Annotated in this window: 104 protein-coding genes, 1 tRNA gene and 1 pseudogene (2 of these 106 running past the window's edge); 79 read left to right on the forward strand and 27 right to left on the reverse strand. The window is 66.6% G+C overall.

What is annotated here, in order from left to right; genetic code table 11:
• On the reverse strand, nt 1–21 hold the 5' portion of the coding sequence (locus BKA16_RS03875; RefSeq protein ID WP_183369435.1) for a diflavin oxidoreductase. 1,608 nt of this gene lie to the left of the window's left edge; the window shows 21 of its 1,629 coding nt (coding positions 1–21); the start codon lies at nt 19–21; its stop codon lies beyond the left edge, outside the window.
• Nucleotides 22–277: 256 nt separating this feature from the next.
• Between BKA16_RS03875 and BKA16_RS23755 the strand changes: the two genes are divergently transcribed.
• From BKA16_RS23755 to BKA16_RS03950, 16 genes and pseudogenes are all read left to right on the forward strand, one after another.
• Nucleotides 278–766: a nuclear transport factor 2 family protein gene (locus BKA16_RS23755; RefSeq protein ID WP_246371638.1), complete on the forward strand. Its 489-nt coding sequence runs from the start codon at nt 278–280 to the stop codon at nt 764–766.
• The gene (locus BKA16_RS03880; protein ID WP_246371640.1) at nt 759–1,988 is read left to right on the forward strand and encodes a cytochrome P450; all 1,230 of its coding nucleotides are present in this window, start codon (nt 759–761) and stop codon (nt 1,986–1,988) included. Before BKA16_RS23755 ends, BKA16_RS03880 begins: the two co-directional genes overlap by 8 nt.
• Entirely contained in the window at nt 1,985–3,019 is a 1,035-nt protein-coding gene (locus tag BKA16_RS03885) for an NADP-dependent oxidoreductase (protein ID WP_183369437.1), read from the forward strand. The genes BKA16_RS03880 and BKA16_RS03885 overlap by 4 nt, the downstream gene beginning before the upstream one ends.
• A complete protein-coding gene (locus BKA16_RS03890; protein WP_183369438.1) occupies nt 3,016–4,251 on the forward strand; it encodes an acyl-CoA dehydrogenase family protein in 1,236 nt (411 codons plus the stop codon). Before BKA16_RS03885 ends, BKA16_RS03890 begins: the two co-directional genes overlap by 4 nt.
• A gap of 25 nt (nt 4,252–4,276) precedes the next feature.
• Nucleotides 4,277–5,059 carry an SDR family NAD(P)-dependent oxidoreductase gene (locus tag BKA16_RS03895; protein WP_183369439.1) on the forward strand — a complete coding sequence of 261 codons (783 nt, stop codon included), beginning with the start codon at nt 4,277–4,279 and terminating at the stop codon, nt 5,057–5,059.
• A 38-nt stretch (nt 5,060–5,097) separates the two neighbouring features.
• Nucleotides 5,098–5,880 (forward strand): SDR family NAD(P)-dependent oxidoreductase, encoded by a 783-nt coding sequence (locus BKA16_RS03900; protein WP_183369440.1) that lies wholly within the window; start codon nt 5,098–5,100, stop codon nt 5,878–5,880.
• Between the two features lie 213 nt (nt 5,881–6,093).
• A complete protein-coding gene (locus BKA16_RS03905; RefSeq protein WP_343067271.1) occupies nt 6,094–7,389 on the forward strand; it encodes a CaiB/BaiF CoA transferase family protein in 1,296 nt (431 codons plus the stop codon).
• Nucleotides 7,389–8,576: a CaiB/BaiF CoA transferase family protein gene (locus BKA16_RS03910; RefSeq protein ID WP_183369441.1), complete on the forward strand. Its 1,188-nt coding sequence runs from the start codon at nt 7,389–7,391 to the stop codon at nt 8,574–8,576. Before BKA16_RS03905 ends, BKA16_RS03910 begins: the two co-directional genes overlap by 1 nt.
• Nucleotides 8,573–9,754: a thiolase C-terminal domain-containing protein gene (locus tag BKA16_RS03915; protein ID WP_183369442.1), complete on the forward strand. Its 1,182-nt coding sequence runs from the start codon at nt 8,573–8,575 to the stop codon at nt 9,752–9,754. Before BKA16_RS03910 ends, BKA16_RS03915 begins: the two co-directional genes overlap by 4 nt.
• A 17-nt stretch (nt 9,755–9,771) precedes the next feature.
• Nucleotides 9,772–10,188: a Zn-ribbon domain-containing OB-fold protein gene (locus BKA16_RS03920; RefSeq protein WP_183369443.1), complete on the forward strand. Its 417-nt coding sequence runs from the start codon at nt 9,772–9,774 to the stop codon at nt 10,186–10,188.
• Nucleotides 10,185–11,054, forward strand: a complete 870-nt coding sequence (locus BKA16_RS03925) for a TIGR03619 family F420-dependent LLM class oxidoreductase (protein WP_183369444.1) — start codon at nt 10,185–10,187, stop codon at nt 11,052–11,054. The genes BKA16_RS03920 and BKA16_RS03925 overlap by 4 nt, the downstream gene beginning before the upstream one ends.
• Before the next feature lie 130 nt (nt 11,055–11,184).
• Nucleotides 11,185–12,228, forward strand: a complete 1,044-nt coding sequence (locus BKA16_RS03930; protein WP_183369445.1) for an extracellular solute-binding protein — start codon at nt 11,185–11,187, stop codon at nt 12,226–12,228.
• Between the two features lie 51 nt (nt 12,229–12,279).
• Entirely contained in the window at nt 12,280–13,395 is a 1,116-nt protein-coding gene (locus BKA16_RS03935) for an ABC transporter ATP-binding protein (protein WP_183369446.1), read from the forward strand.
• Nucleotides 13,392–15,122, forward strand: a complete 1,731-nt coding sequence (locus BKA16_RS03940; protein WP_183369447.1) for an ABC transporter permease — start codon at nt 13,392–13,394, stop codon at nt 15,120–15,122. The genes BKA16_RS03935 and BKA16_RS03940 overlap by 4 nt, the downstream gene beginning before the upstream one ends.
• Nucleotides 15,123–15,184: 62 nt before the next feature.
• Complete coding sequence (locus BKA16_RS03945) at nt 15,185–15,964, forward strand: SDR family NAD(P)-dependent oxidoreductase (RefSeq protein WP_183369448.1); 780 nt, start codon at nt 15,185–15,187, stop codon at nt 15,962–15,964.
• A gap of 362 nt (nt 15,965–16,326) precedes the next feature.
• Nucleotides 16,327–17,716, forward strand: a pseudogene (locus BKA16_RS03950) (IS1380 family transposase).
• Nucleotides 17,717–17,931: 215 nt separating this feature from the next.
• Here the strand turns inward: BKA16_RS03950 and BKA16_RS03955 are convergent.
• From BKA16_RS03955 to BKA16_RS03970, 4 genes are all read right to left on the reverse strand, one after another.
• The gene (locus BKA16_RS03955) at nt 17,932–19,038 is read right to left on the reverse strand and encodes an ABC transporter permease (RefSeq protein WP_183369449.1); all 1,107 of its coding nucleotides are present in this window, start codon (nt 19,036–19,038) and stop codon (nt 17,932–17,934) included.
• On the reverse strand, nt 19,035–20,543 hold the full coding sequence (locus tag BKA16_RS03960) for a sugar ABC transporter ATP-binding protein (RefSeq protein WP_183369450.1): 1,509 nt from the start codon (nt 20,541–20,543) through the stop codon (nt 19,035–19,037). Before BKA16_RS03960 ends, BKA16_RS03955 begins: the two co-directional genes overlap by 4 nt.
• A 2-nt stretch (nt 20,544–20,545) precedes the next feature.
• The gene (locus tag BKA16_RS03965) at nt 20,546–21,688 is read right to left on the reverse strand and encodes a sugar ABC transporter substrate-binding protein (RefSeq protein WP_183369451.1); all 1,143 of its coding nucleotides are present in this window, start codon (nt 21,686–21,688) and stop codon (nt 20,546–20,548) included.
• 219 nt (nt 21,689–21,907) lie between these two features.
• Nucleotides 21,908–22,729 (reverse strand): FadR/GntR family transcriptional regulator, encoded by an 822-nt coding sequence (locus BKA16_RS03970; protein WP_183369452.1) that lies wholly within the window; start codon nt 22,727–22,729, stop codon nt 21,908–21,910.
• Nucleotides 22,730–22,946: 217 nt separating this feature from the next.
• Between BKA16_RS03970 and BKA16_RS03975 the strand changes: the two genes are divergently transcribed.
• The 13 genes from BKA16_RS03975 to BKA16_RS04035 all read left to right on the forward strand — a co-directional run bounded on the left by BKA16_RS03975 (nt 22,947) and on the right by BKA16_RS04035 (nt 36,334).
• Nucleotides 22,947–24,284: a CaiB/BaiF CoA transferase family protein gene (locus BKA16_RS03975; RefSeq protein ID WP_343067272.1), complete on the forward strand. Its 1,338-nt coding sequence runs from the start codon at nt 22,947–22,949 to the stop codon at nt 24,282–24,284.
• A complete protein-coding gene (locus tag BKA16_RS03980) occupies nt 24,284–25,474 on the forward strand; it encodes a CaiB/BaiF CoA transferase family protein (protein WP_183369453.1) in 1,191 nt (396 codons plus the stop codon). Before BKA16_RS03975 ends, BKA16_RS03980 begins: the two co-directional genes overlap by 1 nt.
• The gene (locus BKA16_RS03985; protein ID WP_183369454.1) at nt 25,467–26,660 is read left to right on the forward strand and encodes a thiolase C-terminal domain-containing protein; all 1,194 of its coding nucleotides are present in this window, start codon (nt 25,467–25,469) and stop codon (nt 26,658–26,660) included. The genes BKA16_RS03980 and BKA16_RS03985 overlap by 8 nt, the downstream gene beginning before the upstream one ends.
• Nucleotides 26,657–27,088: a Zn-ribbon domain-containing OB-fold protein gene (locus BKA16_RS03990; RefSeq protein ID WP_183369455.1), complete on the forward strand. Its 432-nt coding sequence runs from the start codon at nt 26,657–26,659 to the stop codon at nt 27,086–27,088. The genes BKA16_RS03985 and BKA16_RS03990 overlap by 4 nt, the downstream gene beginning before the upstream one ends.
• The gene (locus BKA16_RS03995) at nt 27,085–27,510 is read left to right on the forward strand and encodes a Zn-ribbon domain-containing OB-fold protein (RefSeq protein WP_183369456.1); all 426 of its coding nucleotides are present in this window, start codon (nt 27,085–27,087) and stop codon (nt 27,508–27,510) included. Before BKA16_RS03990 ends, BKA16_RS03995 begins: the two co-directional genes overlap by 4 nt.
• Complete coding sequence (locus BKA16_RS04000; RefSeq protein WP_183369457.1) at nt 27,507–28,655, forward strand: thiolase family protein; 1,149 nt, start codon at nt 27,507–27,509, stop codon at nt 28,653–28,655. Before BKA16_RS03995 ends, BKA16_RS04000 begins: the two co-directional genes overlap by 4 nt.
• Nucleotides 28,656–28,718: 63 nt before the next feature.
• Nucleotides 28,719–30,026, forward strand: a complete 1,308-nt coding sequence (locus BKA16_RS04005) for an acyl-CoA dehydrogenase family protein (protein WP_183369458.1) — start codon at nt 28,719–28,721, stop codon at nt 30,024–30,026.
• Entirely contained in the window at nt 30,023–31,108 is a 1,086-nt protein-coding gene (locus BKA16_RS04010; RefSeq protein WP_183369459.1) for a phosphotransferase family protein, read from the forward strand. Before BKA16_RS04005 ends, BKA16_RS04010 begins: the two co-directional genes overlap by 4 nt.
• Nucleotides 31,105–31,398 (forward strand): hypothetical protein, encoded by a 294-nt coding sequence (locus tag BKA16_RS04015; protein ID WP_183369460.1) that lies wholly within the window; start codon nt 31,105–31,107, stop codon nt 31,396–31,398. Before BKA16_RS04010 ends, BKA16_RS04015 begins: the two co-directional genes overlap by 4 nt.
• 28 nt (nt 31,399–31,426) lie before the next feature.
• Complete coding sequence (locus tag BKA16_RS04020) at nt 31,427–32,935, forward strand: class I adenylate-forming enzyme family protein (RefSeq protein ID WP_183369461.1); 1,509 nt, start codon at nt 31,427–31,429, stop codon at nt 32,933–32,935.
• The gene (locus tag BKA16_RS04025; RefSeq protein WP_183369462.1) at nt 32,932–34,002 is read left to right on the forward strand and encodes an acyl-CoA dehydrogenase family protein; all 1,071 of its coding nucleotides are present in this window, start codon (nt 32,932–32,934) and stop codon (nt 34,000–34,002) included. The genes BKA16_RS04020 and BKA16_RS04025 overlap by 4 nt, the downstream gene beginning before the upstream one ends.
• A gap of 50 nt (nt 34,003–34,052) precedes the next feature.
• Nucleotides 34,053–35,546: an aldehyde dehydrogenase family protein gene (locus BKA16_RS04030; RefSeq protein WP_183369463.1), complete on the forward strand. Its 1,494-nt coding sequence runs from the start codon at nt 34,053–34,055 to the stop codon at nt 35,544–35,546.
• Between the two features lie 32 nt (nt 35,547–35,578).
• On the forward strand, nt 35,579–36,334 hold the full coding sequence (locus tag BKA16_RS04035) for an SDR family NAD(P)-dependent oxidoreductase (protein ID WP_183369464.1): 756 nt from the start codon (nt 35,579–35,581) through the stop codon (nt 36,332–36,334).
• A 56-nt stretch (nt 36,335–36,390) separates the two neighbouring features.
• Here the strand turns inward: BKA16_RS04035 and BKA16_RS04040 are convergent, their stop codons facing one another.
• Nucleotides 36,391–37,194, reverse strand: a complete 804-nt coding sequence (locus tag BKA16_RS04040) for a FadR/GntR family transcriptional regulator (RefSeq protein ID WP_183369465.1) — start codon at nt 37,192–37,194, stop codon at nt 36,391–36,393.
• 96 nt (nt 37,195–37,290) lie between these two features.
• Nucleotides 37,291–38,088: an SDR family NAD(P)-dependent oxidoreductase gene (locus BKA16_RS04045; RefSeq protein ID WP_183369466.1), complete on the reverse strand. Its 798-nt coding sequence runs from the start codon at nt 38,086–38,088 to the stop codon at nt 37,291–37,293.
• Nucleotides 38,089–38,307: 219 nt separating this feature from the next.
• Here BKA16_RS04045 and BKA16_RS04050 point away from each other — a divergent pair, with 219 nt between their 5' ends.
• The 4 genes from BKA16_RS04050 (at nt 38,308) to BKA16_RS04065 (ending at nt 43,680) form a co-directional block, all read left to right on the forward strand.
• Nucleotides 38,308–41,031, forward strand: a complete 2,724-nt coding sequence (locus BKA16_RS04050; protein ID WP_183369467.1) for a PEP/pyruvate-binding domain-containing protein — start codon at nt 38,308–38,310, stop codon at nt 41,029–41,031.
• 8 nt (nt 41,032–41,039) lie between these two features.
• The gene (locus tag BKA16_RS04055) at nt 41,040–41,984 is read left to right on the forward strand and encodes a DUF7065 domain-containing protein (protein ID WP_183369468.1); all 945 of its coding nucleotides are present in this window, start codon (nt 41,040–41,042) and stop codon (nt 41,982–41,984) included.
• Complete coding sequence (locus BKA16_RS04060) at nt 41,981–42,769, forward strand: tyrosine-protein phosphatase (protein WP_183369469.1); 789 nt, start codon at nt 41,981–41,983, stop codon at nt 42,767–42,769. Before BKA16_RS04055 ends, BKA16_RS04060 begins: the two co-directional genes overlap by 4 nt.
• 74 nt (nt 42,770–42,843) lie before the next feature.
• Nucleotides 42,844–43,680: a mycofactocin-coupled SDR family oxidoreductase gene (locus BKA16_RS04065; protein ID WP_183369470.1), complete on the forward strand. Its 837-nt coding sequence runs from the start codon at nt 42,844–42,846 to the stop codon at nt 43,678–43,680.
• Nucleotides 43,681–43,789: 109 nt separating this feature from the next.
• Here the strand turns inward: BKA16_RS04065 and BKA16_RS04070 are convergent, their stop codons facing one another.
• On the reverse strand, nt 43,790–44,287 hold the full coding sequence (locus BKA16_RS04070) for a DUF732 domain-containing protein (protein ID WP_183369471.1): 498 nt from the start codon (nt 44,285–44,287) through the stop codon (nt 43,790–43,792).
• Entirely contained in the window at nt 44,280–45,251 is a 972-nt protein-coding gene (locus tag BKA16_RS04075; RefSeq protein ID WP_183369472.1) for an alpha/beta hydrolase, read from the reverse strand. The genes BKA16_RS04070 and BKA16_RS04075 overlap by 8 nt, the downstream gene beginning before the upstream one ends.
• A 453-nt stretch (nt 45,252–45,704) precedes the next feature.
• Between BKA16_RS04075 and BKA16_RS04080 the strand changes: the two genes are divergently transcribed.
• Nucleotides 45,705–46,226 (forward strand): GtrA family protein, encoded by a 522-nt coding sequence (locus BKA16_RS04080; protein WP_183369473.1) that lies wholly within the window; start codon nt 45,705–45,707, stop codon nt 46,224–46,226.
• A gap of 3 nt (nt 46,227–46,229) precedes the next feature.
• On the opposite strand, the gene BKA16_RS04085 is transcribed toward BKA16_RS04080, so the two are convergent.
• Nucleotides 46,230–46,817, reverse strand: coding sequence for a TetR/AcrR family transcriptional regulator (locus tag BKA16_RS04085; RefSeq protein ID WP_183369474.1), 588 nt, complete (start codon nt 46,815–46,817; stop codon nt 46,230–46,232).
• A 111-nt stretch (nt 46,818–46,928) separates the two neighbouring features.
• Between BKA16_RS04085 and BKA16_RS04090 the strand changes: the two genes are divergently transcribed.
• The 14 genes from BKA16_RS04090 to BKA16_RS04155 all read left to right on the forward strand — a co-directional run bounded on the left by BKA16_RS04090 (nt 46,929) and on the right by BKA16_RS04155 (nt 63,123).
• Nucleotides 46,929–47,093: a hypothetical protein gene (locus BKA16_RS04090; protein WP_183369475.1), complete on the forward strand. Its 165-nt coding sequence runs from the start codon at nt 46,929–46,931 to the stop codon at nt 47,091–47,093.
• A gap of 297 nt (nt 47,094–47,390) precedes the next feature.
• Nucleotides 47,391–50,795 (forward strand): pyruvate carboxylase, encoded by a 3,405-nt coding sequence (locus BKA16_RS04095; RefSeq protein ID WP_183369476.1) that lies wholly within the window; start codon nt 47,391–47,393, stop codon nt 50,793–50,795.
• 188 nt (nt 50,796–50,983) lie between these two features.
• Entirely contained in the window at nt 50,984–51,853 is an 870-nt protein-coding gene (locus tag BKA16_RS04100) for an SGNH/GDSL hydrolase family protein (RefSeq protein WP_221246745.1), read from the forward strand.
• Nucleotides 51,854–52,180: 327 nt separating this feature from the next.
• A complete protein-coding gene (locus BKA16_RS04105) occupies nt 52,181–53,554 on the forward strand; it encodes an MFS transporter (RefSeq protein ID WP_183369477.1) in 1,374 nt (457 codons plus the stop codon).
• Nucleotides 53,551–55,044, forward strand: a complete 1,494-nt coding sequence (locus BKA16_RS04110; RefSeq protein ID WP_183369478.1) for an aldehyde dehydrogenase — start codon at nt 53,551–53,553, stop codon at nt 55,042–55,044. Before BKA16_RS04105 ends, BKA16_RS04110 begins: the two co-directional genes overlap by 4 nt.
• A 110-nt stretch (nt 55,045–55,154) precedes the next feature.
• Nucleotides 55,155–56,093, forward strand: a complete 939-nt coding sequence (locus BKA16_RS04115; protein WP_183369479.1) for a VOC family protein — start codon at nt 55,155–55,157, stop codon at nt 56,091–56,093.
• 12 nt (nt 56,094–56,105) lie between these two features.
• Nucleotides 56,106–56,891: an alpha/beta fold hydrolase gene (locus BKA16_RS04120; RefSeq protein WP_183369480.1), complete on the forward strand. Its 786-nt coding sequence runs from the start codon at nt 56,106–56,108 to the stop codon at nt 56,889–56,891.
• A 65-nt stretch (nt 56,892–56,956) separates the two neighbouring features.
• The gene (locus BKA16_RS04125) at nt 56,957–57,466 is read left to right on the forward strand and encodes a cupin domain-containing protein (protein ID WP_183369481.1); all 510 of its coding nucleotides are present in this window, start codon (nt 56,957–56,959) and stop codon (nt 57,464–57,466) included.
• Nucleotides 57,463–58,215 (forward strand): 3-oxoacyl-ACP reductase family protein, encoded by a 753-nt coding sequence (locus tag BKA16_RS04130; RefSeq protein WP_183369482.1) that lies wholly within the window; start codon nt 57,463–57,465, stop codon nt 58,213–58,215. The genes BKA16_RS04125 and BKA16_RS04130 overlap by 4 nt, the downstream gene beginning before the upstream one ends.
• Nucleotides 58,216–58,223: 8 nt before the next feature.
• Nucleotides 58,224–59,009: an SDR family oxidoreductase gene (locus BKA16_RS04135; protein ID WP_183369483.1), complete on the forward strand. Its 786-nt coding sequence runs from the start codon at nt 58,224–58,226 to the stop codon at nt 59,007–59,009.
• A 31-nt stretch (nt 59,010–59,040) separates the two neighbouring features.
• The gene (locus tag BKA16_RS04140) at nt 59,041–60,732 is read left to right on the forward strand and encodes a thiamine pyrophosphate-binding protein (protein WP_183369484.1); all 1,692 of its coding nucleotides are present in this window, start codon (nt 59,041–59,043) and stop codon (nt 60,730–60,732) included.
• 153 nt (nt 60,733–60,885) lie between these two features.
• Nucleotides 60,886–61,848 (forward strand): PDR/VanB family oxidoreductase, encoded by a 963-nt coding sequence (locus BKA16_RS04145; RefSeq protein WP_246371645.1) that lies wholly within the window; start codon nt 60,886–60,888, stop codon nt 61,846–61,848.
• Nucleotides 61,849–61,858: 10 nt separating this feature from the next.
• Entirely contained in the window at nt 61,859–62,092 is a 234-nt protein-coding gene (locus BKA16_RS04150; RefSeq protein ID WP_183369485.1) for a recombinase-like helix-turn-helix domain-containing protein, read from the forward strand.
• The gene (locus tag BKA16_RS04155) at nt 62,092–63,123 is read left to right on the forward strand and encodes a Rieske 2Fe-2S domain-containing protein (protein ID WP_387995902.1); all 1,032 of its coding nucleotides are present in this window, start codon (nt 62,092–62,094) and stop codon (nt 63,121–63,123) included. Before BKA16_RS04150 ends, BKA16_RS04155 begins: the two co-directional genes overlap by 1 nt.
• Before the next feature lie 130 nt (nt 63,124–63,253).
• Here the strand turns inward: BKA16_RS04155 and BKA16_RS04160 are convergent, their stop codons facing one another.
• From BKA16_RS04160 to BKA16_RS04185, 6 genes are all read right to left on the reverse strand, one after another.
• Nucleotides 63,254–63,793 (reverse strand): MarR family transcriptional regulator, encoded by a 540-nt coding sequence (locus BKA16_RS04160; RefSeq protein WP_183369487.1) that lies wholly within the window; start codon nt 63,791–63,793, stop codon nt 63,254–63,256.
• Between the two features lie 55 nt (nt 63,794–63,848).
• Nucleotides 63,849–64,214, reverse strand: a complete 366-nt coding sequence (locus BKA16_RS04165; protein ID WP_183369488.1) for a RidA family protein — start codon at nt 64,212–64,214, stop codon at nt 63,849–63,851.
• A 119-nt stretch (nt 64,215–64,333) separates the two neighbouring features.
• Complete coding sequence (gene glfT1 / locus BKA16_RS04170; RefSeq protein ID WP_183369489.1) at nt 64,334–65,284, reverse strand: galactofuranosyltransferase GlfT1; 951 nt, start codon at nt 65,282–65,284, stop codon at nt 64,334–64,336.
• A complete protein-coding gene (wzt, locus tag BKA16_RS04175) occupies nt 65,281–66,090 on the reverse strand; it encodes a galactan export ABC transporter ATP-binding subunit Wzt/RfbE (protein ID WP_183369490.1) in 810 nt (269 codons plus the stop codon). The genes glfT1 and wzt overlap by 4 nt, the downstream gene beginning before the upstream one ends.
• A gap of 13 nt (nt 66,091–66,103) precedes the next feature.
• On the reverse strand, nt 66,104–66,982 hold the full coding sequence (gene wzm / locus BKA16_RS04180; RefSeq protein WP_183369491.1) for a galactan export ABC transporter permease subunit Wzm/RfbD: 879 nt from the start codon (nt 66,980–66,982) through the stop codon (nt 66,104–66,106).
• A 22-nt stretch (nt 66,983–67,004) separates the two neighbouring features.
• Nucleotides 67,005–67,547 (reverse strand): bacterial proteasome activator family protein, encoded by a 543-nt coding sequence (locus BKA16_RS04185; RefSeq protein ID WP_246371648.1) that lies wholly within the window; start codon nt 67,545–67,547, stop codon nt 67,005–67,007.
• 83 nt (nt 67,548–67,630) lie between these two features.
• Between BKA16_RS04185 and BKA16_RS04190 the strand changes: the two genes are divergently transcribed.
• A complete protein-coding gene (locus BKA16_RS04190) occupies nt 67,631–68,827 on the forward strand; it encodes an aminotransferase class V-fold PLP-dependent enzyme (protein ID WP_183369492.1) in 1,197 nt (398 codons plus the stop codon).
• Between the two features lie 105 nt (nt 68,828–68,932).
• On the forward strand, nt 68,933–69,418 hold the full coding sequence (locus BKA16_RS04195) for a MarR family winged helix-turn-helix transcriptional regulator (RefSeq protein ID WP_343067273.1): 486 nt from the start codon (nt 68,933–68,935) through the stop codon (nt 69,416–69,418).
• Between the two features lie 18 nt (nt 69,419–69,436).
• Here BKA16_RS04195 and BKA16_RS04200 read toward each other — a convergent pair whose 3' ends face one another.
• The gene (locus tag BKA16_RS04200; RefSeq protein ID WP_183369493.1) at nt 69,437–70,402 is read right to left on the reverse strand and encodes an NAD(P)H-quinone oxidoreductase; all 966 of its coding nucleotides are present in this window, start codon (nt 70,400–70,402) and stop codon (nt 69,437–69,439) included.
• Nucleotides 70,403–70,495: 93 nt separating this feature from the next.
• On the opposite strand from BKA16_RS04200, the gene BKA16_RS04205 reads away from it, so the two are divergent.
• Nucleotides 70,496–70,581 (forward strand) — tRNA-Ser (locus BKA16_RS04205).
• Between the two features lie 247 nt (nt 70,582–70,828).
• On the opposite strand, the gene BKA16_RS04210 is transcribed toward BKA16_RS04205, so the two are convergent.
• Complete coding sequence (locus BKA16_RS04210; protein ID WP_183369494.1) at nt 70,829–71,515, reverse strand: TetR/AcrR family transcriptional regulator; 687 nt, start codon at nt 71,513–71,515, stop codon at nt 70,829–70,831.
• A 209-nt stretch (nt 71,516–71,724) separates the two neighbouring features.
• Here BKA16_RS04210 and BKA16_RS04215 point away from each other — a divergent pair, with 209 nt between their 5' ends.
• Both BKA16_RS04215 and BKA16_RS04220 read left to right on the forward strand, forming a co-directional pair.
• A complete protein-coding gene (locus tag BKA16_RS04215; RefSeq protein WP_183369495.1) occupies nt 71,725–72,540 on the forward strand; it encodes an oxygenase MpaB family protein in 816 nt (271 codons plus the stop codon).
• 178 nt (nt 72,541–72,718) lie between these two features.
• Nucleotides 72,719–73,564, forward strand: a complete 846-nt coding sequence (locus BKA16_RS04220) for an alpha/beta hydrolase (RefSeq protein WP_221246746.1) — start codon at nt 72,719–72,721, stop codon at nt 73,562–73,564.
• Nucleotides 73,565–73,604: 40 nt separating this feature from the next.
• Here BKA16_RS04220 and BKA16_RS04225 read toward each other — a convergent pair whose 3' ends face one another.
• Nucleotides 73,605–74,252 (reverse strand): histidine phosphatase family protein, encoded by a 648-nt coding sequence (locus BKA16_RS04225; RefSeq protein ID WP_183369497.1) that lies wholly within the window; start codon nt 74,250–74,252, stop codon nt 73,605–73,607.
• A 1-nt stretch (nt 74,253) separates the two neighbouring features.
• Nucleotides 74,254–75,177 carry a prephenate dehydratase gene (pheA, locus tag BKA16_RS04230; RefSeq protein WP_183369498.1) on the reverse strand — a complete coding sequence of 308 codons (924 nt, stop codon included), beginning with the start codon at nt 75,175–75,177 and terminating at the stop codon, nt 74,254–74,256.
• 152 nt (nt 75,178–75,329) lie between these two features.
• Here pheA and BKA16_RS04235 point away from each other — a divergent pair, with 152 nt between their 5' ends.
• Both BKA16_RS04235 and BKA16_RS04240 read left to right on the forward strand, forming a co-directional pair.
• A complete protein-coding gene (locus tag BKA16_RS04235; protein ID WP_183369499.1) occupies nt 75,330–76,076 on the forward strand; it encodes a DUF2470 domain-containing protein in 747 nt (248 codons plus the stop codon).
• A gap of 82 nt (nt 76,077–76,158) precedes the next feature.
• The gene (locus BKA16_RS04240; RefSeq protein ID WP_183372886.1) at nt 76,159–76,872 is read left to right on the forward strand and encodes a CPBP family intramembrane glutamic endopeptidase; all 714 of its coding nucleotides are present in this window, start codon (nt 76,159–76,161) and stop codon (nt 76,870–76,872) included.
• A gap of 206 nt (nt 76,873–77,078) precedes the next feature.
• Here BKA16_RS04240 and BKA16_RS04245 read toward each other — a convergent pair whose 3' ends face one another.
• Nucleotides 77,079–77,741, reverse strand: coding sequence for a TetR/AcrR family transcriptional regulator (locus BKA16_RS04245; protein ID WP_343067274.1), 663 nt, complete (start codon nt 77,739–77,741; stop codon nt 77,079–77,081).
• Nucleotides 77,742–77,757: 16 nt separating this feature from the next.
• Entirely contained in the window at nt 77,758–79,335 is a 1,578-nt protein-coding gene (locus BKA16_RS04250) for a Rieske 2Fe-2S domain-containing protein (protein ID WP_183369501.1), read from the reverse strand.
• Between the two features lie 125 nt (nt 79,336–79,460).
• Here BKA16_RS04250 and BKA16_RS04255 point away from each other — a divergent pair, with 125 nt between their 5' ends.
• The 17 genes from BKA16_RS04255 (at nt 79,461) to BKA16_RS04335 (ending at nt 105,354) form a co-directional block, all read left to right on the forward strand.
• Nucleotides 79,461–80,216 carry a lysophospholipid acyltransferase family protein gene (locus tag BKA16_RS04255; RefSeq protein ID WP_183369502.1) on the forward strand — a complete coding sequence of 252 codons (756 nt, stop codon included), beginning with the start codon at nt 79,461–79,463 and terminating at the stop codon, nt 80,214–80,216.
• Nucleotides 80,217–80,233: 17 nt separating this feature from the next.
• Nucleotides 80,234–80,998 carry a lysophospholipid acyltransferase family protein gene (locus tag BKA16_RS04260; RefSeq protein ID WP_183369503.1) on the forward strand — a complete coding sequence of 255 codons (765 nt, stop codon included), beginning with the start codon at nt 80,234–80,236 and terminating at the stop codon, nt 80,996–80,998.
• A 26-nt stretch (nt 80,999–81,024) separates the two neighbouring features.
• Nucleotides 81,025–81,834, forward strand: a complete 810-nt coding sequence (locus BKA16_RS04265) for an HAD family hydrolase (RefSeq protein WP_183372887.1) — start codon at nt 81,025–81,027, stop codon at nt 81,832–81,834.
• Between the two features lie 301 nt (nt 81,835–82,135).
• Nucleotides 82,136–83,758 carry a SpoIID/LytB domain-containing protein gene (locus BKA16_RS04270; RefSeq protein WP_183369504.1) on the forward strand — a complete coding sequence of 541 codons (1,623 nt, stop codon included), beginning with the start codon at nt 82,136–82,138 and terminating at the stop codon, nt 83,756–83,758.
• 142 nt (nt 83,759–83,900) lie between these two features.
• Complete coding sequence (glf, locus tag BKA16_RS04275) at nt 83,901–85,100, forward strand: UDP-galactopyranose mutase (RefSeq protein WP_183369505.1); 1,200 nt, start codon at nt 83,901–83,903, stop codon at nt 85,098–85,100.
• Nucleotides 85,101–87,020 (forward strand): glycosyltransferase, encoded by a 1,920-nt coding sequence (locus BKA16_RS04280; RefSeq protein ID WP_183369506.1) that lies wholly within the window; start codon nt 85,101–85,103, stop codon nt 87,018–87,020.
• A complete protein-coding gene (locus BKA16_RS04285; RefSeq protein WP_183369507.1) occupies nt 87,001–87,651 on the forward strand; it encodes a phosphatase PAP2 family protein in 651 nt (216 codons plus the stop codon). Before BKA16_RS04280 ends, BKA16_RS04285 begins: the two co-directional genes overlap by 20 nt.
• Nucleotides 87,652–88,575 carry a decaprenyl-phosphate phosphoribosyltransferase gene (locus BKA16_RS04290; protein WP_183369508.1) on the forward strand — a complete coding sequence of 308 codons (924 nt, stop codon included), beginning with the start codon at nt 87,652–87,654 and terminating at the stop codon, nt 88,573–88,575.
• Nucleotides 88,562–90,559, forward strand: a complete 1,998-nt coding sequence (locus BKA16_RS04295; RefSeq protein ID WP_281378387.1) for an arabinofuranosyltransferase AftB family protein — start codon at nt 88,562–88,564, stop codon at nt 90,557–90,559. Before BKA16_RS04290 ends, BKA16_RS04295 begins: the two co-directional genes overlap by 14 nt.
• 325 nt (nt 90,560–90,884) lie before the next feature.
• Complete coding sequence (locus BKA16_RS04300) at nt 90,885–91,883, forward strand: alpha/beta hydrolase (RefSeq protein WP_183369509.1); 999 nt, start codon at nt 90,885–90,887, stop codon at nt 91,881–91,883.
• A gap of 265 nt (nt 91,884–92,148) precedes the next feature.
• A complete protein-coding gene (locus BKA16_RS04305) occupies nt 92,149–93,597 on the forward strand; it encodes an alpha/beta hydrolase-fold protein (protein WP_183369510.1) in 1,449 nt (482 codons plus the stop codon).
• Nucleotides 93,598–93,704: 107 nt separating this feature from the next.
• Nucleotides 93,705–94,262, forward strand: coding sequence for a hypothetical protein (locus tag BKA16_RS04310; protein ID WP_183369511.1), 558 nt, complete (start codon nt 93,705–93,707; stop codon nt 94,260–94,262).
• A 4-nt stretch (nt 94,263–94,266) separates the two neighbouring features.
• Nucleotides 94,267–95,244, forward strand: coding sequence for a cutinase family protein (locus BKA16_RS04315; RefSeq protein WP_183369512.1), 978 nt, complete (start codon nt 94,267–94,269; stop codon nt 95,242–95,244).
• Between the two features lie 116 nt (nt 95,245–95,360).
• A complete protein-coding gene (locus BKA16_RS04320; protein WP_183369513.1) occupies nt 95,361–96,368 on the forward strand; it encodes a TIGR03621 family F420-dependent LLM class oxidoreductase in 1,008 nt (335 codons plus the stop codon).
• Between the two features lie 117 nt (nt 96,369–96,485).
• Complete coding sequence (fadD32, locus tag BKA16_RS04325) at nt 96,486–98,390, forward strand: long-chain-fatty-acid--AMP ligase FadD32 (RefSeq protein ID WP_183369514.1); 1,905 nt, start codon at nt 96,486–96,488, stop codon at nt 98,388–98,390.
• Between the two features lie 95 nt (nt 98,391–98,485).
• Nucleotides 98,486–103,804 (forward strand): polyketide synthase Pks13, encoded by a 5,319-nt coding sequence (gene pks13 / locus BKA16_RS04330; RefSeq protein ID WP_183369515.1) that lies wholly within the window; start codon nt 98,486–98,488, stop codon nt 103,802–103,804.
• The gene (locus BKA16_RS04335; RefSeq protein ID WP_183369516.1) at nt 103,801–105,354 is read left to right on the forward strand and encodes a carboxyl transferase domain-containing protein; all 1,554 of its coding nucleotides are present in this window, start codon (nt 103,801–103,803) and stop codon (nt 105,352–105,354) included. The genes pks13 and BKA16_RS04335 overlap by 4 nt, the downstream gene beginning before the upstream one ends.
• 80 nt (nt 105,355–105,434) lie before the next feature.
• Here the strand turns inward: BKA16_RS04335 and BKA16_RS04340 are convergent, their stop codons facing one another.
• From BKA16_RS04340 to BKA16_RS04350, 3 genes are all read right to left on the reverse strand, one after another.
• Nucleotides 105,435–106,919: an HNH endonuclease signature motif containing protein gene (locus BKA16_RS04340; protein ID WP_183369517.1), complete on the reverse strand. Its 1,485-nt coding sequence runs from the start codon at nt 106,917–106,919 to the stop codon at nt 105,435–105,437.
• Nucleotides 106,920–107,053: 134 nt separating this feature from the next.
• A complete protein-coding gene (locus BKA16_RS04345; RefSeq protein WP_183369518.1) occupies nt 107,054–107,776 on the reverse strand; it encodes a VIT1/CCC1 transporter family protein in 723 nt (240 codons plus the stop codon).
• A 60-nt stretch (nt 107,777–107,836) separates the two neighbouring features.
• A complete protein-coding gene (locus BKA16_RS04350) occupies nt 107,837–108,613 on the reverse strand; it encodes a TSUP family transporter (protein ID WP_183369519.1) in 777 nt (258 codons plus the stop codon).
• Between the two features lie 52 nt (nt 108,614–108,665).
• Here BKA16_RS04350 and BKA16_RS04355 point away from each other — a divergent pair, with 52 nt between their 5' ends.
• Genes BKA16_RS04355 through BKA16_RS04375 form a run of 5 tightly spaced genes read left to right on the forward strand, consistent with a single transcriptional unit; the run spans nt 108,666 to nt 113,436 of the window.
• Nucleotides 108,666–109,133 (forward strand): DUF2231 domain-containing protein, encoded by a 468-nt coding sequence (locus BKA16_RS04355; protein WP_183369520.1) that lies wholly within the window; start codon nt 108,666–108,668, stop codon nt 109,131–109,133.
• Nucleotides 109,134–109,173: 40 nt separating this feature from the next.
• Nucleotides 109,174–110,163 (forward strand): ABC transporter ATP-binding protein, encoded by a 990-nt coding sequence (locus tag BKA16_RS04360; RefSeq protein ID WP_343067275.1) that lies wholly within the window; start codon nt 109,174–109,176, stop codon nt 110,161–110,163.
• Complete coding sequence (locus BKA16_RS04365; protein ID WP_183369521.1) at nt 110,160–111,200, forward strand: extracellular solute-binding protein; 1,041 nt, start codon at nt 110,160–110,162, stop codon at nt 111,198–111,200. Before BKA16_RS04360 ends, BKA16_RS04365 begins: the two co-directional genes overlap by 4 nt.
• Nucleotides 111,197–112,897: an ABC transporter permease gene (locus BKA16_RS04370; RefSeq protein ID WP_343067276.1), complete on the forward strand. Its 1,701-nt coding sequence runs from the start codon at nt 111,197–111,199 to the stop codon at nt 112,895–112,897. Before BKA16_RS04365 ends, BKA16_RS04370 begins: the two co-directional genes overlap by 4 nt.
• 56 nt (nt 112,898–112,953) lie before the next feature.
• On the forward strand, nt 112,954–113,436 hold the full coding sequence (locus BKA16_RS04375; protein WP_183369522.1) for a DoxX family protein: 483 nt from the start codon (nt 112,954–112,956) through the stop codon (nt 113,434–113,436).
• Nucleotide 113,437: 1 nt separating this feature from the next.
• Here BKA16_RS04375 and BKA16_RS04380 read toward each other — a convergent pair whose 3' ends face one another.
• The gene (locus tag BKA16_RS04380) at nt 113,438–113,902 is read right to left on the reverse strand and encodes a winged helix-turn-helix transcriptional regulator (RefSeq protein WP_183369523.1); all 465 of its coding nucleotides are present in this window, start codon (nt 113,900–113,902) and stop codon (nt 113,438–113,440) included.
• Between the two features lie 88 nt (nt 113,903–113,990).
• Here BKA16_RS04380 and BKA16_RS04385 point away from each other — a divergent pair, with 88 nt between their 5' ends.
• Together BKA16_RS04385 and BKA16_RS04390 are read left to right on the forward strand one after the other, a co-directional pair.
• The gene (locus tag BKA16_RS04385; protein WP_183369524.1) at nt 113,991–114,413 is read left to right on the forward strand and encodes a PaaI family thioesterase; all 423 of its coding nucleotides are present in this window, start codon (nt 113,991–113,993) and stop codon (nt 114,411–114,413) included.
• A 4-nt stretch (nt 114,414–114,417) separates the two neighbouring features.
• Nucleotides 114,418–115,110, forward strand: a complete 693-nt coding sequence (locus BKA16_RS04390) for a cysteine hydrolase family protein (RefSeq protein ID WP_183369525.1) — start codon at nt 114,418–114,420, stop codon at nt 115,108–115,110.
• Here BKA16_RS04390 and BKA16_RS04395 read toward each other — a convergent pair.
• Nucleotides 115,051–115,343, reverse strand: the 3' end of a protein-coding gene (locus tag BKA16_RS04395; protein ID WP_183369526.1) for a CaiB/BaiF CoA transferase family protein. The gene runs 940 nt beyond the window's last position; only the last 293 of its 1,233 coding nucleotides appear in the window; the start codon falls outside the window, past its right edge; it ends in the stop codon at nt 115,051–115,053. The two genes, BKA16_RS04390 and BKA16_RS04395, sit on opposite strands and share 60 nt — an antisense overlap.

Raw genomic sequence — 115,343 nt, forward strand, 5'->3', positions numbered from 1 at the left:
GGGACGGTCGTTGGAAGACATGTGGGGCACTCCTGCCTGGACGGGCACGCTTCTGCTTGCGTGTGACGGACGACACGCATTAATATCATGAGGAATATCGCCCTAGCTGTCAAGTGTGGTCCGATGAAAACATCATGAGGAACATTCCTCGTGAGGATTGACAATTCGGCGCTCGGCGGGTGGAATCGGGATCACACGCGGTGTGTCGAGTATCTCAGCGACTCCCCCAAAGGCGATACATCACCCACTCTCGATTGCGAATGAAGGAAACGATGCAATGACCGATGCGGCCATCAGCGAACAACAGCGCCTCGCGCTGGAGGAGTACCGGGTCGCCTCCGTGTTGACTCGGTACAGTGTCGCCTGCGACGAGCGCGATCGCGAGGAGCTGGCGACACTGTTCCATCCGGACGCCACCGCGGTCTACGACAAGGATGCGGATCTGGTCGGCAACACGGCGATCGCCGAGTGGATCAGCAGTGCGACCGCGCATCTTCGCTGGCAGCAGCACGCGGTTCGCGTCATGACCGTCGACATCGACGGCGACCGCGCTCGTGCGGTCAGTTACCTCACCTCACACCAGGTCGCGTTCGACACCCCGGACGTCACCCTGATGATGAACAGCCGCTACGACACCGAGCATGCGCTCGCCGACGGTCGCTGGGTCATCACCAAGCTCTTGCTCACCGTGGGGACGGTCGAGAACCGTCCCATCCAACTCGGCACACTCGTGCCGGACAGCAATTCGGAGGTCTCCAATGACTGAATCACCCGTTCAGATTCTGGAAGGGGAGGAGCGCAACGGCTGCCCGGTTGTGCACTTCGACTTCAACCAGCCGCTGCCGCTGAACCAATACCACAGTGAACTCGACCGGCTCCGTGCGATCTCGCCGATTGTCTGGAACACCTACGGTCAGGGATTCTGGATGCTGCTCAGTGACGACACAGTCCGGGAGGCGTACCACAAGTACGAGATCTTCAGCAGTGAAGCGACGATCCCGACGGTGCCCGAGCCGGACTGGCACTGGATCCCGACAATGGAGAACCCGCCCCAGCACAAACTGTACCGTCGCGTGCTGAACGCCCCCTTCTCGCCACGTGCGATCCGTGACCGCGAGGACCGGATCCGCGATCATGCCATCAGCTTCATCGAGCCGATCGTTCAGACCGGCCGGGTGAACTTCGTCGACGCGTTCGCCAAGGAGTTCCCGACCAAGGTCTTCTTGGAGATCGTCGGGCTTCCGCACGAGGACTCCAAGCAGTTCGTGGAATGGGTCGAGATCGTCTTCGGCGGTCTCGGCGCCGAAGAGGACGGTGCGGCGGACGCGATGGCCGGCGCGCAGGCCGCCATTCGGCAGTACTTTGCGGACCTTCTCGAAGATCGCAAGGCGAACCCGCGCGAGGACGACTTCTTCACGGACCTCTCGCAGGCGACGATCGGCGCGAACCGCATCACCGACGAGGAGTTTCTCAACATCTGCAACGTCCTGATTCTCGCGGGTCTGGACACCGTCAAGAGCCAGCTCGGCTACTGCTTGCTGCACCTGGCGACCCACCCCGACGACCGCCAGCGGATCCTCGACGACCCCGCGCTGATTCCGGTGGCCGTCGAAGAGCTGGTGCGCGTCTACTCGATCGTCATGGACGGCCGGAAGATCGTCCAGGACGCCGAGTTCCACGGGTGCCCGATGAAGGCCGGTGAAATGGCGATGCTGACGGTCCCTTCGGCCACCCGCGACGAGACCAAGTACGCCGATCCGACACAGGTGGACTTCGACCGCACCGACGCGACCGGCCATCTGGCTTTCGCTGCGGGCCCGCACAAGTGCCTGGGCACCCACTTGGCCCGTCGCGAACTGAACATCGCGATGGAGGAGTGGCACAAACGCATCCCGCACTATCGCGCCGTCGATCTGAGCAAGCTGAGCGAGACGGGGCCGCAGTTGGGACTGGAAGAGCTCTGGCTGGAGTGGGACGTCGCCGAATGACCGTGGTACGAAGTCGTGAAGTGCATCTGGTCCGACGGCCGGAAGGCACTCCGGTCCACGACGACATCGCACTGGTGACCGTCGACGTCGAAGCGGGGGCCGGGCAGGTCCTCGTCCGGAACACCGCGATGTCGGTCGAGCCGTATATGCGCGGACGGATGTCCGTGGACAAGGGGTCGTACGTCGAGCCGTACGAGTTGAACGCTCCGATGGACGGATTCGTCACGGGTGTCGTCGAGTGGTCCGACGCCCCCGACGTTCCGGTCGGATCGGTCGTGGTGCACGAGTACGGGTGGCGCGAGTACGTCGCGCTGGCGCCGTCGGACGTCGATGTCGTCGACACCGACGGGCTCAAAGCCACCGACTACCTCGGCGTCCTCGGCCAGACCGGACTCACCGCGTGGGTCGGAATGAACGTGGTGGGCCGCTTCAAGGAGGGCGACACCGTGTTCGTGTCGTCGGCGGCGGGCGGTGTCGGAGCGGTGGCGGGCCAGCTCGCCAAGGCGAAGGGCTGCGTCGTCATCGGCAGCTGCGGGTCGGCCGACAAAGTGAAGTCTGTCGTCGACGACTTCGGTTTCGACGCCGCGTTCGACTACCACGACGGCACCGTGCGGGTGCTGCTCCGCGAGGCGCTCGAAAAGGTCGACAGGCCCGGACTCGACCTCTACTACGACAACGTCGGTGCCGAGCACCTGGAAGCCGCGATCCGCGAGATGAACGACAACGGTGCGATCGCACTCTGCGGTGCGATCTCCGTGTACAACGCCACTGAGGTGGTACCCGGTCCGCGGAACCTGCTGCTGATGATCTGGAGGCGGCTGCGGATGGAGGGCTTCATCGTCACCGACCACGAGGACAAGCGTCCGCAGTTCCTCGAGGAGATGACCGACTTGGTCCGTCGCGGCGTCGTCACCAGCCCGGAGACCTACGTCGGGCACGGCATCGAGGAGGCGTTCGACGGATTCCTCGCGCTCCTCGACGGCGGCGCGGTGATCGGCAAGGCGTTGGTGAGCCTGGGGACGGACGCGTGACCGGGGGGACCTCCGTCGAGGCAGTGGAGGACTTCTCGAGTCGCGTCGCGCAGTGGTACGCCGAGCAGGGGCTGACCCCCCGTGCAGACGCGGACGATCGGGAGCGCAGTCTCGCGGTGTTCCACGATCTGTCGTACGAGGCCGAACTCGAGCTGATCACAGCGCTCGCCGACTGGATCCGGACTCGTTACGACGCAGGCTTCGGCGCCGTCGGCTGGCCGGAATCGTTCGGTGGAGCTGGGCTCTCCGCCGAACACGAGGCGGTGCTGGCCAGGATCGAGTCCGAGTACGAGGTGCCCAGTCCCCACGAGCTCATGTCGGTGACGCTGCATCTCATCGCACCGACGCTGCGCGTGTTCGACCGCACACCGGAGATGCGCGCGTTGATCTCACCGATGCTGCGCGGCGACGTGCTGGCCTGCCAGCTGTTCTCCGAGCCCGGCGCGGGCAGTGACCTCGCGAGCCTGGCGACGCGGGCTCGGCGCGAGGGCGACGAGTGGGTCATCACCGGTCAGAAGGTGTGGACATCCGGCGCGCGATTCGCGCAGTGGGGCGAACTGCTGGCACGAACGGATCCGGACGTTCCGAAGCATCGGGGAATCACCGCGTTCATGGTGCCGCTCGACGCCGCAGGCATAGAGGTGCGACCCCTTCGACAGATGTCGGGCGGATCGAGCTTCAACGAGGTCTTCCTCGAAGAAGTACGCATTCCCGACGCGTACCGGATCGGCGATGTCGGCGACGGGTGGAAGGTAGCGCTCACGACGCTCGGCTTCGAGCGGAACTCGAGCGGCGAGAACACGGATGTCGGCGGCAGCGTCGATCAGGTGATCAGCCTGGCCCGCGCAACGGGAGCTCTCGACGATCAGGTCCTGCGTCAGAAGTTGGCCGATCTGTTGATCTCGCACCGACTGGCCGAGGTCTCGTCGGCGCGCGACGCCGTAGCCGGCGACCCGACCGGTGTCCTCGGGTCGATGCGGAAACTGCAGTGGACACAGCGGCTCACGCAGATGTCAGACTTCGTGATCGACGCACTCGAAGGCGACCTCGCCGTCGACTGCGGTGCGCCGCAGTCGTTCGCCTGGACCGAGCATGTGCTCGGTGCGCCTGGTTATCGCATCGCCGGCGGTAGCGACGAGATCCAGCGAAATCTCATCGCGGAGCGCTATCTCGGCCTTCCGGCCGAGCCGCGCGGTGACAAGAACACTCCCTGGCGAGACATCCCTCGCTGAGCATATGAATCGTAAGGACACAGACATGGGAACTTTGGATGGCAAGGTCGTGCTGGTCACAGCTGGATCGCGCGGAATCGGTCGTGGCGTGGTGGAAGCACTGCTGGCCGAGGGAGCGTCCGTCGCGATGACGGGCCGATCTCCGGAGAAGGGTGCGAGGGCTCTGGAGGAGATCGGTCTGCCGGATCGGACTGTGTTCTTCGCCGGCGATGCGCGTGATCGTGACGATGTCGCCGGGTGGGTGACGTCGACGGTGGAGCGGTTCGGTTCGATCGATGTTCTGGTGAACAACGCCGGTGGCAGTGATGGTTTCGCGTTGGTGCATGAGATGACCGATCAGGCGTGGGAGAACGCGTTCACGTTCATTTTGGATTCGGCGTTCTGGGCTACGCGTGCGGCGTTGAAGCACATGGTGGCGCAGGGGTCGGGTCGGATCGTGAACATCTCGTCGGTCGAGGGGAAGATGGGCAACAAGGCGACGGTGTCGCATTACATCTCAGCCAAGCATGCGTTGAACGGTCTGACGAAGGCGGTGGCGTTCGAGTACGGCCGTCAGGGGATCACGTGCAACGCGATCTGCCCGGGCGCCGTCGAGACCGATCTCATGCGTGAGGTCGGGCCGTCGTGGGCTGCTGAGAACGGCATGACCTACGAGGAGTACAAGAACGGGTACGCCAAGGAAGCGGCGACCGGACAGCTGAACACGGCGCAGGAAGTCGGTGCGACCGTGGTGCTGATGGCCGGCCCTGCGGGTGCCGGGATCAACGGTGCGCTGTGGAACGTCGACGGCGGCACAGCTCCGTACTGATCGACCTGAGTCCGTACTCGATATGAAAGGCAGTATCTGTGGGTTCATTGGATGGCGAGGTCGCACTGGTCACAGCCGGTTCCGGGGGAATCGGTCGCGGCGTTGTGAACGCGCTGCTCATGGAGGGCGCTTCGGTAGCGCTCACCGGGCGTTCGACCGAACGCGGTGCGAGGGCTCTGGAGGAGATCGGTCTGCCGGATCGGACTGTGTTCTTCGCCGGCGATGCGCGTGATCGTGACGATGTCGCCGGGTGGGTGACGTCGACGGTGGAGCGGTTCGGTTCGATCGATGTTCTGGTGAACAACGCCGGTGGCAGTGATGGTTTCGCGTTGGTGCATGAGATGACCGATCAGGCGTGGGAGAACGCGTTCACGTTCATTTTGGATTCGGCGTTCTGGGCTACGCGTGCGGCGTTGAAGCACATGGTGGCGCAGGGGTCGGGTCGGATCGTGAACATCTCGTCGGTCGAGGGGAAGATGGGCAACAAGGCGACGGTGTCGCATTACATCTCAGCCAAGCATGCGTTGAACGGTCTGACGAAGGCGGTGGCGTTCGAGTACGGCCGTCAGGGGATCACGTGCAACGCGATCTGCCCGGGCGCCGTCGAGACCGAACGGACCAAGGAGATCGGTCCGGAGTTCGCGGCTGAGAACGGCCTGACCTATGAGGAGTACATCGCCGACTACGCGAAGGACGCCGCGACGGGCCGATTGAACACACCGGAGCAGATCGGTGCGACCGTGGTGCTGATGGCCGGCCCTGCGGGTGCCGGGATCAACGGTGCGCTGTGGAACGTCGACGGCGGCACAGCTCCGTACTGATCGCTCGACCCGGGGCCGCCGGGACCAGATCGTGGGCCGGATTGCATCGCGCAGTCCGGCCCATCGTCGTCTTTCGCAGACGCCGAATACGAAATCTCATAAGGAATAAGCGATTCTGCTTGACGATATTCATCAGGATATATATGTTGATAGTGAGATCTGAATCACTATGAAAGGCTGAATGTGCCTCAGGATGCGAATCGCGGATCAGTCGTGGGTGGAGAACAGATCGCCGAACGGGTGCCGGGCGTACGGCGAGGCCCGCTCTCCGGGGTGAAAGTCGCCGACTTCTGCTGGATGGGCGTCGGTGCCGTCGCGACGCGAATGCTCGCGGACTTCGGTGCCGAGGTGATCCGCATCGAGGATCGGGATCGGCCGGATCTACCGCGGCGCCTGCCGCTATACAAGGGAGAAGTGCGCGCTTACGGCGACATCGATCCGAATCCGGACCCGAACAAGGGCGGACTCTTCAACAACTACAACCGCAACAAGCTGGGCATCACGTTGAACATGCGGACGGAGAAGGGCCGTGAGATCGCCGAGCGGCTCATCGCCGACAGCGGGATCGTCACAGAGAACTTCGCCCCGGGCGTCCTGGAGAAGTGGGGCTTGACGCGAGAACGCATCGAGGAACTGCGCCCCGGTTCGATCCTCGCGCGAATGGCGGGGTTCGGACACGATGGGCCGCACCATCGGTTCCGCAGCTATGGGCCGGTGATCCAGGCGGTGTGCGGATTGTCGTTCAACAGCGGCCTGCCCGGTCGAGAACCGTCCGCCTGGGGAATGTCGTACATGGACAATCAGGCCGCCTACTACAACGCGATCGCGCTGATGACTGCGATCTACCACCGCAAGCGCACGGGCGAGGGGATGTACCTCGACGTCTCCGCGGTGGAAGCCGGGATCGGACTGCTCGGCCCCGACCTGCTCGATACTCTGGTGAACGGTCGTCCGAGTAGACGCCCGGACTTCCCGCGCGGCAATCGCCTTGAATTCCCCGACGCGGCACCGCACGGCGTGTATCCGGCGTCGGGTGAGGATCAGTGGATCGCCGTCGCTGTCTTCGACGAGAAGGACTGGTCAGCGCTCGTGGAGGTCATGGGTCGCCCCGAGTGGGCGATCGACGACCGGTTCGCCACAATGCAGGCCCGACTGGAGAATGTCGACGCGCTCGACGCTCTCCTCGGCGAGTGGACGGTCGCGTACGACAAGCACACCCTCATGCATCTGCTTCAGAAGGCTGGAGTGACGGCCGGCGCCGTGCAGAACTCGCGGGACCTCGTCGAGACGGACCCGCAGATCGCGGCGCGCGGCACGTTCTTCGAACTCGACCACCCGGTGATCGGCCCGGCACTCTTCGAAGGCATACCGATGCGATTGTCCGGGTCGGAGCAGCACAACTGGCGATCGGCGCCCCTGATGGGTGAGGACAACGACCACGTGTTGAGCCGTGTTCTCGGGATGGACGCCGACGAGATCGGCCGTCTGGCCGCCGAAGGGATCATCTGATGCACAAGAGAATCGAGAACTCTCCGTTCAGCGACCTGATCGTCGTCGAACTGGCCGACACCCCCGCGGGCGAGCAGGTCGGCAAGCTGCTCGCCGACGCCGGTGCCACCGTAGTCAAGGTGGAGCCGCGTGCGGGAGTGAGCAGCCGACACATCGGGCCGTGGCGCGATGGCGTCGTGGGCCCGAACGAGTCCCTCTCGTTCTGGGCGTACAACACCAGCAAGCAGAGTGTGGTGATCGACGAACCCGATGCGTACAGCGGTCCTCTGGCGGACCTGCTCGACCGGGCCGACGTGGTGGTAACGACGGACGGGCCCGCGCGGCTGGCCGAACGCGGTATCTCACCGGATGCTCTGCGACGTGGTCGCGACTCGTTGATCGTGGTGTCGGTGTCGCCGTTCGGGCTGACCGGCCCGTGGGCGGACTATCGCACGAGCGACCTGGTCGGGCTGGCGGTCGGCGGACCGCTGCACAGCTGCGGCTACGACGACCACACCATTCCGCCGATCCTGCCCGGTGGCAACCAGGCATTCCAGAACGCGGCGAGCTTCGCCGTACAGGGCCTGCTGCTGGCGTTGATCGAGCGCTTCGACGGCGGCGGCGGACAGGTGGTCGACGTGTCGATGCACGAGTCGAACGCGGTGAGCTGCGAACTCGCGAATCCGTACTGGTTCTATCCGAAGGTACTCGTCAAGCGGCAGACGGCGCGCCATGCGCAGCCGACGCGTACGTCGCCGGAACTGTTCGAATGTGTCGACGGCTACGTCTACTTCGCGCTGATCCTCGGCGATCTCCACCAGTGGAAGGCGGTCGTCACCTGGATGGACGAGCACGGTCTCGCCGAAGACCTGACCGACGAGGCGTATACCGATCTCGCCCATCGCCAGAAGCGCTTCTCGCACGTCCAAGAGGTGTTCGAGGCATTCTTCGCCCGACTCGATGCCCAGACTCTGTACCTGGAAGGGCAGGAACGCGGTGTTCCGATCGGCCCGTTGCGCGCCTTCGAAGAGCTGTCGACCGATGAACACCTGCAGGCTCGCGGCTTCTTCGTCGACGTGCCGCTCGCCGACGGAACCGCCGTCATGTTCCCGGGCTCACCGCTGGTGTCGTCCGGGTTCGCGCCGCGGCCGAGTCGGCCGCCGCGATTGGACGAACACGGGGATCTCGGCGTGGGACGGTCGCGATGACCGACACGTGGAAGCCGGACACGACGGCGATCGTCGGCATCGGCGCGACGGACTTCTCCAGGGAGTCCGGTCGGAGCGCCCTGACCCTCGCGGCGGAGGCGACGCTCGCCGCTCTGGCCGACGCCGGCCTCGAACCGAGCCACGTCGACGGTATCGTCCGCTGCGATATGGACGAGGTTCCGCCGGTGGCCCTCGGCGATGCGATCGGTGTCGCGAACCTCGAGTACTGGGGTGACGTCGGGCCCGGCGGCTCGGCGCCGTGCGCCATGATCATCCAGGCGATGGCCGCGATCACCGCAGGCTTGGCGACGACGGTCGTCGCGTTCCGGTCCATCAATGGTCGCTCGGGGCAGCGCTACGGCGCCGGCTACGCGCGCGACGTCCGCGTCGGCGGCCGCTCGGCGTTCGAGGACTACTTCCTACCGTTCGGCATGCAGACGCCGGGCCAGTACTTCGCTACCGTCGCGCAGCGTCACATGATCGAGTACGGCACCGACGAGCAGACGCTGGGGCGAATCGCGTTGGCGTGTCGGCGTCACGCCAACGCGAATCCGGCGGCCCAGATGCACGGGCGCACCATGACCATGGACGACTACGAGCTGTCTCGCATGCTCACGACTCCGCTGCGCTTGTTCGACTTCTGCTTGGAGACCGACGGTGCGTGCGCTGTGGTTGTGACCTCCATCGAGCGGGCCCGCGACCTGCGGCAGACGCCGGCGCTCATCCACTCGGCAGCTCAGGCCGGCGGACACGACGCACAGCCGGGCCAGATGTTCCCGGCCCTGTTGCGCGAGGACATCACCACCTGGTCGTCGACGGACGTCGCGACGATCCTCTACCGCCGCGGCGGGGTGCGACCCGCCGACGTCGACGTCGCTCAGATCTACGACTGCTTCACGATCACCACCCTCATCCAGATCGAGGACTACGGGTTCTGTGCAAAGGGCGAGGCCAAGGACTTCATCGGCGACGGAACCCTCCAAGTCGGCGGTGCGCTCCCGATCAACACATCCGGTGGGCATCTCTCCGAGGGCTATGTCCACGGGATGAACCACGTCGTCGAGAGCGTGCGTCAGGTCCGTGGGACGTCCACCAACCAGGTCGCCGACGCCGAGCTCAGTCTCGTGACGTCGGCACCGACCACCGGTGGCAGCGCCTTGCTGCTGGTCGCCGGATGACGCGGGAGGTGTATCCGATGAAGAACGAGAATCGGGTTCTGCCCGTGACGACCGATCCCGACACGGCGCCCTTCTGGGCCGCCGCCCGCGAGGAGAGACTCGTGATCAAGTACTGCGAGGAGTGCGACCGCCCGATCCACCTTCCGCGGGCGTATTGTCCGGTCTGTCGCCGACGCAGTGACGTCTGGCGGGATGCTTCGGGCAGCGGCCGCGTGTACAGCTGGACGATCGTCGAGCACCAGGTGCATCCCGGGTATCCGACGCCGTACACGTCTGTGCTCGTGGAACTCGCCGACCATCGGTCGGTGCGCCTGCTGGGTTCGCTCCCCGGGCGGGTCCCGCTCGTCGGCGGCGAACCCGTCCAGGTCTGGTTCGAGCACCTCGAGAATGTGACGATCCCGCAGTGGCGTCTGGTCGAAGCGGGCGGCGCATGACGCGGATCGGAATCTCCGCCTACGATCTCCCGGTCCGCGACTTCGTCGCCCTCGCGCAGGCGGCGGACGAGGCGGGAGTGCACAGTCTGTGGTTGGGGGAGCATGTGTTCAACCCAGGGCAGTACGCGAGCGCGCACCCGGGGGCCAACACCGCGCAGCATCATATCGGCCCAGTCGTCCATCCGACGACGCATCTGCTCGACCCGACGGCGACACTCGCGGCCGCTGCGATGGTGACGACCCGGATCCAGCTCGGAACCGCGGTGCTCGTCCTTCCGTTGCGGCATCCGCTCCTGGTCGGCCGTGCGCTCGCCACGCTCGACGAGCTGGCGCCCGGACGGATCGTGCTGGGTGTCGGCGCCGGATGGCTCCGGGAGGAGTTCACCGCCCTCGACGTCGACTTCGCCGACCGCGGTCGACGGCTGAGGGAGAGCGTGTCGATCCTCCGGTCGTGTCTGGGTGGTGGATTCGTCGAACATCACGGCACGGTCTTCGACTTCGATGCGCTGCAGATGGTCGAGAAGCCGGTCCACGTGCCGTTGATCGTGGGCGGCAACGGGCCGGTGGCGCTGCGGCGTGCCGCAACTCTGGGTGACGGTTGGTTCTCCTCCGGATCGCTGGACCTCGACGAGTCGGTGGCGTTGCGGGACTCCCTCGTCGAACTTCTCGCCGAGCGCGGTCGCAGCGAGGACGACTTCGAGATCGTCATCCGACCCAAACATGCGGACGTGGATGTAGTGCGGGCGCATGCGGAAGCCGGATTGAGGCATGTCGTCGTCTGGGCCGACCAGGTGTGGGATGCCGAGGACCCGCGCAGTGTGCAGATCGAGAAGCTGCGGGAGTTCCTGGCCGAAGTCGAAGACTAAGCCGGACTCGAGACAAGTATTTCTCGTGACGAATATGTCAATTCATACAGAGAAATGACTTGTGTCACCTATATTGAATGGGTAACATCTCATATGCGGGGTGTCACATGTCACATCGCGGATCGGTGGTATGGACTCGGACAACGAGGAGTTGTTGATGAAGATGAATCTCTCGAAGCGGCTGTCGCTGGCGGCCGTGGCCCTCGCCACGACGGTAGGCCTGGCGGCCTGTGGATCCGACGAGCCCGCGGGCGAACTCGCGACCGGTGGCTGGGACGAGGTGGTCGCGGCCGCCAAGAACGAGGGCACCGTCACGATCTATTCGAGCCAGGGAGCAACCCAAGTCGACGACCTGGCCGCGGGCTTCCAAGACAAGTACGGCGTCAAGGTCGAGGTCGTCCGCGACATCGACGCGAACCTGCTGCCGAAGATCGATGCGGAGCTTCGCACCGGTAAGCCGGCCGCGGATGTGCTCGTGCAGTCGACCGAGTCGGCCGTCAAGAAGTACTCCGAGGACGGCGTCCTCGCAGAGCCTGTCGCTCCGTCCCTCAAGGACATCGACGTGATGCGCGACGACAACTACTTCGACGTCGACGCCACGGTGATCACCTTCGCGTGGAACACCGACCAGTTCCACGGGAAGCTGAACAACTACCAGGACCTGTTGAACAAAGATCTCAAGGGCAAGATCGGCGTCCCCGAGCCGACCGTCGCAGCCTTCGTCGACTTCTATCTCTACCTCGAAGATCTCTACGGCGACGACTTCTCGGCCAAGCTGGCCGCGCAGGACCCGAAGATCTACCCGGGTGCACTGCCTGCGGCGCAGGCGCTCTCGTCGGGTGAGATCGCCGCTGCCGCCTATGTCGAACCGCAGGCCGACGAGAAGAAGGCCGGTGCACCGGTCGACTGGGGCTTCGAGAAGGAGCAATGGTCGGCGATGTTCTACGGGTCCATGCTCAAGGGCTCGGCACACCCGAACGCCGCACAGTTGCTCACCGACTACATGATGAGCGCTGAGGGGCAGCAGCGGATCGCCCGCAAGGCCGCATCGGCCCGTCCGGACATTCCCGGGACGGTCGCCACGCTCGACACGGTTCACCGCATGGACACCACGAAGATCACTCCCGAGGTGATCGCCGACTACCAGGCCAAGTGGAACAAGCTGTTTCGCTGATCTGTCCGGTCTGACTGCGACGACCCCAACGACGAAGGGCAACTCCCACCTATGTCTAGTGTCACCATCACCTCGCTCACGAAGCGCTTCGGCGGCTCGAAGAGTGCGCCGGTGATAGACGATCTGAAACTGGAGATCGCCGAAGGCGAGTTCCTCGTTCTGCTCGGCGCGAGCGGATGCGGTAAGACGACCACGCTGCGCTGCCTCGCCGGATTGGAGTCGCCGTCGGCGGGCACGATCACCTTCGGTGATCAAGTGATGTTCGACGGCGACCGCAAGGTCGAGGTCGCCGCCGAGAAGCGCAGTGTCGGCATGGTGTTCCAGTCGTATGCGTTGTGGCCGCATCTGAAAGTGCGAGAGAACATCGCTTACCCGCTCAAAGCCCGCAAGATCAAACGTGGACTCGACGAGGGCTGGGTCCAAGGGGTCGCCGAGATGGTCGACTGCAGCCACCTGCTCGATCGATACCCCAGCCAGCTGAGCGGCGGTCAGCAGCAACGCGTGGCGCTGGCACGCGGCATCGTCGCGCGGCCCGAACTCGTCCTCTTCGACGAGCCGCTCAGCAATCTCGACGCCAAGCTGCGCCTGCAGGTCCGTGCCGATCTCCACGCCCTGCACGGCCGGATCGGTTTCACTGCTGTGTTCGTCACGCACGACCAGGACGAGGCACTCGCTCTCGCCGATCGCATCGCGATCATGCGCAACGGTCGCATCGAGCAGTGCGCGACCCCGTCGGAGATCTTCGAGCGACCCGGAACGGACTATGTCGCCGAGTTCATGGGCATGTCGAACCGAATCGAACTCAAGCGCAGCGGTGCAGGGTGGGCCGATCGAGCCGGATCGGCCGCGCGGATCCCGATCGTGGGACATAACGGGGACCTCATCGTGCGGGCTCGACCCGACCAAGTGTTTCTGCTCGGTGTCGGTGAGTCAGCGGCACTGAGCGTCTTCGCTACGGTGACGGGCACGGTGTACGGCGGCCGGCACGTGGACGTCACGCTCGACGCGGACGGAGCTCGACTGCAGGCACGCGTCGAGGCGCACGGTCTGAACGTCGCAGCGGGCGACCGCGTAGAGGTCGGTGTCGACGTCGACGCGGCGCGCTACTTCGACGCGCAGTCCGAACAGGCCGTCGCATCGGTCGGCGCCCGCGAGGTCGTCGCATGACGGCGGCAACGCTCGAGCGACCGCCTCTGAGCGGGGACAAGGGCTCCGCGCCACGTGCGCAATCGATGCTGTGGACCGACGCCCGTCGTCGGTTCGGCGTCTGGGTTCTGCTTCTGATCGTGGCGTTCCTGGTCGGCATGCCCCTGATCAAGTTGCAGGGGCTTGCTTTCGAGGACGGCGCCGCCGGTTACGATCGTGCTTTCCACACACCGGAACTCGGCACGCTCATCCTGCGCACGGTCTACCTGGCCGTCGGATCGATGATCGTCGCGCTCGTCCTCGGCACCCTCCTGGCGTATGCCGCCAGTCGCCTACCTCGCCGCGCGGGCGTCCTGCGCGCGGTTCCGATCATTCCGATCGTCCTGCCTGCCATCGCGATGGTCGTGGGCTGGGCGTTCCTGCTGTCGCCCGGCCCGGGCTACCTCAATGCGGCACTGCGCACGTTGCCGTGGTGGGATCATCTCGAAGAGGGCCCGGTCGATGTCTACTCGCTGCCGTGGATCATCATCGTCACGGGATTCGGCCTCACGTCGTTCGTCTATCTGTTCGTCAGTGCGGGCATGGCGAGCATCAGCGCCGACCACCTCGAGGCCGCGCACGTCGCCGGATCGTCCGGGATCGGCGTCTTCTTCAAGGTGATCCTCCCACTGCTCCGTCCGTCGCTGATCTACGGTGCGGGTGTCGGTCTGTTGCTCGGCCTCGGTCAGTTCACCGCGCCCCTCCTGCTCGGTACGAACCAGGGCATCCGCGTGCTCACCACACAGATGTACTTCTCGACGTCGCAGGTTCCGGTCGACTATGCCGCAGCGTCGGCTCTCGGCTCTCCGCTCCTGCTGTTCGGCGTCCTCGTCGTCATCGCTCAGAAGCTGGGCATCGGCGACCAGACCCGTTTCGTGACGCATGGAGGCAAGGGCGTTGTGCGTAAGCAGCGCTCCTCCCCGTGGGCGGCGACCTTCATCGCGATATACGGCATCGTCGCCGTCGTTCTACCGATGGTCGGCCTGTTGATCGTGGCGTTGTCACCGTACTGGAACTCGACATTCGCGCCGAGCACGTTCACCCTGGACAACTTCAAGACGGCGCTGGAGTCCTCCGACATCGTCGAAGCCATCGTGACGAGCCTGCTCGCGTCCATCGCCGCAGTCGTCATCGTCCTGCCGATCGGTTACGCGATCTCCGCGATCATGCTGCACCGCAGGGGGATGCGTGTGGCGCGTTCCCTTCTGGACTTCCTCGTCGCCCTTCCACTCGGTGTTCCCGCTGTGATCTTCGGAGCCGGTTTCCTGCTGACGTACTCCGAGAAGCCGTTCATCCTCTACGGCACGCCGTGGGTGATCATCCTCGTGTACGCCACGTTGATGCTGCCGTTCGCGACCCGGATGATGACCAACGGCATGCTCGCTCTGGGCACCAGCTATCAGGAGGCGTCGTGGGTGAACGGAGGCGGCCGTCTGCGCACTCACCTGGTGATCATGCTGCCGTTGTTGCGCAGTAGCATCGGCGGCGCCGTCGCACTGATCTTCGTCCTCCTGACCCATGAGTTCTCCGCTTCGATGCTGGTGCGATCACCCACCACCCAGGTGATGGGCACTGTGGTCTACGACTTCTGGAGCAACGGCGCCTATCCGACAGTGGCCGCAGTCTCCATTGTCATGACGCTCGTCACTGCGGCCGGCGTGCTCGTCGCCATGGGCATCGGTGGGCGAGACGTCCTGAGCAGGCTCTGATCCCTCCACCCCCTGGGCGTGGCGAGCGTTCGGCGCGCCACCACCGTATGAGGAGTTCGACCATGGAATTCTCGTCCGAAGCAGTGGCCCGGGATCTTACCGGCCAGTGGTGCGTGGTGACCGGCGGCAGCGACGGCATCGGTTACGCGATAGCCGAGCGGTTCGTCGCCGCCGGGGCCCATGTGCTCATCGCCGCACGCGGCGCGGAGAAGCTCGACGCCGCACGGATTCGGTTGGATGCCCGCAGCGACGGATCTCAGAAGGTCCTCGCACACCGCACCGATGCGGGGGATCGGGAATCGATCGCGGGGCTGTTCGCGCGGATCGACGAGCTCGATGCTCTCAACGTGTTCGTGGCGAACGCCGGCAGCGGATCGATCGAGCCCTTCCTCGAACTCGATGTCGTCGTCTGGGACCGCACCATCGGACTGAACCTGACGGGTACGTTCACCTGTGTGCAGAGTGCAGCGCGGCGAATGGTCGCCGCCGGGGAGGGGAACCGTTCGATCATCGCGATCTCCTCGATCCGCGGTCTGGGCGCTCGACCCGGCACCGCTCACTATGCCGCGAGCAAGGCGGGCCTGAACCAGATGATGCGTGTCGCCGCCTACGAACTGGCCGAACACCGCGTGCGCGCGAATGTCCTGTCACCGGGCATCACGCAGACCTCCCTCTCGGACGGGAATCCCGAGGTGCGTACCCGGATGGTTGAGCACGTGCCCATGTCGAGGGCAGGGAGTACCGAAGACATGGCGGCCGGCGCGCACTACTTAGCTTCCCCGTCTTCGGGTTTCGTCACTGGGACGAATGTCGTCATCGACGGCGGCGAATCGCTCTGGTGAGTGACCGAGCACGACTGAACCACTCGAGTGAACTCGGAGGAGGAGACATGCCGCACCTTGAGGACCATCGCGTGATCGTCGACCTGGTCTGGCGTCACCGCCGTGCCGCCGATCGAGCCGACGAGGTCTATCGCCGTCTCGAGTGGCCGCGGCGAAAGGCTCTGCGACATGCAGTCTCCGACCGAGACGGTGGGAGTTCCGGTCCACGCGAGCAAGGGCGTCCCTCCCCTTACTTGAACTAGCCTCGGGCTTTCATCGTGGAATTCGCCTGGCCTGCTGGTTTCATGAAGAAGGGCGCTCTGACCTGCAATAATTGTTGCTACCACACGACAATCACCCGCAGGACAAGGAGCACCCTTCTGGTGAAGAACTCTATCGTGTTCTACCCACAGATTCAGGCCACCGCCGACGGTGGCGGGATCATCACCCACGGCGGCACCGTCCTGGTCACCCGCACCGCCGAAGTCTCCGGCCTCACCGCAGCACTACGGACTGCACTCGCCCCGTGGCGCAAACCCCTCGCGACCCACGATCCAGCGAAGATCCTTCTCGATTTGACCGCCAGCCTGATCGTCGGCGGTGACTGCCTGGCAGATATCAGTGTGGTCCGCGGTCGCACTGACGTGTTCGGTCCGGTGGCCTCCGACCCGACCATCTCACGCCTGATCGCCACCCTGACCGCCGAACCCGAGCAGGCTGTGAACGCGATTCGGTCCGCTCGCGCCACCGCCCGAGAACAGGTGTGGTCCCTCGCCGGCGATCACGCTCCCGACCGTGCTCGGTCGGCGAAGAATCCGTTGATCGTCGACATCGATGCGACATTGGTGACGGCCCATTCGGAGAAGGAGCAGGCCAAGCCGACCTATAAGCGGGGCTTCGGGTTTCATCCGTTGATGGCGTTCATCGACCACGGACCCGGCGGCACTGGTGAGGCCGCCGCGGCGGTCCTGCGGCCCGGCAACGCCGGCGCCAACACGGCCGCCGATCACATCGAGCTGACGAAGAAGGTCCTCGACCAGATTCCCGGGATCGGGTCTCGGCCGGGCCGTTCGATCTTGATCCGCACCGACTCGGCCGGCGGCACCCACGACTCGTCGACTTCCTGACCCGTCGCCGCCTGTCATACTCGGTCGGCTTCGGGCTGAACGAAGCCATCGGCCACCTCATCGACACCCTGCCGAAGAAGGCGTGGACCCCGCCTACGATCGGGACGGTGAACCCCGCACGAATGCTGACGTCGCCGAACTGACCGGCGTCCTAGACCTGACCGGGTGGCCGGCCGGGATGCGCGTGATCGTCCGTCGTGAGAAGCCACACCCCGGCGCTCAACTGCGGATCACCGACCGTAATGGATGGTGCCTGATCGCGTTCGCTACCAACACCGTCGGCGGCCAACTCGCCGATCTGGAACTCCGCCACCGACGGCGAGCCCGCTGCGAAGACCGTATCCGGATCGCGAAAGATACTGGCCTAACCAACTTTCCACTCAAAGGCTTCGCTCAGAATCAGATCTGGCTCGCCCTGGTGGAGCTGGCCTGTGATCTACTTGCATGGACTCAGATGCTGGCACTGGCCAGCACTGCAGCCCGCCTCTGGGAACCCAAGAAGCTGCGCACGCGACTGTTCGCCACGGCGGCCCGCCTGACTCGTCATGCCCGTCGGCTCCGGCTTCGGTACGACCATCACCATCCGTGGAGTGCACTGCTCGCCGCCAGCCTCGATCGCCTGACCGCCTACCCGGCACCCGACTGACCCGGCAGCCGAGCCCTGACCTCACGACATGAAAGAACCCGATCTTCCGGTGTGTGGAACCCGGACGCACCGACGCTCGGCAGCCTTGTCGTACCCGACAGGCATAATCAACCCTGCAGCCATCAATCCGAAACCGCACTGGCCAGGACATCACCCCAATGAAAGATCGAGGCTAGAGAGGAACGCCCTTGGCTCGCGTGCGACGGCTCGAGCTGTCAGGACGGCGTGGCACCGTCCGACTTCGTCCCTGCGGCCGCGGCCGCAGCGGCGGCCTCGCGTTGGAGTTTGCGGCTTCGCTTGGTCTGTCCGACGACGCGACTCGCGAGGGCCACCGCGATGAGCAGGGCCGCGCCCTGGAACAGCGGCTGGATCCAGAAGGTGCCCGGACCGAAGGTCAACTGCAGGCCCTTGACGCCGAAGGCGAGTGCGAAGTACGCGATGAGTGTGCCCCAGACGTTCGGTCGGCGTGAGAACTGCGACGCGCCGAAGAACACCGCGGCCAGAGCCGGGAACAGGAGGCCAGGGCCGACACTCGAGTTGTACGTGCCGACCTTCATCGAGAACACGATGCCGGCGAAGCCGCCGATCATGCCCGAGATCATCAGCGAGCCGTAGGTGATCCGCTCGACGTTCAGACCGGCCAGACGGGCGGCCTCCGGGTTGCTGCCGGCTGCGAACAGACGACGACCCACCGGGGTGTGCTCGAGGACGAACCAGATCACTAGTCCGAGAACCAGCAGGTAGATGACGACGTTCGGGATGCCGAGCACCTCGCCGTTGCCGAGTTTGAGCCATGACTGGTCGAAGGCGCCGGTCATCTGACGGTTGTCGGAGATCAATAGTTGGATCGCGAGCAGGACCTGACTGACACCGAGTGTCGCGATCAGCGAGTCGACCTTGAATCGGACGATGATCACTGCGGAACAGAAGCCGATCGCGGCGCAGACCACCAGGACGATGAGGGCAACGAGCCACAGCGACAGATCGGTGTTGATGCCGAACCAGTTCATCAGGACCAAGCCGGTGCCCATCGTCGCGCCGACCGACAGATCGAAGACGCCCGCAGCGAGCGGAACCAGGAACGCGAGCGCCACGATGGCCGTGACCACCCCTTCGCTGAACGTCAGACGCCATGTGGTCGACGACAAGAAGGTGTCGGGGCGCAGGATGCCGAACAGGACGGTGAAGCCGACCCACAGGATGATCGCGCTGAATCTGCCGAGAGTCACGCTCAGCGGCGTCGACGAGCCTCCGGAGAGGGCCTTGATGCCGGTCTTCGGCGCGGACTCGGAGCTCTCTGGGGGAGAGGTCTTGATGTTCATACGGATGCTCCTGCGACTTGCGCATGATCGATGGTGGCGGCGTCGAGGTCGACGCCGCGCTGGAGTTCGGCAACGACGTAGCCGCGTGACATGACCAGGACGCGGTCACACAGGCGCGCGAGCTCGTCGCTGTCCGTCGAGGTGATGAGGACGGCCATCGACTCGTCGGTGTGCCCGGAGATGATGCGGTGCACCTGCTCGCGAGCGCCGATGTCGATGCCGGCGGTCGGGTCGTCGAGCACCAGGAACGTGGGCTTCAGCCGCAGCGCGCGGGCTACGAGCACCTTCTGCTGGTTGCCGCCGGACAGTGTCGTCATCCCGGCCTTCGGGCCGCTGGCGACAATGCCCAGGTCGTCGATCCAGCCGGCGACCTCCTTACGTTCCTTGGCGTGCAGCAGACGACCGAGAACGGTCAGTGGCCGAAGATCACTGACGGTGGTGTTCGAGGCGATGTTCATACTGGCGAACACCCCGTAGCGGGCACGTTCGCCGCAGATCCACGCCATCCCTGCCCGGAGCGCTTTGATCGGATCGGCCGTGGGGACGGAGGTTCCGTTGACGACGATCTCGCCGGTCACGCTCTCCTCGCGGCCGATGGTCAGGGCGGCGACCTCTTCGCGGCCCGAACCGGTGAGGCCGGCGACACCGACGATCTCGCCGGGGCGGATCTGCGCGTTGAAGTCCAGGAGCGCGGTTCCCCGCAGTCCGGTTATCGTCACAGATGCGGGATTGTCGGTGCGGGTGGCGCGCGGCCGGTCGACGTTGCGGACGAGTTCTTTACCGATGATGAGGTTCGTCAGTGAGTCGTGGTCGACCTCCGCGGTCGCTACGGTGGCGACCTTGACGCCGTCGCGTAGCACCGTGACGGAGTCGGAGACACCGAGGATCTCGTCGAGGTGGTGCGAGACCAGGATGACGGAGTTGCCCGCCGCGGTGAGTCCGCGGATAGTGTCGAACAGGGCTTCGACATCGCGGGCGGGGAGGGCGGCCGTAGGTTCGTCGAGGACGATCAGGGCGGGATCGTCGTTGTCGGGCAGTGCGCGGGCGATCGCGATGCGGGTGCGTTCGGCGATGCCGAACTCACCGACCTTGCGATTCACATCGATGGCCGGTCCGGTGCGCACGAGGCAGTCGTGTGCCACCTGGCGGGCGGCGCGCCAATTGATCTTCACGCCGCCGAGCGTCGGGTACGTGCGGCCGAGCATGATGTTCTCCGCGATGCTGAGGTCGTTGACCAGTCCCAGGTCCTGATGGACGAAGCGGACGTTGAGGCGGTCGGCTGCTGCGGCCGAGCCGAGTTCGAGCACGTTGTCCAGCACCGAGGCGCTTGCCCCGGGGTCTGGTGCGTGGTACCCGGCGAGGACCTTGATGAGCGTCGACTTGCCTGATCCGTTCTGTCCGACGAGGGCGTGGACCTCACCCGCCTTGACGGTGAGGTCCACGCCGTCGAGAACCACGTGACCGGAGAACGTCTTGGAGAGTCCTCTGATCTCAAGTGCGTTCATGATCAGTTGACGCCCCAGAGCTTCTTGAACTGCTCCTTGAAGTCCTTGGGGCCGGGCCAGCCGTCCGTCAAGTCGGCGATGCTCTGAGCCTCCTCCTTCGAGTCGACGATGAAGAAGGCGGGGACCGCGGACGCGCGCTCGTTCTCGACGCTCCACTCGCCGTTGGCGACGCGGGCCATCTGGTCCGTGAGCGTCCACATGTTGTTCTCCTGCGGAGCCGCGATCCACGCGGAGGTCTCACCGTTGACGACCGACTGGATCTGCGGCTGCTGTGCCTGGACGCCGACGATCTTCACGTGCTCGAGGCCCGCGCTGTTGAGCGCCGACCGCAGACCCGGTTCGAAGTCACCGAAAGCCAAGTACAGGTAGTTCACATCCGGGTTGGACTGCAGGTACGAGATGATCGTGTTGGTGGCACCGCCACTGCTCAGGACGTCGACCGAGATGTCGATCGGGGCGCTGGTGCAGGTGTCGCAGAGTTCGTCGAGCGTCTTCTTCACATCCGGCACGGCGTTCGACAGAGTGGGGAACTCGGGAACGTTGACGACGCCGATGTTCGCGGACGCGCCGCTGTCCTCGATGACCCAGGAGGTGAGTGCGCGCGAGTACGTGTCGATCGCGGTGAGGTCGGCGCAGTCGGCGAATAGGTTGTTGGCTTCGCCTTCCGGGACATCACTGGCGTAGCAGCTGAAGTACGGGATCCCTGCGGCCTTGGCCGAGTCGAACGCGTTCTGGAACGTCGCGACGTCGCTGCCGGTCCCCGCGATGTAGTCGACCTTCAGGTCGACGGCCTGCTGGACTGCCGAACCGAAGTCGGTCGCCGGTGCGTTGATTCCGGTGTACTCCCAGCCGAGAGCCTCGACCGACTCCTTGACGAAGTCGCCGAGGATGGAGCAGGTCGGGTCGGCGCAGACGATGAACGCGACCTTCTTCTTCTCCGGCGTCTTGGTGAGGGGGGTGGTCTGGACGATCTCGGTGGGCTCTGTCGTGTACTGCGCGACGATGTCCTTGACCTCTTGTGAGACCTCGCCGCCGCCGGTGCTGGTCGTCCCGCTGTCGCCGGAACTGCACGAGGTCAGTGCGATGACTGCGGCGAACGTGCCGGCGGCGAGCATGCCGAGCCGCCGGTGCCGATTGAGTAGCATGTTTCCTCCATCTGGGGAGAGAGTCGGTCATCTCATGACCAGGTGTCATGTGATGACCGACACTCGATGTTGTGCGAAACAGTTCACCGCATCGGAGGTGTGCAAGTCAAGAGAACATCATGAGCAATTATCAAAAACATGATGATGAACCGAAGGTGGCGCAAGGATCGATGCAGTATACGGGGCGGCTGTGAGCCGAACAGATGAACTTCGACGAACTCAGAGACGCCAATCGATGCGCTGTGATCCGCCGTTCGGGTCCAATGTCAGGTAGGCGTCGCCGACGTCGACGATGTGCTGGGTCATGAGTTTGCGCGCTTTTGCGGGACGTCCGTCGAGAATCGCCTGGGCGATGTCGGCGTGCGAGTGCGAGAGCATCTCACGTTCGGCGACGGGGTCCAAGGACTGGAGGACCTGCTCGACCATGATGTGGTCGACGGCCTGCGTCACCAGGGTGAGGGTGCGGTTGCCCGACAGGGTGGCGATGACCGAGTGGAAGTCGTTGAAGTCGTCGAATAGTTCTACCTCGACATGTGACTCGGTGTCGTAGTGCAGGAACGGCGTGATCATCTCGCGCTTGTGTCGGCTCGTCGGCAGGCGGGCCGCGCGTTCGGCGAGCATCGGCTCCAGGGCCGCCCAGGTGTCGAGGAGTTCAGCGTAGGTGGCGCCGCTGAGGTGGAAGTACAGCGACGTCGTCCGGGCGAGGTATCCGGCGTTCAGTGGTGCGACGAACGGTCCGCCGCCTGGCCCGCGCTTGATGTCGACGATGCCCTGCATCTCCAGGAGTCGGAGTGCCTCGCGCAGTGATTCGCGGCTGACCTCGTACTGGTCGAGCATCTCCTGTTCGGTCGGCAGTTTGTCGCCGACGATCAGTCGTCGGCCGAGGATGTCATCGACGATGCGGGACGCGGTGAGCTCGGCGGCCTTCGGTGGTCGCCGGCGCGGATTCTGCTGGTCGGCGGCCGCGAACCCGCGTGGCGCATACACGACCGGCAGGCCGTGGCCCGCGTCGTCGTTGCTGGCTGGTGCGTGCGAGCTCATGAGAGTCCTTCGATTCGGTGCGCGAGGGCGCGGGCAACGCGGGTGCGTCGGAGTTTCTACCTTCGCACCCCGGTTGTCGCGGAATCAACGGGTTCGCGGTATTCGGGTCGTTCGGTGTGTGGACTGAAGGGGTTCGCGACCGAGTGTGAAGTTCCTCGGGCATCTCTCCTGTGCGATCTCCTTGACATATTTCATCATGAGAAATAATCTTCTCCGCGTGACCCAGAACACGTATGCCAACAACACCGCCGAGTCGGTGATGAGCGGCGTCGGCGACGAATCCCGTCGTCCGCGGCCGCGCACCGGGCCGCTGGCAGGTGTCAAGATCGCCGACTTCTGCTGGATGGGCGTCGGAGCTGTGGCGACTCGCCTACTCGCGGATTTCGGTGCGGACGTCATCAAGATCGAGAACCGCAAGCGGCTCGACATGCCGCGCCGACTCCCCATCTACAAGGGCGACGTCCGTTCGTACGGCAACGAGGATCCGAATCCCGATCCGAACAAGGGCGGGCTTTTCAACAACTACTCGCGCAACAAGCTCGGCATCACCGTCGACATGGCGGACCCGCGTGGCCGTGAGCTCGTCGTCGAGCTCATCGAGCACTGCGGGATCGTCACCGAGAACTTCGCGCCAGGCGTGATGGAGAAGTGGAATCTCACTTATCCGGATTTGCGGGAGATCCGCGACGATGTGATCTTCGCGCGGATGAGCGGCTTCGGTCACTCCGGTCCGCAGGCCCACTACCGGAGTTACGGCCCCGTGGTGCAAGCGGTCAGCGGGCTCTCGTTCAACAGCGGTCTGCCCGGGCGCGAGCCGTCGGGCTGGGGTCTGTCGTACATGGACAACCAGGCCGCGTACTACAACTCCGCCGGCCTGCTCCTGGCGATCTACCAGCGGATGCTCACCGGGCAGGGCACCGAGGTGGACGTCTCGGCTGTCGAGGCCGGCATCGGTCTGCTCGGCTCGGATCTGCTCGACACCCTGGTCAACGACCGTCCGGGTCGGCGCGCCGACTACCCCCGCGGCAATCGTCTGGAGTACCCGGATGCTGCGCCTCACGGGGTCTACCCGGCGGCGGGCGACGATCAATGGGTCGCGATCGCCGTGTTCTCCGACGACGAGTGGCAGGCACTGCGCACCGCGATGGACGACCCCGCGTGGACCGCCGAGGAGCGATTCGCCACGATCCCGGCGCGTATCGCGAACCAGGACGACCTGGACAAGCGCATCGGGGAATGGAGCCGCGGTCGAGACAAACACGATGTCATGACCCTCCTGCAGAACGCAGGCGTCACCGCGGCCGCGGTCCAGAACGCCATGGACCTGGTCGAGCACGATCCGCAGATCGCGGAACGCGGCACGTTCTTCGAACTCGATCACCCGGTGATCGGACCGGCTCTGTTCGAGGGCTTCCCCGGACGGTTCGGCACCTCGCGGCCGGACAACTGGCGCTCGGCGCCGCTGCTGGGCGAAGACAATGCGTACGTCTTCGGGGAACTGCTCGGTCGAGACGCCGACACGCTCGCGCAGCTGTCGGCAGAAGGAGTCATCTGATGTCGAAAGCGCGAGTCCAAGCTGGTGGCAGTCCTGTCGCCTCGATCACCGTCGTCGAACTCGCACAGAGTCCCGCCGGCGAGCAGACGGGCAAGTTCATCGGTGACCTCGGCGCAGACGTGATCAAGGTGGAGCCCCCGGAGGGCGTCGCCAGTCGTCACGTCGGACCGTACGTGAAGGGCCACGAGGGCGACCCCGACCACAGTCTCGAGTTCTGGGCGTACAACTCGAGCAAGACGAGCCATGTCGTCGACGCCGCAACCGAATGCGGTCGACGAGAGTTCGCTGAGCTCCTGGCCCGCGCCGAAGTACTCATCGTCGAGGACGTGCGGTGGCTGGCCCGGCTCGGATACGAGCTGGACGCCTTGCAACAGGAGCGACCCGACCTGATCATCCTGTCAGTGACTCCCTTCGGCCTGACAGGGCCGTGGAAGGACTACCGGACGAGCGACCTCATCGCGCTCGCCGCGGGCGGAATGCTCAACAGCTGCGGCTACGACGATCACTCGATTCCGCCGATCCGCCCAGGCGGAAACCAGGGCTTCCAGCTCGGCGCGAGCTTCGCCTGGTGTGCGCTGCTCCTGGCGTTGATCGAGCGGAAGAACACCGGTCGTGGCCAGCTCGTCGACGTCTCTCTGCACGAATCCAACGCGGTCAGCGGTGAACTGGCCAACCCGTACTACTTCTATCCGAAGGCCGTTGTGCAGAGGCAGACCAACCGCCACGCACAGCCCGAGCCGACGCAGCCGGCGACTTTCGAATGCGGCGACGGCAATTACGTCTACTTCGCGTTGATCCTGGCCGAGTCGAAGGCGTGGTCGACCCTGCTCACCTGGATGGACGATCTCGGGATGGCTGCGGATCTGCTCGACCCGGCCTACCAGGACATCGCCTACCGTCAGCGCCAGTTCGGTCACGTCCAGGAACTGCTCGAAGTCTTCTTCCTGATCCAAGACGCCGAGACGGTCTACCACGAGGGACAGCGTCGCGGTCTGCCGATCGGTCGGTTGAACGCTTTCGAGGATCTGCCGAACGACGAGCATCTGCAGGCCCGCGGCTTCTTCGTCGACATGCCGACGATCGACGGCGACTCCACCAAGTACCCCGGCCTGCCTTACCGATTCACCGCATTCGAGCCGGTTCCGGGACGGCCGCCGCGACTAGACGAGCGAGAGGCCGAGAATGCCTGATCAGACGTGGACCCCTGGAGCCTGTTCGATCGTCGGTATCGGTGAGACCGACTTCTCCAAGGCGTCGGGACGGACACCGCTGACGCTCGCCGCGCAGGCCGCACGCGCCGCGCTCGCGGACGCCGGCATCGCCCCGCGTGCAGTGGACGGCGTCGTTCGCTGCGATATGGATCTGGTCTCCGCCCCGGCGCTGGCCGACTCGCTCGGCGCGGACGATCTCACATACTGGGGTGAGGCCGGTCCCGGCGGCTCGGGTCCGGCGGCGATGGTCGGCCAGGCCGTCGCGGCGATCAACTCGGGGCTGGCAACGACCGTCGTCGTCTTCCGTTCGCTCAACGGTCGGTCGGGCAACCGCTACGGCCTGGTGGGCGAGCACGGCGCCGTCGGCGGCGACAACAACTACGAGGAGTTCTTCCTGCCGTTCGGCATGCAGACCCCCGGCCAGTTCTTCGCCGTCGTCGCCCGTCGATATGCGCACGAACACGGTCTGTCGATCGACGAGCTGAGCCACGGTCTCGGCTCCATCGCTATGGCGGGTCGGGCGCATGCCAACAACAACCCGGCCGCGCAGTTCCACCAGCGGACGATGAGTCGCGAAGACTACCTCGCGTCACGGATGCTGTCTTCGCCGTTGCGACTGTTCGATTACTGCCTGGAGACCGACGGCGCCGCCGCGGTCGTCGTGACCAGCACGCAGCGGGCACGCGACCTCGCGGGCGTCCACGTCCCGGTTCTGTCGGTCGCGCAGGGAACCGGTCGCGGCGTTCAACCCGGTCAGATGTTCCCCGCCCTGCTGCGGAAGTCGATCACCACGTGGCCGTCCGCGGCCACCGCCCCGACCGTGTTCGGGCGGGCCGGCGTCACCGCGGGCGATGTGGACGTCGCGCAGATCTACGACTGCTTCACGATCACCGCACTGATCCAGTTGGAGGACTACGGGTTCATGGCACCCGGCCGGGCGGCGTATGTGACGCCCGAGGACCTGTCGGTCGGAGGGCGACTCCCATTCAACACGAGCGGCGGCCATCTGTCGGAGGGCTACATCCACGGTATGAACCACGTGGTGGAAGGCGTCCGACAGGTCCGTGGCACCTCGACGAACCAGGTCGACGGCGCCGAGATCAGTTTTGTCAGCTCGGCGCCGCCACCTGGGGCGAGCGCCATGATCCTGGGAGTAGACCGATGACCGACGCGCAGCCCTCACCGGTACTGCCGGTGGTCGACGACGTCGACACGGGCGAGTTCTTCGCGGCCGCGGCGCGGGGCGAGATCGCCGTCCGCGTCTGCAGTGCGTGCCGTGCGGACGTGCACCTTCCCCGAGAGAACTGCCCGCAGTGCGGTGCGTTCTCCCGCGAGTGGCGGGTAGTGCCGCCGCTGGGCGCGCTCTACAGCTGGACCGTCGTCGAGCACCAGGTGCATCCCGCGACACCCGTGCCATACACCGTGGTGCTCGTCGAAGTCGACGGCACCGACGGTGTCCGCCTCGTCGGTCGTATCGACGGCCGCGCCGAACTAGAGATCGGTCAGCGTATGGAGGCCTGGTTCGAGCAGGTCGACGACGTCACGCTTCCTCAGTGGCGGCCGATCAGGACAGACGAGGAGAGCACCGCATGATTCCCGCAACGAGATGGGTTGATCCGACACTCGTCGTCGATCCTTCGGATTCCGCACCGCAGCTGGCCGGCGCCCGATGCGTGGAATGCGCCACCACGACGTTCCCGTTTCAGGACGGATGCCCGAGGTGCGGCGGCTCGACGATGGAACGCGTCGCGCTGCCGACCGAGGGCACTCTCTGGTCGTACACCGTCCAGTACTTTCCGCCGAAGCCACCGTTCCGGACCGTCGAGCCGTTCGAGCCCTATGGCCTGGGGTACATCGACCTCGGCGACGTATGCGTCGAGTCCCGGCTCACCGTCAACGATCCCGCTGCGCTGACCCTCGGCATGCCGATGAGGCTGGTGACCATCACGGCATTCCTCGACGGGGGAGTGCCGGTCCAGACCTTCGCCTTCGCACCCCAGGAGAACCTCGTATGAGCAGCGACGTCGCCATCGTCGGCATCGGCATTCACAAGTTCGGTCGCACCGAGGGAGTCAGCGGACGGGCTCAGGGCGCCTACGCCGCCCGCCGGGCACTCGCCGACGCCGGTGTGCAGTGGTCGGACATCCAATTCGCGTACGGCGGCAGTTACGCCGCGGGCGACGCCGACTCCCTCGTCTCCGACCTCGGCCTGACCGGTGCGCCGTTCATCAACGTCCATAACGGTTGCGGCACAGGCGGATCGGCTCTGATCTCGGCGCGTAGTGCCCTCCTGTCCGGGCAGTACGACTTGGGCATGGTCGTCGGATTCGACAAGCATCCGAAGGGCGCCTTCGCGACGAAGCCGTCGAGTCTGGGCATCGGGGAGTGGTATGGCGAGACCGGCATGATGGTGACCACTCAGTTCTTCGCGCAGAAGATCGTCCGCTACATGGACCAGTACGACATCAGCGAACAGTCGCTCGCCGCAGTCGCTGAGAAATCGTTCTCGCTCGGTGCGCAGAACCCGAACGCCTGGCGCCGCAAGCCGCTGTCGCGGCAGGAGATCCTCGACGCGCCGATGGTGAATCATCCGCTCACCCAGTACATGTTCTGCTCGCCGGGCGAAGGCGGCATCGCATTGGTGCTGGCTCGCGGCGAGGTGGCGCACAAATACACTGCGAACCCGATCTACCTGCGGGCAGCCGAGTTCCGTTCGCGGCGGTTCGGCTCCTTCGAGGTGTTCTCGCCGTGGACGACTCCGGAGACGCTCTCCGGACCGACACGTGACGCTTCGGCGGCCGCATTCGCATCCGCCGGGATCGGGCCGGAGGACGTCGACGTCGCGCAGATTCAGGACACCGAGTCGGGTGCTGAGATCATGCACATGGCCGAGACCGGGCTGTGCGCCGACGGCGATCAGGAGAAGCTCGTCCTCGACGGTGAGACCCGCCCGGACGGCCGACTGCCGATCAACACCGACGGTGGTGTGATCGCCAATGGCGAACCGATCGGCGCGACGGGGCTCCGTCAGGTTTACGAGATCGCCCTTCAGCTCCGCGGCGACGCCGGCGCGCGCCAGGTCCCGGGGAGGCCGAAGACCGGCTTCACACATGTATACGGCGCACCGGGCATCAGTGCGTGCACGGTGCTGAGCCGCTGACAGAGCTTCGACCGCTCTGCTGACAAAAGGCATCTGACCAGCTCTACAGCCAGGAGGCATCAAATGACGTGGGGATTCGAAACCGATCCGGAGTACCAGAAGGATCTGGAATGGGCGAACGAGCTCGTGCGCAACGAGATCGAGCCGGTCGACCAGATCGTCGAACACGCATGGGACGTCAACGATCCCATTCGCAACGCGCTCATCCGCCCACTGCAGGAGAAGGTGCGCGAGCGTGAGCTGTGGGCCTGCCACCTCGGACCGGAGTTGGGCGGCCCGGGCTACGGCCAGCTCAAGCTCGCGCTGCTGAACGAAGTCCTCGGCCACACTCATTCCGGCCCGGTGGTCTTCGGTAACCAGGCACCGGACTCGGGCAATGCCGAGATCCTCGCGCACTACGGCACCGACGAACTCAAGGAGCGCTACCTCAAGCCCCTCATCGAGAACGAGATCGCGTCCTGCTACTCGATGACCGAACCGCAGGGCGGATCGGATCCGACCGCGTTCGTCACGCGCGCGGTCGAAGACGGTGACAGCTGGGTGATCTCCGGACAGAAATGGTTCTCCTCGCACGCCCGCTTCTCCGCATTCTTCATCGTCATGGCCGTCACTGACCCCGATGCCGAGCGTCATCGCCGGGCATCGATGTTCGTGGTTCCGGCCGACACCCCGGGCATCGAGATCGTCCGCAACGTCGCTGTCTACGGCCACGAAGAGGCCGAGGGCACGCACGCGTACATCAAGTACAACGACGTTCGGATCCCGAAGGATCACATCCTCGGCAACCGCGGCGAGGGGTTCGCCGTCGCGCAGACCCGCCTCGGCGGCGGTCGTATCCATCACGCGATGCGTACCGTCGGCCTGGTCCGTGAGTCGATCGACATGATGCTCGAGCGTGCGGTGTCCCGTACCAGCGGAAGCGGCACGCTCGCCGACCGCCAGTTGGTGAAGACAATGATCGCGGACTCCTGGATCGAGTACCAGCAGTTCCGTCTTCTGGTGCTTCAGACCGCCTGGAAGATCGACAAGTACCAGGACTACCGCAGGGTGATCGCCGACATCTCCGCAGTGAAGGCCGCGATGCCCAAGGTCCTCGCCGGCGTGACCGGCCGCGCGATCCAGTTGCACGGCTCGCTGGGCATCTCCACTGAGCTGCCGCTGGGCACCTGGTCGGCCGAGGTCCACCACATGGCCCTCGCCGACGGCGCCACCGAACTGCATCAGCTGCAGGTCGCCAAGCAACTCCTCAAGGATGCGACCCCGGCTCCGGGGCTGTTCCCGACCCGCCACAAGATCGCGTTGAAGGAGGCCGCCGAGGCCAAGTTCGCCGATCGCCTCGCATCCGTCGACGACATGGTCGGTGCGGAATGACGGACGAGCAGACGGTGGAGACCGCGCCGGTCCGCGAGGGCGAAGAACTCGACTGGGCCGCGCTCGACGCGTTCCTGCGGGCGAACATCGACGGGCTCGACGGTGAGTTCTCGGTGCTCCAGTTCCCCCGGGGCTCGGCGAATCTGACCTACCAGGTGACGATCGGCGGCACTCGCCTCGTGGTCCGCCGTCCTCCGATGGGCACGGTGGCACCGGGCGCGCACGACATGGTGCGCGAGTACAAGGTGCTCTCCCGACTCGGCAGGGTGTACGACCGTGCGCCCAAGGGACTCGCGCTCTGCGAGGACGTCGACGTGATCGGAGCACCGTTCCTCGTGTCGGAGTACCGGACCGGAGTGGTGATCTGGAACGAGATCCCCGAGACCATGAGGGGGCACACCGACGCCGGCCGCGCGGTCGGGTTCGCCACCGTCGAGGCGCTCGCGGATCTGCACCGAGTAGACGCCGTCGAGGCCGGCCTCGGCGATCTCGGTCGACCCGAGGGCTACCTTGAGCGTCAGGTCGGTGGTTGGCTCAAGCGCTGGTCAGCGGTAGCCGAGGACGGCAAAGAGCTCGTCGCGCAGACCGGTGAGCGTCTGCGCGCGCTGATGCCGGACAACGCGAGCGGCGCCGTCATCCACAACGACTTCAAGATCGACAACTGCCAGTTCGCACCCGAGGACCCGACTCGAGTCACCTCGGTGTTCGACTGGGACATGGCGACGCTGGGCGATCCACTCGCCGATCTCGGCACGCTGCTCAACTACTGGCCCGACGACGGTGACGAGAGCGCCATCGCGATCCCCGGACTGGACAGGCTGGGACTGCCGAGCAAGGACGAGATCGTGGAGCAGTATGCGCGCCGTCGTGGACTGGACCTGACCCGCGAGGACCTGCTCTGGTACGAGGCACTCGGATGCTGGAAGACCGGCGTCATCATGCAGCAGCTGTACATGCGCTGGGTGCGCGGCGAATCGACCGACCCCCGGATGGGCGAGCGCGGCGGTCCCGTGGTCCCGCTCGCCGAGCGGGCAATGCAACTGCTGGACGGAGTCCGGCCATCGGAAAGGAACAAGAGATGAAGGCAGGAAAGCGTCTCAAGAGCGCAGTCTGCACCACCAACGTCGTCGTCGTTCGCGCCGCGGACGTGACCCTCTCGTGCGGCGGCAGTCCGGTCGTCGAGGAGTTCGACGGCGCCGTCGCCGGCGACCTCCCCGAGGGCTTCGACGGAGGCACGCAGCTGGGCAAGCGCTACGTCCACGAGGCATCGGGGCTCGAGGTCCTGTGCGTCGCAGCCGGACAGGGAGCGCTGTCGGTGGACGGCGAGCTGTTGGAGATCAAGGCGGCCAAGTCGCTGCCGGCGTCGGACTGATCTGAATGAACTCTATGGAGGTGGCGTCATGAGCATCATGATGCTTTTGACGATGGCGGTGGAGTTCGATCCCGACCGCATCGCAGTGACTTCGGGTGATGAGAACATCACCTACGGCGAGCTGCTGGAACGTGCCGAGGCCGTCGGCGCGACGATCCGTGAGAGCGGCGTGGACAACATGGCCCTGCTCGACGTGAACACGGCGGCGTTCCCGATCGCGCTGTTCGGCGCGGCGGCGGCGAACGTTCCACTCGCTCCCTTGAACTACCGGCTCGCCGACGACCGGTTGTCGGCGGCGGTCCGTCGGTTGACCCCGGTCGCACTGTTCCAAGGAGACGGCGTGGCGAGCTCTGTGGACCTGGCCGACGGCGCTCGGCCGATTTCGACGCGACAGCTCCTTGACGCCCGGCCTGCCGCGGATGCGGTTCCTTCGGACCTCGCTGACAGCGAGTCTCCCGCGATCCTGCTGTTCACCAGCGGCACGACGGGGACGCCGAAGATCGCGATCCTGCGCCACCGTCATCTGTTCTCTTATGTCACCTCGACCGTCGAGTTCGCAAGCGCGGCACCCGACGAGGCGATCATGGTGTCGGTACCGAACTATCACATCGCCGGCATCAGCTCGGTGCTCGGCTCGGTGTTCAGCGGTCGGCGGATCGTCCAGCTGCCCAGCTTCAGCCCCGAGGCCTGGGTTCAGACCGCGGCGAGGGAGGGGGTCACGCAGGCGATGGTGGTGCCGACGATGCTCGGCCGCATTCTGGACGTCCTCGACGAGAAGGGCGAGGACCTGCCGAACCTGCGGCACCTCTCCTACGGCGGCGGCCGAATGCCGGTGGAGATCGTCGAGCGCGCGGTGCGGCGGCTGCCGCACGTCGACTTCGTCAACGCGTACGGGCTCACCGAGACCAGTTCGACGGTCACGATTCTCGGACCGGACGACCATCGCGAAGCCCTGGCCAGCGATGATCCGGATGTGCGTGCGCGCCTCGGCTCGGTAGGCCGGGCCGTCCCCAGCATAGAGCTGGAGATCCGCGGCGACGACGGCTCCGTGCTCGGATCCGACGAGATCGGCGAGGTGTACGTCCGCGGCGAACAGGTCTCCGGCGAGTACACGACGCACAAGGTGACCGATGACGACGGCTGGTACGCCACGCGAGACCAGGGGCGTCTGGACAAAGACGGGTTCCTGTTCCTGCGCGGCCGCGCAGACGACATCATCGTGCGCGGCGGCGAGAACATCTCGCCCGAAGAGGTCGAGGATGTCATCGCTGCGCATCCAGCGGTGGCGTCGGCCGCCGTCGTCGGCGTGCCAGACGTCGAATGGGGCGAACGCGTGGAGGCCGTCGTCGTGTTGACCGAAGAGATCGCCGACCTCGATGGCGAGTTGACGTCCTGGGTCCGGGATCGACTGCGTTCGACCCGTGTTCCGACGGCGTTCCACGTCCGCGACGAGCTCCCGTTCAATGAGACCGGCAAGCTGCTGCGCCGTGTGCTCCGCGTCGAACTCGCCGAGAACGCCAAGGCGGGTGCACAGTGATCGCGGTGGAGGCCGAGGAGATCGGCGACATCCGAGCGGTGGCCGCGGACTTCTTCGACCGGCACGCAGTCGCCCTCGATGACGACGACGCACCGCGTTACGACCGGGTGGTCTGGGCGCGCGCCTGCACCGAGCTCGGAGTGAGCGCGATCGGCGAACCCGAGAGCGACGGTGGTCTCGGCGGCGGTGCTGCGATGCTCGCCGCTGTGCTCGTCGAAGCAGGGCGCACGCTCAGTCCACTCCCGATTCTGGGGTCTGCGGTACGTGCGCAGACGGCGCTCCGGGCGATCGCGTGGCCAGAGGCCCGTGCCGGGCTGCTCGAGCCTCTGATGGGTGGAGACCAGGTGGCTACGCTGGCTCCGACCGATACGTCGCTGCGGGCCGTGACCGCGCGAGAGGGAGACCACGCCTGGCTCCTCGACGGCACCGTGGGACGTGTCCTGGACGGCGACACCGCCGATGTGGTGCTCCTCGTGGCCGCCGTCGGCGACGGCATCGGCCTGTTCGCGGTGCGCGACGGTGTGGAGTGTCGTCGGCAGACCTCGATCGACGTCACCCGCAGCTTCGCAACGCTCGAGCTCGCCGGCGCCCCAGCGCAACTGCTCGGGACCGCGGAGCCGTCGGCGCTCGCCGAGATCGAGCAGTGGTCGACCCTCGCCGTCGTCGCCGATCAGGTCGGCGGCGCACAGGAATGTCTGAACACCACCGTCGAGTATCTGAAGACGCGGGTTCAGTACGGGCGGGTTCTCGGATCGTTCCAAGCGTTGAAGCACCAGTGCGCCGAGCTCGCTCTCCGCGTGGACGAGGCACGGTCGGCGCTGGCACACCTGGTGTGGGCGCTCGACGAGTCGCCGTCGGATGTGGCCGAGGCGGCTGCGATAGCCTCAGTCGTCGGAGCCACGACCTACGTCGCATGTGCGGACGAGGCCGTTCACCTGCACGGCGGCATCGGCTTCACCTGGGAGCACGACGCGCACCGCCACGTGCGTCGCGCGTTGACCGATCGCAGCGTCTTCGGATCCGTCCAGACCGCACGCGAAGCCGTGCTCGCTGCGCGCGGGCTCTGATCACCCACCACTCTCAACGACAACCAGTTCGCCATTCGGGAGGAATTCTCATGACCACCAACATTTCACCGAGCCTTTCTCATCTCGCATCGACATCCGCGAAGTACCTCGACGGAAAGTTCTTCGGGCACGTCGTCGACGGCGTCGTCGTCGAGTCCCTCGACGGTGCGACTCTGCCAGTCCTGGATCCGTCGACCGGTATCGAGGTCGCCACGATGGCCAGCGGCAAGATCGCCGACGTCGATCGAGTGGTCGGGAGCGCACGTGCGGTGTACGAGAACGGGACATGGCGCAACATGGCCCCGCTCGAGAAGGAGGCGCGGCTACACGAGTTCGCGCGTCTGATCGACGAGCACCGGGAGATCTTCGGCGACCTCGACGCCCTGGACTCGGGGCTGTTGCGCAGCTACACCAAGTTCCTCGAAGACTTCGGTGTCGACGCGACCGCCTACTTCGCCGGCTGGCCGTCGAAGCTGCACGGCAGTATTCCGCCGGTGCCGGCCGGTATGAACGTGCAGCAGCGTCGTGTCCCGCGCGGCGTCGTGGCGCTGATCGTTCCCTGGAACGGACCGACCGCGGTCGTCGCGTTCGCCGCGGCGATTCTGGCCACCGGCAACTCGGTGGTGCTGAAGGCCGCCGAGAACACACCGATGACGGCCGTGCTTATGGCGGAACTCGCGGTACAGGCCGGCATCCCGGCCGGCGCGTTCAACGTGCTGCAGGGCACCGGAGCGAACGTCGGAACGGCGCTCGTCGAGCACCCGGGCACCGATTACATCATGTTCACCGGTTCGGCGGCCACCGGCCGAGCGATCCAGACTGCGGCGGCCAAGACGCTGACCCCGGTCGCGCTGGAACTCGGCGGTAAGAGCCCGTTCATCGTCTTCGACGACGTCGACATCGCCGAGACCGCGACTGCGGCGACTGCGACCGTCTGGGGCGGACAGGGCCAGGTGTGCAACGCGGGAACCCGCATCCTGGTGCAGCGATCGATCCACGACGAGCTCGTCGCGGCGATGGTCGAATCCACCAAGGAGTCGATCAAGGTCGGCAATGTCTTCGATCCGGTGTCCACGATGGGGCCGCTGGTCTCTCAAGTTCAGCTCGATCGGGTCGCGGGCTACGTCGAACTCGGCAAGACCGAGGGCGCCGATGCGGCTCTCGACGGTGGAACCATCGGTGATGGCGGCTTCTTCCACGAGCCCGTCATCTTCACCGGTGTCCGTAACGAGATGCGGATCGCGCAGGAGGAGATCTTCGGCCCGGTGATGTCGGTGATCCCGTTCGACGACGAGGCCGAGGCTCTGCGCATCGCCAACGATGTCGAGTACGGCCTAGCCGCTGGTCTCTTCACCAACGACCTCCGCCGCACCGGTCGGATGGTCGAGGGCCTAGAGGCAGGCACCGTATGGGTCAACACCTTCCAGTCCGGATACCCGAGCGTCTCCTACGGCGGCGTCAAGCAGTCGGGTTACGGCCGCACGATGGGCGAGGACATGATCCACGAACTGACGCAGGTCAAGAGCGTGTGGATCGCGTCCTGACGAGTCTCGACCAGCACAAGGAGCAGAACATCATGTCGCAAGTCCTCGAGGGCAAGATCGCTCTCGTCACCGGAGGCACGCGCGGTCTCGGCCGCTCCATCGCGCACGGCCTCGCGGAGGCGGGTGCCACGGTGGTGGTGTCCAGCCGCAAAGCGGACGCCTGTGAAGCGGTCGCCGCCGAGATCGCGGAGGCCACCGGCGCGAAGACCCTGGCGTTGCCGATGCACGTCGGACACTGGGATTCAATCGCGCCGACGCTGACGCGTGTCGAGGAGTCGGTCGGCCCGCTCGACGTCCTGGTCAACAACGCGGGCATCGCGCCGTTGTCGCCGTCGCTGCTGGAGCAGTCCGAAGGGCTGTACGACAAGACGATGGAGGTCAATCTCAAGGGGCCGTTCCGTCTCATGGCGGTGGCGGGCGACCAGATGGCACGGTCGGGCGGTGGTTCGATCATCAACATCTCCAGCATCGGTTCGCAGCGGCCGAGTGCCGCAGAGGCCACATACTCAGCGGCCAAGGCCGGCCTCAACGCCCTGACTCAGGCGTTCGCGCAGGAGTACGCGCCGCACGTGCGGGTGAACTGTGTGATGCCCGGTGCGTTCGCGACCGACATGGCCGCGGGGTGGAACGAGGAGTTCGTGGACAAGGTCGTCGGCGGGTTGCCCGCCGGACGTCTCGGCGATCCTGCCGAACTCGTCGGCATGATCGTGCACCTGGCGAGTGATGCCAGCTCGTACACGACCGGCGCGATCATTCCCATCGACGGTGGACGCCTCTCGGTCTACTGACCGCCCACTGAACGCCCTCGCGCCTCATGAGACGGGGCGAGGGCGTTCAGTGGACGTCAGCGCCACTGGACCAGTTCGCTGGACCGGTCCGGGTACCGCGACCGGTAGTTCTCGACGACATCGGCGATGTGCTCCTGCATCAACGTCGAGGCCTTGCGCGGGCGGCCGGCGATGATGGCCTGTGCGATGTCGATGTGCTCGTCGTTGAGGTGACTCTGCTGCGTCACGGGCTCGTCGGCGTTCAGAACGTGCTCGACGACGATGTGGGTGATCGCCTGGGTGATCAGCGTGAGCACGCGATTCCCGCTCAGCTCGGCGATTACCGCGTGGAAGTTGTTCAGGTCGCTGAACACCTCGGTTTCATCGTGTTCGTCGATCTGATAGCCGAGGAACCGCGCGAACGCGCGTTCTTTGAGGTGTTTATCGGAGATGCGGGCGACCTTGGCGGTCAACTGGGGCTCGATCGTCTCCCAGGTGTCGAAGACCTCGTCGTACGTCGCGCCGCTGAGGTGGAAGTAGAGGGTGGCCGTGCGTGCCAGGTACGACGCGTTGAGTGCGCTGACGAAGGGGCCCCCACCCGGACCTCGCTTGAGTGCGATCATGCCCTGGACTTCGAGGATGCGGAGCGCCTCACGAAGCGTCTCCCTGCTGACCGGGTACTGCGCGAGCATGTCGACCTCGGCGGGGAGCCGGTCGCCGACCTTCAGACCGAGGCGGACGATATCGGAGACGATCGACGCGGCGGTGACCTCGGAGGCCTTGGGCTGACGCTTCGCATCGGAGGTCTTGTCCGCGGTGTAGATCGGATTGTCCGGGTGATAGATGATCGGCAGTCCGCGCCCGCCTGTGTTCTGAGTCATCGACGCCCCCTTCGTTGCTGTGGCCGTCATCCTAATGAACGGGCGATGTGTCCTGAGCACAAGGCCGTCGACGTTGGTCGGCGGCAGGTCGATGCGTCAGAACGGTGAGGAGCCGCCGTCGACGTTGAGGGTGGTGCCGGTGATCGCGCCGGCGCTCTCGGCGAGCAGGCTCATCGCCCCGTGCGCGACCTCGTCGAGAGTCGCGTGCCGCCCGGTGCGGGTGAGCAGCTTGTAGTTCGTCTGCGGATCGGCGTACCGCCCGCTGTTCGCCCGGCCGGCGGATGCGGACTGGCTGCGCACACGCGTGGGAATGTCGACGTACCCCGGGCACAGCGTGTTACAAGTGATACCGAACTCGCCGACGTCGAAGGCGATCGACTTCGCGAGCCCGATGAGCGCGTGCTTGGCCGTGACGTACGGTCCGACACCGGGTAGCGTCGGCAATTTGCCTTCGAGGGACGCGACCATCAGGATCCGTCCCCAGCCGCGTTCGATCATCTGCGGAAGCACTGCGTGGGTCGCTTCCACCGAGGTCATGACGTTCAGTTCGAAGCCGCGGCGGTACGAGTCCGGGGAGATCGTGTCGATACGGCCGTACTCGCCGGTGCCGCCGCCGACGTTGTTGACCAGGATCTCGATCGGGCCGAGTCGGTCGGCGACGAGCCTCGCGACGCGACCGGGCTCGCCGTCGGCGAGTGCGTCGGACTCGATGAAGTGGAGCCGATCTCCGACGTCGAGCGCGGCGAGCATCCGCGCGCCCTTCTCGGCGCGTCGGCCGGTCACGGCGACGTGAGCTCCGTCGTCGAGGAGTGCCGTCGCGATCGCGCGACCGATGCCCTCGGTGCCGCCGGTCACCAGCGCGACGCGTCCTTCTCGTGCTCGGTCGTCGGCCATGTCGGCTCCTCGTCGTCGATGAGGTCAGGTGAGTCCTGTTCCTATTCGGACCATAGACCATCGACCCTGTTTCTACCGATGAATTAAGGATCGCGAGACAAATTTATCCTGAGGAACTATTGACGAACGCTGATGTGATGTGTTGAATGCAGGTTACTGCACAGTGAAGTTCATCACTGTCAATGCGCGGTCTGAGCGCTGAGGTCAAGGAGCAGTCCAGTGGATTATGTGATCGCATTCGAAGAACGGGACCGGTGTGTCAACGAGACCGTCGGCGGCAAGGGGAAGAACCTCGCCGAACTCGTGGCAGACGGCTTCGATGTTCCGGGAGGATTCATCGTCTCCACGGAGGCGTACGGGCTCGCACTCCAGGAGGCTGGTTTCGCCTCTCACGTCCTGGCCGACGTGCGCACGATCGATTACGACGACCTCGCCGCGCTCGACTCGGTGAGCGGACGCATCCGCAGCATGATCGAGGCCGTCGCGATACCGGCCGCCCTCCGTGACGAGGTGGCGAAGGCCTACGCGTCGCTCGGCGACGACATGCGCGTCGCCGTGCGCTCGTCAGGCACCGCCGAGGACACCGCGGCCGCGAGCTTCGCCGGCCTGCACGACACATTCCTGGAGATCTGCGGCGTCGACGACGTGCTCGACGCGATCCGCCGGTGCTGGGCCTCCATGTGGACCGCGCGCGCGGTCTCGTACCGCAACTCCAACGGATTCGACCACGGCGAGGCGAGCATCGCGATCGTCGTGCAGGCGATGGTGCACTCAGCGATCAGCGGTGTCATGTTCACCGCCAACCCGTTGAACGCCCGCACCGATGAGATGGTGATCAACGCGAGTTACGGACTCGGCGAGGCGATCGTCTCGGGCCAGGTGACTCCCGACGAGTATGTCGTGGGCGGCGACGATCTCGCGATCAAGCGCGCGCATATCGGCGACAAGGCACTGACCATCACGCGTGCGGAGTCTGGCAGCGGAACGGTCACGGCCGATACGGCGGGGGTCGATCGAACCCGTCCGGCGTTGACCGACGAGCAGATCGTCGAGCTGGCTGGGATCGGCCGCGAGGTCCAGCGCCACTACGGAGGGCTGCCGCAGGACATCGAGTGGGGGTACGTCGACGGTCGCTTCCACTTGCTGCAGGCGCGCCCGATCACCGGCGTGGACTTCACCTGGGACGAGGGCGTCGACGACTGGCAGACTCTGCCGGACGACGAAGACGCGCTGTGGACCTTCAAGTACTCGGAGCAGTACTGGACCGGCGGCATCACCCCGCTCTTCTACTCGATCCGGGCCCGGGAGTCGCACCGGGGAATCATGGACATGAGTGCACTCGCCGGCTTCCGGGACCTCCTCGAACTCCGCACGTACAAATACCGTTTCGGCACCGCCTACTACAGCGTCGACTGGGATGAGCCGTTCCAGCGTTACGCACTGCCCCGGCTCTTCCGGCCGAGTGGTTCGTTCAACGTGCCGGAGGACATGCAGGCGGCGACGCATGCCGAGCCGTTGGACGTCAAGCGATGGCTGCGCATGATGGCGTCGATCAATTCGTCGCCCACATCGTCGTTCTACGGCTGGAAGAAGAATGCGCGGAAGTTCATCTTCACACCCGAGGAGGTGGCGAAGGCCAACGGACTGTCGGAGACCGACATGCGCAAGCTGTCGGATTCAGCGCTGTACCGCTATGAGCGCGACCTCCAGGAACAGGCGATCAAGTTCATGGAGTCGCTATGGGTCGGCACTCATGTGCAGAATCTCATGATCATGGGCGGGTTCGCGCAGATGGTCGCCCGTTACTACAAGGGTGAGAACGCACTCATCGGCCAGGAACTGATGAGCGGTCTGCCGACCAACCTGCAGAGCCAGGAGAGTCAGGAGTTCTTCCGCCTGTCGGAGCTGATCCGACACTCGCCGGTGCTGCGGCAGACCTTCGACGGGAATCAGGGGGCGGCGTTCTTCACCGCACTCGAAGACTCGGAGGAGGGACGCGCGTTCCTTGAGCGCTACACGGTGTTCCTGACCGAACACGGTCACCGCGGACATGCCGACCGCGACATCTACTTCAGCCGCCGGGCCGACGATCCGAGCATCGACTACGAGGCCTTCCGCATGTATCTGCAGGCGGAGAACCCGACCCCGCCGTGGGAACTCGAACGCACCGTCATCGCCAAGCGTGAGGCAGCATTCGACGAGGTCATGGCGCATATCGGCAAGGTGCGCTTCGGCAAGGTTCTGCAGCAGCTGTTCACCTTCCTCTACGACGAGGTCGTCGACTTCCTCGTCCTGCGCGAGGACTGGCGTCACTACATCGACCGGATCACCTTCGCCAAGCGCAAGGCGTTCCTGGAGGTCGGGCGTCGTGCCGTCGAACGGGGATTCCTCGACGAGCTCGACGACTGCTTCTTTCTGAGTGAGAACGAGCTGTTCTCCCTGATCGACGGTGGGCAGTCGGATGTTCTGGTGAAGGCGAAGATCGCCGGACGGCGCAAGCAGTTCGACCGGATGAACACGCGGATGGTGACCCCGCCGATGCTGCTGCGCGGCAACGATCCGATCGACGACGCCGACGAAGTGATCGAAGGCGCCACCCAGATGGCCGGCATCGGCACCTCGGGTGGTGTGATCGAGGGGATAGCGCGCGTGATGCCGAGCATGTCGATGATCGGCGACCTGAACCCGGGCGAGATCCTGGTGTGCAACGCGACCGATCCGGGGTGGGCTCCAGTGTTCTCGATCATCGGCGGACTCGTCATCGAGACCGGTGGCATGCTCGCCCACGGCTCATGCCTGTCACGCGAGCACGGTATCCCGGCGGTGCAGCTGGTCAACGGAATGCGGATGATTCCCGAGGGCGCCCACATCCGAATCAACGGGACCAGCGGCTCGGTCGAGATCCTCGACGAGGCACTGGCGGCCGCCGGTTCGGCCAAGTGAGCCGCGGCATGGCGACGGCGACGCTGCTGACGGCACCGGGCGACGAGATCCACGATCGCTCGCACGAGCCGACATCGGACGAGAGCTGGCAGGAGAGCTGGTACCTCACGTTCTACGACCCGATCACCGGTGCGGGTGGCTCTTACCACCTCGGTCTGCAGACGCCGCGCGGTCGAGCCGACGTCTGGAACTGGACCGTAGCCGACCGGCGCGTCATCGGACACTTCGAGTCGCTCACCCTGCCGATGCCTGAGGATGATCTGTCCGATCTGGATCTGGGTGGACTCGACATCCGCACCGAGCGTCCGTTGCGCGACTACACGGTCACTGCGACCTACCCGGGCTCCCCGGTGGTGTCCGACATCCGGTACGAGGCGTTCACCGAGCCGTTCGCGTTCGGCCTCGACGGTGACGGCGTGCAGATCGGTTCCAGCCACTACGAGACCTTCGGTCGGGTGACGGGCGCCGTGCACGATGCCGACGGTCGGCGCACGGAGTTCTCGACGTGGGCGTTCCAGGATCACTCGTGGGGACCGCGCGACTGGACGAGCCTGAAGTCGCACCGATGGATCTGCGCGACATTCGGTGAAGACCTGTTCATGTCGGTTTCCGGGTTCGTCACCGCTGCGGGGATCAGGGTGTCGGGTTACGTCTTCGACGGCGAGTTCCGCGCCGTCGAGCATGTGTCGTTCGGGGCGTCGGTCGCCGATGACGGCTATTCGCCGCTCGGTTGCGACGCACAGATCTGGACGATCTGCGGACGCGGATACCACGTGGTCGGTCGGTGCGAGGTCACCGATCTCAACAGCCACGACAACGGGTGGTTCGCGGCGGACGGGCTGACCGTCTTCGAGACGGGAGGGCGACTCGGCACGGGGATGTTCGAAGTCGCCGAATGCAAGACGCTGACGCCGGCGATGCTCGCCGCGCTGGGACGAGGAGGACGGTCATGACCATTGCGGACCCGGTCGTCGACGGAGTGCCGAACTTCCGTTCGCTCGCCGGCCTGACGACACCCGACGGGCGCCGGATCCGCGAGGGCGTGCTGTACCGGACGGAGTCCCTGGCGGGCGCGACCCCGACGGGTCGACGACAACTCGCCGACCTGCACATCGCCAGCATGTGCGATCTGCGCAGCGCCGGCGAGGCGGCGCGTGCGCCCATCGACTGGGGCGGTCCCGAGCCCCAGGCGATCCGGGTCGAGACCCTGCCGGACGCGCGGGTCGCCGGGGAGAATCTGATCCATTCGATCATGGCCGATCCGACCGGGAGGACCGCGTACGAAGTACTTCTCGGCAACGCCCGCTCCATGCCGACATCGTTCGGCACGAGCATGGCCGCCGTCTTCGACGCGCTGCTCGACGAAGACCGAGTTCCACTTGCCATCGGCTGTGTCGCAGGCAAGGATCGGACGGGCTTCGTCACGGCGGTCATCCTTTCGGCGCTCGGGATCGAATGGAGTCAGATCGCCGCCGACTACCTGCGCAGCCGCGAGTACTTCACGGCGGACCGACTCTACGGCTCGATGGTCGCGTGGCTCGACGAGCGTCCCGATCCGATGATCACTGCGGACGATCTTCACGCGGCGTCGAACGACATCGCGTTCCTCGCCGCGTCGTTCGAGGCCATCGACACGGAGTTCGGCGGCTTCGACGAATACCTCCGGAACCGGTGCGGTCTCGACGACCAGCGCCGTGCTCGACTGCAGCAGGCGTTGTTGGAGTCGGCCGGGACGTGACGGACGGGACACGGCCGGTCGCCCGACGAGATTCACGACGGCCCGAGCCGGGCCGCATGAGAAAGGAAAGTGCAATGGGAGAGCTCAGCGGAAAGGTAGCGCTGGTCACGGGGGCCGCTCGAGGACAGGGACGCGCACATGCGGTCACATTGGCCGAAGCGGGTGCGAAGATCATTGCGCTCGACATCGTCGAGAACATCGACCGGGTCTTCTATGATCTCGCCACGCCGGAGGACCTCGACGAGACGGCTCGGTTGATCGAGGCCGCCGGCGGCGAGGTGCTGGCGCTACGCGCGGACACCCGCTCGCAGGATCAGGTGGACGCGGCGGTGCAGGAGGGTTTCGAGAGATTCGGTCGCCTGGACATCGTCGCGGCGAATGCGGGCATCGGCACCACCTTCGCCAAGACGTGGGAGCTGACCGATGACGACTGGTTCAACGCCCTCGACGTGAACCTGACCGGAGTCTGGCGAACGGTCAAGGCTGCCGCACCGATCATGATCGAGGCCGGCAACGGCGGCTCGATGATCCTGACGAGTTCGCTCGCCGGCCTCAAGGGCTATCAACACCTCGCGCCGTACGTCTCGTCCAAACACGGTGTGAACGGGCTGATGAAGGTCCTCGCGAATGAGCTGGGGCCCCACGACATCCGAGTCAACTCGATCTGTCCCGGACTGATCAACACCGACATGATGATGAATCAGCCGACCTATGACATCTGGCGTCCGGACCTCGAACGCCCGACCAAGGCAGATGCCATGGAACTGTTCGACACGTTCCAGGTGCTGCCACTGAAGTACCTGGAACCCGAAGACGTCAGCAAGACGGTCCTCTGGCTCGCATCAGACGCGTCCAGCGTCATCACCGGCGTCGCATTGCGGGTCGACGGTGGTCAGTACGGACGTGGCTGACCACCGCGCAAGATCCCCGGTCCTCGCATACGGACGGACCGGCCGACGTGATTCAGCGCGCGTCGACCGGTCCGCTGCGTCCACCGTCTCGCAGCGTCAGACCTTCTGCTCAGCAGAGGATGTCCACGGCATCGACATACTTCCGGACCTGCGCGTCGCTCGGTGCCTTGCCTGCTTCGGCCTGCAGAACCGGCTTCGCGTACTCGCGAGCCGTCTGGTCGCCGTTCGAGGCCTTGATCTCGCACAGTGACGATCCGAGTGAGACGGCGAGATCGTCCGACACGGTGACGCCCTCACGTTTCAGTTCGGCGAGGAACTTCGAGCGCTTGTCGTTGCGCGGCGATTCGATGTTCTCCGTCGTGCCCTGGGACGGGTAGGTGGGAGGCGCGGCTACCGACGACGTGGCCGACGGTTTCGGCGGCTTCGACGTCGGAACCGAGCTCGACGACGACGAACTCGAGGTCGACGGCGAAGACGTGACCGAGGTCGACGGCGTCGCCGAGGAACTCGGAGCCGGATCGGAGCCGCCCCCGCAGGCGGTCAGCACGACGAGTCCGGCGGCGCCGGCGCCGAGGGCGGCGATTCGCCGCAGATGAGACTCACGCACGGAAGAACCCCTGTCGGTAGGCATTCCACACCGCGTCGTTCCAGTACGGCCAGTCGTGCAGACCCTGGACCGGGAAGAAGGTCTGGTGCGGAACGCGATTGAACATAGCTTGCAGGTCGAAGGCGTGCGTCATCGCCGACGACCCCAGCTCCAGCGGTGCGCCCTGCAGGATGAGCATCGGATTCGCGATGATCGCGTCGAGCGTCGCCGTGTATCCGGGGATACCGCTGCCGGTGCTGATGAACAGCTTCTTCAGACCGCGCATCTTGTTGATCTGCACGAACGGATCGTTGTCGAGCCACCGGGTGCTCCACGGCGGCCCCCACATCGCGTCGACGTTCATCGCCGGAGTCCCGCCGTCGAGCGCGGGCACGATCATCGCGGCGCGTATCGCCTCGCGCATACCCGGCGCGGTCAGGTTCAGATATCCCGACAGGGACGCGGCCGAGTCGAAGTCGTTCTTGTTGTTCCCCGCGATGATCAGCGCGGAACTGCCGCTCATCGACAGCCCCATGATCGCGTACTTGCCCGACGGCCCGCGCAGCTTCTTACGGTCCATCGCGCCGACCAGACTCTTGCTGATCACGCAGTTCCACTTGTAGGTGTAGCCCTGGCGGCTGAAGTTGTCCGGGGTGTTCCAGTCGCTGTAGAAGCTCATGTAGCCGCCGACCGGCTGGATGACGTTGACGCCCTTGGCCGCCAGGTCCGGGCCGACACGTGTGTTGTGCTCCCATCCGCTGACGTCGTTCGTCGCCCGCAGTCCGTCAAGCATCACGACCGTCTTCCGGTTGCCCGGCTTGGTCCACGCACGCACCTTGACCGAATGCGCGGGCCCTCCCTTGCTCTGCGTCGGCATGCCGCACGAGTCGATCCACCACGTCTGCGCGGCAGGCGCGGCGTCAGCGGTACCGACGGTGATCACCGACGTCGCCGTGATCACGGAGACGACGACCGCGAGAGACATCCTGAACAGACGTCTGAGTCGGGATGGGCGCATTGTTTCTCCGTTCGATTCGCTGCTGATTCATTTGCCGATTCCGGCGCATGCACCCGTTCTCGGCAAGGGCATCGAGAGGCTATTCGTCAGCTGATTTCGAAGCGTTACACAGAAGTTCTCGGCGCCACACTTCATGGCTTGTGTGCCGGGTGTATCACCTCATTATCTCCAAATTCTCAGTATTCTCATGGAATCGTCTAAGGCGGCGGGGGAATGGCTTCTCTTCGTTGAAACGAAGGATGCTCGTGTCAATACGCACGGCTCGCCGAGTCGGGAGTTCACGACGCGAGGACGTCGTGACGGCCGGTTGGATCGGGGAGGACTGCTACGGGTGGGACTCCTCGTCGGAAACGATTGGCATCCAGCGAGTATGCCTCGACTCTGTCGACGCGACGGGGATGTGTTGGTAGGTTGCATTCCATGGCGCCTTCGGAATGGCTCGTCTCTCGAATACCGGAATCGATTCTTCCGAGGATTATCGCCTATGCCGGATTCGTAAGATTCGCTCTCGTCGGGCTCTTCACGTTCATTCTCACCACTGTTCTCTTCTTCGGGATGAAGACCACTGTGCTCGACGAGAAGCCGATCACCGCCTTCTCCATCGCGACGTTGATCGCGACCGTCGTCTCCTATGTGTTGAACAGGGAATGGTCATTCGCCGAGCGCGGCGGTCGGTCGAAGCGGCACGAGGCGTCCTTGTTCTTCCTCGTCAGTGCGATCGCGCTGGGAATCACGCAGATCCCGTTGGCGCTCTCGCGGTATGTGTTCGACTTGCAGGCGCCGAACCTGTCACTGGTCGGCGAGCACGTCGCCGATTTCATCAGCGGATCCGTTCTCGGAACGCTGCTGGCGATGGCGTTCCGCTGGTGGGCGTTCCGGAAGTGGGTGTTCCCGACCGAACTGGCCGACGCCGAACCGGAGCAGTCGGAGGTCGATCGCTGAAGCTCAGGCCTGTGCGCGCAACAGGATCCCGGCGGCTCGACGGGCCTCGGGAAGGGCGGCCGGGAGTTCGGAGATGGATCGAAGCACGGTGGCGCCCTCGATCAGCGCGAGCAACTGGATCGACAGACTGTCCGGATCGGGATGCCCCGCCGCACGCGTCAGTTCGGCGAAGAGGTCCTTGATCCACAGCTTTCCCGCTCGGACGACCGCGTGTGCGGGATGGTCGGCGTCGCCGAGAAGCTCGCTGTGCGCGTGGACGAAGCCGCAGCCGAGCGGGCTGTTCTCGTCCATCCACGACTGCAGCGCGTCGAACACGGCCAGTACTTTGGCGTCCCCGTCGTCGTCGACTGCACGCAATGTGTCGGCCACGTGGTCTCGGTACCGTTCGTCGCGTTCGGTCAGATAGGCGACGACGAGGTTCGCCTTCGATCCGAACTGGTCGTACAGCGTCTTCTTGGTGACTCCGGCCTCCGCGGAGACGGTGTCGACGCCGATGGAGTTGATGCCCTGCTCGTAGAACAAGCGGGATGCCGCGTCGAGGATCGCGCGTGCCGCCGGAGTCAACGCCTTCTCTTGCCTTCCGGTATCCATACAGGGCAGTATAGTTTTCGTATACAGATCGGTATACGAGGCAGGGTGCGTTCGCACCTGACAACTGGTCGACTCATTGATCCGGGCGCAGATCCGGGAGGGAGAACGGGCATGCTGAAGTCATTGGGACGTGCGGTACGAACTTTCCTGCGGGCACTCGACACGGCCAACGCGATCCGCCACGGTATGACGCCGAAGCACTACGACGACGTCGTCGAGCCGGTCGTCACGCTTCCGGTGGACGGCCGGGACGTTTCGCGGCCCATCGCCGCGTGATTCGGACGCGCACGAACCTTCACCGCCAGAACTTTTTCCGGGAGGAGCCGGGGACGCCCAGCGTCTCCGGCTCTTCCCGTCCTACGACGGCCCCTGCGAACTGGAGCAATAGCGCAAACCGATGGGACTCATCTTGAGAACTCATCGAGCAGTTCTCGCAGAGGTATGTTCGTGCAACCTCTCGTTGACTACCGTTTGACGAACGGCCTGCCCGACACGGGTGCGCCCGCAAACGCGACCGCTCTCCTCGATCCGGCGAGTGGTCGCCCGACGATGATCAAAGGAACTACCGATCCGATGACCAGCACGAATTTCGAGAAAGTCCTTGTCGCCAACCGGGGTGAGATCGCCATTCGCGGTTTCCGCGCGGCCTACGAGCTGGGGATCGGCACCGTCGCCGTCTTTCCGCATGAGGACCGCAACTCCGCTCACCGCACCAAGGCGGACGAGTCGTACGAGATCGGTGAGCCCGGTCATCCCGTGCGGAACTACCTCGACATCGACCTGATCATCGACGCCGCGAAGAAGGCGGGTGCGGACGCGATCTATCCGGGATACGGCTTCCTGTCGGAGAATCCGGAGCTCGCCGGTGCGTGTGAGGCGAACGGGATCACGTTCGTCGGACCGCCCCGTCACGTGCTGGAGATGACCGGCAACAAGGCGACGGCGGTCGCCGCGGCGAAGAAGGCAGGCCTGCCGGTCCTGCCGTCGTCGAAGCCGTCGAACGACATCGACGAACTGATGGCCGCTGCCGAGTCGATGACGTTCCCCGTGTTCGTGAAGGCGGTTGCGGGCGGCGGCGGCCGCGGCATGCGCCGAGTGGAGGAGATCGGCGGCCTGCGCGAGGCGATCGAGGCGGCCTCACGGGAGGCGGAGTCGGCGTTCGGCGATGCGACGGTGTTCCTGGAGCAGGCCGTCGTCAACCCGCGCCACATCGAGGTCCAGATCCTGGCGGACAAGTACGGCAACGTGATCCACCTGTTCGAGCGTGACTGCTCGGTGCAGCGTCGCCACCAGAAGGTCGTCGAACTCGCTCCGGCGCCGAATCTCGATCCGGCGCTGCGCGAGAAGATCTGCGCGGATGCGGTCGCATTCGCTCGACAGATCGACTACTCGTGCGCGGGCACCGTCGAGTTCCTCGTCGACGAGCGCGGCCAGCACATGTTCATCGAGATGAACCCCCGCATCCAGGTGGAGCACACGGTGACCGAGGAGATCACCGACGTCGACCTGGTGCAGTCGCAGCTGCGGGTGGCCGCCGGCGCGACCCTCGACGAGCTCGGGCTCAGTCAGGAGTCGATCACGATCCGCGGTGCGGCCCTGCAGTGCCGCATCACCACCGAGGATCCGGCCAACGGCTTCCAGCCGGACACCGGACGCATCACCGGTTACCGCACGCCGGGCGGTGGCGGCGTGCGCCTGGACGGCGGTACGGCGCTCGGCGCCGAGGTCGGCGCCTACTTCGACTCGATGCTGGTCAAGCTGACCTGCCGCGGTCGCGACTTCGAATCGGCCGTCGCACACGCCCGTCGAGCGGTGACCGAGTTCCGCATCCGCGGCGTCGCGACGAACATCCCGTTCCTGCAGGCGCTGCTCGACGACCCCGACTTCCGCGCCGGACGCGTCACCACGTCGTTCATCGAAGACCATCCGCACCTGCTGACGCTGAACTCGTCGCCCGACCGCGCGTCGAAGATCCTCTCGTATCTGGCCGATGTGACGGTGAACCACCCGAACGGGGTGCGTCCGGTGCACGTGAAGCTCGAGGACAAGCTGCCCGCCGTCGACCTGACGACGACGCCCCGGGCCGGATCGCGCCAGCGCTTGCGCGAGCTCGGCCCGGAGGGCTTCGCGAAGAGCCTGCGCGAGCAGACCGCTCTCGCGGTGACCGACACGACCTTCCGAGACGCCCACCAGTCGCTGCTGGCCACGCGCGTGCGGACCTCGAGTCTGACCGCCGTCGCGCCGTACGTCGCGCGTCTGACCCCGGAACTGCTGTCGATCGAGGCGTGGGGCGGAGCGACATACGACGTCGCGTTGCGGTTCCTCAAAGAGGATCCGTGGGACCGGCTCGCGCAGCTGCGCGAGGCCGTCCCCAACATCTGCCTGCAGATGCTGCTGCGCGGACGCAACACCGTCGGCTACACGCCGTACCCGGAATCGGTGACGCGGGCGTTCGTCCGCGAGGCCGCCGACACGGGCATCGACATCTTCCGGATCTTCGACGCGCTGAACAACGTCGACCAGATGCGACCGGCGATCGACGCCGTCCGCGAGACCGGTACGACGATCGCCGAGGTCGCCATGAGCTACACCGGCGATCTGAGCGACCCGAACGAGAAGCTGTACACCCTCGACTACTACCTGCGTCTGGCCGAGCAGATCGTGGACGCCGGCGCTCACGTCCTCGCGATCAAGGACATGGCCGGTCTGCTGCGCGCCCCGGCCGCCACCACGCTGATCACGGCATTGCGCTCGGAGTTCGACCTGCCGATCCACGTGCACACCCACGACACCCCGGGCGGTCAGCTCGCGACCTACCTCGCGGCGTGGCACGCCGGCGCGGACGCCGTCGACGGCGCCAGCGCCCCCATGTCGGGGACGACGAGCCAGCCGTCGTTGTCGGCCATCGTCGCCGCGGCCGCGCACAGCGACCGCGACACCGGCATCAGCCTGGACGCGGTGTGCGAGCTGGAACCGTACTGGGAGACGCTGCGCAAGGTGTACGCGCCGTTCGAGTCGGGCGTCCCCGCACCGACCGGTCGCGTCTACACCCACGAGATCCCCGGCGGTCAGCTCTCGAATCTGCGGGCGCAGGCCACCGCGCTCGGCCTGGCCGACCGATTCGAGGAGGTGGAGGCGAAATACGCTGCGGCGGATCGTCTCCTGGGACGTCTGGTGAAGGTGACGCCGTCGTCGAAGGTCGTCGGCGACCTCGCATTGGCCCTGGTGGGTTCGGGGGTCTCGGTGGAGGACTTCGCCGAGGATCCGGCCCGCTACGACATTCCCGACTCGGTTATCGGCTTCCTACGGGGTGAACTCGGCACGCCGGTGGGCGGCTGGCCCGAACCGTTCCGGACCCGCGCGCTCGCCGGCCGCGACGAAGGTGCACCGACTGTCGAAGAGCTCTCTGCCGACGACGAAGCCGCTCTGGCCGGGGACTCGGCGACGCGACGCGCGACGCTCAACCGGCTCCTGTTCCCCGGCCCGACACGCGAGTACCTCGAGCACGTCGAGGCCTACGGCGACACCTCTCGGCTGTCGGCCACGCAGTTCCTCTACGGTCTGCGTTCGGGCATGGAGCACCGCGTGGAACTGTCGAAGGGAGTGAATCTCCTGATCGGTCTGGAGGCGATCTCCGAGCCCGACGAGCACGGCATGCGCACGGTGATGTGCATTCTCAACGGTCACCTGCGGCCGGTACCGGCTCGGGATCGGTCGATCACCGCCGACGTCGAGACGGCCGAGAAGGCCGACAAGAACGACTCGGGCCACATCGCGGCACCGTTCGCCGGTGTGGTGACCCTGTCGGTGGCCGAGGGCGATCACATCGAGGCGGGCGGTCAGATCGGCACCATCGAAGCGATGAAGATGGAGGCCCCGATCACCACGCCGCACTCGGGCGTCGTGACGCGCGCCGCGATCGGCGGAGTCGCCCAGGTCGAGGCGGGCGACCTGCTGGTGGTGCTCCGCGAGGAGTAGCGAGCGCGCCAGAACTCGACGTCGCACCCCCGCCCGGGGACTCTCCGGGCGGGGGTGCGACGTTCTTCTTCCCCTGAATTCCTCTCTCGCGCAGTAGATTTCTCGAACTCTGAGTCACGTCTATCGTGGTGAGCTAGCGTGCATCCCGAACATGATGTAGTTCGATCGATCGATTACGGGGTGTACTGATGCGATTCACGACAATGGCGAAGGCGGCGGGAGCGCTTGCCGCGGTGGCGGCACTCGGGGCGGGGCTGACGCCCGGAGCGGCCGAGGCCGCGCCGACACCGGTGAGATATGTGAACCTGGGCGACAGCTACTCGGCCGGTTCCGGAGTGCTGCCGCTGGCGATGGACGCGCCCATCGGCTGTGCCCAGTCGGCGCGGAACTATGCGAAGATCGTCGCGCGCGCCAACGGGATGCATCTCACCGACGTCAGCTGCGGCGGAGCGGCGACCGACGACTTCTTCACCTCGCAGCAGTCCGGGGTGCGCCCGCAACTCGATGCGCTCGACGACGACGTCGACCTGGTGACCTTCTCGATCGGCGGCAACGACGAGAGCCTGTTCTCCGGAACGGTGATGGACTGCGTGATCGCAGGCGTCGGCTCGGGGATGCGCGGTTCGCCCTGCGCGGACAAGGACGCGGCGAAGGCGTCGAAGACCATCCGCGAGATCACCTATCCGAATCTGGTGAAGGCGATGAAGGCGGTGCGAGCCAAGGCGCCGAACGCTCGCGTCGCGGCGCTGAACTACCCGTGGATCGCCCCGGACCGGGATGCCCCGTGCAACGGGATGCCGATCGCCGCGGGTGACGGGAAGTTCACGCACAAGGTCCAGGCCGGACTCAACGACGTGATCGCACGCGCAGCGAAGGAGACCGGCGTGACCATCGTCGACGTCGCCGCGGCCTCCGTCGGACACGACGCGTGCAAGGCGCAGGGTGTCCGCTGGGTGGAGCCGCTGCTCTCGACCGTCCAGTTCGTGCCGGTCCACCCGAACGCCCTGGGCGAGAGGGAGATGGCGAAGACGACCGCGAAGGCGCTGGGGCTGAAGTAGCGACTCATCGGTCGACCCGCCGCCCGAAACGACGAGCCGGCGGCGGTCGAGCTCCGGGACGGAGACGACAGCTCGTCGAGCGCCATCGGTGACGATCACATCGTCACCGATGGCGCTTCTCGCTGCGGTACGCGTGGGTGAGGAATCCGAAGTGGGGCGACGGCCGAGGCCCTCGCCTCCGGTATGAGAATGTCATCTGAACAGGTGATGTGTCTTGGTGTGCAATCAGGGGTAGCGTGTGAGCCAGAGAACAGTTAAGGTCTAAACAATCGAGTCATCAAAGACTTGACACCCTCCCCGAGTCCCGACAGCCCAAGGAACACTCACATGGAGACAACTACGCAGAGCCCCGGCCGCGCGGCCGACGCGATCAGCGCGCGGATGGAACGCCTGCCGATGAGTCGGTGGCACATCAAGGCGCGCGTCATCGTCGGCGCGGTCACGTTCTTCGACGGCTTCGACCAGTTGATGATCGCCTACTCGATCCCCGACTTGCCGACCGCTTGGAACCTCTCGTCGACGATGATCGCCTGGATCATCGCGGTCGGCGGCATCGGCATGCTCGTCGGTGCGCTCGGTGGCGGCTGGCTCGCCGACCGGGTCGGCCGCCTCAACACGATCCAGATCGCCCTCGTCGTCTACGCGATCACCAGCCTGGGCATGGCGTTCACCCATTCCCTCGCGCTGTTCATGATTCTGCGCTTCGTGCAGGGCGTCGGGCTCGGCGCCGAGGTCCCGGTCGCCGCCGCCTACATCGGCGAGATCTCCAAGGCGCACAAGCGCGGACGATTCGTCCTGCTGTACGAGACGATCTTCCCGGTCGGACTCGTGATGTCGGCGATCGTCTCGTCGTGGATCGTCCCGCGGTGGGGCTACGAGGTGCTGTTCGCGCTCGGCGCCATCCCGATCCTGCTGGTGCCGATGCTCCGTCGTGTTCCGGAGTCGCCGCGGTGGCTGGCCGCCCACGGGCGACTCGACAAGGCCGAGGAGTCCATGGCGCGCATCGAGTCCGAAGTGGCGGGCTACGGACTGGAACTGCCCGAGCCGCGGCCGACGACCGACGACCTCGTGGTCCTCGCCTCGCCGCGCGTGGTCGAACTGTTCCGGGGCGTCTACCTGAAGCGAACCCTGATGCTCGCGGGGATCTGGCTGTCGGCGTACTTCGTCAACTACGGCATCGCATCGTGGCTGCCGACTCTGTACAAGAAGCAGTTCGGCGTCAGCACCGCCACCGCCCTGCACTACAGCATCTTCACCACCGTCGCGGGTCTGGTCGGATGCCTTCTCATCGCGCTCCTCATCGACAACCTCGGACGCAAGATCTGCATCTCGGTGGCCATGGCGATGTGCACCGTGGTTCTGGCCCTGCTCGCCGCGATCGGTACGAACACCGAACTGGCCGTCCTCGGATGGTCGGCGGCCGCGGCCCTGCTGGTGTTCGCGGTCAACATGGCGCTGTACGTCTACACCGCCGAGTTGTACCCGACCCGCATGCGCGCCATGGGCTCCGCCGTGGGCGGCGCGGCCGGCCGCCTGGGCATCGTCGTCGGTCCGCTGGTCGTCGGCTTCACTCTCGATCACACGGGCTCGCTGAGCTGGGTGTTCGCCATCTTCGCCGTCGTCGCCGGGCTGGGCGCGATCATCGTCGCGCTCTTCGCCACCGAGACCAAGGAAATGACTCTCGAGGAGATCTCCCGATGACCACCGTTCCCGAATTCGCTCCGCTGCCCGACGAGGCCTATGTCGGCGGCGCCTGGCGCCAGTCCGCCGGGCCGGCGTCGACGATCGTCGATCCGGCGACCGGCCGGGTGCTGCAGACCGTCTCGCAGAGCACACAGGCCGACGTCGACGACGCCGTCGCCGCGGGGGTCAAGGCTTCGGCCGATCCCGCGTGGCGCGGACTTCTCGCCCACCAGCGCGCCCGCTACCTGCATCGGATCGCCGACCTCATCGACCGCGACGCCGAGAGGCTCGCCACCCTCCAGACCTTCAACACCGGCAAGACGCTCACCGAGACGCGAGGTCTCGTCGCGAGTGCCGCGGGTACCTTCCGTTACTACGCCGCGGTCCTGGAGACCGCCGACGAGGCGATGACCACCGTGCGCGGGGACTACCGGACCTGGGTTCAGCACGAGCCGATCGGCGTCGTCGGCGCCATCGCGCCGTGGAACTCGCCGGTGGCCAGCGACGCGCAGAAGATCGCCCCGGCCCTCGCCGCGGGCAATGCGGTCATCCTCAAACCCGCCGAGTGGACACCGCTGGTCTCCCTGGCGATGGCGCGCCTCATCGACGAGTCCGACCTGCCGTCCGGCCTGGTCTCGGTGTTGCCCGGACGCGGATCGGTGGTCGGCGAGGCGATCGTCAGACACCCCGGCGTCGGCAAGGTGACCTTCACCGGCGGCACCGCCACCGGTCGCGGACTGGCCCACGCGGCCGCCGAGAAGCTGATGCCGGTGTCTCTCGAACTCGGGGGCAAATCGCCGACGATAGTGCTCGACGACGCCGACATCGAGCAGGCCGTCGCGGGTGTCATGTACGGAATCTTCTCCTCGTCGGGGCAGAGCTGCATCGCCGGCTCGCGGCTGTTCGTCCACTCCTCGATCTACGACGAGACGATGGCCCGTCTGGTGGAGCGCACCGAGGCGCTGCGCGTCGGCAACGGCTTCGACCCGGCCACCCGAGTCGGACCGCTCGTGCACACCCGGCACCGCGAATCGGTGGCCTCGTACGTGGAACTCGCGCGCAGCGAGGGCGGACGGATCCTGACCGGTGGCGCCGTCCCGGACGATCCGGCCCTGGCCGACGGGTCGTATTATCTGCCGACGATCATCGACGGGCTGGAGAACTCCGCTCGGACCTGCCAGGAGGAGATCTTCGGTCCGGTTCTGGTGGCGCTGCCCTTCGACGACGAGGAAGACCTCGTCCGGCGGGCCAATGACAGCGTCTTCGGCCTCGCCGCGGGCATCTGGACGCGCGACTACCGGCGGGCTCTGCGCCTGGCGGACCGTATCCAGGCGGGCAACGTGTGGATCAACACCTACAAGGCGTTCTCGGTCTCGACACCGTTCGGCGGGATCAAACAGAGCGGGTTGGGCACCGAGAAGGGACGCGAAGGCATCGCGGCCTATTCGCGGGTGAAGAGCGTCTACCTGGGCATGTCGGCCGAGCCGAACCCCTGGGCCGACAGCTGATCGACGCCTGAGGCGGTCTGCCCGATCACGATGAGACCTGTGTTGTGCGACCCTTCACAAAAAACTAGTTAAGCGCTAAACTATCGACATCAAAGATTATGGAGGATGTCATGAACCAGCCGATCGCGAATCTGCGCAAGGTGCGGTCCGTCGAGTTGCGCACCACGGCGGCCGCCGACTCCGCCGACTTCTACGAGAACGTGTGGGGCCTGTCGACCGTGGAGCGCGGCGAGGAGGGGGCCTGGCTGCGCGGCACCGGCGAGGAACACCACGTCCTGCAGCTGACCGCCGCCGACCAGAACGGGCTCGGACGCATCACCTTCGCCGTGTCCACTCCCGCCGACGTCGACGAGGCCGCGCGTCGCCTGGCCGAACGGGACATTCCGATCGTCGCGGGGCCGGGTCCGACCGGCGAGATCGCCGCGGGCTACGGTGTCAGCTTCGTCGACCTCGAAGGCCGTGTCGTGCAACTGCTGGCCGACGCCTACGCGGTCGCCGCCATGCACCGGGCCGACGCGGTACCGGTCGGCGTGACCCACATCGTCCTCAACACCGTCGACATCGACGCCGCCGTCGCGTTCTACACCGATGTCCTCGGCATGCGAGTGTCCGACTGGTCCGAGCACCAGATGGCGTTCCTCCGCTGCAACTCCGATCACCACAGCATCGCCTTCAACCAGGCCGGGTGGACCGCGATCAACCACGTCGCCTACGAGATGCCGTCGGTGGACCACTTCATGCGAGGCATCGGTCGCCTCCGCCATCACGGCGTCCTGCCCATGTGGGGACCGGGACGGCACGGGCCCGGTGACAACACCTTCTCGTACTTCGCCGATCCGGGCGGACTCGTCTGCGAGTACACCTCCGGGATCGCGCAGGTCGAGGAGGACCGCTGGCTGTGCCGGGTGTGGCGCCGGGTCCCCGAACTGTCCGACACCTGGGGTACAGCGGGTCCGCCGTCGGCCGAAGTCCGTTCGCACATGGCGGGCGTCCCCGACGACGGCGCCTTCGCTCACCGGCCCGACCTGCGCGAACTCGCGCATCGCTGAACGGAGGCGGATATGACCGACATCCACGTGCTCGACGAGGGTTCCGGCCCGGCGATCGTGCTGCTCCACGGAATCGGCGGGAGCTCCCGCTCGTTCGCCCCGCAGTTCGCCGAACTCGCCGAGACTCATCGCGTGATCGCCTGGGACGCACCCGGATACGGTGAATCGGCCGCGGTCGACGAGCCGTTGACCATGGATCAGTACGCCGACCGTCTGGCGGCAGTGATCGACGAGAGATGCGGACGAGGCGGTGCGCACGTCCTGGGCATGTCGTGGGGCGGTGTCATCGCGACGCGGCTCGCGTTGCGTCGCCCGGACCTGATCCGCAGCCTCATCCTCGGCAGCTCGACCGTCGGCTCCGGCGCCGACCCGGACGCGGCCGCCGCGATGCTGGCGCGCGCCGACGACGTCGACGGCGACGTGGAGGCGTTCACCGCAGCCCGCGCGCGTCGACTGCTCGGCGACCTGGCCGACGACGACGCCGTCGCGACGGTCGCCGCCGACATGGCCGCCGCCATCACCCCGGCCGGCTATCGCAGCGCGGCCGCTTCGATGGCCGCCACCGACCACACCGCCGAGCTGGCCGCGATCGACATCCCGACCCTGGTGATCTCCGGCGACCTCGACGAGGTGACCGGACACGAGGCGTCGCAGGTTCTCGCCGGCGGCATCGGCGGAGCCGTCTACGTGACGCTGCGCGGGGCGTCGCACCTGGCCAACCGCGACAGACCGGCCGCCTTCAACGCCTGGACCGAGTCGTTCGTACAGATCACCGAGCGACTCCGGCTGCAGCAGTAGGGCCGGACCGACAGTAAGACGCTCCGCTCGACCGGCGGAGAACAACCACCACAAAGGAGAAGAACATGGACTACGACACCGCAGACCTCGCCGAGTACACCGACTCGCTCATCCTCACCAAGGACAGTCGTCACGAGGACTGGGACACCCTGGCGTTCCAGACCAAGGCAGGCGACCAGTTCGCCCGCGCGCAGATCCGCTACGTCGGCTCGGGTGCCACCGGCAACCACGGCGACGACCAGCGGATCATCCCGTCGCAGGGCTTCACGTTCTCGAACATGCTGCTGCCCCCGGGCGGTGAGGGTCCCGAGCACACCCACCACGACGTCGAAGAGGCGTTCTTCGTCCTCGAAGGCGAGATCGAGGTCGGCGTGCACCGCGACGGCAAGGTGGAGAAGCGGACCATGGGCTACCGCGACATGATCGTCGTCCCGGCGGGCGTTCCGCGCAGCCTGAAGAACAACACCGATGAGAACGCGCTGTTCGCCGTCATCATCGGCACTCAGAAGCCGCAGGTCCCGAGCTACCCGGAGACCTCGGTGATGCACGGGATCACGCGGGAGAAGATCGCATGACCTCACTGCAGAACCGGACGGTGCTCGTCACCGGCGGCGGCCGCGGACTCGGACTGGCGATCGCCGAACACATCGGCCTCGCCGGCGCGACGGTCTGGATCGCCGACACCCGGGAGGACTGGGGCGCCGCCGCCGTCGCACGACTCGCCGACGCGGGCGTGACGGCGCGGTTCTGCCCGGTCGACATCCGCTCCGCCGACTCCGTCGACGCGATGACGGCCGCGGTGACCGCCGACGGACCGATCTACGGACTCGTCAACAGCGCGGCCCTGGCCGACGGTGTCGGCGGCACGGCAGTACACCGACTGGCCGTCGACGAGTGGGATCGCGTACTCGACGTGAACCTGCGCGGCACCTTCCTCGTCAGCCGGGCGATCGCCCGCCACCTCGTCGAGGGCGGGGAGGGGCGGATCGTCAACATCGGGTCCGACGCCGCCCTGTACGGTTCGCAGAACCTCTGCCACTACATCGCGTCGAAGGGCGGGGTGTCGGCGTTGACCCGAGCCATGGCCCGCGACCTCGGTCAGTACTCGATCACCGTCAACACGGTGTCGCCGGGACTCACCGAATCCGAGTCGGCGGCCAAGGTTCCCGAACACCGGCACGATCTGTATGCGCGCAATCGGCCGCTCAGCCGGACGCAGCAGCCCGCCGACCTCGTGGGCGCGGTCGCATTTCTGCTGAGCGACGCCGCGTCGTACATCACCGGACAGGAACTCGTCGTCGACGGCGGGTTCGTCTTCCACTAGGAGTTCTCATGGATCTGCAGATGCGCGACCGTGTCTACCTCGTGACCGGCGGCAGCTCCGGCGTCGGACTGGCGACGGTGCGGCAGCTGATCGGTGAGGGAGCGAAGGTCCTCACGTGCGCCCGCGACGCCGACCGACTGTCGCAGGTGCTGGCGCACGAGGTGCCCGATGCGTCCGACCGCATCGTCGCGGTCGGCGCCGACGTGCGGGACCGGCCTCAGATCGACGCCGTCGTCGACGCGGGTCTGGACCGGTTCGGTCGCTTGGACGGCGTCGTCAACAACGCGGGCGGCTCGCGCATGGCGCCGCTGTGGGAGACGAGCCTGGACGCATGGCGCGATGAGTTCGACCTCAAGTTCTCGAGCGTCCTCAACACCGTCGACGCGGCCCGAGAACACTTGCGGGCGTCCGACGCCGCGTCGATCGTGAACGTGAACGCGGTCCTGTCGCGGCAGCCGGAGACCAAGCTGCCCGCGACCAGCGCCGCCCGCGCCGGGCTGCTCAATCTGAGCAAGACCCTGTCGGTCGATCTGGCCCCGGACATCCGGGTGAACTCGGTGCTTCTCGGCCTGATCGACACCGGCCAGTGGCGCCGCCGGTACGAGGACTCCGGCGACCAGCGGCCGTTCGCCGCCTGGGAGGCAGACATCGTCGACGACCGCGGCGTGGCCCTGCACCGATTCGGGCGTGCCGACGAGGTCGCAGCCATGATCCTCACCCTCCTCTCGCCGATCGCGTCGTACGTGACCGGCTCCACCCTCGATGTGGCCGGCGGCGTCGCCCGCTACGTCTGATGACCCCTGACCCTGTACCCCGGGAGAAACCATGACCGACAACAGTTCCGGCCCGTCGAGCTCCGCCTGCCGGTCGAGCGGAGTCGAGACCGCCCCCACCGCCAACGGCGGCGACCTCCTCGTGCAGGTGCTGCGCGAGGCCGGAGTCGACACCGTCTTCGGCATCGTCAGCGTCCACAACCTTCCGCTCGTCGAAGCCGTCGCGGCCCAGCTGCGGTTCGTCCCGGTGCGTCACGAGGCGAGCGCGGTGAGTGCCGCCGACGGATACGCTCGCGCCACCGGCGGACTCGGCTGTGCGTTGACCAGCACCGGCACCGGGGCGGGCAATGCCGCGGGATCGCTCATCGAATCGCTGGCCGCGGGCACGTCGGTGCTGCATGTGACCGGACAGGTTCAGATCCAGTACCTGGGTTCGGGCCGCGGATTCATCCACGAGACCAAGGATCAGCTGGGCATGCTCGAGGCGGTGTCGTCGTACGCGGCCACCATCACCGATGCGGGCGATGCGGGGAAGGTGTTGCGCGACGGTGTGCGCCGCGCGCTGGCCTCACCCGGCGGCCCGGTCTCGATCGAGTGGCCGATCGATCTGCAGTACGCGGCGCAGGACGTCGTCGCCGGTCCGGCGTACGCCGCCGACGAGCCGGTCGTGCCGCCGGCCGACGATCAGCTGGCGGCGCTGCGGACGGCCGTCGAATCGGCGAGACGCCCGGTGATCTGGGCGGGCGGCGGCGTCCGCGACGCCGGACCGCAGCTGACCGCACTCATCGAGGCGTGGGGTGTTCCGTTGCTGACCAGCAACTCCGGCCGCGGCGCCGTCGACGAGGCGCACGGACTGTGCATCGGCAACTACGGGTCGTCGCCGCTGGGTCGTGAGCTGCTCGCCGACGCCGATCTGCTGGTCTCGCTCGGCACGCACTTCCGCAGCAATGAGACCGGCGACTACTCGATCCCGGTGCCGGACAAGCATGTTCAGGTAGACCTCGACTCCGCCGCGCCGGGCCGAGTGTTCCCGGCGACCGCCGTCGTCGGCGACATCGCGACCGTGCTCGACGACCTGTTGGCCACTGTCGCGTTCTCCGGGCTCGTCGAACCCGAGTGGACCGACCGTGCGCGGACGACGAGGACCGCGGTGCGCGAGAAGCAACGCGCGGGGCTCGGCGACCACGCGCTGCTGTGCGACGCGGTCCGCGACGCACTGCCCGCCGACGCGGTGATCGCGCGTGATGTCACCATCGCCTCCAGCTCGTGGGGCAACCGACTCCTGGAGATGGCGTCCCCGCACGTCAACGTCTTCCCGCGCGGCGGCGGCATCGGCCAGGGACTCGGCATGGCGATCGGCGCCGCGCTCGCCGACGAGACCCGACCCACCCTCGCGATCGTCGGCGACGGTGGTCTGGCCGTCCACCTCGGTGAGATCCTCACCGTCGCACAGGAGAAGCCGTGGCTGGTCCTGCTGGTGTTCAACGATGCCGGATACGGGGTGCTCCGCAACATGCAGGCCGCGACGGGACCGACGTACGCCGTCGACCTCGCAACCCCCGACTTCGCCGCTCTCGCCGCGTCCGTCGGCCTCGACCACCGCCGGATCGGCTCGGCCGACGATGCGAAGTCTGTTCTGCCCGAGGCGGTCTCGCTGCGCCGACCGGTGGTGGTCGAGGTGGATCTCGCCGAGTTCGGCGACATGCCCGCCCCGTTCACCCCGCCGGTGTCCGTGCCCGTGTAGAAGGCTCGCCGCACCTGACGCTCGATCGGTCGCCCGCGGGCGGAGCGGGCTCATACCTCGAAAAGTATGTGACACCAATAACAATTGAGTGCTAAACTACTAAGGACTTAAGAAGTGATCCGCCCGACGGGCGACCGGAAGAAGGACCGATCAATGAACCTGGACACGGGAACGTTCGACGTCGTCGTCCGCGCAATGGCGTGGGAGGCCGACGGAGTCATGTCGGTGCGGCTCGAGGATCCGGCCGGTGCATCGCTGCCGGAATGGTCGCCCGGCTCGCACATCGACATCCACCTCGGCAAGGGGATCGTTCGCCAGTACTCGTTGTGCGGCGACCCGGCGGACAAGACGACGTATCGGATCGGCGTGCTGCGCGATCCGGCGACGCGCGGCGGATCGTCGTATGTCCACGACTCGCTCCGACCCGGGCACGTCGTGTCGGTGAGCCTGCCGCGCAACAACTTCGAGCTCCTCGGTGCGTCGAACTATGTGTTCGTGGCCGGCGGCATCGGAATCACGCCGATGCTGCCGATGATCGCCGAGGCGGATCGTTCCGGTGCCGACTGGGAACTGCACTACGGAGGCCGCAGTCGGGAGAGCATGGCCTTCGTCGACGAACTCCACGCGTACGGGGACCGTGTCCGCATCGTCAGCGAGGACCGCGAGGGCGTCCTCGACCTCGACGCGCTGCTCGGCACTCCGCGCGCGGACACTCTGGTGTACACCTGCGGGCCGGAAGGTCTCCTCGCCGCCGTCGAACAACGCGGGACGGCGTGGGCCGACGAGACGATCCGCCTCGAACGCTTCAAGCCCAAGGCGCGCGCCGAAGACGACGAACCGGGCGCCGACTCGTCGTTCACCGTCCGCTGCGACGCCTCCGACGTGACGGTCGAGGTCGGTGCCGAGGTGCCGATACTCGACGCGCTCGAAGCGGCGGGCGTCGACGTGCCCAACTCGTGCCGGGAGGGGATGTGCGGGAGCTGTGAGACCCGCGTCCTGGCCGGTACCCCCGACCACCGTGACTTCGTGCTCTCCAGCTCCGAGCAGGAGAGCGGGAAGACCATGATGATCTGCGTCTCGCGCGCACAGTCCGAAGAATTGGTACTCGATCTCTAGGAGGAGTTCGATGAGTCTCTACCTGGTGCAGAATCAGTCGCGCACCGCCGATCCGACGCCTTACGAGTCCAAACTCGCCAAGGCGATCGAGCAGGTCTTCGGCGACGGGGGGCACTCCCTCGAAGCCCTCGTCGACGGCCTCAACGAGATCGGCATCCACAGTCCTGACGGATCCCCGTGGTCGCAGGACTCCCTCACCGCCGAGATGGCTCGGCTCGAACAGTCAGTGAACGGAGGTCGATGATGGCACGCGTCTACAGCCCGGGCGCCCTCTCGGCAGAACAGATCTTCGCCACCGGCATGCGCGATCAGTGGCATGCGGTGTGCCCGTCCGACTGGGTGGAGCGCGGCGCCATCCGGAAACTCGAACGACTCGGTGAGCAGTGGGTGCTCTACCGGCAGTCCGACGGCCGGGTTCGGATGCTCGCCGATCGCTGCCCGCACCGCGGCGCACCACTGTCGCAGGGCATGCACCTCGGTGACCGGATCGCCTGCCAGTACCACGGTGTGCAGGTCGGCAGCGACGGCACGGTGCTGTCGGTCCCCGGCATGCCCGGCTGCAACCTCGAAGGAAAGAAGCTGGTCCGTAGCCTGCCGGTCCAGGAAGTGGGCGGCGCGATCCTCGCGTGGTTCGGTACCGACCCCGACGTCGAACCGGCGCCCCTGCAGATCCCCGACCCGCTCGCCGCCGACGACGTGTCGGCGTTCCTCTGCTACGTCGAGTGGGACGCCCCGTGGCGCTTCGGCCTGGAGAACCTGCTCGACCCGATGCACGGTGCGTTCCTGCACCACGAGTCGCACTCGATGTTCGGCGGAGCTCAGTCGGCGCGGTTCCGGATCCGGGAGACCGACCGCGGCTTCTTCTTCGAGAAGACCGACCAGCGCGGCGTGAACTTCGACTGGGTGGAGTTCAACCGCACCGGCGTCGACTGGGTCGACCTGGAGATCCCGTACCCGTCGACGGCGGGTCCCGGCGGACCGTTCGGCATCGTCGGCATGGTGACGCCGATCGACGCCGATCGCAGCGCCGTCTTCTTCTGGCGGTACCGCCGTGTGACGGGGTGGGAGCGTGACGTGTGGCGGTTCCTCTATCGGACGACGCTCGAGGACCGGCACTGGGCCGTCCTCGAACAGGACCGGGTGATGCTCGAGCACATGGCGCACGACGCCGATCAGGCCGAGAACCTGTACCAGCACGACCTCGGGGTGATCCGACTCCGTCGCATGTACAAGAACCAGGCCGAGGAGCAGGCCAAGGCGCTGACCGACGCCTGAGGCGTCGGCTCGCGCTCCCCGTCCGACGAGGAGCGCGAGCTCACGCCCGCGGCGTGAAGCCGCGTCGCACGATCATCAGGGACGAGCCCGTCCGCCACGCGGCGGACGGGCCCTCGCGCTGTGTCTGCGCCTATGCGGAGGCGGGTTCCTCGTCGTCGGTCTCGGCTTCGGTGATCGACGCCTCCAGCGCGCGGAGCAGCGTCGCCAGCTCTGCGCGCTGCTCCACGTCGAGCCCGCCGAGCAGACGCAGCTCGTTCTGGAAGTGATCGGTGGTCGCCTCGTCGATCAGGCTCAGCCCCGCCGTCGTGAGGCAGACGTACACGACACGCCGGTCGTCGGGGTCGCGTTTGCGCTCCACGAGGCCCGACTTCTCGAGCCGATCCACACGAAGCGTGACGCCGCCGGTGGTGACCAGCATCGTCTTGGCCAGCTGACTGGAGGTCATGCGGAACGGCGATCCCGATCGACGCAGTGCGGCGAGCACGTCGAACGACGCGTTGTTCAGGTCGTACCGTGCGAACAGCGTCGACATCGACGACTGGTACTGCAGGTAGGCCCGGTGAAGTCGGCCGAATACCGCCAAGGCGGATACGTCGAGGGTCGGCCGTTCGGCGGCCCACTGGGCGATGATGCCGTCGACGGCGTCCGGGGTGGGCGTCTGTTCGTTCACTCCTGGCCTCCCTTCAAGGCTCGTCTGCTCGGCGACTTCGGTCGCCGAGATCGATCTAACCGCGGTCGCCGACGTAGGCGACCGCGTCGATCTCCACCGTCGCCCCGTACGGGAGCGCGCTCACCTCAAGGAAGGTCCGAGCCGGGCGAGGAGCGGCGAAGATGCGCTCGAGCTGCCGGTTCGCTTCTTCTCGAAGGGAGAGGTCGGTCACGTAATAGGTCAGTTTTACCACGTCGTCGAGGGCCGCCCCGGCGGTCGCGAGCCGTTCGGTCATCCGCTCGACCGCGGCGTCGAGCGCGTCGTCGCGCCCGGCGACGGGCTGATAGTCGACGTCGACGCCGAGGGCTCCCGAGACGTAGACGGTGTCGCCGGCTTTGAAGGCGGGCGTGTAGGGGTGGTTGGCGTTCACGGCGACGGTCATGGGGCGGCCCTTCGGTCGAGGATGTCTGCGGGTACGCCTATAAGTTTAGTGCTAAATAATTACTATGCAAAGCTTTTGGGTGTGACGATCGACGAGCGGGCCGCGTCGACGCGTGTCTCCTACGGGCGACGGAACTGCTCGGTACGACCCAGTCTGCGCAGACGCATCCATTCCCGGAAACCTGCGACGTCGCGCCGCTGGACCAGGAAGAACCAGCCGAACCTCGCGTACTCCTGAGGGAGCAGCTTGCGCATGCCCGGCTGACTCATCAGATACCCGCGATTGCGGTAGGTGAAGAACCGCTTGACCTCGTTGTCCGGATACTGCGTGTGCATCCGGCCGCCGAGAATCGGCCGGAACTCGTCGCTGCCGTCCGGATGCAGATACGCCGTGGCCAGGCAGGTGCCGAATGCGATGCCCGACCGTCCCAGGCGACGGTGCATCTCGACCTCGTCGCCGCGGAAGAACAGTCGCAGATCGGGGACGCCGATCTTCTCCAGCGTGTCCGCGGAGAACAGCGCGCCGTTCATCAACGACGCGATGCCCGGCAGCAGATCATCGGTATGTGATCCGCCCGCCCCTGGCGCGGTATCTGATCCGCCCGCCCCCGGCGCGGTCTCTCCGGGGCCGAACAGCTCCGATCGCTTGCGCCGCCAGACGAGTCCGCGACGCAGCGGGAACGCGAGGGAGTCAGGTTCGGCGATGTTCACCACGACCGGCGACACCTGGCCGAGATCGTGGCGATCGGCGCAGTCGAGCAGCGTCGACAGGACGTCGGGACCTTCGGGACGGCCGTCGTCGTCGGCGCACCACACCCAGTCGGCGCCGAGTGCCAGCGCATGCAGCATGCCGAGCGCGAATCCGCCCGCACCGCCGAGATTGCGCTTCGACGGGATGTAGGTGGTGGCGACCGGCTGGCCGGTCACCAGCTCGCCGACCGACGGGTCGGCGTCGTTGTCGACGACGATCAAGTGATCCACCGGCCGGCTCTGCCCGGCGACGACCTTCAACGATTCGGCGAGCAGTTCGCGGCGCCGATGCGTCACGACCACCGCGACGACGACGCTCACTCGCCGGCCTCCTCGTTCTCGGCGAGGACGGCGCGGACCTGTTCGGCGGCGTCGGGCCCCTGGTAGGCGCCGACGACCTCCTCGATTCCGCCGTCCATCCGGATCTGACCGTGATCGATCCACAGCGCCCGATCGCACAGCTGGGCGAGGAACTCGTTCGAGTGGCTGGCGAACACCAGGATTCCGGAGCGTTCGACGAGAGCCTGCAGACGGGTCCGCGCCTTCTTCATGAACTCGGCGTCGACGGCGCCGATGCCCTCGTCGAGAATCAGGATCTCCGGATCGATGCTGGTGACGACACCGAGCGCCAGACGCACACGCATACCGGTGGAATACGTGCGCAGCGGCATCTCCAAGTAGTCGCCGAGCTCGGAGAACTCGGCGATCTCATCGGTCTTCTTCAGCATCTCGCGGCGGCTCATACCGAGGAACATGCCGCGGATCAGGATGTTCTCGTACCCCGAGATCTCCGGGTCCATGCCGACACCGAGATCGAAGACCGGGGCCACCCGCCCCTTGACTTTGCACGCCCCGCGGGTCGGCTCGTAGATCCCCGACAGCAGCCGCAGCAGCGTCGACTTGCCCGCGCCGTTGTGCCCGACGAGGCCGACGCGGTCGCCGTGTTCGAGGTGCAGGTCGATGTCCCGGAGGGCTTCGACGACGACGGTCTTGGATCCGTTCGACCCGATGATGCCGCCGGCCGCGCCGACCACGGCCTTCTTGAGTGAGCGCGTCTTGGCGTCGAAGATCGGGAAGTCGACGCACGCATCCCATGTGTCGACCCGGATGTCGGTGTTGTCTGCCACGAGGGTGTGTCTCCTATACCCAGTACGCCACGCGGGCGCGGAAGTTGCGCATCACCAGCAGGGCGGCGATCCAGCCGAGCGCGGTGCAGCCGAGCACGATGCCCCAGTGATAGAACTCGACGTGCTGACCGAGCAGCGGCCCGCGGGAGATCTCCAGATAGTGGAACATCGGATTGATCTCGACGAACTTCAGCTTGCTCGAGCCGCCGTCGCCCGCGGCGTCGAGGGTGCCCGCCGACCAGATGATCGGTGTCATGAAGAAGACGAGCCGGACCGCGGTGGTCAGCAACTGGCCGATGTCGCGGAACCGCGTCGACAGGATGCCGAACACTATCGTCACCCAGGTCGCGTTGAGTACGAACAGCGCGAGAGCGGGGAACACCAGGAACGCCGTCCACCCGATCGGCGGCCGGAAGATCGCGAACACGATCACATAGATGACGATGTTGTGCGCGAAGATGATCAGGCTGCGCCACACCACGCGGTACACGTGCACGCTGATCGGCGCCGGGAGCTGTTTGATCAATCCCTCGTTGGTGGAGAAGACCACGGAGCCGTCGAGGATCGAGGTCTCGATGAAGCCCCAGAAGATGAAGCCCAGCAGCACGTACGGCAGGAACGTCTTGATGTCCTGGTGGAACAGCTCGCCATACAGAATGCCCATGGCGACGGCGGTGACGCCCGTCGCGATGGTGATCCACAGTGGTCCGAGGACCGAGCGCTTGTAGCGCTGCTTGATGTCCGTCCACCCGAGGTGCAACCAGAGCTCGGAGGTTCGGAAACCGTCGACGAGATCCTGGAAGCCCCGAGCGAACGTTCGCGAATCCGAGGTGGGCGGGGCCGGCGGGACTGTTCTGCCGGGGGCTCCGCCGTCATTGGCTACGGCTGACACAACGTCACAGCATACCGCCGGGTCACAGATACTGACCGGTGCTGTGGCTGTCGGACGCGTCACCGGGGCCGACGGGGAGCACGCCCTGGCGCATCTGCTCCAGCTGGCTGCGGGCAGCCATCTGCTGGGCGAACAGTGCGGTCTGGATGCCGTGGAAGACGCCTTCGAGCCAGCCCACGAGCTGCGCCTGCGCGATCCGCAGCTCCGCGTCGGTCGGGGTCTGCTCGTCGGAGAACGGCAGGGCCAGGCGGTCGAGTTCTTCGCGGAGCTCGGGTGCGAGGCCGTCCTGGAGTTCGGCGATCGAGGTGCGATGGATGTCGGCCAGTCGGGTGCGGCTCGCCTCGTCGAGAGGCGCGGCGCGGACCTCCTCCAGAAGCTGCTTGATCATGGTGCCGATCCGCATCACCTTGGCGGGCTGCTCGACCATCGCCGACATCGGGTTGGCCGACGATCCGTCGCCGTGCGCTGCTGCGGCGAATTCGACGACCGGTTCGTCCGGGGTCGAGGACGGGTCGGATGACAGCGGATTCGAGGGGCCTGAGGCGCCGAACATCTCGGGAAGCATGGTGTCCATTGTGCCCGTCGGTCGGCAGTCCGCGGAGTCGTCCCGGCGTGATCGATCGGTATCGGGTGTCTATCGTGGTGGCCATGCCGTTCGACATCGCCTCCGTGCGGGGACTGTTCCCCTCGCTCGGTGACGGCTGGATTCACCTGGACGCCCAGCGCGGCATGCAGATTCCCGACGCGGTCGCATCGGCCGTCGCACGCGGAGTCCGCGCCTTCCCGGTGCGGGGCGGCGGACTCTCTCAGCAGTCGATCCAGGCGGACGAGACGACGACTCGGGCGCGTCGCAGCATCGCCGACCTGCTTGAGGCCGATCCCGACTGCGTGGTGTTCGGCCCGTCGCGTGCCTCTCTCGTCTCGGCGCTGGTCGACGCGCTGCCGGTGACCGCGTGGATCGGAGACGGCGTGGTCCTGTCGCGACTGGACGATGAGGAGAACATCGTGCCCTGGCTGCGCGGTGCGTCCCGACACGGGGCGCAGACGCGGTGGGCGCAGGTCGATGTGGAGGACGGGACGCTGCCGCCCTGGCAGTACTCGGATCTCGTCACCGATCGGACCGGGGTGGTGGCCGTCGCGTTGGCGTCGTCGACGACGGGTGCGATCACCGACATCGGTCAGATCGCCGGGCATGCGCGGGCGGCGGGCGCGCTGACCGTCGTCGACGCCACGAACGCGGCGCCGTTCGTTCCGCTGTCGATGGCCGAGACCGGTGCCGATATCGTGATCGTCAGCGCCGAGCGCTGGGGCGGTCCGCGCGTGGCCGCGATGGTGTTCGCGGACCGTCGCACCATGGACTCGATGACCAACGTCTCCCTGGATCCGCGCGCGGTGGGACCCGCCCGGTTGGAACTCTCGCCGGTGCCGCCTGCCTGGTTGAGCGGCCTCATCGCATCGGTCGAGGTGTTGGCGGGTCTGGACTCGGCTGCCGCCGGGAAGCGGCGGCACCGTCTGACCGCATCGCTCGACGGAGCCTACGAGTATCTACAGCGACTCACGTTCTATCTGGTGAACGCCCTGGACAACCTGGGGCACGTGCACGTGATCGGTCCGGATGTCCATCGCGTCCCGCTGCTGAGCTTCGTCGTCGACGGAGTGCCCGCCGCAAAGGTGTGCCACCGGCTGAACGACAACGGGATCAGCGCGTTGAACGACTTCCCGAGCCGCGCGTTGGAGACGATCGGCGCTGCCGACGGAGGCGGCGCGGTGACCGTCGGACTGGGCGTGTACTCCACGCCGTACGAGGTGGATCAGCTGGCGCGCGTCCTCGGCTCGTTCGGCTGATCGTTCATGTGACGGCCTCGTCGCCGATTATGAGTGTGAGGCTCCTCGACCGTATTGTTGCGCGTGAAAACATGTGGGGAACCGGTTCCTGGAGGGGGTACGCCGGTGGCGGGAAACGATGACCGGCAGCGCGAGGGCGCGTCGACGCTGAGCGACGCCGAACGTGAGCTGTGGCAGCAGTTCGTCTCCGGCGGGTGGATGCTCTATCGGGCGCTGTTCAAGCAGATCGACTCGTCGTCGGCGTTGACCAGCGCGGACTGGCGAGTCCTGGAAGAGTTGGCCGGCGTGGACCGGATGAGGATCAGCGATCTCGCCTACGCCACCCGGATTCCGTTGAGCACGGTGTCCCGTCAGGTGGCCCGGTTCATCGCCAACGGATGCGTGTCCCGGGTCGACAACAGCGATGTGGACGCCCGTCAGAAATGGGTGGCGATCACCGATGCCGGGCGCGCGATGGTGCGGCCCATCCTCGACGAACGCGACAGTGCTGTGCGACGTCTGGTGATCGACTCGTTGACCGGCGCGGAGTACGCCGCGCTCTGCCGCACATTCGGCAAGATCGGGGACCGGATCTCCCGCGAAGGGCTGTAGGGCGGGTTCGGGACGCGCTCACTCCATCGTCAGCAGGACCTTGCCGATCGCGTCGCCGGAGTCGAGGCGTTCGTGGGCCGCTGCCGCGTCGTCGATCCGGAACGTGGAGTCGACGATCGGGGCCACGTCGCCGCTCTCGACGAGCGGCCACGTGCGCGCGACGGTCTCGGCCACGATGGTCGACTTCGACCCCGGACCGGACACCGGCCGCGCACGCAACGTGGTGCCGATGACCGAGGCACGCTTGGCCATGAGAGCACCGATGTTCAGTTCGCCCTTCACTCCGCCCTGCATGCCGATGATGACGAGCCGCCCGCCGGTGGCAAGCGCTGCCACGTTCTTCTGCAGGTATTTGGCGCCGATGATGTCGAGGATGACGTCGGCGCCGTCGTGCTCGGCGAGGACCTCGTCGAACTCCTGCGTCGTGTAGTCGATGCCGAGATCGGCGCCGAGCTCACGGCAGCGGTCGAGCTTGGCCTGATTGCGCGCGGTGACGGCGACGCGCGCACCGAGCGCGTGCGCCAACTGAATCGCGTGGGTGCCGATGCCGCTGCTGCCGCCGTGGACCAGGAGCAGTTCGCCGGGCGCGAGACGGCCCGCCATCACGACATTCGACATCACCGTGCACGCCACCTCCGGCAGCGCCGCCGCGGACACGAGGTCGATGCCGCGTGGGACGGGCATCAGCTGCGGTGCCGGGACCGCGACCTTCTCGGCATAGCCGCCGCCTGCCAGCAGGGCGCACACCTCGTCGCCGATCGACCAGCCCGACACGCCGTCGCCGATCGCCGACACGGTGCCCGAGGCCTCCAATCCGAACACGTTCGACGCTCCGGGAGGCGGCGGGTACTTGCCTGCCCGCTGCATGACGTCCGCACGGTTCACACCGGCCGCGGCCACGTCGATCACCACCTCGCCGGGAGCAGGTCGTGGATCGGGAAGGTCGACGACATCCAGTGACTCGGACTCGGGAATTGCGCGCATGCATCCACTCTTCCATCGATCCGCCCGGTCGGCACACGAGTCCATCCGGTGCGCTAGCCTTTCTAGCGGAAGACGCGGTAACGCCCTTCCGAAGGAAGCGTGGCAGAGCGGCCGAATGCACTCGCCTTGAAAGCGAGCGTGCCTAAACAGCACCGGGGGTTCAAATCCCTCCGCTTCCGCTCAGTGTCTTGTCGTTGTTGATGCAGGTCAGGATCATTTCTGTTCGATCTCGTCGCCGCGTGTTCTACTTCTGAGCACCCCCGCCGCTGAGCGGGTTCGATCAAGTGTGATGGCGATGGCATCGAGATCGTCGTCGAACAGGTCGCTGTAGACATCGAGAGCAATCGCTGCCTAAGCGTGATTGAGTATCCGTTGCGGCGCCCGACCGTCCGCCGTCGTGAGGCCGGCAGTCGGTCGTCTCACGCACTATTGGCTGCGCGGATACAGAATGGGTACCAGCGCGGAGACCGCGATCGCTCTCAGTGTCTCGTCGTCGGTGATGTCGATCGTGCTCTGCGGGACGAGGGTGTAGCCGAGCACGACGCGAATCAGCACATCGGCTTGGAGATCGGAGTCTCCGGGCGGCAGCTCGCCAGAGGCCTGGGCGGCAGCGATTCGACCGGCGACGAAGGCATGTCCGAGTTCGAGCGGGGACGGATCGCCGATGGTGATCGCGCGGAGCAGTCCGGTGCGGTTCGACTCGTCGCTTCCGTCGGAGAACAGGGGATGCGATGACATCCGCAGGCATGTCATGAGCGCTTCGGTCACGCGTTCGGAAACGGTCGGAAGGTCGTTCAGCGCTCGCCCCATCTCGTCGAGGAATCGGGTGACCTCGTATGTCAGCGCGCCCTGGAGGAGATGGTCTTTGCTTTCGAATCGACGAAAGAGGGTGGCTCGACTGACGCCGGACTCCGCTGCGACGTGGTCCATCGTGACGGCGCGTACACCGTGCTCGGTGATGACGCGCATGGCGGCATCGAACACCGCGGCGTCGCCGACCGGAACCTCGACCGTCGGAGCGGCGCGGACTGCACGGTTCAGCAACACCTCGAGTGGTTCTCCAGGTCTGGTCACGGTCTCGCTCTCGGGGCGCGGATGCAGTGTTGCGATCATAGCGGTTGAGATGATTACATCGCTAATAGTCTCAACACTGAGGCGGTGTTCCGTGGAGGTCCGGAGTGGGTACAGAGTTCGACGAACGATCGGTGAATCGGCGCCAGTTCGAGTCCAGACTGGACGACGGGCTGGACTCGGCCGTCACCGCGGTGTGGGGGCTATTCGGTCCGACATCCGTTGTGTGGCAAGTAAACCGGTTCACCTCGGTGAATGTTCTGGCAACCTCCATCGGAGGTCACCTCGACGTTGCGCATCCAGCCGTCGCGTGGGGAGTGGCCGAGCACTCCAGAGTGTTCGACCGGCCGAAGGAGCGCTTCTCGCAGACGTACCTGCTTCTGAGTCGGGTGATCTTCGGTGACGTCGATCAGGTGCGGCGAGTCAGCCGTTCGCTCTACTCGAGGCACAGTCGGATCGAAGGTGTGGCCAGTGATTCCGCCGGTGCGTACGCGGCGGGCTCGGAGTACTCGGCCAACACTCTAGACGGCCTTCTGTGGGTGCATCTGGTGTACTTCTGGACCAGGCACCTCATCTACGAGTCGACAGTGGGAAGTCTGCCCGAGTCCGAGTGGGATCGGTATGTCGAGGAAAGCCGCAGATTCGGGGCGTGCTTCGGCCTGCCGAACGAGGTGATGCCCGCGACGCTGGCTGAGCTCGCCGCGGCGGTCGACGAGTACACCGCAAGCGGCAGACTGTCGATGACGCCTGCCGGAACGGGCATCCTCGACTTCCTGGCGACGCTCATACCGCGCGTGGTGCGCCCCGCGTACTACCGGTTCGTCACTGAGCTACTGGCCCCTGATCTCGGTTCGCTCGTCGGAGTGTCCGATCGATCCGCGAGGCGGCGATGGGGCGGAGAGGCTCTTCGCAACTTTCTTCGATTGCACAACAGGTTCGCGCCACGCTCGATTCGCTACGTTCCCGCGTTCAACGAGGCGTCGATGCAGATCGAGGGAAGGTCAGCTGGATGGACCGTGCGTGCGTTCAACCGGCGGTTGTGCGGCCGGTCGACGGTCCTGTCATGATCACTCGAGAGACAGGCGCCGCGACCTCCCGGTGGTCGGATGGGGACGATCAGAGGGGGCAACCGTGGCGGTCGTAGTGCATTCCCGGTCTGGCAGTCGACTCCGACTCGGACTGGTGAACGGGGTGTTCCGCCTGGCTCGCGTCCTCGCGGACCTCCTCCCGATAAGGATCTTCACGATGCGAGTGGTCGACGGGTTGCTTGCGGCTCCCGTTCTTCCGCTCGTCCGATCGTCAGCGGTCCGTTCCGAACGGGTGAACGGCATGCGGGTCGATCTAGTGATCCACCCCGACGTCGGTTCGCCGGAGCGCACGATCCTGCACATCCACGGAGGCGGATTCGTGTTCGGTTCGACCCGGACCCATCGGTTTCTCGCCGCGCAGATGTCCAGAGCCTGTCGGGCGCGCGTCGTGCTGTTCGACTACCGGCTCATGCCCGGCCATTCGATCGGTTCGTCGATCAGAGACTGCATGACGGCCTACGAGTGGGTTGCGGCGACGTACCGCGATTCTCCGCTGGTGCTGTCCGGCGACTCCGCAGGCGGAAACCTGATGCTGACGGTGCTGAGCCGTCTGCATTCCGATGGGCGCCGTCTGCCCGTCGCGGCCGTCGGGATGTCTGCCTGGCTCGATCCGGACTACCAGCACCCGGCCGGGGCGCCGAGGGACTCGTTCTTCTCGCTGAGATTCGCACGACGAGCCGCAGACCTCGCCGAGCCGCGTTCGGCGATCACACCGCTGGAAGCCGCGTTGCCCACAGTGCCTGTTCTTCTGCAGTGTGGCGCGGAGGAGCCGATCGGTCCGGCCAATCACGCTCTGGTCGAACAACTCGACGGGAACGGCGTGACGGCGGAACTGCAGATGTGGGAGCGGCAGCCCCACGTCTTTCAGATGCTCGCCCCGTTCACACGGGAGGCGGTGGCCGCACTCGACGCAGTCGACGCCTTTCTCTCCGCGCTGAACCAGCGCGAGGTCCCGACGAAGCCAAGCGCCGCGCGAAGTACGCCTCCCCCACCAGGCGCCTGAGGAAGACCAGAAGGTCGGTGCGAATCGTCGCACTGACCTCTCACCCCATCGGGTCGGCACCGCTCCCATCTCCCGCGGGTAGGTCGGCCACGCCCCAGCTCTGCACGGTCCACGAGCCGTCGGCGGGTTCGAGGACCACCGAGCCGGTGTTGGGCAGGTAATTCTTGAGTGCGAACTCGGAGTCGATGCCGGACAGGTGCGCGGCGATCAGTCGGATCGCGGCGCCGTGGGACACCAGGTAGACGTCGCGGCCCTCGCCGGTCACATACTTCGTCGTCAGTTCCTCGACGACGGGCAGATACCGCTGGTGCAGCATCTCCAACGACTCGCCGCCGGGCAGCCGGGCGTCGAGTTCGCCGTGATGCCACAGGGTGACGACGTCATGGAACCTCTCGTGCGACTCCTTGTCGCTCAAGCCTTCCAGGTCGCCGACTTGCACCTCGTGAACACCGTCCACTTCGCGGGTGTCGGTCTCCCAGACCGAGGCGATCATGTCGGCGGTCTGTCGGGCGCGGTTGGCCGCAGAGTGGACGAGCACGGCGGGGCGACCGTCCGGGTGATCGTGGCCGAAGCGCACACCCTGGCGGGCGCCGAAATCGGTCAGGGACGCTCCGGGCAGGGCGGTGTCGAGGATCCGCATCACATTCGATGTCGTCTCGCCGTGTCGGACCAGGTGGAGTCGGGCCATGTCAGTCGTCTCCTCGGAGAAGTCGGGCGAACCATTCGTGCGATTCGCGGTGGTCGGGCGGCGGCGCGGCGACGCCTCGGTCGATCGGCCACGAGCCGAGGAACACCACGCGCTCGGCCGAGCGGTGCAGTGCGCGCAGTGCCTCGCCGACCGCGGCGTCGTCGATATGGCCGCACGCGTCGAGATAGAAGCGGTACTGGCCGGGCGCGCCCGCGCCGCGGGGACGCGACTCGATACGCGTGAGATCGACTCCGCGCGTGGCGAACTCGTTCATCGCGGAGACGAGTGAACCCGGTCTGTTCGGCAGATCGAGGATCACTCCGGTCCGGTCCGCGCCCGTCGCGGGCGTCGGCGGTCCGGGCTTGCCGAGCAGGAGGAAACGGGTCACCGCGTCGTCGGAGTCGGCGACGCCGTCGACGAGCGGTATCAAGCCGTGCAGGCGCGCGGCGGCCCCCGTGGTCACTGCGGCATCGGCGGCGCCGTCCGCCACATCTGCGGCCGCGGCGGCGTTCGAGTTCGCGATCACGAACTCGGCGTTCGGAAAGTGCTCGCCGACGCTGTGTCGGACCTGGGCCGTCGCGACCGGATACCCGGCGATCGTGGTCACCTCGTCGTGCGGGATCGGCGTCCGCGCGGCGATCGTGAAAGCGATGTCCAGGGCGGTCTCGGCGTACGCCTGGACGCGGGGGAGCCCGTCGCGGGGGACGAGTGCGTCCATCGTGGCGGGCACCGCGCCCTCGAGAGAACTCTCGATGGGGACGCATCCGAAGTCGGCCTCGCCGGTGCGTACGGCGGCGATCACCGCGAGCGGACTGGCGAGCGGGGCTTTCACTACGTCGGCGGCGTCGGGACGATTCGCGAGGACCGCGTCGAGCGCCATCTCCGTGAAAGTGCCTGCGGGACCGAAGTAAGCGAAGACTGGCACGCCCTCCAGCCTAGTCGAGAGCCGTCGAGGTTGCGCTCGCCGTGGCGAAAAGCGTTGACTCCGGCGGTTCCGCGAACTAGGTTAGGCATACGTAAGTTAGGCTTGCCTACATTGCAGGTTCGAACTGGAACGACAAGATGCCTGGAGGATCCATGACCACGATCGTTGCGCCGTGTGACGCTGAGATGATCCAGACGGCGTGCCGTCGCGCCGAAGGCGGGACACTGTCGATCGATGCATCGGACTCGTGCGACGCGGTGGCGATGATCCACCTCTTCGAGGGTGACGCCTTCCTTCTCGTGGCCGACGGAGGTCCGGCAGGGGAGTCCGCGGAATCGGAGGACGAACCGTCGGCGGTGCTGGAGGTCCTCGACTACGCGCCGTTGCCGCTCCGCGAGCGCGTCCGATCGCTGATCTGGTTGACCGGGACACTGCACGAGGTCCCCGACGACCTCCAGCGCGAGCTCGCCGTCGAGATCGCGGGCGATCATCCCGACGAACGACTGCTCGACGTCGGGCACGGCTACTCGCTGATCCGCATGGCCGTGCAGACCGCGGTGATCGCGTCGCCGGTCGGCGCGGGCGCAGTGTCGGTCGACGACCTCGCCAGCGCCGAGCCCGACATGTTCTGGGAGTACGAGAACGACTGGTTGGCGCACCTGGAGTCCGACCACGCCGACCTCATCCACCAGCTATCGCAGCGTATTCCGGCCGGGCTGCGGAACGGCCGAGTCCGCCCGCTCCGCATCGACCGGTTCGGCATCTCCTTCCGCGTGGAGACCGAGAGCTCCGACGAGGACGTCCGGCTTCCGTTCAGTCGGCCGGTGAGCAGACTGTCCGAACTCTCGTCCGCGCTGCACGCGTTGGCGCTGCACCCGGAGCTCGACCACCACGTCTGAATCGCGCCGCGCACCGTAACCTGAACCGGTGCAGGTGAGCCGAGTCGAGGATCCGCGAGAGCGGCGGGCGATCATCGTTGAGATGGTCCTCGTCGGGATCTTCACCTTCGGATTCTCCGGCCTGTACGCCGTCCTCTCGCTCATCGAGATGCAGCTCGGCGCCGGGATGTCCGAGTCGACTGTCGCGCTGAATCCGACGTCGTCGGCGAACGTCACGATCGACGTCCTGCGCGAGGCCATGCGAATCATCAAGCTCTTCGCTATCGGCGGCCTCGGCGTCTATCTGCTCTGGCGCAGCGGATTCCGGCCGTCGGGTATCGGACTCGGTCGGCCCGCGGCCCGCGATCTGCCGCCCGGTGTCGGCCTCGCCGCGCTCATCGGCCTGCCCGGGCTGGCGCTGGTCGCCGCGGCGTCGGCGCTCGGATTCAACGCGCAACTGCAGCCCGCTCCCGACGACACTCCGTGGTGGCGGATCGTCCTGTTGTGCATCGTGGCGATCGGCAATGCGGTGGCCGAGGAGATCGTCGTCGTCGGCTACCTGATGGTCCGGCTGAAGCAGTTGGGCGCGCGCGACGGCGCGTCGCTGCTGGCGTCGTCGCTCCTACGCGGCTCGTACCACCTGTATCAAGGGGTCGGCGGCGGTCTCGGCAACGTGGTGATGGGCCTGGTGTTCGGTCGCTGGTATCAGAAGACGAACCGACTGTGGTCGTTGGTCATCGCCCATGCGCTCATCGACATCGTGGCGTTCGCGGGGTACGCGCTGCTGAGCGATCATCTCAGCTGGCTCGGACTGTAGTCGTGGCTGAAGAAGAAAAGCGCGGTACGAGACTGAGCGGGATGTACCCGCTTCTCGTACCGCGCTTTCGTGACGATCCGAGTAGCTCCCTCCCAAGAGCCCCGATTCCACCCGGATCGAGTCTGTGTGACGCCCTGCCGACGCCAGCATGTGAGACTCACGAGTCTCACTTCGCTGTAAACGTATCATGCGGTTACCGGTATCGCCTAGGTATGTTCGGAACCATAGGGCTTCGGTTCCCCGTCGCTGTGCGAGCGTGCCAGTTCCAGCAGCAGATCGCTCAACAGATCGACGATGTACGCCCGGTCCGGTCGCTCGTCCGCCGTAGCCCATCGGTGCACGACCGACACCAACGCACCGACGAATGCCGTCGCGCGGTACTCCGACGGGGTGCACGTCGTGGTCGGGAGCGTGGCGATGGCCGCCGTCACGTATCGCGCCCAGTCGTCGCGACCCGCGACGCGATGGGCCTCCATCTTCTCCGAGACGCCGCCTGCCTCGACGAACAGGCACCGGACGTAGCGAGGATCGGTGGCGACCGCATCGAGATAGGCGTTCATCGCCGCCCTTGCCACATCGTGCAGGTCGGCGTGAGCGGTCGTCAGGGCCGCCGCCGTCACCCTCTCACGCGCCGTCGCCTGGATGCGATCGTAGATCTCGGTCAGCAACTCCTCGCTGCCCGAGTACTCCTCGTAGAACTGGCGTCGTGACAGCCCGGCTTCGGCGCACAGCGCGGAGATCGTCACCTGCGCGAATCCGAGTGTGCCGAACAGTTCGAGTCCGGCCGCGCGGAATCGTTCGCGCCGTTCGGCACGCCGGTCGGCGACGGGCCGCCCGCCGTACGAGCGGACCCCGTCGGAGGAGGTCACCACCGCGTCACTCGGATCAGGACTCCACTCGCTCGCACCGCAGTTCGTGCCCCTTGGACGTCAGGCAGCGCCCGGTGTTGAGATCCCACTGCCAGCCGTGCAGGTTGCACGTCAACTTGTCACCGTCGACGACGCCGAACGCGGTCAGGTCGGCCTTCAGATGAGGGCATCGACGCTGCATCCGCCAGCCGTCGAGCTCGACCGTGGCCTCGTCGTCGTGCGCCTCGTTGAACCAGCCGTCCGCGTAGGCGATCCGCTCGTCCGTCAGACACTTGAAGAACGTGTACAGGTACTCGTTGTAACCGCCGATGCGCCAGGTGGTGAACCGTGTCGACAGGAAGACGGTGTTGACCCAGTCCGGCTCGTCGTCGCGCAGCACCGTGCGGACCAGCTCCGGAGCGATGCGGAAACCGTAGCGGTACTTGCCGTCGCCGTCCTGCTTCATGCGAACGACGCGCTTCGGGAAGTCGAGGACGAAGGTCTCGTCACCCACCACGAGGCCCACCGGGTAACCGATCCCGTCGCAGATCAGGTCCGACTGCGCCATGATCGGCTCGAACAGCGCCTTGAGTGCGGGGAGGAGCGGTTCGCCGTCGGCCGGGGCCCACGACGCCTTCTCCGCGGCGATGATCGGCGCGAACTTCTCCTTCATGGAGTCGAGGTATGCCTTCTTGCCCTCGCCGAAGATCTGCTCGGGCGGGTACGGGTGGCTCAGCTCCAGCAGTTCGTCGCGCTTGAACTCGGCGACCGACCCGGACACCATCATCAGACCGCGATGGCGGACGCCGTCGTCGGTGCCGTGCTCGCGCATCTGCTCCAGGAACTCCGCCTGGTCGGGGAAGATGCTGGCCTTGTCCGCGTCGCTGCCGGTGTTGAAGTCGTTCAGCGTGTAGAGGTCGTCGTCGAGGAACATCGGCGGACCGGCCGACGGGACCACCCATGTCGCGCCGACCTGCTCGATGTACGAGCGAGCGCGGTCCATGCCGCGCTGACGCTTCTGCATCGCGAAGTTGGCCTTCGACTTGCGCGGGATGTCGTAGACCATCGGATACCAGATGGCTCCCGAGTACTGCAGCAGGTGCACGTCGACCCGGCCGAACTCCTGGGCGACGACGTTCAGATCGACGGGCCGGGCGTCGTTCATGTTGAAGCAGACGGTCTCGCCGTCGTCGACGATCAGGCCGGAGTCGCCGATCGGGCCGTCGGCGGGGGCGCGCAGGGCGATGATCATGATGTCCAGATCGCCCTTCGGCCCGGACACTCGATGTCTGGTCGAGTCCTCCGTCTCGACGAACTTCGTGAAGCCCAGACGTTCCAGCTCGCGCTTGAGATCGGGCACCGGGTAGTCGGGCAACAGGACCGTCGCGTCCTTGTTGATGTTCTCGACCAGGTTCCGCTCGTCGAAATGATCGCGGTGCAGATGCGACACGTACAGGTAGTCGCAGTCGCCGATGGCCTTCCAGTCCAGCTCGGTGTTGTCCGGGAACGGGATCCACGACGCGAAGTACGCGGGGTTGACCCACGGGTCGCAGACGATGGAGCCCGCGGCTGTCTGGATGTGGAAGCCGGCGTGGCCGATGCTCGTGATCTGCACGGGGCTGGAGCCTTTCGAAGGGGACTGCTGTACGGGCCAGCTTATCGTCGCCGGGCACCCGTTCGTCCGTCGCCGGGCCGTGACTGACCGCTCACAGGTCGTAGGTCCCGACTACGATCACCCCTATGGAACCCGTGTACGCGTCCGTCGTGTCCTCCGCTCGCATGCTCTGGCTCGCTCAGGGACTCAAGTTCGACATCTCGGGTGTCGAGCACGTACCGGCCGACGGTGCAGGCGTCGTCGCGCTCAATCACACCGGGTACCTCGACTTCACCTTCTCCGGCATCCCGGCGTTCCTGCAGGGGCGCCGCTACGTCCGGTTCATGGCGAAGAAGGAGGTGTTCGACAATCCCATCGGCGGCCCGATCATGCGCTCCCTCAAGCACATTCCCGTCGACCGTGCGAACGGCGCCGCGAGCTACCAGACGGCCGTCGACTACCTCAAGCGCGGCGAGCTCGTCGGCGTGTACCCGGAGGCGACGATCAGCCGCAGCTTCGAGCTGAAGGGCTTCAAATCGGGTGCGGCTCGCATGGCGCTCGAGTCCGGTGCGCCGTTGATCCCGACCATCGTGTGGGGAGCTCAGCGGATCTGGACCAAAGGACACCCGCGGAACCTCGGACGGACCGGCGCGAAGATCATGGTCGGCGTCGCCGAGCCGATCGCGCCGGAGGGCACCGTCGAGGAGTTGACCGCGCGGCTGCACGATTCGATGCGGGCCAAGCTCACCGAACTCCAGGACGCCTACGGTCCGTACCCTCCCGGCGAGTTCTGGGTGCCCGCCGCGCGCGGCGGCGGGGCGCCCACGCTGGAGGAGGCGAACGCGATGGACGCCGCTGATGCGGAGAAGAAGGCGCGCAAGCGCACGGAAGACGACGACTGACGAGGAGGTCCACCGGCATGGAGCCCGTGTATCGAACCCTCGAGGCGCTTGCGGTCGGGATCCGTACGGTTCAGGGCACCCGTGTGCACTTCGACGGGCTGGACAACATCCCGGTGCGTGGCGGCGGTGTGCTCGCCGTCAACCACACCGGCTACCTCGACTTCCTCCCCGTGGGTCTCGGTCTGAAGGAGCGCGGACGACGCGCTCGGTTCATGATCAAGTCCGAGGTCATGGAGGTGAGCATCATGCGCTTCCTCGTGACCCAGACGCATTGCGTGCCGGTCGACCGCTCCGCGGGATCGGAGGCGTATGCGGCGGCGGTCGACGCGCTGCGCGGCGGCGAACTCGTCGCCGTCTACCCCGAGTCGACGATCAGTCGGAGTTTCGAACTCAAGGAGTTCAAGACCGGTGCGGTCCGCATGGCGGTCGAGGCCGGGGTCCCGGTGATCCCGGTGACCGTCTGGGGCGCCCAACGACAACTCAGCAAGGGAGTCGCGCGCCGGATCGGCTACGCTCGCATCCCCGTGCACGTCGCCTACGGCGATCCGCTGGAGTTCAACGCCTCCGACGACGTCGCCGAGGCGACGAATCGTCTGCGCGAGGCGATGATCACCCAGCTCGGCCGCGTCCAGGAGGGCTACCCGGACGCCCCGGCTGGTGCCGACTGGCTTCCCGCCCGGCTCGGCGGCGGCGCCCCGACTCCGGAGGAGGCTCTGGTTATCGAAGAAGCCGAGGCTCGGGAGAAGGCCGCGCGTCGAGCGTCGAAGAGGAAGGGAGAGTGACCGGCGAGGTGTTCGGCCCGCCGTCGATGATCGCCTCCGATGTGGACGGCACGATCATCGACGAGGCGAACGTGATCACCCCGCGGACGGTCGGCGTCCTCGAACGCGCCGCGCGTTCGGGTGTGGAGCTGGTGCTGTCCACGGGGCGCCCGCCCCGCTGGATTCCGGAGATCGCCGATCAGCTGGCCGAGACCGACGCCGCCGTACGCTTCGCCGTCTGTGCGAACGGAGCCATCGTGTACGACGTCCGCGCCGACGCGGTGCTGCATGCCGCCGAGCTGTCGACCGAGACGCTGGAGAAGCTGCAGGCGGTGTGCGCCGAGATCGTGCCCGGATGCGGTCTCGCGGCCGAACGCGCGGGAACCGTCGCGCACGACGCGGCGACGCCGACGTTCGTGGCGACCGCGGGCTACGAGCACGCCTGGCTGAACCCGGACCATGTCCAGGTGAGCGACGGCAGCCTGGCCGAGCTGCCCGCCGTCAAGCTCCTGGCGCGGAGGCCGGGGATGAGTTCGCGGGAGATGGCCGATCGGATCGCCCCCCACATCGGCGATCTCGCCGAGATCACCTTCTCCATCGACACCGGTCTCATCGAACTGTCGGTGCCCGGCGTCCACAAGGCGTCCGGCCTGCAGTGGCTGCTGGCGCACACCGATGTCGCGGGTGCCGCCGCCGTCGCCTTCGGCGACATGCCCAACGACGTCGAGATGCTCCGCTGGGCCGCCCACGGAGTCGCCATGGGCCACGGCGACCCCGCGGCTCGCGCGGCGGCCGACGAGATCACCGGATCCAACGTCGACGACGGTGTCGCGCAGGTGCTCGAGCGCTGGTTCTAGACACGGCCTGCGGGCTGTGGCGCCGCTCACCTACGCGACGCGAACTCCATCAGCAGTCGAGGCGTGCTGATCGGGGTTGTGTCGCGACTCCGAGGGGCGGCCTTGCGCCGCCGCACCGCAGCCTACTGTCCCGCCGACGGCGTATTCCCCATCTGGTCGAACTCCCGTTCTATAGACGTGACGCTGTTGTGACCGTGTGGGCTTGGCGTGACCGCCGGTTGTTCACTACTGTCACAGAAGTCCCACTAGTCACACGGGCCACAGTGATCGTGTCTGAGGTCCCGCCCGAAGGGGTTTTGCAGTGCCGAACGTCCGACCGAGCCGCGCCAAGAAGAGAACTCTCACCTTCGCCGCACTGGGGTTGGCGCCTGCGCTGGTCGCAGGCGGCATCGTCGTCGGCGGCACCGACCTGGGCCGCCACGGCGTCGACCTGACCGCCGGTGAGTCGGTCACCCTGACCGGACATGGACACGGACACGGCCGCGGACTGGGGCAGTGGGGTGCGTACGGCTACGCCAAGAAGGGCTGGTCGGCGGATCAGATCCTGCGTCACTACTACGGCAACACCACCGCGGGGAAGGTGAGCAAGCCCGACGTCACTGTCTCACTCAGTGAGAAGTCGTCGGTGAGTGTTCATGCGGCATCGGGGATGCGCGTAGGTGGCCAGACGGTGGCCCCCGGCCAGGCCGTGAGCCTGTCCGGGGGTAACGCCACCATCACCCAGGGCTGCGGTGGAGCGGTCGTCAAGACCGTGCCCGCGACCATGGTCGACCCGATCGACCCGGCGCCGAACCGACCCGCGAACGAACTGCTGACCTTCTGCTCGGGCGGCGACGCCTATCGCGGCTCCATCGGCCTCGACTCCTCGGGTGTGATCAACAAACTGCACGTCGACGACTACGTCAAGGGCGTCATCCCCAAGGAGTCCATGCCGTCCTGGGGCGACACGGGCGGCTTCGAGGCGCTCAAGGCGCAGGCCGTCGCCGCGCGCTCATACGTGCTGGCCGGCCTCGAACAGGGCCGCAAGATGGACAACACGCAGTCGTCCCAGATGTACCACGGTGCGAGCGGTGAGGATCCGCGCACCAGCCGCGCGGCCGACGCCACCGCCGGACAGATCCGACTGTTGAACGGCAAGCCCGCACTCACCGAGTTCTCGGCGTCCACCGGCGGATACACCGCGGGTGGGATCTTCCCGGCCGTCGTCGACGCCGGCGACGCGATCTCGCCGACCCACGACTGGAAGGCGACCGTCAGCGCGTCGAGCATCGCCTCGGCGTTCGGCGTCGGCGCGCTCAAGAGCTTCGAGGTCAGCGAGGCCAACGGGCTCGGCGACGGCAGCGGCCGCGCCGTGAAGGTCCGGGTGGTCGGCAGCGACCGCACCGTCGAGGCCACCGGCGACGAGGCCCGCGTCAAGCTGCAGCTCAAATCCGACTGGTTCGCGGTGCAGGGGCAGAAGTCGATGCCCAAGATCGTCAAGCCGCCGGTGGGCCCCGAGTCCCCGGGCGGCGGACTGCTCGACCTCGGTCCGCTCGGAGACATCCTCGGTCAGGTGATCCCCGGTCTCGACGTGGTCGGCATGCCCGATCTCGACGGCGTCGTCGGACAGGTCCAGCCGATCGTCGAGAAGCTGATCGAAGAGGGGATGAAGGCGTTGGACGGGAAGGCCGTGGCGCTGCGACAGCACCCGGTGAACCGTGAGCACAGCGACAACAACCAGGGTTCGACGGGCACCGTCGCCGCACCGGAGATGGTCACCGACGGCAAGGGCATGCAGGGCCTGGTCCAGGTGCTCGAGAACGGCGTCCTGTACTTCAGTCCGCTGACCGGAGCCCACGCGCTCCTCGGCCAAGCGCTCACCGACTACCTCGAGAAGGGCGGCCTGGAGAAGCTCGGCTTCCCGGTCGCCGATGGACTGAAGTAGCGGCCACGCTCCACACCGGAACATGCATGTTCTCGGCCCGATGCGATCGACGGCACCTGTGTCGTACGAACCACTGTGATCCTGCCCCGACCGGCCACGTGCTCGGCGAATACTCAGGTTCTGTCCGTTACGCTGACCTGTTGTGACGAACAACAGTGAATTCGATCTGATCGTCGTCGGCTCCGGTTTCTACGGCCTGACCGTGGCAGAGCGAGCAGCGACCCAGCTCGGAGCCCGGGTGCTCGTCCTGGACCGCCGCGATCACATCGGTGGCAACGCCTACTCCGAAGCCGACCCCGAGACCGGCATCGAGATCCACAAGTACGGTGCCCACCTCTTCCACACCTCCAACGAGCGCGTGTGGGAGTACGTCAGCCAGTTCACCGACTTCACCGGCTACCAGCACCGCGTCTTCGGTCTGTACAAGGGTCAGGCGTACCCCCTGCCGCTCGGACTCGGACTGGTCAACCAGTTCTTCGGAAAGTCCCACACACCGGACGAGGCGCGCGCGCTCATCGCCGAGCAGGCCGCCGAGATCGACTCGGCCGATGCCGCGAACTTCGAAGAGAAGGCCATCAGCCTCGTCGGGCGTCCTCTCTACGAGGCGTTCTTCAAGGCCTACACGGCCAAACAGTGGCAGACCGACCCGAAGAACCTGCCCGCCGGCAACATCACCCGCCTCCCGGTCCGCTACACCTTCGACAACCGCTACTTCAGCGACACCCACGAGGGTCTGCCGGTCGACGGCTACACCGCGTGGCTGGAGAACATGGCGGCCGACGAGAAGATCACCGTGCGCCTGTCGACCGACTGGTTCGACGTGCGCGACGACCTGCGCGCGGCCAACCCCGACGCACCCGTCGTATACACCGGCCCGCTGGACCGCTACTTCGACTACTCGGCCGGACGCCTGGGCTGGCGCACCCTCGACTTCGAGACACAGGTCCTGCCCACCGGCGACTTCCAGGGCACACCCGTCATGAACTACAACGACGAAGACGTCCCGTTCACGCGTATCCACGAGTTCCGTCACTTCCACCCGGAGCGCAAGAACTACCCGACCGACAAGACCGTCATCATGCGCGAGTTCAGCCGGTTCGCGAACGACGACGACGAGCCGTACTACCCGATCAACACCCCGGACGACCGCGAGATGCTCGCGTCGTACCGCGAGCTCGCCAAGACCGAGACCGCCGAGCACAACGTGCTGTTCGGCGGGCGACTGGGCACCTACCAGTACCTCGACATGCACATGGCGATCGCCAGTGCCCTGACCATGTTCGACAACACGCTGGCGCCGCACCTCCGCGATGGTGCACCGCTGGCGTCGGGAGCGGAGTAAATGAGCAACCCGGACACCACCGGAGCAGAGAACACCCAGACCAAGGCGGTCAGCCTGCTGCAGCGGATCATCTTCCCGCGACCGGGTGAACCGCTCGACGTGCGCTCGCTGTACCTGGAGGAGGCGGCGACCAACAGCGGCCGCGCCCACGCGCCGAACCGAACGAGCGTGAACCTGGGCGCCGACTCGGAGGCGAGCTTCGCCACCTACTTCAACGCGTTCCCCGCGTCGTACTGGCGTCGCTGGAGCGTCCTGGACTCGGTGGTGCTGCGCGTCGAACTCCGCGGAACCGCACGCGTGGACCTCTACCGCTCCAAGATCGACGGCTCCCGCATCGGCATCGGCGGCGACCTCGTGGAACTCGACGAAGACGGCACCGGAGTCATCGAATTCGAGACCGACCTCGGTCCCTTCGAGGACGGCGGCTGGATCTGGTTCGACGTCACCACCGACACCGCGACCGAGATCCTGTCGGCGGGCTGGTACGCGACCGTCGAACCCGAGCACGGCTCGAACAACGTCACCGTCGGCATCCCCACCTTCAACCGGCCAACCGACGCCGTCGCCGCCCTCGCCGCCCTCACGTCCGACCCGCTGGTCGACGGGGTGATCGACGCGGTCCTCATGCCCGACCAGGGCACCCGCAAAGTGGTCGACGAGCACGGCTACACCGAGGCCGCCGACGCGCTCGGCGACCGCCTGCACATCTTCGACCAGGGCAACCTCGGCGGCTCCGGCGGCTACTCGCGCATCCTGTACGAGGCGCTGCGCCTCACCGACAGCCCGTACATCCTGTACATGGACGACGACATCATGATCGAGCCCGACTCGATCCTGCGCGCGCTGGCCATGTCCCGCTTCGCCAAGAGCCCCATGCTCGTCGGCGGCCAGATGCTCAACCTGCAGGAACGCAGTCACCTGCACTGCATGGGCGAGGTCATCGACCGCCATCGGTTCATGTGGACCGCGGCACCGCACGTCGAATACGACCACAACTTCGCCAAGTACCCGCTCACCGACCGGCAGAACAGCCAGCACCTGCACCGCCGCATCGACGTCGAGGGCAACGGCTGGTGGATGTGCATGTACCCGCGCGAGGTGGCCGAGACCATCGGTCTGCCGCTCCCGCTGTTCATCAAGTGGGACGACTGGGAGTTCGCGCTGCGCGCATCGAAGGCCGGCTACCCGACGGCGACCGTCCCGGGCATCGCGATCTGGCACATGGCCTGGAGCGACAAGGACGACGCCATCGACTGGCAGGCGTACTTCCACCTGCGCAACCGCCTCGTCGTCGCGTCGATGTACACCGACGGATCCATCGACGGCATCCTCAAGTCGATGGCCAAGGCCACCGCCAAACACCTGCTGTGCCTGGAGTACTCGACGGTCGCCATCCAGAACGAGGCGATCCGCGACTTCCTCGCCGGGCCCGACCACATCCGGGAGATCCTGCCGACCGCGCTGGGTAAGGTCGCGGCGATCCGCAAGCAGTACCCGGACGCGGTCGTCCTGCCCTCCGCGCAGGACCTGCCGCGCACCTCCGGGGAGGCCACCGGCTACGGAGTGAACCAGCCCGTCGGCGCAATCGCCAAGGTCAAGCGTCTCGCCAAGGCCGTCGTCAACAACGCGCGCCCGGCCGACCCGCGCCACCACGAGGTGCCGCAGGCCAACTACCCGCCGATCGAGGCGCGCTGGTTCTCCCTCGGCCTCGTCGACGGAGTGACCGTCACGACCGCCGACGGCCGGGGCGTGGTGTACCGCAAACGCGACCGTGACAAGATGATCGCTCTCGGTCGCGAATCGGCCGAACTCGTCAAAACGCTGCGTGAGCGGTTCGACGAGATGCGCGTCGAGTACCGGAACGCGCACGACGACCTGGTGAGCAAGGAGAGTTGGGCACGTGTCTTCGGAATCGACTGACAAGGACGAGACGGAGAGCCGAGAGAGCCCATCGGGCCCGCTCGCTCCGCTCCCGGCGCCCAGTCCATCGGGCCCGCTCGCTCCGCTCCCGGCGCCCAGCGGCGAGGCGGCGGCACTCGTCGCGATCCAGTCGGCCATCGCCGACCGTCCCGGCGTCCTGTCGGCCGCGCGCGGACTCTCGCACTTCGGCGAACACTCCCTCGGCTGGCTGGCGCTGGCCGGGGCGGGAGCACTCGCCGCGCAGTGCCGCGGCGACCGCCTGGCCCGCCGCCGATACATCGAGGCCGGCGCGGGAGCATTCACCGCCCACGCCGCGTCCGTCGTCGTCAAACGCATCGTGCGCCGCAAGCGCCCGAACCACCCGGCCATCGCCGTCGGAGTCAGCACGCCGAGCAAGCTGAGCTTCCCGTCGAGCCACGCCACGTCGACGACGGCCGCCGCCGTCCTCCTCGGCCGCGCCGCCGGACTGCCGCCCGCCGTGCTGCCCGCGTTACTCGTATCACCCATGCTCGTTTCACGGTTGGTGCTCGGTGTCCATTACCCTTCCGATGTGGCTGCGGGAGCGATCGTCGGGGCGCTCACGGCCGGAGCGGTCGTCGCCGCCGATGCGAGAATTCTTAAGGAGCAGTAGATGAGCGAGGAGCCGAACGACACCGGCGTCACCGGTCCGCCGAAGAGTCTTCCGGCCGGACTGATCAAGGCACTCCGCCCGCGGCAGTGGGTCAAGAACGTCCTCGTGCTGGCCGCGCCGATGGCGGCAGGCACGGACACGCTGACCAACGGCGCCGCGATGGGACGCGTCGGCATCGCCTTCGTCGCCTTCTGCCTGGTCGCCTCGTCGATCTACCTGATCAACGACGCCCTCGACGTCGAAGCCGACCGTCAGCATCCGACCAAGCGGTTCCGGCCGATCGCGGCCGGCGTGGTCCCGCGGAACCTGGCGTTCGGGCTCGCCGTCGTACTCGCGGCGGTGGCGGTCGGGATCTCCTTCATCGCGAACTGGCAGACCGCGGTCACGATCTCGGTCTACCTGGCGATCCAGCTCGGCTACTGCTTCGGTCTCAAGCACCAGGCCGTCATCGACATCTGCATCGTCTCGTCGGGCTTCCTGCTGCGAGCGATCGCCGGTGGCGTGGCCGCGGAACTGCCCGAAGGACTGTCCCAGTGGTTCCTCCTGGTGATGGCGTTCGGTTCGCTGTTCATGGCGGCGGGCAAGCGCTACGCCGAACTGCAGCTCGCCGAACGGACCGGCGCCAAGATCCGAAAGTCGCTGCAGTACTACACGACCACCTACCTGCGTTTCGTGTGGACGCTGTCGGCCACCGCCGTCGTCCTCTGCTACGGGCTGTGGGCGTTCGACGCGAACCACGACGACAACGTCTTCTACGCGATCTCCATGGTGCCGTTCACCATCGCGATCCTGCGCTACGCCGTCGATGTGGACGGCGGCGAGGCGGGCGAGCCGGAGGAGGTCGCCCTCGGCGACCGCATCCTGCAGGCGCTCGCCGTCGCCTGGGTGATTCTGGTGGGCGTGGCCGTCTATGTCCCGTTCTGACGCGGCTGCCACAGCTACGCGCAAGCGACTGATCGCGCCGATCGCGAGTTTCTCGATCGGCGCGATCGTGGTGACCGTGCTCTTCGGCATGGGCGCCTGGCAGCGTCGGTGGATCGCCGACGACGGTCTGATCGTGCTTCGTACGGTCCGCAACCTGCTCGCGGGCAACGGCCCGGTCTTCAACGCCGGCGAACGGGTAGAGGCCAACACCTCCACGGTGTGGACCTACCTGATCTGGTTCTTCTCCTGGATCACCCGTGCCGAGCACACCGAGTACGTCGCGCTGTGGTTGGCGCTGATCCTGTCGTTGGCGGCGATTCCGCTCGCCATGTACGGCACCGCGCGGCTCTACGGCCGCGCGGTCACTGCGCGCGGCGTGGGGCTCCTGCTGCCGCTCGGCGCGATCGTCTACATCGCGATCCCGCCCGCCCGCGACTTCGCGACGTCGGGTCTGGAGAACGGTCTGACCATCTTCTGGCTGGCCGCTCTGTGGTGCCAGTTCGTCGCCTGGGCGCATCGTCGCGGGACCGAACCGACCACCTGGTCGCGGACCGCGTTCCTCCTCTTGTCCTTCACCGCCGGTCTCGCACCGCTGATCCGACCCGAGGGCGCCGTCGTCGGCGTCCTGGTGCTGCTGGTGCTGTTCTTCTCCCGGATCGGGTGGAAGACGCGTGTGGCGATGGTCGTCGTCGCCGGTGCGCTGCCGGTCGGTTACCAGATCTTCCGCATGGGCTACTACGCCGTGCTCGTGCCCAACCCGGCGATCGCCAAGGACGCCAGCGGATCCAAGTGGTCTCAGGGGCTGGCATACCTGGGCAACCTGTTCAGCCCGTACGTCCTGCTGCTGCCGCTCGTCCTGGCGGCCGTCATCGGTGTGATCCTGGCGGTCGCCGCGTACTTCGAGCGGCGCCCCGCCGCCGAGGCGTCCGAGGCGCCCGAGATCGAGCGCGACGAGGATCTCCCCGACGTGCTCGACGACCGTCCCGCCGAGTCGTCCCGCGAACGCCTCGTCCGACGGTGGACGACGCTGACCACCTGGCTGCAGTCGCCGAGCGCGGTGGTCGCCACCATCGTGGTCGCCGGTCTGATCCTGTCCGCGTACTGGGTGCGTCAGGGCGGCGACTTCATGCACGGACGAGTCCTGCTGACCCCGTTGTTCATCCTCCTGCTGCCGGTGATGGTGGTGCCCGCGGTGCTCCCGGACACGGTGCGCACCCGCAGCGGGCGGCTGCGTCTGGCGGCCGCCGTCGCGGTGATCGCCGGATGGGCGGGCACCGTGTGGTGGGGCGTCGCGGTCCACTCGAACACGATGAAGAACGCGGGAATCGACATCGGCCGCAACGGCATCGTCGACGAGCGCACCTTCTACGTCACCAATATGGCCATCGAGAATCCGATCACGGCCGAGGACTACCTCGACTACCCCCGCATGCGGGCCATGGTCGAGAAGATCGACGAGGTGCACAAGACCGGCGGCATCATCCTGCCGTCCCAGAACTTCGACGAATGGTACGTCGCGAAGCTGCCCGACAAGATGCCGCCCGGCATACCCCGGCAGACCACCGTGTACTTCCTCAACCTGGGCATGACGAGTATGAACGCGCCGCTGGACGTGCGGGTGGTCGATCAGATGGGTCTGGCGTATCCGCTGGCCGCCCACACGGCACGACTCGAGGACGGTCGCATCGGGCACGACAAGGACTTGTCGAGCGCCTGGGTCGTCGCCGAGTCGGGCGGTCTCGACGAGAAGCCGGGAATCCCGGCCTACATGTCCTCCGAACAGGTGAAGTTGGCGGAGGTGGCCCTCACCTGCCCGGACACCCAGGAGCGATTCCGGTCGTACAAGGGGACGTGGAGCTTCGCTCGGTTCAAGGCGAATCTGTCCGATGCGCTGCACTTCAACAGCTATCGGATCGCTCGTCAGCCCGAGTACGAGATCCAGCGCTGTGGGCTGCAGCTTCCGCCAGAACTGGATGAGAAGTGACCAATGCGATCCTGTGAGCGATCTGAGTGACAGATGTGACAGAGCTTGCCCATGAGGATCTCGGAACGGTAACGTCCGTTGCTGATCGATCGATAGATGCGTGACAGGGTTTGTTACCGCAGGGTGCGAACATGAAGCGAACGGTCGCACCGACATCAACATGCGTGATACGTGTCACAGCGTTTGGGTCGGGGTGCCGGTCTCGATAAGCTTCGTCACATCATTTGGATGTGGCGTGTGTGAATCGGGGTCGCGCCGGCCGGCAAGCGGGTCTCGGGTGAGCGATCACCGGAGGGTCGAAACGACGTTAGGGAGATTTCAGTCAATGCGTGAAGCGAAGAGCACGCGGCGCTATGGGCGGAAGCTGACCGCCCTGGTCCTCGCGGTACTCACCGCCATGGGCGTGATGGCCACATCGATGGGTACCGGTAAGGCCGATGCGGCTCCGGGCTTCCAGGAGTTCTGGATCGACGCCTGCGGCATGCCGACCAACGGTGCGTTCGGCAACAAGTCGATGGCCCCGGGCAAGGTCAAGGTCCGCGCCTGGAAGAAGGCGGGCAACCAGCGCACCGTCATCCTGCTCGACGGCATGCGGGCGCAGTACGACCGCAGCGGCTGGGAGATCGAGACCAACGTCCAGAATCTGGTGAACCAGGGCGTCAATGTCGTCGAGCCGATCGGCGGCCCGAACAGCTTCTACACCAACTGGGACGCACCGTCGAACTTCAACGGCCAGCAGAAGCGCTACATGTGGGGCTGTGTCATCGACAACCGCCTCGTCCCCGCGCTCCGCGGCCGCGGCTTCAAGGGCAAGAACGGCAAGTACGCGATCATGGGTCTGTCCATGGGTGGTAGCGCCGCGCTGGTCCACGCCGCCAAGCGCAAGGACCTCTACTACGCCGCCGGTTCGCTCTCCGGCTACAACTTCCTGACCGCGCCGGGCATGCGCACCATGCTCCGCGTCGCGATGCTCGACGTCGCCCCCGCCCCGTGGAACATCGACTCGATGTGGGGTCCGCCGTGGAGCCCGCGCTGGGCCGCCAACGACCCGGCTCGCATCATCAACCAGCTGCACGGGCTCAAGCTGTACATCGGTGCGGGCAACGGCTTCTTCGGCAAGTACAACTACCCGAAGAACGTGGTCGACGACTTCCTCAAGGGCACACCGCTGGAGCTCCTCGCCTTCGCCACCACCAAGGCGTTCGAGATCAGCGCGACCGTCCAGGGCCTGCGTCCGATGACCTACTACGCCAACGGCACCCATGCCTGGGGCTACTGGCAGGACATGGTCTGGAACGCCAAGCGTCGCGGATTCTTCAACTGATCCCGGCCTGAACAGGCATCCGACGAGGCGCCTCCCGCAATGCGGGAGGCGCCTCGTCTTTCTTCTGTCCGGCCTTCTATTCGGCGCAGGCTTGTCAGCAAAACCCCAGGTCGCCTCGGAACTGTTGAAACTTTAGTCACACAATTCACATGAGACACAGCGTGGCGCGCACATAACCCTCTACCTTGGGTGTAGAAAAACGTGTGGAGACGCGTGCGAGGACGCACGCGTATGCAACGATCCGGGGCATCTCGAGGAGCGCGATGTGAAGAGTTCGAAGACGGCGGCGTTGCCGCGCAGGCTCGCGGCGGCGACTGCCGTGGCGACGAGCGTGACGCTGGCGGTCGGTGCGATACCGGCTCACGCCGAGCCCGCGCCGCCGGTGCCCACCACTCAGGTCGCGCCGAAGCCGAAGCCGACCAAGACGCCGAAGAAGGATGCGCCGAAGCCCGGTGCGTCCTCCTCGAAGGCTCCCAAGCCCAGCGCCAAGCCGAAGCCCGCGCCGCCGGCGACGGTCACCAAGGTCAACTGGTACTCGGCGCATCGGGTGGCCCTGTGGGTGCACTCGCCGGCGATGAACACCGACATCCAGGTGCAGATGCTTCTGGCCCGCGACTGGTTCTCCGATCCGAAGGCCAAGTTCCCGCAGCTGACCATGCTCGACGGTCTCCGCGCGCAGGACGATCAGAACGGCTGGATGATCAACACCAACGTCGAGGAGTTCTACGCCGACAAGAACGTCAACGTGGTGCTCCCGGTCGGCGGCGAGTCGAGCTTCTACACGAACTGGAAGGAGCCCGACCGCGGCAAGAACTACCAGTGGGAGACGTTCCTGACCAAGGAGCTGCCCCCGATCCTGGAGAACGACTGGCGGTCCACCGACGTCCGGGCGATCGAGGGCCTGTCGATGGGCGGCACCGCCGCGATGATGCTCGCCGCGCGCAATCCCGGCTTCTACAAGTTCGCGGGCTCGTTCTCGGGCATCCTGCAGATGACGTCCTACGGCATGCCGCAGGCCATCCAGTTCGCTCTGCGTGACGGCGGCGGCTACGACTCGGCCAAGATGTTCGGTCCGCCGAGCGATCCGGCGTGGAAGGAGCACGACCCGTACGTCCTCGCCGACAAGCTCAAGGGCACCAGCCTGTACATCTCGTCGGGCAACGGCGTCGTCGGACCGCACGACAAGCCGTCCGACATCCCGCTGCTGGCCACCAACTACTCCGGCGTGGGCCTCGAAGTGCTCTCCCGGGTCACCAGCCAGCAGTTCGCCGCCAAGCTGAACAAGCTCGGCATCCACGGTCAGGCCGTCTACCGGCCATCCGGAACCCACACGTGGCCGTACTGGCAGTTCGAGATGGTGCAGGCCTGGCCGCAGGTGGCCGGAGCACTCGGTATCGCGGGCGACAAGGTCGCCTGCACCGTCGGACCGGCCTTCGCCAAGGCTCCGCAGATCAAGGACCTCGGCGGCTGTCTCACGCCCGAGTACGCCGTGCCGGGCGGTCGGGCCCAGGACTTCCGCAACGGGCGGATCTTCACCGGACCGAAGGGTCCCAAGGTGGTCGCGGGTGCGATCGGCGGCGTCTACGTACCGACCATGGAGCGTCTCGGGCTGCCGACCTCCGACGAGCTGACCGGACGCGACGGCGTCAAGTACAACACCTTCGAACGCGGCAAGATCGTGTGGACCCCGCAGTCCGGCGCGAGAGTCGAGTGAGATGGCCCACCACCTGGCTGAACACTCCCTGAGTATTGTCCGTGCCTTCATCGTGGAGACGGCTCGGCGGGCCGGTTCGTGCCCGTCGGGCCGGTAGGGTCGCAGGCATGAGTGTGAAGTTCTTCCGCGTCGCGGTGACCACCGGCGCCGTTCTCCTCGCGATCGGTGCGTTGGCCGCATGCAACGACTCGACGACGACGAGCGCGCCGATCGGCACCGAAGCCGTCACCACGACGTCGATAGAACCGTCCGACTCGAGCCTGTCCGCCGCCAAGTCGTCCGACGATGCCGAGGCGTCGAAGGAGGCCGAAGCCGGCGCATCGCGGGCCAGTTCGTCGGTGCCCGACACCAAGCCGGACGACTCGACCAAGGTGCCGCGCGAGTTCCCGGGCGTCACCACACCGGCCGGAGTCAAGCTGACCGACAAGCAGAAGGCGTATCTGGCCGACCTCAAGCGGCAGAAGGTCGAGTTCATGGGCGACACCGACGGCAACGTCGCACTCACCATGGGCGAGTACGTCTGCAACCAGCGCGCGCAGAAGGTCGACCCGACGATGATCAAGGCCTACGTGACCGCTGCGATCGGACCCATCACCGACAGCGAGAACGACGCGCGCACACGCGCGGACAAGGTGATCCGAGCCGCCGACAGCAACCTCTGCTGACTCGGTGAGCGCACAGAAGTCGCCGCTTCGTCGCCTGGGTCGGATCGCGCTGATCCTCGGCGGACTGGCCGTCGTCGCGATCGTCCTGATCGCGATCCTCGTCTTCCAGATGCTGAAGCCGCCGCCACCGCATCCGGGCGGACCCACCTCGGAGCCGCCGAGCACGGGTGCCCCGAATCGTCCGGGGACTCAGCCCGCCGACTGTTCGAACGTGCTGGCGCTGGTCGTGCCGGGCACCTGGGAGTCGAAGGCGGGCGACGACCCGCACACGCCGACGGCCAACAAGCGTTCGCTCATGCTCCGCGTCAGCTCCAACCTGCAGAAGCAGTTCTCCGAGTCGGAGGCCGACGTCTACACCGTCCCCTACATGGCGCAGTTCCGTAATCCGACCAACCTCGGGGACCGCCAGGGCACCTACGACGCGTCGCGAGCGCAGGGCACCAAACGTGCCAAGGAGAAGATCGAGAAGACGCACGCGCACTGTCCGCTCACCAAGTACGTCCTGATGGGCTTCTCGCAGGGTGCGGTGATCGTCGGCGACATCGCCTCCGACATCGGCAACGGTCGCGGCCCGATCCCGAAGCAGGACCAGGACCTGGTGATCGGCGTCGGCCTCATCGCCGACGGCCGTCGCCAGTCCGGCGAGCAGCAGGACGTCGGACCCAGCCCCGACGGCATCGGCGCCGAGGTCTCCCTCGGCGGCGTCGGCTCGCTGGTGCCGGGAACGACCATGACCGGTGCTCGCGACGGCGGTTTCGGAGCGCTCACCGACCGCACGTACTCGATCTGCGCCAAGGGCGACCTGATCTGCGATTCGCCGACCGTCACCAGTCCGCTCAAGGCGATCGGGCAGTTCGCCAACGCCGTGAACAACCCGGTCCACGCGATGTACGCGACCAGTCGCTACTGGGATCTCGACGGTGCGACCGCGACCCAGTGGATGCTCGGCTGGGCGTCCAAGCTCATCCGAGAAGCGAACTGACGAGTAACTTCTACCGTCACGAGTTGGTCCGGCCGGGCGTACCTGCGGTAACCTGCTCGGGTTGAGGCCCGGGCGGAGAGCGTCGGGGCGGCACATCAGACCATAGGAGACGCCTCGTGAGCACTTCGGACTCGTCGACGCACAATGCCGACGGGCTGCGTAAGTTCAGGTTCGGCGCCGGCGGTGAAGGCAACAAGGACGAGGGCGGCGCGCGCAAGTTCGTCAAACTCGCGCAGACCGCCGAGGAGTACGGATACGACACGTTCGCGATCCCGGATCACCTCGGCAATCAGGTGGGCCCGCTCGCCGCGCTCGGCGCCCTCTCCCAGGCGACGAGCACCATCCGCCTCGCGACCTCGGTGCTGGCCAACGGCTTCCGACATCCGGCGCTGCTCGCCAAAGAAGCGACCACGATCGACGTGCTGTCGAAGGGGCGACTCGAACTCGGCATCGGCTCGGGCTGGATGAAGGAGGAGTTCGACAAGGCGGGCATCGAGTTCGGCACGCCCGGCGAACGCATCCGTCGTCTCGACGAGGCGCTGACCGTTCTCGACCGCCTGATGCGCGGCGAGACCGTCGACTTCGACGGCGAGTTCTACCAGATCAACGGACTCGAGGGCAGCCCTCGGCCGCGTCAGGGGCCGCGCCCGCCGATCGCCGTCGGCGGCGGCGGACCCAAGATGCTGGCGCTGGCAGCCAAGCACGCCGACATCATCTCCGTCGCGACCGGCACCACGAAGGAGGGGTTGCTGCGGCTGTCGGACATGACGATGGCCAAGACCGTCGAACGGGTCGACCGCATCCGCGAGGCCGCGGGCGACCGTTTCGACGCGATCGAGCTGAACTGGACCATCGCGACGATCGTCGTCACCGACGATCGGGTCGCGACCGCGGAGATGGCGCTCAACGCGCTCGAACAGGGGTACCCGCCGAACATCGCGCGGGACGTCGAACTCGGGGTCGACGACATTCTGACCTCGCCGTATCTGGCATTCGGCACCTTCGAGGAGATCGCCGAGCAGATCCGCGAAGTGCGCCGCCAGACCACCATGAGTTACGTGGGGATCTTCCCGACGCAGATGGATGCATTCGCGCCCGTGATCCCGCTTCTGCGGGGAGAGTAGAATCAACAAGGTTTTGCGCGCACTCATGGGGCGAAGTCTGCAAGGATTTCGCGTGGTCTGCCGCGTGACGACGACAGGAGCACCGCGGGCTCACCCCGCGGACACAGGAGTTATTGGATGCTGAACACCGAACTCGAGCACTTCCTCGATGAGAGCGGGAATCTCCACTTCACGGAGGAGGCGACCCTCGTAGACTACGTGGAACAGAACGTTCGCGACCAACCGGACACGCTGGCGTACCGGTTCATCGACTTCTCCCGCGAGCGCGACGGCGAGCCGATCGATCTCACCTGGGCGCAGTTCGGCAAGCGCCTGCGGGCCGTCGCCGCTCGCCTGCAGCAGGTCACCAAGCCCGGCGACCGCGTGGCGATCCTCGCTCCGCAGTCGCTGGAGTACGTGATCGGCTTCTTCGCGTCGCTGTACGCGAGCAACGTCGCCGTGCCGCTGTTCAGCCCGGACGAGCCGGGTCACACCGACCGGCTCGTCGGCGTCCTCGCCGACTGCACGCCCGCGGCGATCCTCACCTCCACCAAGTCGGCCGAGGCGGTCCGCGACTTCTTCGCCGACCGGCCGGCCAAGGACCGTCCGCGCGTGATCGCGGTGGACGCCGTGCCCGACTCGGTCGGCTCGTCGTGGGTCGCACCCGTCGCAGGCAAGGACCACGCGCGCGACACCGTCGCCTACCTGCAGTACACGTCCGGCTCCACTCGTGTGCCCGCGGGCGTCGAGATCACCTACGAGGCGGTCGCCGCGAACTGTCTGCAGATCTCCGACTGCATCGACATCGATCGCAATGCGCGCGGTGTCACCTGGCTGCCGATGTTCCACGACATGGGCCTGCTGACCGTGATCCTGCCCGCGCTCGGCGGCCGGTACGTCACCATCATGAGCCCGCAGGCGTTCGTGCGCCGCCCGGGCCGCTGGATCCGCGAGCTCGCGGCCGACGACGACCACGCTCCCACGTATGCGGCCGCTCCCAACTTCGCCTATGAGCACGCCGCCGCCCGCGGTCTTCCGCGCGACGGCGAGGACCTCGACCTGTCGAACGTGATCGGCCTGATCAACGGCTCCGAGCCGGTCACCGTCAGCTCGATGCGCAAGTTCAACGAGGCGTTCGCCCCGTACAAGCTCTCGCCCAAGGCCATCAAGCCCTGCTACGGCATGGCCGAGGCCACGCTGTTCGTCTCGGCCACCCAGCGCGACGACGAGGCCAAGGTCACCTACGTCGATCGCGACGAGCTCAACGCCGGCCGCTTCGTCGCCGCCGACGAGAACGCCGAGAACTCCGTCGCACAGGTCTCCTGCGGGCAGGTCGCGCTGAGCCAGTGGGCGGCGATCGTCGACCCGGAGACTGGAGTCGAGCGCGAGGACGGGCACGTCGGCGAGATCTGGCTGCACGGCAAGAACATCGGCAAGGGCTACTGGAACAAGGTCGACGAGACCGACGAGACCTTCCACAACACGATTGCGACGCCGCTTGCATCGGGAAGCCACACCGAGGGCTCGCCCGAGGGCGCCCAGTGGATGCGCACCGGCGATTACGGCGTCTGGTACGACGGCGAGCTGTACATCACCGGCCGCGTCAAGGATCTGGTGATCGTCGACGGTCGCAACCACTACCCGCAGGACCTCGAGGGAACCGCGCAGGACGCGAGCCCGGCGCTGCGTCCTGGATTCGTCGCCGCGTTCGCGGTGCCGTCGAATCAGCTGCCCGCCGAGGTCTTCGAGGCGGGCCACAGCGGCCTGACCTACGACGTCGACGACGCGTCCGAGCAGCTCGTGGTGGTCGCCGAGCGCGGACCCGGACGCAAGACCGATCCGCAGGAGATCGCCGACGTGGTCCGCGCCGCGATCGCCGGTCGCCACGGCGTCATGGTCCGCGACCTGCTCCTGGTGCCCGCCGGCTCCATTCCGCGGACGTCGAGCGGCAAGATCGCGCGGCGCGCCACGAAGGCCGCGTACGTCGACGGCACCCTTCGCGGCGGTTACCAGCAGACCGCGTTCCCGGATGCGGGCGAATAGATTCTCGAAGTCGTGACGAGTCCGGCACGTCGTGCGGCGGCGTGCCGGACTCGTCTGTTACCAACGGTCGGGACCGAACAGTAGTCTGGATGACGATGTCTGAGAACACCTCCACCGGTGCGACCGGTGTCCCCGAAGAGTCCGACAACGCCGGCGAGTCCGCAGGCGGTCTGACCGTCGACGAATTGCGGGACTGGCTCCGGCAGTGGGTCGCCGACGCGACCGGACAGCCGGTCGAGCAGATCCCCGTCGAACGTCCGATGGAGGAGCTCGGGCTCTCCTCCCGCGACGCGGTGGCGTTGGCCGCCGACGTCGAGGACCGCACGGGCGTCGTCTTGAACGCCACCGCCGTCTACAACCACCCGACGATCGCGTCGCTGGCCACCCGCATCATCGACGGCGATCCGGACGCCGACCTCGATGTCGACGCCGACCGCTTCTGGGAGCGCGACCGCGACGATGCCGACGACATCGCCATCGTCGGCATCGCGACCCGGTTCCCGAAGGCCGGACACACACCGGAGTCGACGTGGCAGGCGCTGATCGGCGGCGTCGACGGAATCTCCGACCTCCCGGACGACCGCTGGCGCGAGTTCAAAGCCGACCCGCGGCTCGCCGAGGCGATCGAGAACGGCAACGTCAAGGGCGGGTACCTCGACGACGTCGAGGGGTTCGACGCCGACTTCTTCCAGATGTCGCCGCGCGAGGTCGAGAACGTCGACCCGCAGCAGCGACTCGCGCTGGAACTGACCTGGGAGGCGCTCGAGCACGCGCACATCCCGGCCTCCGATCTGCGCGGCGGTCAGGTCGGTGTGTTCATGGGCACCTCGACCAACGACTATCAGATGCTGGCGACACTCGGCCTGTCCGAGGGAGCCAGCGAGACCGCGGCGTACGCGCTGACCGGTACGGCCACGTCGATCGTCGCCAATCGCGTCTCCTACTTCTTCGACTTCCACGGTCCGTCGCTCGCGATCGACACGGCGTGCTCGTCGTCGTTGGTGGCCGTGCACGAGGCGGTCCGCAGTCTGCGCTCGGGCGACAGCGACGTCGCGATCGCCGGTGGCGTCAACATGCTGATCACCCCGGCGGCGACGCTGGGCTTCGACCAGATCGGCGCGATGGCGCCCGACGGTCACATCAAGGCCTTCTCGTCCGATGCGGACGGCATGATCCGTTCCGAGGGCGGCGGCGTGTTCGTCCTCAAGCGTCTCGCCGACGCACGCGCCGACGGCGACCACGTGCTGGCCGTCGTCGCGGGCAGCGCCGTCAACTCCGACGGGCGTTCCAACGGCATCTTCGCGCCCAACCCCGAGGCCCAGGTCGAGGTCCTGCGCAGTGCGTACGCCGACGCCGCGGTGGATCCGCGCACCGTCGACTACGTCGAGGCGCACGGCACCGGCACCGTCCTCGGCGACCCGATCGAGGCCGACGCACTCGGTCGGGTCGTGGGTCGAGGCCGGCTGCCCGGCTACCCGATGCTCCTGGGCTCGGCGAAGACCAACTTCGGTCACATGGAGGCCGCCGCGGGCGCGGGCGCCCTGGCCAAGGTGGTCCTGTCGCTCCAGAACGACAAGATCCCGGCGTCGCTCAACTATGTCGGACCCAACCCGTACATTCAGTTCGACGCGACCAACCTGCAGGTCGTCACGGAGAACGCCGACTGGCCGCGCTACTCCGGTCATGTGATCGCGGGTGTCTCGGGATTCGGCTTCGGCGGTACCAACGCACACCTCGTCGTGCGCGAGGTGCTGCCGTCAGACCTGACTCCCGGCGCGAACGGGGTAGAAACCACCCCCGCGGCCGAGGGAACTTCCACTCCCACCGTCGACGCCTACGACGATGACGACGACGAGGACTTCCTGACCGAGGCCGAGCGCGCGGTGCTCGCCGCGCAGGCGAAGTCCGAACCCGAGCCGGTCGCCGTCGACGACACCGACCCGGCCGACGGATTCGCGCCCGCCGCCGTCGACGGCGCCGTGGTGCCGCTGGTGCTGTCGGGCTTCCTGTCCTCCCGCCGCCGCAAGAGCGCGCAGGATCTGCTGGAATGGCTCGAGTCCGACGAGGGCAAGGCCACCCCGCTCGTCGAGATCGGCCGCGCGCTGGCCAATCGCAACCACGGTCGCACCCGGTCGGTCGTCATGGCCCGTACCTACGAAGACGCGGTCAAGGGCGTGCGCGCCGTCGCCGACGGCAAGCAACTGCCGTTCGTATACACGTGCGACGCTCCCGACGCCGCATCGGCGGTCTGGCTGCTGTCGGGCTTCGGTTCGCAGCACCGCAAGATGGCCAAGCAGTTGTACACCGAGAATCCGGTGTTCGCGAAGTACGCCGACCGTGTCGACGCACTGATCCAGCGCGAACTCGGCTATTCGATGGTCGAGATCTTCCTCGACGACGCGCAGGCCTACGAGATCGAGACCGCGCAGATCGGCATCTACACGATCCAGGTGGCGTTGGCCGACACGATGGCCCACTACGGGGCCGAGCCCGGCGTGCTGGTTCCGCACTCGATGGGCGAGGCGTCCGCCGCGTACATCTCCGGTGGACTCTCGCTGGAGGACGCGACTCGCGTCATCTGCCAGCGTTCGCGTCTGATGGGCGAGGGCGAGGCCATGCTGACCGGCGACGACATCCGGTTCATGGCGCTCGTCGAGTACAGCGCGGACGACATCAACGACGTCCTCGTCGACTTCCCGGATCTGGAGATCTGTGTCTACGCGGCGCCGACCCACACCGTGATCGGCGGTCCCGGACCGCAGGTCGACGCGATCGTCGAACGGGCCGAAGCCGAAGGCAAGCTCGGCCGCAAGTTGCAGACCAAGGGCGCCAGCCACACCTCGCAGATGGATCCGCTGCTCGGCGAGCTCTCGTACGAGATCACCGGCATCGAACCGCAACGACTGAAGGTCGGCGTCTACAGCTCGGTCGACCGCGAGGCGTTCTACCGCGCGGGCCATCAACCGATCCACACCATCGACTACTTCCTCAAGGGACTGCGCCACAGCGTGTGGTTCTCGCAGGCCATCGCGAAATCGGTGGAGGCCGGTCACCGTACGTTCGTCGAGCTGTCGCCGAACCCCGCCGTGCTGATCTCGGTGGCTGCGGTGACCTTCGGTGCCGGAGTGCACGACGCCGAACTCGTAGAGACCCTCCGCCGCAAGGAGGACGAGAGCTACGGCCTGGTCAATGCGCTGATGAAGCTATACGTGCACGGTCATCCGGTGGACGTCGCCTCGCTGTTCGGCAAGGGGCCCCGGGCCCGGTTCGCCGACGTTCCGCGCACCCGCTTCGAACGCAGACCGTACTGGCTCGAGGCGTCGATCAGCGGCGGCTCGAGTGCGGGCACCGTCCCGGGAGCGCACGTCGGTCTGCCCGACGGTCGGCACGCGTGGGAGGTCAACGCCTCCGCCGTCACCGATCCGAACACCCTGGTGCTGGCCGCGGCGAAGCAGATCCTCGGACCGGACGCCGCCGTCGCCGCCACCGAAGCGGTGCGCCCGATCCCGTCGACCGGCACCGTCACCACCACGTTCACCCGTCACCCGGGAGGCGGAGCGATCGCCGTGCACGCCGACGCGGCCGGTGCTCATGCGCTGCTGTTCGAGGCCGCGGTCACGGGGGCTCGACTCGGCTCGACCGGCGGGGAGGCGGCTCCCGGACCGGTCGAGGCCGCGTCGCCCGCTGCCGTCTTCGCCGACGACCACGTGGTCGTCGAGGACGAGATCGTCGAGAACATCGGCGACAAGTGGAAGCCGGACTCCGGTCAGAGCGTCGGTGATCGTCTCGCGATCATCGTCGGCGAGTCGATGGGCTACGACCCGGAGGATCTGCCGCGCGAGATCGCTCTCATCGAACTCGGTCTGGATTCGCTGATGGCGGTCCGCATCAAGAACCGCGTCGAGTACGAGTTCGACATCCCCCAGCTCCAGCTGCAGGCGATGCGCCAGGCGAACCTCTCCGACGTCGAGAAGTTCGTCCAGTTCGCGGTGACCCACCGCGACCAGCTCGATCAGCTCAACGAGCAGGCCGTCGGCGGCGGCGACCTCGACACCGCCGCTCTCAACGCCTACATCGACGAGCAGCTGGCACGGGAGACGCAGGCACCGGCTGAGTCGGAGGCCGCCCCGGCTCAGGAGTCGGCCCCGGTGTCGGAGCCGTCCCCGCCGGCCGAGCGACCGGAGGAGCCGAGCGACGAGGGGAGTCGAGAGCGATCGACCGCGCCGACAACGCAATCGACGAACACCCCGTCCCCCGCGCAGCCCACCGACCTCTCCTCTCAGGCCGCCGTCGCCGAGGCCGCGGGCTCGGACGTTCCGCCGCGTGACGCCGCCGAGCGTCTCACCTTCGGTGCATATGCGGTGGTCACCGGTAAGTCTGCGGGCGGTGTCTTCAACAAGCTGCCGGTGCTCGACGAGGAGACGGCGGAGAAGCTGACCGAACGTCTCAACGAGCGGACGGGCGGCGACGTCGACGTGGAGGACGTTCTCGACTCGGAGACCATCGAGGAGATGTCCGACTACGTTCGTCGGCAGATGGACGACGCGGGCGACATCGACGGATTCGTGCGCTACCTTCGCGTTCCGACGGAGAACGGTGCGCCCAAGCATTCGTTCGACGTGGCGGCGGGCGACCCGACGCCGATGCTGATCTTCCATCCCGCGGGCGGCAATACGACGGCCTACGAGGCCCTGGTGAAGCGGCTGCCCGCCGACGTGCCGGTGATCGGTTTCGACCGCGTCGAGGGTTCGATCGAAGAGCGTGTCGAGCAGTACATGCCGAAGCTGCGCGAGATCCAACCGCACGGACCGTATGTGCTGGTCGGCTGGTCGCTGGGCGGTGCGCTGGCCTACGGCGCGGCACAGACCCTGCTCGCGGCCGGCGAGGAGGTCGCGTTCGTCGGCCTCATCGACGTCGTCCGCCCGAGCGAGGACGTGCCGGACACCCCGGAGAACAAGCGGGCCCGTCTGGAGCGGTGGAAGTCGTTCGCGGTCAAGACGTACGGGCTCGACGAGAACATCCCGGTGCCGATGGACCGTCTCGTCGAGGCAGACGACGACGAACAGTTCGCGATCATCATGGAGATGATGGCGATGAGCGATGCGAAGATCCCGGGCGGGATCATCGAACACCAGCGGACCTCGTTCATCGACAACCGGGTGCTCAGCAACATCGACCCGACGCCGTACGACGGCAAGGTGGTCCTGTATCGCGCTGACAAGATGCACGACGGCGCCATCGAACTGGAACCGCAGTGGGCGCAGATCGACGAGGACGGTCGCTGGGGCGAGGTGGTCGACGATCTGGAGATCCTGCACATCGGTGGCGATCACCTGGGCATCGTCGACGAGCCACACATCGCGAAGGTCGCCGCGGACCTGGGTGAGCGCATGAAAGGACTGAAGAAGCAGTGACTGATCACACGACTGCCGGAAAACTCGCCGAACTGCGGCGCAAGCTTGAGATCGCGGAGGAGCCGGGCGGCGAGAAGGCGATCGCCAAGCGCGTGGCGAAGGGCATCAACTCGCCCCGCAAGCGGCTGGAGATGCTGTTCGACGAAGGGACCTTCGTCGAGGTCGGCGCCCTGGTGAAGGCGCCGGGCGCTCCCGAGAGCGGGTTCGGTGACGGCGTCGTGACCGGTCACGGACTGGTGCACGGCCGTCCGGTCGCGGCGTTCAGCCACGACCAGACCGTCATGGGCGGCAGCGTCGGCGAGATGTTCGGCCGCAAGGTGTCCGCGCTCATGGAGTGGGCGGGCAAGCTCGGCTGTCCGATGGTCGGCATCAACGACTCGGCGGGCGCCCGCATCCAGGACGCGGTGACCTCGCTGGCCTGGTACGCGGAGATGGGTCGTCGCAACGATCTGCTGTCGGGTCTGGCGCCGCAGGTGTCGGTGATCCTCGGCAAGTGTGCGGGCGGCGCCGTGTACACCCCGGCCAACACCGACATCCTCGTCGCCGTCGAGGACAAGAGTTACATGTTCGTCACCGGCCCCGACATCCTCAAGGCGGTCAATGGCGAGGAGATCTCGGCCGAGGACCTCGGATCTGCGCACAACCAGGCGCGGTGGGGCAACATCCACCACGTCGCCGAGGACGAGACGGCCGCGTTCGACTGGGTTCGCGAGTATCTGCAGTACATGCCGTCGAGCGTGTACGAGGAGCCTCCCGTGATCAATCCCGGGCTCGAGCCGGAGATCACCGAATCGGATCTGAGTCTCAACGAGTTCATGCCCGACAGCGACAACGCCGGATACGACATGCACGACGTCATCATCCGGTTGTTCGACGACGGCGCGTTCCACGAGGTCGCGGAGATCTTCGCACCGAACATCATCACCGGTTTCGCGCGCGTCGACGGACGCAGCGTGGGCGTCGTCGCCAATCAGCCGAGCGTCATGGCGGGCACTCTCGACACGGATGCGTCCGAGAAGGCGACCCGCTTCGTCCGGATCTGCAATGCGTACAACATTCCGCTCGTGTTCCTGGTGGACACGCCGGGCATCCTGCCGGGTCTGGCCGAGGAGCAGAAGGGCACGATCCGTCGTTCCGGCAAGTTTCTGTACGCCTATGTCGAGGCGGACGTTCCGAAGGTGACCGTCGTGCTGCGCAAGGCCTACGGCGGCGCATACGCGGTGATGGGCTGCAAGCAATTGGGCGCCGACATCAACTTCGCGTGGCCGACGGCGAAGATCGCCGTGATGGGCGCCGAGTCGGCCGCCGTCATGCTGACGCGTCGTCAGACCGAGGGCATGTCGGTCGCCGAAGCCGACAAGGTGCGCCGCGACTTCATCGACTTCTACAACGTGATGATGGCGAACCCGTACCTGGCCGCGGAGAAGGGCTACATCGACGCGGTCATCGAGCCGTCGGAGACCCGCCTGCAGCTCCGCAAGGCGCTCGCCCAGCTTCGGGACAAGCATGTGCTGCGCACCGAGCGCAAGCACTACCTGATGCCGATCTAGGATTCGACGGAACAGCAACGACGTGTGCCCGGCTCGCGGGTCTCGTTCCGCCGGTCGCAGGACGAGTCACGCGACTCGGGTCAGGCGGCGTCGAGGAGCGTCGCCAGGAGCGCTTCGACGGCCGAACCCGAGCCGCGGGGTGGACCATGGGGCAGGAACTCCGGTTCCTGCCCGACGTGGTGGAGTGGGTTGACCTGCCACGGGCGGGTCGATCCGGACGGTCGCCATCCGACGCGCCCGGTATCCGGGCCGTCGTGCACGATGCCCGTCTCCCATTTCCCGGGTCCCTTCCCCTCGGCCCGATTGTGCTTACCGCACGCCGCACCCAGGTTGACGATGTCGGTCGTCCCGCCGTCTTCCCACCTTGTGACGTGGTGGGCTTCGGTCCGGGAGAACGGGACATCACATTCAGGGGCCGAGCACCCGCGATCACGGGCGAACAACGCCAGCCGCTGCGCCTTGGACGCCAACCGTTTACCCCGCCCGAGGTAAAGGATTTCGCTGGTATGGCCTTTGAACACGGCCAGGTGCGGGGTCGCGTGGGCGGCGACCTCGACCAGATCCTTCACCGGAACCCGCGCCCCGGTCGCCGTATACGCGAGACCGGCCTCGGCAGCCAACTCCTGGTCGGTGACGGTCACGACCAGCTCGGCCGGAATCCGATCCGGCCGGCCGAGCGCACCATGTCCCAACACGACGTCGAGCATCGCGGCCAGCGCGTCGTGGTTGCGTTGGGCGGTGCTGCGGGTATCGCGCTCGACCGCTGCGGCCAGGGCGTCGGCATCGATGCCGTCCCGGTCGACGGCCCCGAACACCGGTGTTTCATCGTCGGGGTTGTTCATCCCGGGCGCGGCCCACGCGGTCAGGACGACGTCGAGTTTGGCCCGCACCGCTGGAGTCAGCGATCCGCGGAGTTTGGACATCAACCGGGCATCGTGCGGGGCCACGGTGAAACCGCGCGTGCGTGTGCGGTCACCGTCGTCGGTGAGGTCCCCGTCGGGGTCGAGGTGACCCAGGAGCCGCTCGCCGACTGTGCGGACTCCGTCCGGAGACAGTGTGCGCGCCGCGGCGGCGAGGTGTTCTTCGGCGGTGGTGACGGTGTCTGTGTCGATCGCGGCGGGAATCTTGTCGATCACGTCGGCGATAGTGCGGACGTGTGCCCGGTTGATGCCGCCCTCACGCAGGGCGTGGGCGGTGGCCGCCAAACGGGCAGGGAGTCGTTGGCCGCCGATGCCGAGGAATTCCCCGGTGGCGAACATGAGTTTCATGCGGGTGTTGGCTTCGGGTGCGCCCACCCGGAGGCCGGTGGTCATGTATTTCTGTATGTTTTGGAAACCGCGGGTGTGGAAGGCGTACTGGTCGTTGATTTCGATCATCAGCGAGGTGGTGGCGGCTTCGTGGCGGTTGCGGATGCGTTCGTTGGTTTCGGCGGCGGCGAGGAGGTCGTCGCCGGTGAGGGCGGCGAACTTGGTGTTGTTGAGTTTGGCGAACGCGGCCTCGGCGAGCGCGAGGAGAGCTGCGGGTGAATCCGGGAGTGTCGGGCCGTCGTGGGTGGGTTCGGTCATCGGATTCACCTCCTGTAAGTGCTGGTCATAGCCTTTTTCGACCTTTGACCACACACTAACAAGAGCCTCTGACAATTCCATTCGTGCGCTGGTGGGATGAGGCGGTCAGCGGTGCAGACAGGTCTAGATCCTGCTTACCCCACCACCTGGCCGAACGCCGCCCCGATCCCATAGGTGACGGCCATGGCGAGTGCGCCGCCGATCACCATGCGGATCGTCGCGCGCGGGATGCGGGAGCCGCCGAGCTTGGCGCCCAGAGCGCCGGTGAACGCGAGGGCCACGAGAACCACGGCGAAGCACACCGGAACTCGCCAGGTCTCGGGCGGCAGCAGGATCGCGATCAGCGGAAGCAGCGCACCGACCGTGAACGAGACCGCCGATGAGCCCGCCGCCTGCCACGGGTTCGTCAGATCGTTGGGATCGATGCCGAGTTCGAGCTGCGCGTGCGCGGTGAACGCGTCGTGTGCGGTCAGCTCGCGCGCCGCGTCCCGCGCGGTCTCCTCGTTGATTCCCTTCGCCGTCAGGATCATCGCGAGTTCGTCCAACTCGTCGTCGGGATCGTTCTCGAGTTCCCACTTCTCCTTCGCCAGCAGTGAAGCCTCAGTGTCACGTTGCGTGCTCACCGACACATACTCGCCGAGCGCCATCGACACCGCACCGGCGGCCAGCCCTGCGATCCCCGCGGTGAAGATCGATCCGCGTTCGGTGGTCGCCGCGGCGACGCCGACGACGATGCCCGCCGTCGACACGATGCCGTCGTTCGCGCCGAGCATGCCCGCGCGCAGCCAGTTGAGGCGATTGGCGAGGCCGGACGTGTGTGGTTCATCGGCGTGAGTCGCGTCGACGTCGGTGCTCATGCGGTCATTCTCGCCGGGAACACCATGTCCGGCAACGAAGGTCAGGCTAGGGTGCGTCGCCTAGGAGAACTGGTCGTAGGAGAGTTTCACCGCCATCACGACTACGACGACGAGCAGCGCGTACCGAACGATCGCGGTGCCGCGTCCCAGGACCAGCCGGGAGCCGAGCACCGAGCCGACGACGTTCGCCACCGCGAGGATCACACCGAGCAGCCACAGCACGTGTCCCTGTGTGGCGAACACCGCCAGCGCGCCGAGATTCGTGGCGCTGTTCGCGACCTTCGCCATCGCCGAGGACTGCAGATAGCTCTGATGAAGCAGCGCGGTCAGGGTGATGATCAGGAACATTCCGGTGCCGGGGCCGAACACACCGTCGTAGAAGCCGATCACGGCGAGGACGCAGAGCGCCACCACGAACCTCGGCCGGGAGACGGGAGTCGTCGACTCCTGCGTTGCGCCGAACTGCGGTCGCAGCGTCACGAAGACGCCGACGCACACCATCACGACGATCACGAACGGTCGCATCACATCCGAACTGACCGCGGACGCGGCAAGTGCGCCGCCGACCGCGGCGACTCCGGCGATCGGCACCCCGATCGCCAGCAGCCGACGGTCCACCCGCACCCGCCGCAGATAGAGGACGGCCGCCGTCGCCGTGCCCCAGACCGCGGTCAACTTATTGGTACCGAGCGCGACGGCCGGGGCCGCCTGCGGAAAAGCGATGAGCAGCAACGGGATCAGAACCAGACCTCCACCACCGACGACGGCGTCGATCCAGCCGGCCACGAGCGCCCCGCCCGCCAATAAGGTCAACAGCGGCAGGTCTGGCAGGTCCACGTCCACAGATTACCCAGCGGGCCTCAAGGAACCCGGCCTACTCTCATACGCCATGAACACCACCAACGGGCTGCCGTTGCATCCACTGGTCGTACATCTCGTCGTCGTCCTCGTCCCACTCACCGCGCTCGCAGTGATCGTCGCCGCACTGTGGCCGCGGGCCCGCGCCTGGATGGGGCCGCTTCCGGCGGTCCTCGCACTCCTCGGACTGATCGTCACCCCGATCGCGACGACGGCGGGAGAAGACCTCGAACACACGCTGGGATCCTCGCCCGCGATCGAGACACACGCCTCGGCAGGAGACGTCGTCATCATCGGCACCGGATGCCTGTTCGGCGCCGCCGCACTGCTGTACCTGTCCGGAGCGTCGTGGGCGACGAGTCGCCTCCCGTTGTCACCGTCGGTGCTCACGGCGGTGGACGTCGTCGCTCGCGTCCTCGGCGTGGCCGCGTCGATCGCCGCCGTATACCTCGTCTATCGGGCGGGAGACACCGGAGCGCACGCCGTCTGGGGCGGCTGAGGGGATCGATCGCCGGACCGGGCCGACTACCCTCGTACACGTGCCTGTGCCCAGTCCGAACCTCGACGGGATCAGCGTCGACGTCGACGGACTGACCCGGCGGTTCGCCGACGACACCGGGCTCGCTCCCGTCGACCTGCACATTCAGGCGGGGGAGTTCGTATCGGTGCTCGGTCCGTCGGGCTGTGGGAAATCGACGCTGCTGCGGTGTCTGGCCGGCCTGGAGCACCCCGACGCCGGTCGTGTCGCGTTCGGCGACCGGGTGGTGTTCGACGCCGAGACAGGCGTCGACGTCGGAGTCCGACGGCGAGGGCTGGGCATGGTGTTCCAGGATCTCGCGCTGTGGCCGCACCTGACGGTCGCGGGCAACGTCGCCTTTCCGCTGAAGGTCGCGGGCGTCGGACGCACCGAGACCGCGGAGCGAGTGGCGGCGATACTCGACCGCGTCGACCTCGCCGGGGCCGCCGACAAGTCGCCGCACGAATTGTCGGGTGGTCAGCAGCAGCGGGTCGCGATCGCCCGCGCCGTAGTCGCCCGGCCCGGAGTGCTGCTGCTCGACGAACCCTTCTCCGCGCTCGACGTCGCCCTGCGGACCAGGCTGCGCGCGGAACTGCGCGATCTGGTCACCGCGCTGGCGCTCACCACCGTGTTCGTGACTCATGATCAGACCGAGGCCATGGCGATGTCCGACCGGGTGGTCGTGATGAACGACGGGTCGATCGTGCAGATCGGCGAGCCGGAGCGCCTGTACCGGCATCCGGCCGACCGATTCGTCGCCGAGTTCCTGGGGCCGGTGAACGATCTGCCGTCCGGCGGTGCGGTCCGCCCCGAGGCCGTACGCGTCGTCGGCGTCGACGACACCGATCTGACCGGCGTCGTCGACGGCAGTGTGTACGTCGGTGGAACGTTCGAGGTGACCTGTCATGTGGGCGGCGTCGACGGGCCGTGGTTGCTTCGCACTCCCTCGCGTCACGCGCCCGGATCGTCGATCGGGCTGGCCGTCGACACCGGGGAGATGATCCTGCGATGAGACGCGGGTGGACATGGGCGACGGTCGTGGTGGCGGCGACAGTGCTGGCCGCCTGCGGGTCGGCGCCGCCGCTGCCCGGCGCGGAGGTCGACGCGACCTGGAGTCCGCCGCCGGGACTCTCCGGGGAACTGACTCTCTACTCGGCGAATCCGCAGAAGCTCACCGACGATCTCGCACACGCGTTCACCGAGGCCACGGGCGTGAAGGTGGACGTCTTCGGTGCCGAGACCGGCAAGCTGACCGCCAAACTCGATGCCGAGTGGGCCAACCCGCGCGCGGACGTCGTCTACCTCGCATCCTGGGCGCCCGCCGCGAAGTACGCCGCGGCCGGTCGTCTCCTGGAACACCGAGTGCCCGACGCCGCCGCGGTCCGCGACGACTGGACCGGACCGGACGATCAGTTCGTCGGTCGGGACGGCTCGGCGCTGGCGCTGGTCGTGAACACGAAGGTCGCGCCGTCGACGCCGAAGGACTGGTCCGATCTGGCCGCGCCCGAGTTCAGGGGCAAGGTCCTCATGCCCGATCCGCGGGAGTCGGGCACGGCTCGCGATCTGATCGCGGCGATGGTCGCCGGCCACGGACGGGACAAGACGTGGGCGCTGTTCGACGAGCTCTTCGCTAACGGGCTCGCGGTGCAGGGTGCCAACGGTCCCGCGCTCGATGATGTGACCGCGGGTTCGCACGCGGTGGTCCTCGGCGGTGTGGACTACTCCGCGTACACGGCGATCGACAAGGGCGAACCGCTCCAGGTGGTGTCGCCGTCTTCGGGTACCACCGTCACGCCGAGGCCGGTCATGATTCTCCGCGGGACCGAGAACCCGGCGGCCGCGGCCGCGTTCGTCGACTTCATGATGTCGGTGCAGGGGGAGCAGATCTCGGCGGCGCACAAGATGATCCCGGGACGCAGCGACGTCGCCGTCGCACCCGGTGTCCGCCCGTACGAGGACATCGAACGGCTCAGTTTCACCTGGGACCAGATCACCGAGATCGGCGGCGACGTGCTCGCCGAGTTCACGAAGCGGTATCTGACGCGGTGAACTCCATCCGTACACCGCAGCGTCGGCGCGGTCGTGTCGGCGGTCGGGGTGTGCTCGCTCTCGCGGTGATCCTCGCGATCGCTGTCGCGGCTCCGCTCGTGGCGGTGCTGGTGCGCGCGGTGATCGGTTATGACGGGAGCCCGTCGGCGCTGGGTGCCCTCGCCGATGCGGACAATCTGCGTGTCATCGGCAACACGGTGCTCCTGGGTGTGCTCGTGGTGGTGATCGCCACGGTCATGGCCGCGCCGTTGGCGTATCTCATGTCGTGGACGCCGATGCGTGATAAGCGGTGGGTCGATGTCGCGGTGATGGTGCCGTTCATGACTCCGCCGTATGTCGCGGCGTTGGCTTGGATGGACTTCACTCGTGTCGACGGTCTGGCCGATCGCTGGCTCGGGACGTGGGTCGGTGACGGGGTCCGTGCGGTCCTGAACACTCCGGTCGGGATGGCTGCGATCATGGCGTGTGAGTTGTTCACGTTCTTGTATCTGTTGTTGCGCAATCGGTTCGATGCGATGTCGGCGTCGAGTGATGAGGCTGCTGAGGTGTCGGGGGCGTCGTGGGGTCAGCGTCTGCGGTGGGTCACGTCGCCGTTGATGACGCCGACGTTCGCGTTGGGTGCGTTGGTGGTGTTCTTGCGGGCGTGTGCCGAGTTCGGTACACCGATCACGTTGGGTAATCGCATCGGTTTTCCGGTGTTGGTGTCGGAGATCTATCGGGACGTGACGATCGATCCGCTCGATTTCCCGCGCGCGTCGGCGTTCGCGTCGGTGTTGCTCGGTATGGGTGTGACGGTGTGGGGTCTGCAGCAGTGGGTTGCGCGTAGGGAGGTGCCGCTGGGTGCGCGGACCGGGCGTCGGGTGTTGGTTCGCGGCGGCCGTTGGCGGCTGGTCGGCTACCCGTGGATCGCCGTGGTCCTCCTGGTGTCGGTCGTGGTGCCGTTCGTCGCGGTGATCATCGGCGCGATGACGGTCCTGCGCTCGGGTCCGTTGAACCTGAGCAATCTCACCTTCGACTACTTCACTCGTGTCCTGCAGCCGGGGAAGGGACTCGAGGCGTTGGAGAACAGCGCGGTCCTGGCGGCGGTCGCCGCGACCGCCGCCACGGTCTTCGTGCTCGCGTACGTCAGCGTCATGACGGTTGCCCGGTCGAAGTCCCCCGCGATGCCCGGGTTGCGTCGTGTCGTGGATCTGTTGGGTGTGGCGCCGGATACGGTGCCGACGATCGTGCTGGTCATCGGCTTCATCTTCCTGTGGAATGCGCCCTGGCTTCCGGTGACCCCGTACAACTCTGTGTGGATGATTGTTCTGGCCTACACGGTGATCATGCTGCCGTTGGTTCTGCAGTCGATCAAGTCCTCGCGTATGTCGTTCGGTGACGGTTTGGTGGAGGCGAGTGCTGCGGCCGGGGCGTCGTCGTGGCAGACGATGCGGCACATCGTGGTGCCTTTGATGGCGCCGGGGATCGTCGCCGGTTGGCTCCTCGGTTTCTTGTTCGGGTTGCGTGAGGTGGTGGCGTCGTCGTTGCTGCGGCCGGCCTCGCTCGAGCTGGTGTCGCCGTGGATTCTTTCTGAGTTCGATCAGGGGAACCGGCCGGAGGCGATGGCGATGACGGTGGTCGGTGTCCTCACCTCCACGGTGGTGCTCGTCGTCCTGGAGTGGTGGCGACGACGCATGGCCGCGGCGCGGGTCGGGTGACGCGGAACCGAGACGCTATCCCTTGAACGGACGACCCTCGTGTGCATAATTAGGTAATGCTTACCAAAGTTACGAAGAGCGTCGACGGTTGGTCCGCGTGGGGGCTGGCGGCCTTTCGGATCGTCGTCGGATTCCTGTTCTTCTGTCATGGTGCGTCGACACTGTTCGGTTGGTTCCTGACCTCGCACGGCGGTGAGACGGCGCAGATCGGCGCCTGGCCGTCGTGGTATGCGGGTGTCATCGAGTTCGTCGGCGGTCTACTGGTCATGGTCGGGTGGGGCACCCGGACCGCGGCTCTTCTCGGTGCGGGGTCGATGGCCGTCGCCTACTTCTGGAAGCATCAGGGCGACGGGTTGCTGCCCGTGCAGAACGACGGGGAGTCCGCGACCCTGTTCTGCTGGGCTCTGCTTCTGCTGGTCTTTCTGGGTCCGGGCCGATTCGCGCTCGAGTCGGTGGTGTGGCGACGCGGTCGGCCGCAGCCGCAGCCGCAGCCGCGGGCGGCGAGCGGCGATCGGAGGCTGGCGGTGGTCGGGGAATAGGTCAGATGCGCCGTGCCCCCGGACCCGGTTCGGCGTGCACGGCACTCGGGTCGGTGATGCGATGGCCGTCGTCGCAGCGGAGTTCCAGGTGCACGTGTGCGCCGCAGCCGTCGTGGCCGATCTGAAGGGCCGGTCCGCTCGGGTCGGAGCGGTGCGCATCGCCCCACGCCAGGAGTGACAGCAACACCGGCTGGAGATCGAGTCCGGCATCGGTGAGGCGATACTCCTTGCGGCGTCGCGCGCCGGGTTCGGCGTAGTCGACGGCGCGGAGCACGTCGTCGTCGACGAGGCGACGCAGCCTGTTGGCCAGGACCGAGTCGGAGATGCCGGTGTGCTGCCTGATCTGGTCGAATCGACGGATGCCGTTGAACACCTCGCGCAGGATCAAGACGCTCCAGCGGTCGCCGATCACGTCGAGCGTTCGCTGCACCGAGCAGTTCTCGGTGTCGTAGTCGAGCCAGTTCATGTGGCCATGGTATCTGGCTCGTGTATTGACAGCCAGCTCCTCGTTCATCTAACTTCCAATCAAGAAGCCAGATGATGGGAGACCGATCATGACCGACACCCCCGCACTGCCCGACCTCGGGCCGGACACCGCGAGCGAATTCCTGAAAGCGGCCGGCTTCATCGTCACCGTCGCGACCGGAACCAGGGTCGAAGGCCACGTCGACCTGGGCGAGCGGCACCACACACCGTGGGGTGTGGTGCACGGCGGCCTGTACGCCACCATCGTCGAGAGCGCGGGCAGCATCGGTGCGAGCGCCGCCGTCGTCGATCGCGGGCAGTTCGCGGTCGGCGTCCACAATGCGACGGACTTCCTGCGTCCGTCGAAGGGCGGCCGCGCGACGGTCCTCGCCGAGCCGATTCAACAGGGTCGGATCCAGCAGTTGTGGCTCGTGGAGATCACCGACGCCGCGAGCGGTAAGACCCTGGCCCGCGGACAACTGCGACTGCAGAACGTTCCGCTGCCAGAATGAGTCCATGACCGACTACCTCGATCCGCACTGGCCGACGGCGGTCCTGGTGATCATCGATGTGCAGCGCGACTTCGTCGACTCCGTCCCGGGCACCGCCGACGTGGTGCCGACGATCGCCAGGCTCGCGTCGTCGTTCCGGGCGGCCGGGCGGCCGATCGTTCACGTCGTGCGGTCGTACGCCGCGGGCGAGAGCGATGTCGACGTGGTCCGTCGGTCCGCGATCGAGGCGGGCGAGGCCGCAGTCGAACCGGGAACACCGGGCGCGCGGATACCCGACGAACTGCTGCCCGCCGTCGTCGACCTCGACTGGGATCTGCTGAGGTCGGGACGGGTCCAGCGACTCGGCGACGTCGATCACGCGCTCTACAAACCGCGCTGGTCGGCGTTCTATCGGACCCGCCTGGACGCGCTGCTGCGGGGAGCCGACGTCGACACCGTGGTGGTCGCCGGCTGCAATCTGCCGAACTGCCCGCGCGCCACGCTGTTCGACGCGTCCGAACGCGACTACCGGACGGTGCTGGTGACAGATGCGACGTCGCAGACCACGGCCGAGCGGATCGCCGATCTGGAGCTGATCGGGGTGCGGTCCGCGACGGTGGACGAGGTCACGGGGGCGATCGGGCGGTCCGCGTCTGTGTCAGCGGTGGGTGGGCACACCGACGTCTGTCGCGACGACGATGCCGGCCGCCACCAGTGACCGGCGCTCGTCAGCGCTGTAGCCGAGTTCGGCCAGGATCTCCTGGCTGTGCTGTCCCAGGAGCGGGGCGGGGCGGGGTGTGTGTCGTTCGAACTCCTCACCCGCCGCGGCGTGATCGATCGGCGGACGCGCCAGACGCGCCGATCCCAGTCCGGGCTGCTCCACCGGTGCGAAGAAGTCCGAGGCGCTGAGCTGCGGATCGTCGAACAGGTCCTCGATCGAGTTCACCGGGC

This window comes from Gordonia humi (assembly GCF_014197435.1).
GTDB classification, from domain to species: Bacteria; Actinomycetota; Actinomycetes; order Mycobacteriales; family Mycobacteriaceae; genus Gordonia; species Gordonia humi.

Bases quoted from the DNA above. Each gene is read 5' to 3' on its own strand.
- BKA16_RS23755 (WP_246371638.1), top strand. From the start codon at position 278: ATGACCGATGCGGCCATCAGCGAACAACAGCGCCTCGCGCTGGAGGAG.
- BKA16_RS04375 (WP_183369522.1), top strand. From the start codon at position 112,954: ATGCTTACCAAAGTTACGAAGAGCGTCGACGGTTGGTCCGCGTGGGGG.
- BKA16_RS04045 (WP_183369466.1), bottom strand. From the start codon at position 38,088: ATGGCCGACGACCGAGCACGAGAAGGACGCGTCGCGCTGGTGACCGGC.
- BKA16_RS03960 (WP_183369450.1), bottom strand. From the start codon at position 20,543: ATGAACGCACTTGAGATCAGAGGACTCTCCAAGACGTTCTCCGGTCAC.
- BKA16_RS03915 (WP_183369442.1), top strand. From the start codon at position 8,573: ATGACCGACACGTGGAAGCCGGACACGACGGCGATCGTCGGCATCGGC.
- BKA16_RS04235 (WP_183369499.1), top strand. From the start codon at position 75,330: ATGACCACGATCGTTGCGCCGTGTGACGCTGAGATGATCCAGACGGCG.
- BKA16_RS04055 (WP_183369468.1), top strand. From the start codon at position 41,040: ATGGCGACGGCGACGCTGCTGACGGCACCGGGCGACGAGATCCACGAT.
- BKA16_RS03970 (WP_183369452.1), bottom strand. From the start codon at position 22,729: ATGAGCTCGCACGCACCAGCCAGCAACGACGACGCGGGCCACGGCCTG.
- BKA16_RS03885 (WP_183369437.1), top strand. From the start codon at position 1,985: ATGACCGTGGTACGAAGTCGTGAAGTGCATCTGGTCCGACGGCCGGAA.
- BKA16_RS04115 (WP_183369479.1), top strand. From the start codon at position 55,155: ATGAACCAGCCGATCGCGAATCTGCGCAAGGTGCGGTCCGTCGAGTTG.
- BKA16_RS03910 (WP_183369441.1), top strand. From the start codon at position 7,389: ATGCACAAGAGAATCGAGAACTCTCCGTTCAGCGACCTGATCGTCGTC.
- BKA16_RS04295 (WP_281378387.1), top strand. From the start codon at position 88,562: ATGTCCCGTTCTGACGCGGCTGCCACAGCTACGCGCAAGCGACTGATC.
- BKA16_RS03935 (WP_183369446.1), top strand. From the start codon at position 12,280: ATGTCTAGTGTCACCATCACCTCGCTCACGAAGCGCTTCGGCGGCTCG.
- BKA16_RS04385 (WP_183369524.1), top strand. From the start codon at position 113,991: ATGACCGACACCCCCGCACTGCCCGACCTCGGGCCGGACACCGCGAGC.
- BKA16_RS04200 (WP_183369493.1), bottom strand. From the start codon at position 70,402: ATGCGCGCAATTCCCGAGTCCGAGTCACTGGATGTCGTCGACCTTCCC.
- BKA16_RS04290 (WP_183369508.1), top strand. From the start codon at position 87,652: ATGAGCGAGGAGCCGAACGACACCGGCGTCACCGGTCCGCCGAAGAGT.
- BKA16_RS04380 (WP_183369523.1), bottom strand. From the start codon at position 113,902: ATGAACTGGCTCGACTACGACACCGAGAACTGCTCGGTGCAGCGAACG.
- BKA16_RS03930 (WP_183369445.1), top strand. From the start codon at position 11,185: ATGGACTCGGACAACGAGGAGTTGTTGATGAAGATGAATCTCTCGAAG.
- BKA16_RS04130 (WP_183369482.1), top strand. From the start codon at position 57,463: ATGACCTCACTGCAGAACCGGACGGTGCTCGTCACCGGCGGCGGCCGC.
- BKA16_RS03990 (WP_183369455.1), top strand. From the start codon at position 26,657: ATGACCGACGCGCAGCCCTCACCGGTACTGCCGGTGGTCGACGACGTC.
- BKA16_RS04145 (WP_246371645.1), top strand. From the start codon at position 60,886: ATGAACCTGGACACGGGAACGTTCGACGTCGTCGTCCGCGCAATGGCG.
- BKA16_RS04135 (WP_183369483.1), top strand. From the start codon at position 58,224: ATGGATCTGCAGATGCGCGACCGTGTCTACCTCGTGACCGGCGGCAGC.
- BKA16_RS03945 (WP_183369448.1), top strand. From the start codon at position 15,185: ATGGAATTCTCGTCCGAAGCAGTGGCCCGGGATCTTACCGGCCAGTGG.
- BKA16_RS03955 (WP_183369449.1), bottom strand. From the start codon at position 19,038: ATGAACATCAAGACCTCTCCCCCAGAGAGCTCCGAGTCCGCGCCGAAG.
- BKA16_RS04355 (WP_183369520.1), top strand. From the start codon at position 108,666: ATGAACACCACCAACGGGCTGCCGTTGCATCCACTGGTCGTACATCTC.
- BKA16_RS03920 (WP_183369443.1), top strand. From the start codon at position 9,772: ATGAAGAACGAGAATCGGGTTCTGCCCGTGACGACCGATCCCGACACG.
- BKA16_RS04140 (WP_183369484.1), top strand. From the start codon at position 59,041: ATGACCGACAACAGTTCCGGCCCGTCGAGCTCCGCCTGCCGGTCGAGC.
- BKA16_RS04060 (WP_183369469.1), top strand. From the start codon at position 41,981: ATGACCATTGCGGACCCGGTCGTCGACGGAGTGCCGAACTTCCGTTCG.
- BKA16_RS04110 (WP_183369478.1), top strand. From the start codon at position 53,551: ATGACCACCGTTCCCGAATTCGCTCCGCTGCCCGACGAGGCCTATGTC.
- BKA16_RS04035 (WP_183369464.1), top strand. From the start codon at position 35,579: ATGTCGCAAGTCCTCGAGGGCAAGATCGCTCTCGTCACCGGAGGCACG.
- BKA16_RS04120 (WP_183369480.1), top strand. From the start codon at position 56,106: ATGACCGACATCCACGTGCTCGACGAGGGTTCCGGCCCGGCGATCGTG.
- BKA16_RS04015 (WP_183369460.1), top strand. From the start codon at position 31,105: ATGAAGGCAGGAAAGCGTCTCAAGAGCGCAGTCTGCACCACCAACGTC.
- BKA16_RS04080 (WP_183369473.1), top strand. From the start codon at position 45,705: ATGGCGCCTTCGGAATGGCTCGTCTCTCGAATACCGGAATCGATTCTT.
- BKA16_RS04190 (WP_183369492.1), top strand. From the start codon at position 67,631: ATGCCGTTCGACATCGCCTCCGTGCGGGGACTGTTCCCCTCGCTCGGT.
- BKA16_RS04310 (WP_183369511.1), top strand. From the start codon at position 93,705: ATGAGTGTGAAGTTCTTCCGCGTCGCGGTGACCACCGGCGCCGTTCTC.
- BKA16_RS04260 (WP_183369503.1), top strand. From the start codon at position 80,234: ATGGAGCCCGTGTATCGAACCCTCGAGGCGCTTGCGGTCGGGATCCGT.
- BKA16_RS04105 (WP_183369477.1), top strand. From the start codon at position 52,181: ATGGAGACAACTACGCAGAGCCCCGGCCGCGCGGCCGACGCGATCAGC.
- BKA16_RS04155 (WP_387995902.1), top strand. From the start codon at position 62,092: ATGGCACGCGTCTACAGCCCGGGCGCCCTCTCGGCAGAACAGATCTTC.
- BKA16_RS04125 (WP_183369481.1), top strand. From the start codon at position 56,957: ATGGACTACGACACCGCAGACCTCGCCGAGTACACCGACTCGCTCATC.
- BKA16_RS03995 (WP_183369456.1), top strand. From the start codon at position 27,085: ATGATTCCCGCAACGAGATGGGTTGATCCGACACTCGTCGTCGATCCT.
- BKA16_RS04210 (WP_183369494.1), bottom strand. From the start codon at position 71,515: ATGATCGCAACACTGCATCCGCGCCCCGAGAGCGAGACCGTGACCAGA.
- BKA16_RS03940 (WP_183369447.1), top strand. From the start codon at position 13,392: ATGACGGCGGCAACGCTCGAGCGACCGCCTCTGAGCGGGGACAAGGGC.
- BKA16_RS03880 (WP_246371640.1), top strand. From the start codon at position 759: ATGACTGAATCACCCGTTCAGATTCTGGAAGGGGAGGAGCGCAACGGC.
- BKA16_RS04010 (WP_183369459.1), top strand. From the start codon at position 30,023: ATGACGGACGAGCAGACGGTGGAGACCGCGCCGGTCCGCGAGGGCGAA.
- BKA16_RS04300 (WP_183369509.1), top strand. From the start codon at position 90,885: ATGCGTGAAGCGAAGAGCACGCGGCGCTATGGGCGGAAGCTGACCGCC.
- BKA16_RS04220 (WP_221246746.1), top strand. From the start codon at position 72,719: ATGCGAGTGGTCGACGGGTTGCTTGCGGCTCCCGTTCTTCCGCTCGTC.
- BKA16_RS04240 (WP_183372886.1), top strand. From the start codon at position 76,159: ATGGTCCTCGTCGGGATCTTCACCTTCGGATTCTCCGGCCTGTACGCC.
- BKA16_RS04340 (WP_183369517.1), bottom strand. From the start codon at position 106,919: ATGACCGAACCCACCCACGACGGCCCGACACTCCCGGATTCACCCGCA.
- BKA16_RS04085 (WP_183369474.1), bottom strand. From the start codon at position 46,817: ATGGATACCGGAAGGCAAGAGAAGGCGTTGACTCCGGCGGCACGCGCG.
- BKA16_RS04280 (WP_183369506.1), top strand. From the start codon at position 85,101: ATGAGCAACCCGGACACCACCGGAGCAGAGAACACCCAGACCAAGGCG.
- BKA16_RS04065 (WP_183369470.1), top strand. From the start codon at position 42,844: ATGGGAGAGCTCAGCGGAAAGGTAGCGCTGGTCACGGGGGCCGCTCGA.
- BKA16_RS04000 (WP_183369457.1), top strand. From the start codon at position 27,507: ATGAGCAGCGACGTCGCCATCGTCGGCATCGGCATTCACAAGTTCGGT.
- BKA16_RS03985 (WP_183369454.1), top strand. From the start codon at position 25,467: ATGCCTGATCAGACGTGGACCCCTGGAGCCTGTTCGATCGTCGGTATC.
- BKA16_RS04040 (WP_183369465.1), bottom strand. From the start codon at position 37,194: ATGACTCAGAACACAGGCGGGCGCGGACTGCCGATCATCTATCACCCG.
- BKA16_RS04005 (WP_183369458.1), top strand. From the start codon at position 28,719: ATGACGTGGGGATTCGAAACCGATCCGGAGTACCAGAAGGATCTGGAA.
- BKA16_RS03895 (WP_183369439.1), top strand. From the start codon at position 4,277: ATGGGAACTTTGGATGGCAAGGTCGTGCTGGTCACAGCTGGATCGCGC.
- BKA16_RS03965 (WP_183369451.1), bottom strand. From the start codon at position 21,688: ATGCTACTCAATCGGCACCGGCGGCTCGGCATGCTCGCCGCCGGCACG.
- BKA16_RS04390 (WP_183369525.1), top strand. From the start codon at position 114,418: ATGACCGACTACCTCGATCCGCACTGGCCGACGGCGGTCCTGGTGATC.
- BKA16_RS04075 (WP_183369472.1), bottom strand. From the start codon at position 45,251: ATGTCTCTCGCGGTCGTCGTCTCCGTGATCACGGCGACGTCGGTGATC.
- BKA16_RS04225 (WP_183369497.1), bottom strand. From the start codon at position 74,252: ATGGCCCGACTCCACCTGGTCCGACACGGCGAGACGACATCGAATGTG.
- BKA16_RS04255 (WP_183369502.1), top strand. From the start codon at position 79,461: ATGGAACCCGTGTACGCGTCCGTCGTGTCCTCCGCTCGCATGCTCTGG.
- BKA16_RS04165 (WP_183369488.1), bottom strand. From the start codon at position 64,214: ATGACCGTCGCCGTGAACGCCAACCACCCCTACACGCCCGCCTTCAAA.
- BKA16_RS04345 (WP_183369518.1), bottom strand. From the start codon at position 107,776: ATGAGCACCGACGTCGACGCGACTCACGCCGATGAACCACACACGTCC.
- fadD32 (WP_183369514.1), top strand. From the start codon at position 96,486: ATGCTGAACACCGAACTCGAGCACTTCCTCGATGAGAGCGGGAATCTC.
- BKA16_RS04030 (WP_183369463.1), top strand. From the start codon at position 34,053: ATGACCACCAACATTTCACCGAGCCTTTCTCATCTCGCATCGACATCC.
- BKA16_RS04100 (WP_221246745.1), top strand. From the start codon at position 50,984: ATGCGATTCACGACAATGGCGAAGGCGGCGGGAGCGCTTGCCGCGGTG.
- BKA16_RS04020 (WP_183369461.1), top strand. From the start codon at position 31,427: ATGAGCATCATGATGCTTTTGACGATGGCGGTGGAGTTCGATCCCGAC.
- BKA16_RS04365 (WP_183369521.1), top strand. From the start codon at position 110,160: ATGAGACGCGGGTGGACATGGGCGACGGTCGTGGTGGCGGCGACAGTG.
- BKA16_RS03925 (WP_183369444.1), top strand. From the start codon at position 10,185: ATGACGCGGATCGGAATCTCCGCCTACGATCTCCCGGTCCGCGACTTC.
- BKA16_RS04150 (WP_183369485.1), top strand. From the start codon at position 61,859: ATGAGTCTCTACCTGGTGCAGAATCAGTCGCGCACCGCCGATCCGACG.
- BKA16_RS03980 (WP_183369453.1), top strand. From the start codon at position 24,284: ATGTCGAAAGCGCGAGTCCAAGCTGGTGGCAGTCCTGTCGCCTCGATC.
- pks13 (WP_183369515.1), top strand. From the start codon at position 98,486: ATGTCTGAGAACACCTCCACCGGTGCGACCGGTGTCCCCGAAGAGTCC.
- BKA16_RS04090 (WP_183369475.1), top strand. From the start codon at position 46,929: ATGCTGAAGTCATTGGGACGTGCGGTACGAACTTTCCTGCGGGCACTC.
- BKA16_RS04095 (WP_183369476.1), top strand. From the start codon at position 47,391: ATGACCAGCACGAATTTCGAGAAAGTCCTTGTCGCCAACCGGGGTGAG.
- BKA16_RS04185 (WP_246371648.1), bottom strand. From the start codon at position 67,547: ATGCTTCCCGAGATGTTCGGCGCCTCAGGCCCCTCGAATCCGCTGTCA.
- BKA16_RS04265 (WP_183372887.1), top strand. From the start codon at position 81,025: ATGATCGCCTCCGATGTGGACGGCACGATCATCGACGAGGCGAACGTG.